At 43.8% G+C, this 115,343-nt stretch carries 97 protein-coding genes, 12 tRNA genes, 3 rRNA genes, 1 other RNA gene and 1 riboswitch (2 of these 114 only partly in view); of the genes, 21 read left to right on the top strand and 92 right to left on the bottom strand.

The features are described 5' to 3' along the window. A protein-coding gene (locus EFA47_RS02320) for a helix-turn-helix domain-containing protein (protein ID WP_122641828.1) crosses the window boundary here: on the top strand, window positions 1-858 show its 3' portion. It extends 12 nt beyond the left edge of the window; the window shows 858 of its 870 coding nt (coding positions 13-870); the start codon falls outside the window, past its left edge; it ends in the stop codon at window positions 856-858. Window positions 859-983: 125 nt separating this feature from the next. Here EFA47_RS02320 and EFA47_RS02315 read toward each other — a convergent pair whose 3' ends face one another. The 3 genes from EFA47_RS02315 to rd all read right to left on the bottom strand — a co-directional run bounded on the left by EFA47_RS02315 (window position 984) and on the right by rd (window position 3,279). Further along, window positions 984-1,721 (bottom strand): GTP pyrophosphokinase, encoded by a 738-nt coding sequence (locus EFA47_RS02315; RefSeq protein ID WP_122644373.1) that lies wholly within the window; start codon window positions 1,719-1,721, stop codon window positions 984-986. Between the two features lie 155 nt (window positions 1,722-1,876). Next, on the bottom strand, window positions 1,877-2,932 hold the full coding sequence (locus tag EFA47_RS02310) for a PTS transporter subunit IIC (protein ID WP_122641827.1): 1,056 nt from the start codon (window positions 2,930-2,932) through the stop codon (window positions 1,877-1,879). Window positions 2,933-3,120: 188 nt separating this feature from the next. Further along, window positions 3,121-3,279: a rubredoxin gene (gene rd / locus EFA47_RS02305; RefSeq protein WP_122641826.1), complete on the bottom strand. Its 159-nt coding sequence runs from the start codon at window positions 3,277-3,279 to the stop codon at window positions 3,121-3,123. A 188-nt stretch (window positions 3,280-3,467) separates the two neighbouring features. On the opposite strand from rd, the gene EFA47_RS02300 reads away from it, so the two are divergent. After that, window positions 3,468-3,740, top strand: coding sequence for a hypothetical protein (locus EFA47_RS02300; RefSeq protein ID WP_122641825.1), 273 nt, complete (start codon window positions 3,468-3,470; stop codon window positions 3,738-3,740). Here EFA47_RS02300 and EFA47_RS02295 read toward each other — a convergent pair. From EFA47_RS02295 to EFA47_RS02240, 12 genes are all read right to left on the bottom strand, one after another. Beyond that, the gene (locus tag EFA47_RS02295; RefSeq protein ID WP_122641824.1) at window positions 3,737-5,146 is read right to left on the bottom strand and encodes an ABC transporter permease; all 1,410 of its coding nucleotides are present in this window, start codon (window positions 5,144-5,146) and stop codon (window positions 3,737-3,739) included. The two genes, EFA47_RS02300 and EFA47_RS02295, sit on opposite strands and share 4 nt — an antisense overlap. Next, window positions 5,115-6,650 carry a COG1361 S-layer family protein gene (locus EFA47_RS02290; RefSeq protein ID WP_122641823.1) on the bottom strand — a complete coding sequence of 512 codons (1,536 nt, stop codon included), beginning with the start codon at window positions 6,648-6,650 and terminating at the stop codon, window positions 5,115-5,117. The genes EFA47_RS02295 and EFA47_RS02290 overlap by 32 nt, the downstream gene beginning before the upstream one ends. After that, on the bottom strand, window positions 6,637-7,359 hold the full coding sequence (locus EFA47_RS02285; RefSeq protein WP_122644372.1) for an ABC transporter ATP-binding protein: 723 nt from the start codon (window positions 7,357-7,359) through the stop codon (window positions 6,637-6,639). The genes EFA47_RS02290 and EFA47_RS02285 overlap by 14 nt, the downstream gene beginning before the upstream one ends. Before the next feature lie 110 nt (window positions 7,360-7,469). After that, the gene (gene ung / locus EFA47_RS02280) at window positions 7,470-8,138 is read right to left on the bottom strand and encodes a uracil-DNA glycosylase (RefSeq protein ID WP_122641822.1); all 669 of its coding nucleotides are present in this window, start codon (window positions 8,136-8,138) and stop codon (window positions 7,470-7,472) included. Window positions 8,139-8,150: 12 nt separating this feature from the next. Further along, window positions 8,151-8,933: an imidazole glycerol phosphate synthase subunit HisF gene (gene hisF / locus EFA47_RS02275; RefSeq protein WP_122641821.1), complete on the bottom strand. Its 783-nt coding sequence runs from the start codon at window positions 8,931-8,933 to the stop codon at window positions 8,151-8,153. 12 nt (window positions 8,934-8,945) lie between these two features. Beyond that, the gene (gene hisH, locus EFA47_RS02270) at window positions 8,946-9,554 is read right to left on the bottom strand and encodes an imidazole glycerol phosphate synthase subunit HisH (protein WP_122641820.1); all 609 of its coding nucleotides are present in this window, start codon (window positions 9,552-9,554) and stop codon (window positions 8,946-8,948) included. Between the two features lie 247 nt (window positions 9,555-9,801). Further along, a complete protein-coding gene (locus EFA47_RS02265) occupies window positions 9,802-11,289 on the bottom strand; it encodes a sensor histidine kinase (RefSeq protein WP_122641819.1) in 1,488 nt (495 codons plus the stop codon). After that, on the bottom strand, window positions 11,286-11,966 hold the full coding sequence (locus EFA47_RS02260; RefSeq protein WP_122641818.1) for a response regulator transcription factor: 681 nt from the start codon (window positions 11,964-11,966) through the stop codon (window positions 11,286-11,288). Before EFA47_RS02260 ends, EFA47_RS02265 begins: the two co-directional genes overlap by 4 nt. Window positions 11,967-12,202: 236 nt before the next feature. Beyond that, the gene (locus EFA47_RS02255) at window positions 12,203-15,280 is read right to left on the bottom strand and encodes an FtsX-like permease family protein (RefSeq protein WP_122644371.1); all 3,078 of its coding nucleotides are present in this window, start codon (window positions 15,278-15,280) and stop codon (window positions 12,203-12,205) included. A gap of 8 nt (window positions 15,281-15,288) precedes the next feature. Further along, the gene (locus EFA47_RS02250; protein ID WP_122641817.1) at window positions 15,289-15,993 is read right to left on the bottom strand and encodes an ABC transporter ATP-binding protein; all 705 of its coding nucleotides are present in this window, start codon (window positions 15,991-15,993) and stop codon (window positions 15,289-15,291) included. Window positions 15,994-16,071: 78 nt separating this feature from the next. Further along, the gene (locus tag EFA47_RS02245; RefSeq protein WP_122641816.1) at window positions 16,072-17,310 is read right to left on the bottom strand and encodes an MFS transporter; all 1,239 of its coding nucleotides are present in this window, start codon (window positions 17,308-17,310) and stop codon (window positions 16,072-16,074) included. Window positions 17,311-17,396: 86 nt separating this feature from the next. Next, entirely contained in the window at window positions 17,397-18,218 is an 822-nt protein-coding gene (locus EFA47_RS02240) for a zinc dependent phospholipase C family protein (protein ID WP_122641815.1), read from the bottom strand. Window positions 18,219-18,481: 263 nt separating this feature from the next. Between EFA47_RS02240 and ssrA the strand changes: the two genes are divergently transcribed. Next, window positions 18,482-18,826: a transfer-messenger RNA gene (ssrA, locus tag EFA47_RS02235) on the top strand. Window positions 18,827-19,238: 412 nt separating this feature from the next. Next, window positions 19,239-19,829 carry an HAD family hydrolase gene (locus EFA47_RS02230; protein WP_122641814.1) on the top strand — a complete coding sequence of 197 codons (591 nt, stop codon included), beginning with the start codon at window positions 19,239-19,241 and terminating at the stop codon, window positions 19,827-19,829. Window positions 19,830-19,962: 133 nt separating this feature from the next. On the opposite strand, the gene aroD is transcribed toward EFA47_RS02230, so the two are convergent. From aroD to eno, 5 genes are all read right to left on the bottom strand, one after another. Further along, window positions 19,963-20,742 (bottom strand): type I 3-dehydroquinate dehydratase, encoded by a 780-nt coding sequence (aroD, locus tag EFA47_RS02225; RefSeq protein WP_122641813.1) that lies wholly within the window; start codon window positions 20,740-20,742, stop codon window positions 19,963-19,965. A 10-nt stretch (window positions 20,743-20,752) separates the two neighbouring features. After that, window positions 20,753-21,220 (bottom strand): SsrA-binding protein SmpB, encoded by a 468-nt coding sequence (gene smpB, locus EFA47_RS02220; protein ID WP_122641812.1) that lies wholly within the window; start codon window positions 21,218-21,220, stop codon window positions 20,753-20,755. A 99-nt stretch (window positions 21,221-21,319) separates the two neighbouring features. Then, window positions 21,320-23,458: a ribonuclease R gene (rnr, locus tag EFA47_RS02215; RefSeq protein ID WP_122641811.1), complete on the bottom strand. Its 2,139-nt coding sequence runs from the start codon at window positions 23,456-23,458 to the stop codon at window positions 21,320-21,322. A 125-nt stretch (window positions 23,459-23,583) separates the two neighbouring features. After that, on the bottom strand, window positions 23,584-23,826 hold the full coding sequence (gene secG, locus EFA47_RS02210) for a preprotein translocase subunit SecG (RefSeq protein ID WP_122641810.1): 243 nt from the start codon (window positions 23,824-23,826) through the stop codon (window positions 23,584-23,586). 131 nt (window positions 23,827-23,957) lie between these two features. Then, complete coding sequence (gene eno, locus EFA47_RS02205; protein ID WP_122641809.1) at window positions 23,958-25,229, bottom strand: phosphopyruvate hydratase; 1,272 nt, start codon at window positions 25,227-25,229, stop codon at window positions 23,958-23,960. 228 nt (window positions 25,230-25,457) lie between these two features. Here eno and EFA47_RS02200 point away from each other — a divergent pair, with 228 nt between their 5' ends. Then, window positions 25,458-26,300, top strand: coding sequence for a YitT family protein (locus tag EFA47_RS02200; RefSeq protein ID WP_122641808.1), 843 nt, complete (start codon window positions 25,458-25,460; stop codon window positions 26,298-26,300). A 24-nt stretch (window positions 26,301-26,324) separates the two neighbouring features. Next, complete coding sequence (locus EFA47_RS02195; RefSeq protein WP_122641807.1) at window positions 26,325-28,526, top strand: DNA topoisomerase III; 2,202 nt, start codon at window positions 26,325-26,327, stop codon at window positions 28,524-28,526. Window positions 28,527-28,934: 408 nt separating this feature from the next. On the opposite strand, the gene EFA47_RS02190 is transcribed toward EFA47_RS02195, so the two are convergent. From EFA47_RS02190 to EFA47_RS02175, 5 genes are all read right to left on the bottom strand, one after another. Further along, complete coding sequence (locus EFA47_RS02190) at window positions 28,935-29,672, bottom strand: cell wall hydrolase (protein ID WP_122641806.1); 738 nt, start codon at window positions 29,670-29,672, stop codon at window positions 28,935-28,937. A gap of 293 nt (window positions 29,673-29,965) precedes the next feature. Then, entirely contained in the window at window positions 29,966-30,442 is a 477-nt protein-coding gene (locus EFA47_RS02185; protein WP_122641805.1) for a pyridoxamine 5'-phosphate oxidase family protein, read from the bottom strand. A gap of 160 nt (window positions 30,443-30,602) precedes the next feature. Beyond that, complete coding sequence (locus EFA47_RS02180; protein WP_122641804.1) at window positions 30,603-31,229, bottom strand: ECF transporter S component; 627 nt, start codon at window positions 31,227-31,229, stop codon at window positions 30,603-30,605. 87 nt (window positions 31,230-31,316) lie between these two features. Continuing rightward, entirely contained in the window at window positions 31,317-31,469 is a 153-nt protein-coding gene (locus EFA47_RS19755; RefSeq protein ID WP_164689903.1) for a hypothetical protein, read from the bottom strand. 5 nt (window positions 31,470-31,474) lie between these two features. Continuing rightward, window positions 31,475-31,599: riboswitch (FMN riboswitch) on the bottom strand. A gap of 76 nt (window positions 31,600-31,675) precedes the next feature. Next, window positions 31,676-32,845 (bottom strand): phosphopentomutase, encoded by a 1,170-nt coding sequence (locus EFA47_RS02175; protein WP_122641803.1) that lies wholly within the window; start codon window positions 32,843-32,845, stop codon window positions 31,676-31,678. Between the two features lie 235 nt (window positions 32,846-33,080). On the opposite strand from EFA47_RS02175, the gene EFA47_RS02170 reads away from it, so the two are divergent. From EFA47_RS02170 to EFA47_RS02155, 4 genes are all read left to right on the top strand, one after another. After that, window positions 33,081-33,755, top strand: coding sequence for a response regulator transcription factor (locus EFA47_RS02170; RefSeq protein WP_122641802.1), 675 nt, complete (start codon window positions 33,081-33,083; stop codon window positions 33,753-33,755). Continuing rightward, window positions 33,752-35,146 (top strand): sensor histidine kinase, encoded by a 1,395-nt coding sequence (locus EFA47_RS02165; RefSeq protein ID WP_122641801.1) that lies wholly within the window; start codon window positions 33,752-33,754, stop codon window positions 35,144-35,146. Before EFA47_RS02170 ends, EFA47_RS02165 begins: the two co-directional genes overlap by 4 nt. A gap of 121 nt (window positions 35,147-35,267) precedes the next feature. After that, complete coding sequence (locus EFA47_RS02160) at window positions 35,268-35,555, top strand: HAD family hydrolase (RefSeq protein WP_122641800.1); 288 nt, start codon at window positions 35,268-35,270, stop codon at window positions 35,553-35,555. 260 nt (window positions 35,556-35,815) lie between these two features. Beyond that, window positions 35,816-36,376, top strand: coding sequence for a biotin transporter BioY (locus tag EFA47_RS02155; protein ID WP_122641799.1), 561 nt, complete (start codon window positions 35,816-35,818; stop codon window positions 36,374-36,376). A 142-nt stretch (window positions 36,377-36,518) separates the two neighbouring features. Here the strand turns inward: EFA47_RS02155 and pfkB are convergent, their stop codons facing one another. Further along, window positions 36,519-37,451: a 1-phosphofructokinase gene (gene pfkB / locus EFA47_RS02150; protein ID WP_122644370.1), complete on the bottom strand. Its 933-nt coding sequence runs from the start codon at window positions 37,449-37,451 to the stop codon at window positions 36,519-36,521. Window positions 37,452-37,668: 217 nt separating this feature from the next. Further along, window positions 37,669-39,819: a Tex family protein gene (locus EFA47_RS02145; RefSeq protein ID WP_122641798.1), complete on the bottom strand. Its 2,151-nt coding sequence runs from the start codon at window positions 39,817-39,819 to the stop codon at window positions 37,669-37,671. Window positions 39,820-40,382: 563 nt separating this feature from the next. Here EFA47_RS02145 and EFA47_RS02140 point away from each other — a divergent pair. From EFA47_RS02140 to EFA47_RS02120, 5 genes are all read left to right on the top strand, one after another. Beyond that, on the top strand, window positions 40,383-40,943 hold the full coding sequence (locus tag EFA47_RS02140; RefSeq protein WP_122641797.1) for a GrpB family protein: 561 nt from the start codon (window positions 40,383-40,385) through the stop codon (window positions 40,941-40,943). An 89-nt stretch (window positions 40,944-41,032) separates the two neighbouring features. After that, window positions 41,033-41,920: an RluA family pseudouridine synthase gene (locus EFA47_RS02135; RefSeq protein ID WP_122641796.1), complete on the top strand. Its 888-nt coding sequence runs from the start codon at window positions 41,033-41,035 to the stop codon at window positions 41,918-41,920. Window positions 41,921-42,077: 157 nt separating this feature from the next. Further along, window positions 42,078-42,689, top strand: coding sequence for a TetR/AcrR family transcriptional regulator (locus EFA47_RS02130; RefSeq protein WP_206215504.1), 612 nt, complete (start codon window positions 42,078-42,080; stop codon window positions 42,687-42,689). Window positions 42,690-42,873: 184 nt separating this feature from the next. Then, a complete protein-coding gene (locus EFA47_RS02125) occupies window positions 42,874-44,763 on the top strand; it encodes an ABC transporter ATP-binding protein (protein WP_235853193.1) in 1,890 nt (629 codons plus the stop codon). A 4-nt stretch (window positions 44,764-44,767) separates the two neighbouring features. Next, a complete protein-coding gene (locus EFA47_RS02120) occupies window positions 44,768-46,585 on the top strand; it encodes an ABC transporter ATP-binding protein (RefSeq protein ID WP_122641795.1) in 1,818 nt (605 codons plus the stop codon). Window positions 46,586-47,073: 488 nt separating this feature from the next. On the opposite strand, the gene EFA47_RS02110 is transcribed toward EFA47_RS02120, so the two are convergent. The 38 genes from EFA47_RS02110 to EFA47_RS01925 all read right to left on the bottom strand — a co-directional run bounded on the left by EFA47_RS02110 (window position 47,074) and on the right by EFA47_RS01925 (window position 77,479). Next, the gene (locus tag EFA47_RS02110) at window positions 47,074-47,817 is read right to left on the bottom strand and encodes a helix-turn-helix domain-containing protein (protein WP_122641794.1); all 744 of its coding nucleotides are present in this window, start codon (window positions 47,815-47,817) and stop codon (window positions 47,074-47,076) included. Window positions 47,818-48,173: 356 nt separating this feature from the next. After that, a tRNA-Leu gene (locus EFA47_RS02105) sits at window positions 48,174-48,259 on the bottom strand. A 5-nt stretch (window positions 48,260-48,264) separates the two neighbouring features. Then, window positions 48,265-48,337: transfer RNA gene (locus EFA47_RS02100), tRNA-Val, on the bottom strand. Window positions 48,338-48,386: 49 nt separating this feature from the next. Next, window positions 48,387-48,460, bottom strand: a tRNA-Asp gene (locus EFA47_RS02095). 11 nt (window positions 48,461-48,471) lie between these two features. Further along, window positions 48,472-48,545 (bottom strand) — tRNA-Ile (locus EFA47_RS02090). Between the two features lie 25 nt (window positions 48,546-48,570). After that, a tRNA-Thr gene (locus tag EFA47_RS02085) sits at window positions 48,571-48,643 on the bottom strand. A 124-nt stretch (window positions 48,644-48,767) separates the two neighbouring features. Further along, a tRNA-Glu gene (locus EFA47_RS02080) sits at window positions 48,768-48,839 on the bottom strand. Window positions 48,840-48,890: 51 nt separating this feature from the next. Then, window positions 48,891-48,962 (bottom strand) — tRNA-Asn (locus tag EFA47_RS02075). A gap of 69 nt (window positions 48,963-49,031) precedes the next feature. After that, a 23S ribosomal RNA gene (locus EFA47_RS02070) occupies window positions 49,032-51,928 on the bottom strand. 203 nt (window positions 51,929-52,131) lie between these two features. Further along, window positions 52,132-52,204, bottom strand: a tRNA-Ala gene (locus EFA47_RS02065). Between the two features lie 27 nt (window positions 52,205-52,231). Continuing rightward, a tRNA-Ile gene (locus EFA47_RS02060) sits at window positions 52,232-52,305 on the bottom strand. 13 nt (window positions 52,306-52,318) lie between these two features. Then, window positions 52,319-52,436 (bottom strand): 5S ribosomal RNA (gene rrf / locus EFA47_RS02055). A gap of 120 nt (window positions 52,437-52,556) precedes the next feature. Then, window positions 52,557-54,089 (bottom strand): 16S ribosomal RNA (locus EFA47_RS02050). Together the 16S, 23S and 5S rRNA genes with 11 tRNA genes alongside form the textbook arrangement of a ribosomal RNA operon. 420 nt (window positions 54,090-54,509) lie before the next feature. Further along, a tRNA-Ser gene (locus EFA47_RS02045) sits at window positions 54,510-54,599 on the bottom strand. Between the two features lie 445 nt (window positions 54,600-55,044). Continuing rightward, a tRNA-Ser gene (locus tag EFA47_RS02040) sits at window positions 55,045-55,130 on the bottom strand. A 203-nt stretch (window positions 55,131-55,333) separates the two neighbouring features. Then, a complete protein-coding gene (gene ispD, locus EFA47_RS02035; RefSeq protein WP_122641793.1) occupies window positions 55,334-56,035 on the bottom strand; it encodes a 2-C-methyl-D-erythritol 4-phosphate cytidylyltransferase in 702 nt (233 codons plus the stop codon). Between the two features lie 14 nt (window positions 56,036-56,049). Beyond that, window positions 56,050-57,078: a tRNA (adenosine(37)-N6)-threonylcarbamoyltransferase complex transferase subunit TsaD gene (gene tsaD, locus EFA47_RS02030; protein ID WP_122641792.1), complete on the bottom strand. Its 1,029-nt coding sequence runs from the start codon at window positions 57,076-57,078 to the stop codon at window positions 56,050-56,052. 12 nt (window positions 57,079-57,090) lie between these two features. Beyond that, window positions 57,091-57,996, bottom strand: a complete 906-nt coding sequence (locus EFA47_RS02025) for a ribonuclease Z (protein ID WP_122641791.1) — start codon at window positions 57,994-57,996, stop codon at window positions 57,091-57,093. Window position 57,997: 1 nt separating this feature from the next. After that, window positions 57,998-58,231 carry a hypothetical protein gene (locus EFA47_RS02020; RefSeq protein WP_122641790.1) on the bottom strand — a complete coding sequence of 78 codons (234 nt, stop codon included), beginning with the start codon at window positions 58,229-58,231 and terminating at the stop codon, window positions 57,998-58,000. Window positions 58,232-58,360: 129 nt separating this feature from the next. Further along, window positions 58,361-59,545 (bottom strand): tRNA (adenosine(37)-N6)-threonylcarbamoyltransferase complex dimerization subunit type 1 TsaB, encoded by a 1,185-nt coding sequence (gene tsaB, locus EFA47_RS02015; RefSeq protein WP_122641789.1) that lies wholly within the window; start codon window positions 59,543-59,545, stop codon window positions 58,361-58,363. Between the two features lie 181 nt (window positions 59,546-59,726). Further along, window positions 59,727-60,152 carry a tRNA (adenosine(37)-N6)-threonylcarbamoyltransferase complex ATPase subunit type 1 TsaE gene (gene tsaE / locus EFA47_RS02010; RefSeq protein WP_122641788.1) on the bottom strand — a complete coding sequence of 142 codons (426 nt, stop codon included), beginning with the start codon at window positions 60,150-60,152 and terminating at the stop codon, window positions 59,727-59,729. A 51-nt stretch (window positions 60,153-60,203) separates the two neighbouring features. Next, the gene (locus tag EFA47_RS02005; protein WP_122641787.1) at window positions 60,204-60,710 is read right to left on the bottom strand and encodes a YcxB family protein; all 507 of its coding nucleotides are present in this window, start codon (window positions 60,708-60,710) and stop codon (window positions 60,204-60,206) included. A gap of 19 nt (window positions 60,711-60,729) precedes the next feature. Continuing rightward, window positions 60,730-61,908 (bottom strand): phosphoribosylaminoimidazolecarboxamide formyltransferase, encoded by a 1,179-nt coding sequence (locus tag EFA47_RS02000; RefSeq protein WP_122641786.1) that lies wholly within the window; start codon window positions 61,906-61,908, stop codon window positions 60,730-60,732. A gap of 14 nt (window positions 61,909-61,922) precedes the next feature. After that, the gene (locus EFA47_RS01995) at window positions 61,923-62,636 is read right to left on the bottom strand and encodes an IMP cyclohydrolase (RefSeq protein WP_122641785.1); all 714 of its coding nucleotides are present in this window, start codon (window positions 62,634-62,636) and stop codon (window positions 61,923-61,925) included. Window positions 62,637-62,710: 74 nt separating this feature from the next. Then, window positions 62,711-64,027 carry a hemolysin family protein gene (locus tag EFA47_RS01990; protein WP_122641784.1) on the bottom strand — a complete coding sequence of 439 codons (1,317 nt, stop codon included), beginning with the start codon at window positions 64,025-64,027 and terminating at the stop codon, window positions 62,711-62,713. A 430-nt stretch (window positions 64,028-64,457) separates the two neighbouring features. Beyond that, on the bottom strand, window positions 64,458-64,850 hold the full coding sequence (gene rpsI / locus EFA47_RS01985) for a 30S ribosomal protein S9 (RefSeq protein ID WP_122641783.1): 393 nt from the start codon (window positions 64,848-64,850) through the stop codon (window positions 64,458-64,460). Window positions 64,851-64,877: 27 nt separating this feature from the next. Then, entirely contained in the window at window positions 64,878-65,306 is a 429-nt protein-coding gene (gene rplM, locus EFA47_RS01980) for a 50S ribosomal protein L13 (protein ID WP_122641782.1), read from the bottom strand. A 170-nt stretch (window positions 65,307-65,476) separates the two neighbouring features. After that, the gene (locus tag EFA47_RS01975; protein WP_122641781.1) at window positions 65,477-65,959 is read right to left on the bottom strand and encodes a metallophosphoesterase family protein; all 483 of its coding nucleotides are present in this window, start codon (window positions 65,957-65,959) and stop codon (window positions 65,477-65,479) included. A 17-nt stretch (window positions 65,960-65,976) separates the two neighbouring features. Beyond that, window positions 65,977-66,582, bottom strand: coding sequence for an RdgB/HAM1 family non-canonical purine NTP pyrophosphatase (gene rdgB, locus EFA47_RS01970; RefSeq protein WP_122641780.1), 606 nt, complete (start codon window positions 66,580-66,582; stop codon window positions 65,977-65,979). An 11-nt stretch (window positions 66,583-66,593) separates the two neighbouring features. Then, complete coding sequence (locus EFA47_RS01965; RefSeq protein ID WP_122641779.1) at window positions 66,594-67,742, bottom strand: THUMP domain-containing class I SAM-dependent RNA methyltransferase; 1,149 nt, start codon at window positions 67,740-67,742, stop codon at window positions 66,594-66,596. A 143-nt stretch (window positions 67,743-67,885) separates the two neighbouring features. Continuing rightward, window positions 67,886-68,053 (bottom strand): hypothetical protein, encoded by a 168-nt coding sequence (locus EFA47_RS19750; protein ID WP_164689902.1) that lies wholly within the window; start codon window positions 68,051-68,053, stop codon window positions 67,886-67,888. A gap of 711 nt (window positions 68,054-68,764) precedes the next feature. Continuing rightward, window positions 68,765-69,232, bottom strand: a complete 468-nt coding sequence (locus tag EFA47_RS01960) for a DUF1700 domain-containing protein (protein WP_122641778.1) — start codon at window positions 69,230-69,232, stop codon at window positions 68,765-68,767. A 664-nt stretch (window positions 69,233-69,896) separates the two neighbouring features. Next, entirely contained in the window at window positions 69,897-71,330 is a 1,434-nt protein-coding gene (gene pepD, locus EFA47_RS01950) for a beta-Ala-His dipeptidase (protein ID WP_122641776.1), read from the bottom strand. Window positions 71,331-71,416: 86 nt separating this feature from the next. Further along, window positions 71,417-73,012 carry an OPT/YSL family transporter gene (locus EFA47_RS01945; protein WP_122641775.1) on the bottom strand — a complete coding sequence of 532 codons (1,596 nt, stop codon included), beginning with the start codon at window positions 73,010-73,012 and terminating at the stop codon, window positions 71,417-71,419. 158 nt (window positions 73,013-73,170) lie between these two features. Next, entirely contained in the window at window positions 73,171-74,235 is a 1,065-nt protein-coding gene (locus tag EFA47_RS01940; RefSeq protein ID WP_122641774.1) for a M29 family metallopeptidase, read from the bottom strand. Window positions 74,236-74,265: 30 nt separating this feature from the next. Further along, a complete protein-coding gene (locus EFA47_RS01935; RefSeq protein ID WP_235853192.1) occupies window positions 74,266-75,357 on the bottom strand; it encodes an aminopeptidase in 1,092 nt (363 codons plus the stop codon). Further along, window positions 75,350-76,663, bottom strand: coding sequence for a cytosine permease (locus tag EFA47_RS01930; protein WP_122641773.1), 1,314 nt, complete (start codon window positions 76,661-76,663; stop codon window positions 75,350-75,352). Before EFA47_RS01930 ends, EFA47_RS01935 begins: the two co-directional genes overlap by 8 nt. Window positions 76,664-76,711: 48 nt before the next feature. Then, window positions 76,712-77,479 (bottom strand): carbon-nitrogen hydrolase family protein, encoded by a 768-nt coding sequence (locus tag EFA47_RS01925; protein ID WP_122641772.1) that lies wholly within the window; start codon window positions 77,477-77,479, stop codon window positions 76,712-76,714. Between the two features lie 163 nt (window positions 77,480-77,642). Between EFA47_RS01925 and EFA47_RS01920 the strand changes: the two genes are divergently transcribed. Beyond that, window positions 77,643-78,572, top strand: coding sequence for a LysR family transcriptional regulator (locus tag EFA47_RS01920; protein ID WP_122641771.1), 930 nt, complete (start codon window positions 77,643-77,645; stop codon window positions 78,570-78,572). Between the two features lie 117 nt (window positions 78,573-78,689). Here the strand turns inward: EFA47_RS01920 and EFA47_RS01915 are convergent, their stop codons facing one another. The 4 genes from EFA47_RS01915 to EFA47_RS01900 all read right to left on the bottom strand — a co-directional run bounded on the left by EFA47_RS01915 (window position 78,690) and on the right by EFA47_RS01900 (window position 83,740). After that, window positions 78,690-80,282: an OPT/YSL family transporter gene (locus tag EFA47_RS01915; protein WP_122641770.1), complete on the bottom strand. Its 1,593-nt coding sequence runs from the start codon at window positions 80,280-80,282 to the stop codon at window positions 78,690-78,692. Window positions 80,283-80,305: 23 nt separating this feature from the next. Then, entirely contained in the window at window positions 80,306-80,680 is a 375-nt protein-coding gene (locus EFA47_RS01910) for an AroM family protein (protein ID WP_122641769.1), read from the bottom strand. A 211-nt stretch (window positions 80,681-80,891) separates the two neighbouring features. Next, complete coding sequence (locus EFA47_RS01905) at window positions 80,892-82,778, bottom strand: PEP/pyruvate-binding domain-containing protein (RefSeq protein ID WP_122641768.1); 1,887 nt, start codon at window positions 82,776-82,778, stop codon at window positions 80,892-80,894. Between the two features lie 17 nt (window positions 82,779-82,795). Beyond that, window positions 82,796-83,740: a LysR family transcriptional regulator gene (locus EFA47_RS01900; protein WP_122641767.1), complete on the bottom strand. Its 945-nt coding sequence runs from the start codon at window positions 83,738-83,740 to the stop codon at window positions 82,796-82,798. Window positions 83,741-83,864: 124 nt separating this feature from the next. On the opposite strand from EFA47_RS01900, the gene EFA47_RS01895 reads away from it, so the two are divergent. Beyond that, window positions 83,865-85,142 carry an aminotransferase class I/II-fold pyridoxal phosphate-dependent enzyme gene (locus EFA47_RS01895; RefSeq protein ID WP_122641766.1) on the top strand — a complete coding sequence of 426 codons (1,278 nt, stop codon included), beginning with the start codon at window positions 83,865-83,867 and terminating at the stop codon, window positions 85,140-85,142. Between the two features lie 57 nt (window positions 85,143-85,199). Then, on the top strand, window positions 85,200-86,462 hold the full coding sequence (locus EFA47_RS01890; RefSeq protein WP_122641765.1) for a Glu/Leu/Phe/Val family dehydrogenase: 1,263 nt from the start codon (window positions 85,200-85,202) through the stop codon (window positions 86,460-86,462). Between the two features lie 480 nt (window positions 86,463-86,942). Here the strand turns inward: EFA47_RS01890 and EFA47_RS01885 are convergent, their stop codons facing one another. The 6 genes from EFA47_RS01885 to glf form a co-directional block, all read right to left on the bottom strand. Next, complete coding sequence (locus tag EFA47_RS01885; RefSeq protein ID WP_235853191.1) at window positions 86,943-88,844, bottom strand: ABC transporter ATP-binding protein; 1,902 nt, start codon at window positions 88,842-88,844, stop codon at window positions 86,943-86,945. Continuing rightward, window positions 88,837-90,579 carry an ABC transporter ATP-binding protein gene (locus EFA47_RS01880; protein WP_122641763.1) on the bottom strand — a complete coding sequence of 581 codons (1,743 nt, stop codon included), beginning with the start codon at window positions 90,577-90,579 and terminating at the stop codon, window positions 88,837-88,839. Before EFA47_RS01880 ends, EFA47_RS01885 begins: the two co-directional genes overlap by 8 nt. Before the next feature lie 3 nt (window positions 90,580-90,582). Further along, window positions 90,583-91,017 carry a MarR family winged helix-turn-helix transcriptional regulator gene (locus tag EFA47_RS01875; RefSeq protein WP_122641762.1) on the bottom strand — a complete coding sequence of 145 codons (435 nt, stop codon included), beginning with the start codon at window positions 91,015-91,017 and terminating at the stop codon, window positions 90,583-90,585. A 169-nt stretch (window positions 91,018-91,186) separates the two neighbouring features. Next, entirely contained in the window at window positions 91,187-91,705 is a 519-nt protein-coding gene (locus tag EFA47_RS01870; RefSeq protein ID WP_122641761.1) for a hypothetical protein, read from the bottom strand. A gap of 238 nt (window positions 91,706-91,943) precedes the next feature. Further along, complete coding sequence (locus tag EFA47_RS01865; RefSeq protein ID WP_122641760.1) at window positions 91,944-92,348, bottom strand: GtrA family protein; 405 nt, start codon at window positions 92,346-92,348, stop codon at window positions 91,944-91,946. Window positions 92,349-92,355: 7 nt separating this feature from the next. Next, entirely contained in the window at window positions 92,356-93,453 is a 1,098-nt protein-coding gene (glf, locus tag EFA47_RS01860) for a UDP-galactopyranose mutase (RefSeq protein ID WP_122641759.1), read from the bottom strand. Between the two features lie 432 nt (window positions 93,454-93,885). Here glf and EFA47_RS01855 point away from each other — a divergent pair, with 432 nt between their 5' ends. Further along, window positions 93,886-95,118, top strand: coding sequence for a 6-phosphofructokinase (locus EFA47_RS01855; RefSeq protein WP_122641758.1), 1,233 nt, complete (start codon window positions 93,886-93,888; stop codon window positions 95,116-95,118). Between the two features lie 244 nt (window positions 95,119-95,362). Further along, window positions 95,363-95,436: transfer RNA gene (locus tag EFA47_RS01850), tRNA-Arg, on the top strand. A 135-nt stretch (window positions 95,437-95,571) separates the two neighbouring features. Here the strand turns inward: EFA47_RS01850 and trpS are convergent. The 10 genes from trpS to EFA47_RS01800 form a co-directional block, all read right to left on the bottom strand. Then, on the bottom strand, window positions 95,572-96,666 hold the full coding sequence (gene trpS, locus EFA47_RS01845) for a tryptophan--tRNA ligase (protein WP_122644366.1): 1,095 nt from the start codon (window positions 96,664-96,666) through the stop codon (window positions 95,572-95,574). 166 nt (window positions 96,667-96,832) lie between these two features. Next, on the bottom strand, window positions 96,833-97,513 hold the full coding sequence (locus tag EFA47_RS01840; protein ID WP_122641757.1) for a phosphatase PAP2 family protein: 681 nt from the start codon (window positions 97,511-97,513) through the stop codon (window positions 96,833-96,835). A 112-nt stretch (window positions 97,514-97,625) separates the two neighbouring features. Then, window positions 97,626-98,435, bottom strand: a complete 810-nt coding sequence (locus tag EFA47_RS01835; RefSeq protein WP_122641756.1) for a glycerophosphodiester phosphodiesterase family protein — start codon at window positions 98,433-98,435, stop codon at window positions 97,626-97,628. A gap of 21 nt (window positions 98,436-98,456) precedes the next feature. After that, window positions 98,457-99,077, bottom strand: coding sequence for a TetR/AcrR family transcriptional regulator (locus tag EFA47_RS01830; RefSeq protein ID WP_122641755.1), 621 nt, complete (start codon window positions 99,075-99,077; stop codon window positions 98,457-98,459). A gap of 178 nt (window positions 99,078-99,255) precedes the next feature. Then, entirely contained in the window at window positions 99,256-100,986 is a 1,731-nt protein-coding gene (gene mutY / locus EFA47_RS01825; protein ID WP_122641754.1) for an A/G-specific adenine glycosylase, read from the bottom strand. 321 nt (window positions 100,987-101,307) lie between these two features. Then, window positions 101,308-102,054, bottom strand: a complete 747-nt coding sequence (locus EFA47_RS01820; RefSeq protein ID WP_122641753.1) for an amino acid ABC transporter ATP-binding protein — start codon at window positions 102,052-102,054, stop codon at window positions 101,308-101,310. Beyond that, window positions 102,044-102,736 (bottom strand): amino acid ABC transporter permease, encoded by a 693-nt coding sequence (locus EFA47_RS01815; protein WP_122641752.1) that lies wholly within the window; start codon window positions 102,734-102,736, stop codon window positions 102,044-102,046. The genes EFA47_RS01820 and EFA47_RS01815 overlap by 11 nt, the downstream gene beginning before the upstream one ends. A gap of 14 nt (window positions 102,737-102,750) precedes the next feature. Continuing rightward, window positions 102,751-103,509 carry a basic amino acid ABC transporter substrate-binding protein gene (locus EFA47_RS01810; RefSeq protein WP_122641751.1) on the bottom strand — a complete coding sequence of 253 codons (759 nt, stop codon included), beginning with the start codon at window positions 103,507-103,509 and terminating at the stop codon, window positions 102,751-102,753. A 295-nt stretch (window positions 103,510-103,804) separates the two neighbouring features. Beyond that, the gene (locus EFA47_RS01805) at window positions 103,805-104,632 is read right to left on the bottom strand and encodes an undecaprenyl-diphosphate phosphatase (protein WP_122641750.1); all 828 of its coding nucleotides are present in this window, start codon (window positions 104,630-104,632) and stop codon (window positions 103,805-103,807) included. Beyond that, window positions 104,626-105,471: a Cof-type HAD-IIB family hydrolase gene (locus EFA47_RS01800; protein WP_122641749.1), complete on the bottom strand. Its 846-nt coding sequence runs from the start codon at window positions 105,469-105,471 to the stop codon at window positions 104,626-104,628. The genes EFA47_RS01805 and EFA47_RS01800 overlap by 7 nt, the downstream gene beginning before the upstream one ends. A 166-nt stretch (window positions 105,472-105,637) precedes the next feature. On the opposite strand from EFA47_RS01800, the gene EFA47_RS01795 reads away from it, so the two are divergent. Next, window positions 105,638-106,783, top strand: a complete 1,146-nt coding sequence (locus tag EFA47_RS01795) for a cell wall hydrolase (RefSeq protein WP_122641748.1) — start codon at window positions 105,638-105,640, stop codon at window positions 106,781-106,783. A gap of 148 nt (window positions 106,784-106,931) precedes the next feature. Here the strand turns inward: EFA47_RS01795 and EFA47_RS01790 are convergent, their stop codons facing one another. From EFA47_RS01790 to EFA47_RS01760, 7 genes are all read right to left on the bottom strand, one after another. Continuing rightward, window positions 106,932-107,687, bottom strand: a complete 756-nt coding sequence (locus EFA47_RS01790; protein ID WP_122641747.1) for an aminoglycoside phosphotransferase family protein — start codon at window positions 107,685-107,687, stop codon at window positions 106,932-106,934. A 139-nt stretch (window positions 107,688-107,826) separates the two neighbouring features. Continuing rightward, window positions 107,827-110,445 (bottom strand): bifunctional acetaldehyde-CoA/alcohol dehydrogenase, encoded by a 2,619-nt coding sequence (adhE, locus tag EFA47_RS01785; RefSeq protein WP_122641746.1) that lies wholly within the window; start codon window positions 110,443-110,445, stop codon window positions 107,827-107,829. A 226-nt stretch (window positions 110,446-110,671) separates the two neighbouring features. Beyond that, window positions 110,672-111,355, bottom strand: a complete 684-nt coding sequence (locus EFA47_RS01780; RefSeq protein WP_122641745.1) for a D-lyxose/D-mannose family sugar isomerase — start codon at window positions 111,353-111,355, stop codon at window positions 110,672-110,674. Between the two features lies 1 nt (window position 111,356). After that, entirely contained in the window at window positions 111,357-112,364 is a 1,008-nt protein-coding gene (locus EFA47_RS01775) for a carbohydrate kinase family protein (RefSeq protein ID WP_122641744.1), read from the bottom strand. A gap of 10 nt (window positions 112,365-112,374) precedes the next feature. After that, on the bottom strand, window positions 112,375-113,259 hold the full coding sequence (locus tag EFA47_RS01770) for a class II fructose-bisphosphate aldolase (protein WP_122641743.1): 885 nt from the start codon (window positions 113,257-113,259) through the stop codon (window positions 112,375-112,377). Window positions 113,260-113,290: 31 nt separating this feature from the next. Beyond that, window positions 113,291-114,283, bottom strand: coding sequence for an ABC transporter permease (locus EFA47_RS01765; protein WP_122641742.1), 993 nt, complete (start codon window positions 114,281-114,283; stop codon window positions 113,291-113,293). Between the two features lie 16 nt (window positions 114,284-114,299). After that, window positions 114,300-115,343 carry the 3' portion of a sugar ABC transporter ATP-binding protein gene (locus EFA47_RS01760; protein ID WP_122641741.1) on the bottom strand. It continues 441 nt past the right edge of the window, so 1,044 of the gene's 1,485 nt are visible here — the last part of the coding sequence; the start codon falls outside the window, past its right edge; the stop codon is at window positions 114,300-114,302.

Genomic DNA, 115,343 nt, shown 5'->3' with positions numbered 1-115,343 from the left:
AAAAGAACTTACCCAGGAGAATACCGGACTGCTGCTTTACCGTCCAAATCCCTGGGTGAATCTTTCCCCTTTGTTGTAAAAGAATGCGGTTACTGCCAGGAACGCAAATTTATCCAGGGAAAGCAAAATAGTTATAATGAATATCTTCTCCTATATACAATTGAGGGGACCGCAAGATATAGCAAAACTCAGCAGACCCAATATATACAGCCAGACTCTGTTGTCACAACAGCCTGCAATACAGTGCTGACATTTACCAGAGTCACCAGGGAATGGCGCTTTTATTATTTTATTATCTCCGGCAGCCATGCAAAATTGTTCTACAATCTAATAAGGACCCAGAACAATATTATCCTCAGCAATCCTTTCACAAATGTGTTAGATTCTTTCATGGATTTATATGATATAGCCTGCGGCAGGGCAGAAAAGAAGAATGAGACCTGGGAATATCTACACATGTCCCAGCTGATTTATTCCATTTTTACTTCGTTATACGACCTTACATATGATATCAATCGGATTAAAGAACTGACGCCTGCACAGGAAAATGAAGTAAATACTGTATTAAAATACATTTCTCAAAATTATAAAGATGACCTCAGTATTGATAAGATTTGTAATAAGATAGGATTTTCAAAATATTATTTCTGTAAACTATTCAAGCAGCAGATGGGGACAACCATCCATCAGTATGTCAATGAATTTCGGGTTAATAAGGCGAAAGAACTGTTAGCCTATTCCAAGCTGTCCATCACATCCATTGCAGGCCAGGTTGGCTTCAAAACTACGTTGACTTTTTTAAGGGCATTTGAAAAGTCTGTCCATATGACTCCCAGTGAATACCGGGATTACTATTAGTACTGCGAACCCTCTATGTCTGGGCATACCCTATATAAAGAATAATAAAACCTCTCTTCAGGAATCAATGCCGCTAAACGCTGATTCCTGCAGAGAGGTTCAAAATCCTGATTATAGCTATTTCTTTATTTTTGACCTAAAAAATGCATCCCCCGCTGCGCCTTCTTGCTGCCTATCACATTTTCTACAATTTCTTCTAGTTTATCACTGTCAGTTCCTGATGAGGCGGCATTTTCCAGACATGCCTGGATAGCATCATTCAGGGACAGCATCTTATCATCTAACTCTGCGACCATCTGTGCGCATTCCCGTAACTCCCTGCTGATATAATCCGGTGCATTCCCCTCGAACTTATAATAAATCTTATGCTCAAGGCTTGCCCAGAAATCCATGGCTATGGTCCGGATCTGTATCTCTACTTTAGTGTTCACTACGCTGTCAGACAGAAAAATGGGAACAGATACCAGCATGTGGTAACTTTTATAACCGCTGTCTTTAGGATTGCGGATGTAGTCTTTAATCGAGATCACCTTCAAGTCACTCTGGTTGCCGATCATCTCAGCCAGACGGTAAATGTCTGAAGTAAACGAACAAATAAGCCTGACCCCGGCGATATCATTGATATACTTTACCATGTTCTTAATGGATGTCTCATGCCCATATCTTTTGAGTTTCTTTACTATACTCTCCGGTGTCTTGATACGTGTCTTGATATGTTCGATTGGATTATACTTATGTACATGCTGGAACTCATCATTCAAAATTTCAAGCTTTGTCCCAACCTCTTTTAAAGCTGCATTATATAAGAAAATAACTGTCTTCCAGCTATCCACATCCTCGTAATTCTCGATAGCATCATGCATCTGTAGCTCTCCTCTCAATTCGGAAACTCCCCCTTTCCCAATCACCGATATTATATCACAGCTTAAGTCAGATGTCAGCCAGTTCATGGTTTTTTTAGAAATCCCCTTCTCTAATCCTCCCCCTGGCGTTTTAAGTATAAGCGGCCTATGAAGGCCTATAAATCCAGCCTCATATCGCCATATTTAATCCACTTTCTCTTCCTCATAAATTCAGAAATCCCGAATGCCAGAACTGCCGGCAAAAATATCTGTATAACAAGAATCTTGGCCAATACTACCATATGAGGCTCCGCCTGTACCATCACCTGCCATGTCATAATGGGCCCTACCAGTCCCGCCGTGCCCATGCCTGATCCTGTGGCATTTCCCGTCATATGCAGAAGCATGGTCCCTACAGGGCCCAGTACAGCACTGGATAATATAGCCGGAATCCAGATAACTGGTTTACGCACAATATTAGGTACCTGCAGCATAGATGTACCAATTCCCTGGGCAAGAAGGCCTCCAATTTTATTTTCACGGAAACTGGCCACTGCAAAACCTACCATATTACAGCAGCAGCCTATGGTCGCAGCTCCAGCTGCCAACCCCGAAAGATTCAAAATAATACCAAGAGCTGCGGAGCTGATGGGTAAAGTCAAAACCATCCCCATCAGGACTGATACTACAATCCCCATAAGAAAGGGCTGCTGCTCCGTCCCCCAATTAATCAGAGAACCCAGCCAATTCATAAACTGGGAAATGGGAGGTCCCACAAATATCCCTGCCGCCGCCCCAGTTCCAATGGAAACAAGAGGGGTCAATATAATATCCATCTTTGTTTTTCCAGAAATCAGCAGGCCAAACTCAATTGCTATGTAGGAGGCGACAAAGGCCCCTAAGGGTTCACCTGGGCCTGCAAATATAATGGTTCCATCCTGCAGGACCTCTCCTGCCAGTATCTTAGCAGCAAATGCGCCCACCATGCCTGCTGTGGCTGCGGATACTACAACCAGCTGGCTGCCTTCAAACCTGCGGGCAACTCCTGCCCCTATGCCTGCCCCCGTCATAGCCGCCGCCACCTTGCCTATTACAAATACAATGTTCCCAGTGGTACCTCCCATAAATGTACCAATCTGCTGGATAATCGTCCCTATGATTAAGGTCGCAAAAAGTCCCTGGGCCATCCCTGATAATCCATCGATAAATATCCGGTCCAACAATTTCTTCATGATTCCCTCTCCTGTGCAAAGTAATCTCCTGCCAGCGCCCTAAATCCCTTTAGCGCTCCCGCCTCTTCATGTCCGCTTATTCTACCACATCTTGTCTGAAATGTCATCATCCTGGGGGATTCTTGGGGCAGTAAAAGAAAAACACCTTGCCGGACAAATCCCCGCAAGGTGTATCTTTTCCAATCCTGTTATTCCTCAACAAAAGCTTCTTTTCCCATCCCGCAGATAGGGCATACCCAATCCTCCGGAAGATCTTCAAATGCTGTCCCTGGTGCAATCCCATTATCAGGATCGCCTACTTCCGGATCATATACATATCCGCATGGCTCACATACATATTTCTTCATGATAAGCTTCCTCCTTTTCAAAATTGCAGTGAAGATTTCAATAAAAGTATTTCTTACATCTCTGCTTTTATACAACTATAAACCATCTCTGCCGAAAAATAAACAAAAATTTTCTAAAATATGGACATTTACATCTCTTTCTGGGAATGCTATACTAAAAATTATTCTAAAGAAAAAGAGGTTGGGCCATGTTTCGTCTATGGGGCAAAGAATTTAAGGACAATAAAATGATTCGGGATACGGTTATCTGCGATAACACCAAAGATACACGTACCCATAAAATATTCAATGCATTAGATGCCATATGTTATGACTTTGATTTAAGCAAACCTATATGGCTTGACTCTACAATCGCTGATTTCAAAAAGCATGCCAAAGCCAGATTCTATCAGGACAATTTTGTAGACTCCATTGATTTTGATTATCTGGAGATACACATTATTGAAGAAGACTCAGACTAATCGTTCCTGATTGCCGCAAGGGGACTCAGTTTCATCGCCCTGAGCGCGGGAAAATACCCTGCCGCCATGCCTACAAAAACGGCAAAGGCCATTGAGGCAAGGACAAGCCACACTGGTATATAAGAAATATTTCCATCTAACCCCATGGCACTGCCATTCCCTGTCAATATATTTATGGCAAAGGACATCAAAAAACTGAGTATATTTCCTAAGACTCCCCCAATAAATCCAATAAATGCAGCTTCCATAAGAAACATCTGTTTAATATTTTTCAGGCTGCAGCCCAGAACTTTTATAACTCCTATTTCTTTCGTCCTTTCATAAATAGACATCATCATTGTATTTGTAATCCCTATGGCCGCAACAAAGAGTGATACTGCACCAATCCCCCCCAGAACTGCCTGTATCATGGCAAACTGTTTCTTCATGCTCTCCATATATTCCGCATTTGTCGTTACCTGGAATCCCATATTCCTGATTTCTGCCGATAATGTATCCACATCATCTATATTCTCTGCCTGGACTGACGCTGATGTATAGACAAACTGCCTGTAGGGTTTACCAGATTTTGTACTGGGTTGTCCGGGTATTACTCTTCCTTTGAACTCCTTTTTTAGCATATCCTGCAGCTTATTGATATCACAGTACACATAATAATAATTGGCATTGTAGGAATCCACATCACCTTCTACAACACCGCTGGCACTGACCACATACTTCTTAGGAGGCTGATTTGCCGTCTGCCCTTTTGTTCCATTCCCGTCAGTATCTGACTGTCCTATAGTATTTTCCTGGCTCTGAAAATATCCATCCTGGTCTAATATCAAAAACATTTGGTCGTTGGCCATATCTATGTCAGGCAGAACTCCTGTTTCCCAGTACCCCTTGCCTGTCGTCTTTTCATAGAATGACTGTATCACCCCATTGCCAAACACAAGCTCCAGGTTGGGACTGTCAGGATCTGGCAGCCTTCCCCCAGCCGCCAGTTTTATGTTCTGTTCTTTCAGAGCCTCCTGGGTCATCCCCCTAACCTGCAGATAACCGATATATTTACCCTTCAGGGCCACTGCACTGACATCCAGCACAGGGTAGGCGCTTTTAACATGATCCAGTGAAGCCAGCTGCTTAAGCACATCATCCGTAATATACTTATCTGCTTCCTCCTGATCCCCTCCATAAGAGCTATACATGCCCCCTTCTGTCTGCTTCCCGATAACAGTCAGGCTGGTCATCCCCCCTGACTGCTCAATCTCTCGGTACATGGACTGCTGCATTCCAAGTCCCAGTGATATCATGACTACAATGGATGCAGTTCCAATTATTACGCCCAGGATGGTCAGGAACGTCCGCAATTTTCTGCGTCTGAGGTTGCCGCTACTCATCCTCAGTAAATCGATCCACCTCATCCAACAAGTCCTCCTCTTCTACAGACTTCAGCTTTTTCTTTCTTCTTCTGATAATTATGACAATTATAATTGCCGCCGCCAGGATTACTGCGCCAATTATGGCAGGCAAGACAGGAAATCCTTTCTCCTCAGGCATCTCTGCGATTTGGGACATGTCCACAGGAGTCTGTTCCGGTGTAATCTCCAGTGCAAATTCTTTCTCCACTGTGGATGTCTTGCCAGCTTCATCCTCATAGGAAACAACCATCTTACACTTCTTGTCTCCAGACATCTCTTTCGTAGCCGTAACAATTCCATCAATGGAGCCTGTGGCCCCCGAGTCAACATTTCCAACGAATACTTCTTTAGAGTCGATGCCATCCCCCTGGAACTTTGCCTTGACATTGTACAATTTAATACGTCCTGTATTATAAAGGCTGCATGTAATGTTCGCCTCCTCGCCCACTGCAATTGTCTCCGGCGCGATCTCCAGATCGCTGAACTCGAATCTGGCCGCCTGCTTGACCGGAATTGCCAGGCTGGAGGAACTTTCGTATTGAGTCGCACTGGCGTCCTCATACTTCATAGACATTGCTATACTGTACGGCTTTTGAACCAGGTCAGCCCTGGCATTAAGGGCAATGGAAATATCCCTTGTCTCTCCAGCCGGTATGCTGTCCAAATAAATAGAGCTGGAACCCGATGACGGCAAAAATGCCGGCGCCTCTGCAGCCGCCTCCGTGCCTGAGGAAGGCGCCTGAAGATCAAAAAGCATATTAGATACAGCCGTCCTGGCAGATGTGTTTTTCAGATGTACAATCAATGTAAAATCACTGCCAGCATTCACAGCCTGTGGGTCTGTGCTAAATCCTGTTACAATCACTCTGGGGACAGGATGATTTCCGCTATCTGCCGTCTCTCCCCCTCCGCCTGTGATGACCGGGTCACTGTTTAAAATCTCACCCCCAGCCATCATAAGTTCTTCTTCCCCGGATGCTTGTTCCGGCTGGGAAGTATCATCCGGCGCTGGCGTCTGTTCCGGCTCTGTCTCTTGCTCCTGTGGTTTAGCTTTCGTCTTAACAAAGACATACTTGCTAGTCTCATATTGATTGGCCCCATCATCCCATGTTATTTGAAATGAAAGCCTGTAGGATTTAGTCTCCACATCGGAACGCACAGCCAGTCCCTCCCATTTTGCAGAAACATTCTGCCCTGCAGGGATATCCCCAACCTGGCATTCATTGTTCATATTAGCAATGTCAAATGGCCATGTATCTGCGTTGTCCAGAATTGGCGTTACTTTCACATTCTTTGCATCTGCGCTTCCCTGGTTCTCCAGGTTCAGCTCCAGAGCCTGTTCTGTCTGTCCCGCTTCATATTCAGGTGTTGACTGTCCTTTTCCTACAGAAATGGAGATTGCAGGTATAGGCCTTGATTCTTCGGCCCGGACTGCTGTAGGCAATATGAGGGCCGCTGCCATGGCAAGGCCCACGGCTGTTTTCATTATGCTCCTAAATGGTTTCATGTTCCTTTTCCTCCCTCTTTTTCCGGTTATCCTCGATTTTGACTATTTCTCCGTCTATAATGTGAAATACCCTGTCAGCATAGGCCGCCAAATGATCATCATGGGTTACCATAACAAGGGTTTTCTTCTGTTGGCGTACCACTTCCTGCATCAGCCTCATAACCTCTTCGGATGTATGGGAATCCAGATTCCCGGTAGGCTCATCTGCAAATATAATTTTAGGATTTACAACAAGGGCCCTGGCCACCCCCACTCTCTGCTGCTGGCCTCCTGACATCTGGTTAGGCAGATGCTTTTTATGCTTCTTAAGATTTACCAGATCCAGCATTTTATCTGCTTTCTTCATCCTGCTCGTCCTCGCTTCACCGCGGAAACTAAGCGGCAGCGCTACATTTTCAACAGCATTTAATGTCCCAATCAAATGGAACGACTGAAAAATGAACCCCACATTTTCACGTCTGAACTTCACTAGTCCATCCTCATTCAGTGTCTCCATGTGCTGGCCGCTGATAATAATCTCCCCTTTGGTCGGCTTTTCCAGGCCGGCAAGCATATTTAAAAGTGTGGATTTACCTGAACCAGAGGTTCCAACAATCGCGCAGAATTCCCCGGCATATACTGTAAAATCCACACCGTTCAGTGCCCGTACCACGGACTCCCCTACGCGGTACAGCTTGTATAAATTCTTGACCTCAATAACCTTTTCCACGGCCCCCTCCTTCTTCACAAGATTTTCTTTACATGATACCTCCAAAAACAAAATATTTTCCTGCATAAATTGTTAAGAAAATCTTAATTTTATGGCATAGCCAGGAGACTTTATTCGATCTCCCAATCCACTGGTTCTCCCCCATGCTCCTGAAGAAACCTATTTGTCTGGCTAAAAGGCCTGCTCCCGAAAAATCCCCGGAATGCCGAGAGAGGACTGGGGTGCGGCGCCTGCAATATCAAGTGCTGGGGATTATGCAGCATGGCTTTCTTTCTCTGCGCCGGACTGCCCCATAAAATAAATACAATAGGGCGATCCTGTCTGTCCAATGCCTTGATTGCGGCATCAGTAAATTGTTCCCATCCAATATCACGATGGGAATTGGCCTGATGCGCCCTAACTGTCAGTACAGTATTGAGCATCAAGACGCCTTGGCTGGCCCATTTGGTCAGACATCCATGGTCTGGTATTTTTACGCCAAGGTCATCATGAAGCTCCTGATAAATATTTACCAGCGACGGCGGCACCTCAACCCCCTTCTGCACAGAAAAACAGAGTCCATGTGCCTGCCCATTATTGTGGTACGGATCCTGCCCTAAGATCACCACCTTGACTTTATCAAGGGGAGTCAGATGAAATGCATTAAAAATATCATTTGCAGGGGGGAAAATTTTCCTTGTCCTATACTCCTGATTAACAGTCTCAAATAATTTTTTATAATAAGGTTTCTTAAACTCGTCCTTTAATGCCTCATACCAGCCGCCACTTATACCTGCCATAGATATCTACTCCTATTCTGTTATATTTTCTTCTGTAATCCGGACGGATACCCCTTCCCTTTGAAGGTATCTCTTTACCTCTCTGATTTCCAGCTCCTTATAGTGGAACAAAGACGCTGCCAATGCCGCGTCCGCCTGTCCATCTGTGAGGGCCTCCTTAAAATGCTCAAGCCTGCCTGCGCCGCCTGAAGCAATAACAGGTATGGAGACCGCCTGTGCTATAGTACGGGTCAATTCCAGGTCATATCCAGACTTTGTCCCATCACAGTCCATGCTCGTCAGTAAAATCTCACCTGCCCCCAGGCTCTCCACTTTCTTTGCCCATTCAACGGCATCTGCCCCCACATCAATGCGGCCGCCATTTTTATATATATTCCACCCGCTGCCATCTTCCCGTTTTCTGGCGTCAATGGCAACCACCACACACTGGCTTCCGAATTTCTTGGATGCTTCATAGATTAGCTCTGGCGTATTAATTGCAGATGAATTAATAGATATTTTATCCGCCCCCGCCCTTAAAAGTGCCCTGAAATCCTCCACTGTCCGAATCCCGCCTCCTACAGTAAATGGGATAAATACACATTGGGCAACCTTTTGCACCATATCCGCCACAGTCTCCCTGGCATCAGAAGATGCAGTAATATCCAGGAATACAAGCTCATCCGCACCTGCTTTATCATACGCCCTGGCAATTTCAACTGGATCTCCCGCATCCCTGAGATTCACAAAATTAACCCCTTTGACAACTCTCCCCCCATGTACATCCAGGCAAGGAATAATTCTCTTTGTAAACATACTCTGCCCCTCCTAACTCAATTGTACAAAATTTTTCAAAATTGCCAGTCCCGTCCCACTGCTCTTCTCTGGGTGGAACTGACACGCAAATACATTCTCTTTTTCTACTGAGGCGTGGATATGCACCCCATACTCTGTTGAAGCTTTCACAATGCCCTCATCCCGGGCCCTTAGATAATAAGAATGCACAAAATAAACGTGGGACTGCTCGGCAATTCCCTGATACAGCCGCCCGTTATTTTCAAGATGCAGGGAATTCCACCCCATATGCGGTATTTTCATTCCCTCCATCTCTGGTATTTTCACGATTTCTCCCTCCAGGATTCCCAGTCCTTCCACACCAGGAGCCTCGTCACTTCTCTCAAAAAGAAGCTGGAGTCCCAGGCAGATCCCGAGAAAGGGCGTCCCTCTTAAAGCCACCCGGCGTATAACTTCAAAAAGCCCTCTCCTATGTATATTCTCCATGGCGTCGCCAAAGGCGCCTACCCCGGGAAGTACCACCTTGTCTGCCGCCAGTATCTGCTCCTGATCCCCGGTTATCATAACATCCTGTCCCAGAAAGCGCAGAGCTTTTTCCACACTTCTAATGTTGCCCGCATCATAATCAATAATTGCTATCATAATTCAAACTCCTTCTTCCTATTTTCCAGTCCCATCCTTGCCCAGCCTGAATATAGGCCGGACTGTGCCCTCTTGTACAGCAAATAAAACCAAAGGGGCGGGCAGGATCCGTCCAGTAAATATATATGATTATTGATTTATATTCACTGTATTAGGTATACAATAAGGCATACATAATACCGACTGTTGCCAGTTGGCACGATGTATGCCTTGATACAAGCTATTTTACTGCATTTTCTGCCTTTTTTCAAGATTTTTCGCCGGATGCCTCTGCATCCAGGTCAAACCAGAATGCCACGCCATTTTCAAAGTTATTTACGCCGTATTTCTGATGAAAAGACTCCATAATGGCCTTCACAATAGACAAGCCAATGCCATTCCCCCCGTACTTACGGGTATGGGCTTTGTCCACTTTATAAAATTTATCCCAGAGTTTCTCCAAATCTTCTTCCGGTATTGGCCTGCCACTGTTAAATACTGTGACCCTCACCGTGCCTCCGTTGGAAATGACCCGGATCTCTATTCTTTTCTCGTTCTGCACATGGTGGATCGCATTGGTCAGGTAATTACGTATGACCTGTTCAGTTTTAAACTCATCTGCCCAAACATAAACGGCTTCATCCGCAATAAAATCGACCGATGCCTCCGCTTGTTGGATCAAGATCTCACAGCTTGCCAGAACTCCTCTTATAAGGCTGACCACATCAAACCGCGCCACATCCAGCTCCTGCGCACCAAATTCTAACTGGTTCAAAATAAGCAGGTTCTTGACCATCTGGTTCATTTTAACTGCCTCATCAATAATCACATCACAGTAAAATTCCCGGCTTTCAGGGTCATCATTAACTCCTTCTTTCAATCCTTCCGCATATCCCTGGATTAAGGCTATAGGAGTTTTTAATTCATGGGACACATTTCCCAGGAACTCACTGCGCATGTTTTCACTTTTTTCCTTCTGCTCAATATCTTCTTTAAGGCGGTTATTTGCACTCTTCAGCTCGGAGATAGTCTGCTCCAGCCTGCCCGACATAATATTGAAATTTTTTCCCAAAATCCCAATTTCATTATTGCCGCCGCTTGTATATTTTACGTCAAAGTCCAAATCAGCCATTCGCTGGGACAATGCCGCCAGTTCCATAATAGGTTCCGTTATACGCCTTGAAAAATACCATACAAGAACCCCTCCAAGCAGAACAGCCAAAACCCCCAGATAAACCAGAAATTTATTGGCAAGGCCGGCGCTTTCCCTGATACTCTCCAGAGGACTTCTCATCACAAATATAGATTGGTCTGAAAAATTTCCCCACATTTCCAGATACTCTGTCTGATTCATAAAATCCTTCGTCTTATAAATCTTATAAGAATCTGTACTTTTCAGCATTTTCCCATTATCCTGGTTTTTGTCAAATATATACGAAAGCAGTTTAAAATATAGGGGATTGTCATCATCCCTCACCGTAGAAAACATGATACTCCCATCAGTCTGTACGACAATGGCCGAAATATTTGCCTTTTCCAGCTGCCGCTCCAGTCTGTTGATCACTGTCTCCTCGCCGATCTGAGATGACTGAATAGCTTTATTTATGGATGTAAATGTACTTGTCAGGTCTGCCTGCTTGTGGATCGCATAATACTGCTCAAGAAACCCCGAATTAACAATAAACATCAGCACAAGTATAAAGACAATCAATCCCACAAAAACAACCATCATCTGACGTCTTATAGAATTCTTCATACATCTGCCTCAAATTTATAACCCATTCCCCAGATAGTTTTTATATACTCACCTTTATCTCCCAGTTTGCTTCTGAGTTTTTTAACATGGGTATCAATTGTCCGGGCGTCCCCAAAATAATCGTAATTCCATACATTATTTAATATCTTTTCCCGGGAAAGGGCGATGCCCTGATTTTCCACAAAATACGTCAGCAGTTCAAACTCTTTGTAGCTTAAGTCAATAGGACTTTCCCCAATTTTCACAATATGTGCTGCCTTGTCGATAATAATGCCGCCTGCATCTATCACATCCCCCGCCTCAGTCCCTCTCGTCCTGCGCAGTATGGCTTCCACTCTGGCCACTAGAATCTTCGGGCTAAAAGGTTTTGATATATATTCATCGACTCCAAGTTCAAACCCCTGCAGCTCATCCCGCTCCTCTGAACGCGCCGTCAACATGATAATGGGTACTTTGGAATGCTCTCTGATCTCCCTGCATACCTGCCATCCATCCATATTGGGCATCATAACATCTAAGATAACAAGTGCAATATCTTTATCCTGATAAAATAAATCCATGGCTTCCATCCCATCTGCAGCTTCCAGGACAACATACCCTTCTCTGGCCAGGAAATCCTTTACCAGTTTACGCATTCTGCCCTCATCGTCTACAACTAAAACTTTTGTCTTATCCATCACTTCCATCTCCTATCTGCTTCCCCGTGCCCTTACAGGCCTGCTAAAAATCTGTCTCTGTAAAATATAAGCATCATACATTTATTTCCACTCTGTTTAATTGTGGTTTTCAGTGTCTATAAGGGCCTTTTAACCTTATTTTTGTATCATATCAGGTAAGTATGTCCTTTGTGTGAATATCCACAAAACTGGCCCGGCTGCCGCCGGGCCATCCTGCTCTAAGCCTTATATGTCCCCTACTCCACACTTTTTAAGGATTCAATCATATTAATTCTTTTCAGCTTAAAGTACATAACTCCATTTACAAATAATGAAAAAGCCACTGTGATAAGAAAACTATATACATAACTGCTCAAATCAATATTTCTTCCAAACATGGCTGAATCTATTTCCACTGTAACAATAATAAACTGATGCAGAATCCTTCCCAAAACCATTCCCACGGCAGCCCCTACAAAAGTCAGGATTATATTCTCACGGTATACATAAGAGGATACCTCGCTATCATAAAAACCTAGCACTTTTAATGTAGCTAATTCACGCTGCCGTTCCGTAATATTGATATTATTCAGATTGTACAACACCACAAATGCAAGCATCCCTGCTGAAATGACAAGAACTACAATAACGATATTCAGGCTCCCCAGCATATCATTGAGCTGCTCTTCCACATCATCTGTATAGCTGATGCTCAGAGCGCCCTTTGTTGTCAGGACTTCTTCACCCACCTGCTGAAGCCCGTCCTCCTGGCCTTCCTTCATCTGATAGTAAACCGCATTATAATCCGGCTCCCGGCCAAACAGTTCCTTATAAAACTGGGGGGACATATAAAGATAGTGCCCCATATAATTCTCGCAGATATCTACAATCTTTACTTGAATATCTCCTTTAATATCATCCTGGACGGTTATACTGTCACCCACTTTAACATCCAGCATTTTCGCCGCCTTTTCTGTCAAAATGGCGCCGCTATTGCCGAGTGTATACTGTTCCTTTGTGATACGGTCCTGAAAGACAATAAAATCTTCAAAGTCCTTTACGGTTTCTGGAACGTTCAGATAAACTTCCCTCTTATTCTTTCCATTTTTTATGTCAATTTGCTGGAGCATATTCTTTGCTGTCCCCAGAACCCGGCTGTCATCTGCCAGCCTGTCATATGTCTCTTGTTTTTGCTCATCTGTGGCGTCCTCATCCAGGATTACATTCCCATCATAGAGCTGAATCTCCTCATATTGAAGAAAACCTATGTCAAAAATAGAATCTTTCAGTCCGAACCCGACCATAAGCAGTGCCATACAGCCGCCAATCCCAAAGACTGTCATAAAAAACCGCTTTTTATACCGGATAAGATTCCTCACTGTTGCTTTCCAGATAAAACTTAGTTTACGCCAAATAAAAGGAAACTTTTCTATTATTACCCTCTTACCTTGTTTTGGTGCGGGGGGCCGCATCAACTCTGCAGCCTGCTCCCTGAGCTCCTTAAAACAGGAAAAAATAGTTGCGGCCATTGTACATGCAAGCGCCGCCAAAGACGCAGCCAATGCATAATATATATTATATGGCACAAGGACGGTATCCATATGCTGATACATGATGCCATATGCTGTAATAATAATATACGGAAGTATTTTCTCCCCAATCAAAACCCCAAAAACACTGCCGCTGACCGTTGCCAAAAAGGCATATCCCAAATATTTTCCCGCAATGGAATGCCGTTCATAACCTAACGCCTTAAAGGTCCCTATAAGTGTCCTCTGCTCTTCCACCATCCTAGTCATAGTAGTCAGGCTGATAAGGGCCGCTACAAGGAAAAATAAGACAGGGAAAACCTCGCCGATAGCTTTCATCCGGTCGGCATTCTCACCATATCCCGTATATTCAGGCAAAGTGCTCCTGTCTTCAACATACCATTTGGCATGTTCTATTTTACTGATATCGTCCTCGGCGTCCTGGATCTTTTTTTCTCCATCTGCTATCTTAGTGTCCGCCTCTGCCTTCGCCTCATCATACTTTGCCTGGGCATCGTTTAGCTCCTGCTCCTTCACAGCAATTTCATTCTGTGCTGCTGTCAGTTCAGCCTCCCCCTGTTCTACCTGGGTCCATCCATCGTTGATCTGCAGCTGCCCCTCAGCCAGCTGATTCTTTGCAGCTTCTACTTGTGCCTGTGCGGCCTCTATCTGGGCCTCCCCTTCCTGAATCCCGGCATACATGGCCTGAAGTGTCATCTTATCCGCCATCTGGCTGGAAACAAGTGCATTATACTGCTCTTTTGTCTTGTTTAGTTCATCAATCTTAGCATTCAAGACTGAAATCTGCTGATTCAGATCCTCATATGCCTGATCTATTTCTGTCTGCTTTTGATTTAACAGGCTTCTGGAGTCTTCCATCTGCGCCAATCCATCTGCCACCTCGGACCGGCCATTATCCAGCTGGGCCCTTCCATCGTCCAGCTGGGCCTTTGCATCATCTAATTCGTCTCCTGCTTCCTTCTTCGCCTTTGCAAGTTCTTCTTTAGCGTCATTTAGCTTCTCTTTTGCCTCGCCTACGACTTCCTGGTACCTGGCTTCCTCACGCTCCTCTTGGATTTTCTCCACCGCATCTATGGCCTTTTCCACCTTATTGTCATATTCGTCAGTAAAAGCTGTAAGGCCAGAGGCCCCTGTGACAGATGCATATATCTCAGTATATACATCCATATCAAAACTCTCTTCAGGCACATACACAAAACCACTCACAGTACCTGTCCCAATCGTACTGCTGCCCCGCCCAAAGGAAATGTAACAAGGACTGCTGGCACTGCCTGTTATTGTATAGGTGTCCACCTTCAACGTATCAAAAATATCGTCTTCTGTCCCCGATATAAAGGTAATCTGGTCACCAACCTCATATCCATTGGAGTCCAAAAAATCCACATCTACAAGGCATTCATTTTTTGCCTTTGGCATCCTCCCTTCTTCCACATCCACCTGGTTCATTGTGGGAAGGAGAGAGGAAATATGTACTACCTCTTTACTGTCATCTACCCTGCACATGGCATCCACAGAATATCCCGGCTCTGCCCTTTCAATACCTTCCACTTGGCCAACGGCCTCCAGGTCATCCTCCGTAAGTCCAAGTGTGCTGATTACTTTGATGTCCATTAAATTTCTCTGGTCAAAATACCGGTCTCCCGAAAGTCTCATATCCGGCTCTGCAGAACGGATACCCGAAAAAAATGCAACACCTATAGCAACTATAAAAAATATGGATAGAAACCGCCCCATGCTTCTGCGGATTTCCATATAAAAGTCTTTTCTCAATGCTTTTCTGCCCATACACATACCTACCATTCAATTTTATCAATTGACATCGGATTCTCATTCTTTTCCATAAAGGATACCTTTCCATTTTTAATACGGATCAGGCGGTCCGCCATAGGTGCGAGCGCAGAATTATGGGTAATTACAATTACTGTCATGCCTCTTTCCCGGCACATATCCTGCAGTATTTTTAAAATAGCCTTTCCTGTGCTATAATCCAAGGCGCCTGTGGGTTCATCACAGAGAAGTAATTTAGGATTTTTGGCCAGGGCCCTGGCAATTGACACCCTCTGCTGTTCCCCGCCGGAAAGCTGGGCCGGGAAATTATCCAGCCTATCCCCAAGTCCCACATCCTCCAGTACCTCTTTTGCATCTAGTGGCTCCCTGCAGATCTGCAGTGCCAGCTCAACATTTTCAAGGGCAGTTAAATTAGGGACCAGATTATAAAACTGAAACACAAAGCCAATATCATCCCTGCGGTAGCCAGTAAGCTGCCTGGCATTATAATCCGTAATATTTGCTCCATCTACGGTAATCTTGCCGCCTGTTGCCGTGTCCATTCCGCCAAGTATATTTAAAACAGTGGTTTTCCCCGCGCCGCTTGGCCCAACTATCACAACAAACTCACCTTTATCTATGGCAAAATCAATCCCATCTACAGCACGTATCTCAACTTCACCCATTTTATAAATCTTTGTAATGCCCTCTAATTTCACGAAATCCTTCATACTAATCTCCATTCCGCTGCCTTTCAAATGACAGCATAAATAGTAATGAAAGCACACTTCCTTTCATACTATATTTTCTCATTGGTTTGCCAGCTTCACAGCTCTTCTGAATAAAATAAGTCCGATGAGGAACATCACCGAAAGGGCACTTACACCGATGTTGACATTTCCCGTAATCTGGCTGAGTATAGATACAAAGGCCGTACCTATAATAGAAGCCCCTTTGCCGCAGATATCATAGATCCCAAAGTATTCCCCTGATTTTTCAGCAGGGATTATTCTGGCAAAATAAGAGCGGGACAATGCCTGGATGGTTCCCTGGAACATCCCAACCAGTACGGCCAGAATCCAAAAGTCCAACTGTGTGTCCAATCCATACGCGTAAAGTGCAATACCCAGGTATGCAGCAATACAGATTGTAATAATCGCCGTAGAGGAAACCCTTTTAGACAGCCTGCTAAAAATAAGGACACAGGGGAATGCTACAATCTGTGTGAGGAGCAGGGCCAGCAAAAGTCCTGTACTATCCAGTCCCAGCGCCTGCCCATAGGCAGTTGCCATATCAATGACTGTATATACCCCGTCTATATAAAAGAAAAAGGCAATCAAGAACATAAAAATATGCTTTTCCTTCATCAGCTCTTTAAGTGTATGCCCTAAACGTATAAAGCTTTTCTTAACCACCTGTCCAGATGTCTCAGCAAAATATTTCTGCCTGTATGATTTTAGAAGCGGCACTGCCGATAACAGCCACCAGGCTGCCGTAATCAGAAAAGCAATTACCATAGAAGTCTGCATATGAATGCCCAGGCTTCCTGCCCCCAGCACAACTCCAAGACTTGCTACAAAGGGGATGCAGCTTCCGATATATCCCCACGCAAATCCCTGTGAAGACACCACGTCCATTCTCTCTGGTTCTGTTACGTCTGTCAGCATGGCATCATAAAAAATCAAGCTGGCTGAATATCCTGTCTTTGCCAAAATAAACACGCCAAGGAACCAAATCCAGGAGGAGAGAAATCCCAGGAGGATACAGCCTGCAACCCCAACCCCCAGAAACACGGAAAAGATTACTTTTTTATAATTCTTTGTATCTGCCACTGCACCAAGTGTAGGACCCAAGATAGCAACTAATAATGTGCATATAGACGTGGCATACCCCCAATAGGCCAAATAATCAACGGATGATATTCCTGCATTATCTGCAAGGTAATTAAAATAAATCGGAAAAATAGTCGCTACCAGCATGGTAAATGCCGAGTTCCCCACATCATAAAGTACCCATTTCTTTTCCAGCTCCGTCATCTTGAATTTCACCACTTAACCTCCCCTATCTTTTACAACCTTTTCTTTATCCCATTCCTCAATAAAAAGACGATCCTCTTAGCCTGTCCAGGCTCATACTACAGGGGCAGCGCCTCCCAATTCTCACCTGCGCCGAAAGTCTCATGGAAGCGTACCGGAAGCTCCCCATCCTGAAACAATACTTTCTGAAATTTTATAATCAAATCTACTGCCAGAGGCACAGCACCCGCATACAGCTTCTTCAGCAAAAGACAATACTTCTGGCACTGTGGGTTCGCCTGCTCACTCATGACCATGCCGTACATAGAGTCGTACGTTCTGCTGACCTTCATGGCCGCTGCTAAAACTTTCCTCTTAGCCTGTCCAGGGGCGAGAAGCAGCCTATGGCAGATAATCATAGAAACCAAACTCTTTTTTATAATCTCAGCAGATACATCCTGGAAAAACGGGGCAATTACCTCCGCATTACCTATCGTTGGGTGGATATGTCTTGTACCCAGATATGTGAGGGGATTGATATGATCCTCTGTCAAAAGGTATCTGTCAAACTCCATCTCAATTTCAGCGTGGCTCAGCTTACTTACCTGAATCATCTTCTCTATATATTTATGGCACTCACTGTCCAGTGCAAAATGACATATAAATCCATAAATATATGCCCTTGCAGCCGCAGAATCCTCATCGGCCTTAATGATTTCGGCGGCACGCCTGAAAAACTCATCCCCTGTCCTGTCATGCATCTCATATCCCTGCTGGTTCACCGGATTTTTTGAAAGTGGGTTATAATAAAATAAAATATCTGGGCCATGGAGGCCAATGTCAAATAACTCTCTGTTATTCTCTATAGCCGCCCCCACTCTTTTCGGAAGCGTAGTGATAACATCTTTCCCAAATCTATAATGTGCGTATGTTGTTGGCATATTGGAACCTCTCTTCTCCTGTTTTCAAAATTCAAATACATAATCTTAATGAAGGCCATATGAACCTTAAATATATATTATCACAAAAATCTGCTAAAGAAACCAGTATATATTAGAAAAATCTGTGTAAAATCTTAAATATATATGAACTTTTCTATATGCCTTGACTTTAAGAAGCCTTTTCTATAAAATATATCATACGGTTTATAGAAGGTGAAAAGTAGCACAGCAATATTTAGCCTTTAGCCGCTGTTTTTATTTTCGGGCTTGTACTGGTTTCGACAGGGGTCTTGAAGATGGAGAAGCTATCCGCAGGCAGATGCGTCAAATCGCAAACTTAAAATTAAACGCTAACGATAATTTCGAATTAGCTGCAGCCTAATTGCTGCATGTCAGCCTCGGGGCACCCGCACTTTGAGAGTCTGGCACCGACTATGCGGGAAACGATACCGGCAAAGCTTTGAGCCGGCAGGCGTAATATGAAGCTACTGAACCTGCAGGGGTGTTAGTTCCCGTGCAGCGGAGGGAATGAATAAGAACTGACTATGATAGTAGAAGTACATGGGATAGGCTTTTGGACGCGGGTTCGATTCCCGCCAGGTCCATTGGAATACATTTCTTAATCCTGGCTGCAGCATACCGCCAGGGGGAGCGTCCAGATGGGCAGGAGCATTGGGTAAACACAATTTAAAATATCCTGATTTGCTGAGAAACAGAGGTTTATCCTCTGTTTTTTATTGGATTCATCAACAGATTTTATTTCCCATCTAAAGTTATACGGGAAGCCAAATATCCGATGCAGACATGTGGGGCATCAAACTAGCAGCGATGCCGGCATCGGAATAGTAGGCCCTTGCGGCAGCCACCAACTGGCCATGTAAGCATGAGCGCATAGCTCGTCGCCCGTGGGAATAAAAGAACCTCCGGGCAATACAAAATAAATATGCAGGATATAAATTATTTATGGACCATTGCAGCAGTAATCAAAACCTAAACCTGATTGTAGAAAGGAAAAGAATAATGAGATATAAAAATATTATTTTTGATTTTGGCAACGTTCTTGCTAAATTTGATGCACAGCAGGTAATTGAAAAATTCTGTCCTGCGCCGGAAGATTTTCCTATTATAAAGGAAGCTGTATTTTATGACTGGGATTCCCTGGATAAAGGTATTATCGATTATGATACTTATATGGACACGGCTGCCTTAAAAGTACCGGAAAGGCTCCGTCCTTCTATATACAGGCTTTCCCGAGATTGGTGCAGACTTTTAACACCTATCTACCGCACATGGGACTTTATCTATGAATTAAAAAAGAGGGGATACTCTATCTATCTCCTCTCTAATGCCTCCTCCTATTTTGCAGAACAATCCGATCACTATAAAATATTGAAAGAATTTGATGGTATTGTATTCTCCGGCCCCCTTAAAATGATGAAGCCTGAATTAGATATATATAAATATTTATTTGCCGCTTACTCCCTGAAGCCTGAAGAATGCTTTTTCCTCGACGATAAAGAAGAGAACATTGCTGCCGGCAGGCAGCTTGGTATGGACGGACTGGTCTTTACAGAAAATATTCAGGAAGTAAAACATGCCCTTGGAATATAAATATACCTTATCGGACGCAGTCCGCCCGCCCCTCTGGGGGCCTGCTTTATGGGATGCCCTTTGGGTATACCTTATCGGACGCAGTCCGCCTGCCAATAAACAGAGGCTTTTAGCCGCAATTTAGATGTACATGCTAATCCTGCATATATTTATGCAGCAGCGTTATAAATGTTTTTAAATCCTCAGCAGGTATCTGCCCTGGCGCCGATGCCTGGCCAACTGTCCCAAATGTCAATGCGGACCCAAAAATCTCCCCGCAGAGTCGGCTGACAATGCCCTGGGAGTCCATAGACATGGTAATTACCGGGATCTTGGCATAGGCCGAATACATCCTCTCTGTAGCCGATAAGAGTGTAAGCACATCCCTCTGATTCTGGGGCATTACCGCAATTTTGGCAATGTCTGCCCCCATATCCTGCATTTTGCACAGTCTTAATACAATTTCATCCTCGGCAGGGGTTTTTTGAAAATCATGGTTAGATGCAATCACCTTTACTCCCTTGTCCTGCACCATTTTCACCAGTGCCTGTACTGTCTTTTTCCCTTTCCCTTCTGGCATAAATGCCTCTATATCCAGCAGATCCACACAGCCAGTTTCTGCGGCCATTTCATTCACTACCTGGTACTCCTCCTGGCTGATATCCTTTTCTCCGCCCTCTCCCATAGTGCGGAAGGTAAAAAGAAGAGGCCGTTCACCTAAGATATATCGTATCTTCTGTATTATTCTTTTAGCTTTTTTTAAGTCCAAAATATCCTCATACCAGTCTGCCCGCCACTCGGCAATATCTGCATGGCTTAGGCTCACAGCCTGCGCCGCCCTCAATATTTCTGATTCATTAGCGGCCGCTATTGGCGCACAGATTTTCGGCAGTCCCCCGCCTATTTCAATTTTTCTAACCCTCACTGGCCCCATACTAATACTCCTATCCCAGATTTCTTACCTTAAAGTCTCTCTGCGCTTCACGCTTCTGATCCTTTTTGGCTATATCATCCCGCTTATCATATAGCTTCTTCCCTTTTGCAAGCCCTATTTCTACTTTTACAAGACTTCCGCTGAAGTAAATCTTCAGGGGGACGACCGTATTTCCTTTCTCCTTCATTTTCCCAAAAATCTTATTAATTTCATTCTTATGCAAAAGCAGCTTCCGTACCCGGAGGGGGTCCTTATTAAAAATATTTCCTTTCTCATAGGGACTGATATGCATTCCATAAATAAACATCTCACTGTTCTCAATCCTGATAAACGCCTCTTTGATGCTGCACTTTCCCATACGCAGTGATTTCACCTCTGTACCGTGAAGTACAATTCCGGCCTCATATTTCTCTAAAATAAAATAATCATGATATGCTTTCTTATTGTTGGCAATCAGCTTGCCCTCTGTTTTAGCCATAGCATTTTCCTCTTTCCTAAATGTTCTATCCCCTTAAAAGTGACCGCCATATTTAGCCCGCATGTATATGATAGATTTTTTAATTTCCACCCACATTTATCAGTCATCATACTCCCGTACATCTTCGCAAAACGCAAAATCAATTGTTCTTTGGAGCCGGTCAGCTCCTATTACACGGATACAGACTTTCTGGCCAAGTTTATATACATTTCTTGTGCGTTCACCGATTAATTCATATTGCTCCTCCCAATATTCATAATGGTCATCCTGCATATTCGCCACATGGACTAAGCCTTCAATTGTATTAGGGAGTTCAACGTACGCACCCCATTTGGTAATTCCTGAGATGACTCCCTCGTATTCATCCCCTATATGCCCCTGCATATATTCTACCTTCTTCAGTTTTATAGTCTCCCTTTCCGCTTCCTCTGCACAGCGCTCCCTGTCGCTGGACTTAAGGGCCGTCTCGGGAAGAATTTTTTCATAATGGCTGATTCTTTCGGCATTCATCCTTCCTCTGATATTATCCTTGATAATACGGTGGATCTGTAAATCTGGATATCTTCTTATAGGAGATGTAAAATGAGTATAATACTTGGCAGCCAGGCCAAAGTGTCCTGTGTTTTCCGGTGTATATCTTGCCCGTTTCATTGAACGGAGGGCAAGGCGGCTGATTAGCGGCTCTTCTGGTGTGCCTTCCACCTTCCCTAACAACTTCTGTACCTCCTTTGGCCTCACTTCATTATTTCCTACATGTATATGATAACCGAAATTATTGATGAATGTACTTAATTTTTTTATTTTTTCCTCATCCGGCTGTTCATGGGTACGGTAGAGGAAAGGAAGCTCACGCCAGTAATATTCCTCAGCCACAGTTTCATTTGCCAGCAACATAAAATCCTCGATAATTTTAGTAGCCGTATTCCTCTCATATGACATAACATCAACAGGATGCCCTTTTTTATCCAGGATTATTTTTGTCTCTGGAAAATCAAAATCTATAGATCCCCTTCTCCGCCTATTCTCACGCAGTATGCCAGATAACTCAGACATCTGCTCAAGCATTGGAATAAACTCCTGGCAGCGCCTCCTCTCCTCCGGATCTTCTTTATCGAGAATCAAGGACACATTTGTATAGCTCATTCTCTCATCTACACGGATCACTGTCTCAGCAATTTCATGGTCAATGACCTCGCCTTTGCTGTTTATTGTCATAATGCAGCTCAAAGCCAGCCTGTCCTCACCAGCATTTAAAGAACATATTCCATTCGAAAGGCTATGGGGAAGCATTGGGATTACACGGTCTGCCAAATATACACTGGTGCCTCTTTTCAATGCCTCTCTGTCAAGCGCACTTCGCTCCTGCACATAATTTGCCACATCTGCGATATGGACGCCCAGGCAGTAGCTTCCGTTCTTTTTTGTCAAGGACACTGCATCGTCTAAATCTTTTGCATCCTCACCGTCAATAGTTACCATCTGCCATTTCCGTAGATCCAGCCTGCCTTCCATATCAGCCTGGGTAACCTCCTTGCCCACCCGCTCTGCCTGGTTCATAACTTTATCAGGAAATTCTACCGGAAGGTCATAGCCTTTCACAATAGACATAATATCTGTGCCGGGATCATTGACATGCCCTATAATTTCAACTATTTTCCCTTCAGGCTTTGAGTCCTGGTTTCCATAGGATGTCAGTTCCACAACCACTTTATGCCCTGTTATGGCGCCTTTTTCCTTTCCTGAGGGAATATAAATATCATTGAGCACACGCTGATTGTCAGGACGCACAAAACCAAAATTTTTACTCTTCTCATACAATCCCACTACTTTTGTTGTGCCATGTGATAAAATCCGTACGATCTTTCCCTCCTTATGCCTGCCCTCTGTGGATTTTATGACAATAAATTCCACCTTATCCCCCTGGAACGCACCATTTATATTCTCGTCAGAAATAAATACGTCTTCCGCGTCCTCCTGAATAACAAACCCAAAACCTCTGGCATTCGCCTGAAAAGTTCCTGTCAGCCTGTCAGCCTGCCCCTTAGCGTACTTGCCCTTTTTTGATACATAAATTTTGCCGTCTTCTACCAGGGAGTCCAGTACTGCCTTCAGCTCCCCTCTCTGATCCCTCGGTATCTGAAGAATAATGGCAATCTCCTTTATCTTCATTGGTACATATAAATCGTCACACATAAAATCATAGATGACCTTTTTTCTTCTCTCAAATGACTGCTCCATCTCCCCACCTGCTTTCCATACAGAACTTCTTTACAATATCATAAAAAAATCCATATATCAAAAATTTTTCACTATATGAAAAAAACACTCTATAAATGTATAGAGTGTTCAATCATCTTATCCTCTTAGTTAAATACACCCAGATTCAAAACCAGTGCCAAAACCAAAAATAAAATAGCCAGAAACTTCGTGGACTTCACAAGAGCCCCTTCCATAGAACGTCCCTTGTTCTGCCCCCAGTAACTGTCAGCCGCCCCACTAATCGTCCCCAACCCTGCTGACTTTCCTTCCTGAAGAAGAATAATCGCAGACAATGCAATACAATCTATAACAAATATAATCGTCAAAACAATTTTCAAAATATCCATCAATCTACACCTCCTGCGTATAAACCACAGTTATCTTAACACAGTTGCGGACATTTTGCAATAACTTTCTAAATATATAGAACTTAGGTACAGGTCTGATTTTAATTAGGGACGTAGCCTAATTAAAAAGGTTACGTCCTCAACTGCTCTTCTATCCGCAGCAACTGATTATATTTTGCCACTCTCTCAGTCCGGCAGGGTGCACCGGTTTTAATCTGCCCGGTATTAAATGCCACTGCGATGTCTGCAATTGTAGTATCTTCTGTTTCTCCCGACCTATGTGAGATAACAGCCTGGTATCCTGCCTTCTGTGCCATTTCTATTGCTTCTATTGCCTCTGTAAGTGTCCCGATTTGGTTTACTTTTACGAGTATGGCATTGGCCACATTATGCTCAATCCCTTTTTGGAGCCTGTCTACATTTGTTACAAATAAATCGTCCCCTACGAGCTGGATATCGCTTCCAAGCCGGGTTGTGATCAGTTCCCAGCCATCCCAGTCCTCTTCATCCAGAGGATCTTCTATAGAGCGGATGGGGAATTCCAGTGTCAGGTCTTCATAATATTCTATTAGCTCTTCTGCCGAGCGGGTGATTTTTTGTCCCTGCATTTTGCTTTCACCTGGGAATACATATTTTTTAGTATCCTTATTGTAGAGCTCAGATGCGGCAATATCCAATGCTATCGCAATATCCTTTCCCATCTTATATCCTGCTTTTTCTACCGCCTGTTTTAAAAACCGGAGAGCTTCCTTGGCATCCGGCAGGTCTGGCGCAAATCCGCCTTCGTCTCCCACCGCTGTATTTAATCCATTCTCTTTTAGCAGCTTTTTTAATGACTGATATATTTCAGCACATATTCGCAGTCCTTCTTTAAAGTTTTCCGCCCCTACCGGCATAATCATAAACTCCTGAATGTCCAGTGTATTATCGGCGTGTGCTCCGCCATTCATAATATTCATCATCGGCACAGGAAGTTTCCGGGCATTCACCCCTCCCAGATATCTGTACAGCGGAACCTTCAGCGCGTTTGCAGCTGCCTTTGCGGCTGCCATGGACACACCAAGCAATGCATTTGCCCCAAGATTTTTTTTATTTTTACTGCCATCAGTCTTAATCAATATATGGTCCAGCGCGGCCTGGTCAAACACATTTAATCCAATCACCGCCCGGGCCAGCTGATCATTGACATGCTCGACAGCACGCTCTACCCCTTTTCCTCCATATCTTTCCTCTCCATCGCGAAGTTCTACTGCCTCATACATCCCTGTGGACGCCCCGGAAGGTACCGCTGCACGTCCTACAGTATCTTCTCCTACAAGAACCTCCACCTCAATGGTCGGATTTCCCCTGGAATCTATTATTTCTCTTGCGTATACATCTCGTATCGGTAAATATTCATACATGGAATCACTCCTCCTTACGAAGCATATTATGTACCAATTAGAATATTATGATACACATTTGTATTTGGAATCCATACTATTTCCCCTACTCTTCCTCTTTTACTCTTATTTTTGCCGTTTTAGTTTTTGGCCTCTATACATTGACTTTTACGATTCCCAGCGTTACAATGCGGATAGAATTGAGAAAACATCAATTTTAGCATGTGTTAAAGAGGGGAAAATATAAATATGAAAAGTAAATTCAAACATTTTTTATTATTGACTGGCAGCACTCTTATTATGGCTGTGGGAACATACTATTTTAAATTTGCAAATAATTTTACCTTCGGAGGCATAACAGGCCTTGCAGTCCTTGTGGCTAAGACAGGCCTCATGTCCGCCAGTGACTTTACATTTATCATGAATATGATACTTCTGCTCATTGGCTTTCTTATATTAGGCCGTAAATTCACCGCCAAAACTGCATACTGCAGTATTTTACTTTCTATCACCCTGTCTGTCCTGGAGCGTATATATCCAATGTCCCATCCCCTCACAGATCAGCCCATGCTTGAACTTTGTTTCGCCATTGCCCTCCCCTCTCTTGGATCTGCGGTGCTGTTCAATATTGGTTCCTCCAGCGGAGGCACAGATATCATAGCCATGATCTTAAAAAAATATTCCAGCTTTGACATAGGACGCGCACTACTCCTCACAGACATCCTGATCACAATAGCGGGCTGCTTTGTTTTCGATATTAAAACCGGGCTCTACTCTTTCCTGGGACTGGCAATCCGCTCCTTTATGATTGACACCTTTATAGAAAGCTTTAATCTTTCAAAATATTTTAATGTAGTATGTGACACACCAGAACCAATCTGCGACTTTATTGTAAATACCTTGCACCGCAGCGCCACAGTCTGTTCCGCCCAAGGCGCCTTTTCTGGAAACGATAAATACATTGTATTTACAGCCCTAAATCGTCCCCAGGCCATCAAACTGCGTAATTTTATCAAGGAAAACGAACCGGAAGCATTTATTTTGATATCCAATACAAGTGAAATTATTGGAAAGGGGTTCCATTCCATATAAAACATTTATTAGATAGGAGACTTTATGAAACATCTTGTAATTGCTGAAAAACCATCTGTTGCACGTGATATTGCACGTGTCCTGCACTGTACAAACAGAAATACATCTTATATAGAAGGAACTAACTATATTGTTACATGGGCGTTAGGCCACCTAGTCACATTAGCTGACCCTGAACAATATGGAGAGCAATATAAATCATGGGATATAAATTCTCTCCCCATACTTCCAAAGGAATGGAAACTTAATATCATAAAGCAGACCAGCAAGCAATTCCATGCCATAAAAGGCCTAATTTATAGAAAGGATGTCTCAGATATTATCATCGCCACCGATGCAGGCCGGGAAGGGGAACTTGTAGCACGCTGGATTCTGGATAAAGCATCCAACCAAAAGCCACTTAAACGCCTCTGGATATCTTCTGTCACAGACAAAGCCATCAAGGACGGTTTTGCCTCTCTTAAATCCGGGGAAGATTACAAAAATTTATACCATGCCGCCGTTGCCAGAGCTCAGTCTGATTGGCTTGTAGGGATAAATGCAACCCGCGCCCTTACTTGTAAATATAATGCACAGCTTTCCTGCGGCCGCGTCCAGACACCGACTCTTTCTATGATTGCCGCCCGGGAAGAGGAAATACACAATTTTAAACCCAAGACCTACTATGGTCTGAAAGCATTAGCTGGAGGAATTACATTTACATGGGTTGATGAAAAATCAGGTTCATCCAGAACATTTGACCTGGAAAAAATCCAAAGCCGGATGGCACACTGTAGAGGTCCTCTGGATATTGTGGAACTGCGCAAAAAGACCAAAAAAACCACCGCCCCTTCTCTCTATGACCTGACGGCCTTACAGAGAGAAGCGAATCAAAAATTTGGTTTTTCTGCAAAGGAGACACTGAATATCATGCAGCGCCTGTATGAAAACCACAAGGTTTTAACCTATCCCCGCACAGACTCCCGTTTTATTACGACAGATATTGTACCAACCTTGAAGGAAAGGCTCAACGCCTGTGCAATAGGCCCCTACAGCAAGCTGGCCGGCCGCCTCAGCAGGCATCCAGTTAAAGCCAGCAAATCCTTTGTAAATAACTCGAAGGTCACTGACCACCATGCTATAATTCCTACAGAACAGTTTGTCCAGCTTAACAATATGACCTCTGATGAACGTAAAATATATGATATGGTAGTACGAAGATTTATCGCCGTTCTCCTGCCGCCTTGTGAATATGAGGAGACATTTATTAAAGGCCAGATTGGAAGTGAAATATTTTCTGCCGGCGGTAATATTATGAAACTGTCTGGATGGCGGGAAATTTATGATTCTGAATACGGGGAGACAGATGAAGAGCATGGAGATATGGATATAGCTTTTATGAAACAGGCTCTTCCAACTGTAAAAAAGGGTGATAGACTCACAGTTAGCAACTTGTCCCTTACCGAAGGTAAAACAAAACCTCCCGCCTATTTTACAGAAGGCACTCTCATCGCTGCAATGGAAAACCCTATAAAATATATGTCCCAAAGAGATAAGACCTTAGAAAAGACATTGGGGGAAACAGGTGGTTTGGGAACAGTGGCCACCCGGGCAGATATTATAGAGAAATTATTTAATAGTTTTCTTATGGAAAAACATGGGAGCCAGATTTATATTACCGCTAAAGGAAAACAGCTGCTTAAACTAGTCCCCCAGGAGCTGAAAAGTCCCGAACTGACTGCTGATTGGGAGCTCCGCCTGAAGGGCATTTCCCGCGGCCAGGAATCCAGCCAGCGCTTTCTCAAAGAAATAGAAAATTATACTAAATCTTTGATTCAGGAGATCCAGGCTGCTGACGGAAAATTCCGGCATGATAATCTAACACGCACAAAATGTCCAGAATGTGGGAAATATATGCTGGAGGTCAACGGCAAACATGGGAAGCTGCTTGTGTGCCAGGACAGAGAGTGCGGGCATAGGGAGATGGTCTCCCGCCATACCAACGCCCGCTGCCCCATATGCCACAAGAAAATGGAACTGGTAGGCAAAGGGGATGGACAACGCTTCGTCTGCACCTGCGGCCATAAGGAAAAGCTCAGCTCTTTCCAGGAGCGGCGCAGCAAGGAGGGCCGGGGCGCCAGCAAAAAGGATGTCAGTAACTATATGAAAAAACTGGCTAAGGAAGCAAAGGAGCCTGTCAACAACACATTTGCCGACGCATTCTCTAAATTAGATATCAAGCTTTAGCTTTTATATATATTACCCACAATTTACAGACAGCTCTTCAGGTCAAATACCCTGATGCAAGTATATGGGGCATGGAACTGGCAGCGATGCAGGCATGGAGATATTCCCCCTCCCTCGCGGCAGACGCCAGACGGACATATAAACATGTCCCCTTGTCCCGTTGCCGCGGGAATAAACAAAGCAGCAGACTGACAGATGTACAATGCGCTAAGGCCGGGTTCTCTGCCCAGGGTTACTTTCACGCCTTTACTGTACAATAATTGATTTGTGCTCAAATCACCTGTCACTCTGCTGCTTTACAATTTCAAATTGCTGATAAATTTTATTTATCTCCAAAGATATCTAGCATCAACAAACCTTCCCGTCACTCATGCCCTTACCATGGCTGTATAGAACCCCATTTATGATTTAATGGAAAAAATGATCTCCGATCTGAATTCCATAGTCTCCATTCCCAAAATATAGACAATCACCAATTGGGTTTACTCCGGCCAAAGCATCAGCTGCCGCCTGCATTGCGGTATCTGTATAACCGCCGCTTGCCAACACACTATCCAGCCACCCCGACATCGCAGGGCCAAACTGGCCTGACTGGTAGATTACTTCCGCTATACTGTTGGGATATACTCCACTGCGCACACGGTTCATAATCACTGCGCCTACAGCAACCTGGCCTTCGTAAGGCTGATTTCCTGCCTCACAAAAAATAATGGCTGCCAGCAGCTCCTGCTCTCCAGCTCCAGCCTGCATCGCCGGGGACGTCGTAGTTTCCTGCACTTGTGCTTCTTCTGCTGCAGCTGCTTCAGCCTCAGCAATCCTCTGTGCCTCCTCCTCCGCCCTTTGGGCCTCTTCGGCAGCTATTCTTGCCTCTTCTTCCTGTCTCTTCTTTTCCTCCTCAATTTTTTTCTGTTGTTCATCATAGGCTGCTTTTGCTTTCTCAGCCGCCTGTTTTATCTCTTTTTGCTCTGAAACTGGTATAATGGTCATTGTTTCAATCAGCATCGTACTTTTATCATTTTTATCTGTAGTAGTAATTGTTACAGCCTGTGGCCTTTCAGATGCAGCCTGTGTAGTGAATCCTGCTGTAAAGACTGTACACACTGCCACTGATGACAAGACCGTTATGAACTTTTTACCTTGTAACATTTACCTCTACCTCCTGATTTATTGCGGTACATTCACGTAATCGTAATATAAATGTAATAAATTATATCCTCTTCTTTTCAAATATATTACAGATATTACGTTTTTGTTACAAGGTGCATTTTAATATAAAAATTTAGGTTTGTCAACTTTTTTATTTCGTCATTTAATTTACTTCTCATCTACAAAATTTGCATATAGCTTTATATGCGCCAATTCTTCTATAAATTTTAACAATATTCTGACAATGGATAGCAAAAGGGACAGTCCCTTTTGCAAAGGGGACTGTCCCCAATTTAACGCCTGCTCTTTCCGCTAAATTCCACAGCTATAATCTTGATGACTGCAACTGCCGATGCCATTTTTTCATTAATTTTAAATGCCTTCCCGGTCTGGCATTTCATAAGTATTTCAAGAGCTTTTATCTTTTCCTGTAGTTCTTCAACCAGTTCTGCCCTGCCCTTTCCTACAATACTGGCAAACTTAAATCCATATTCGCATGCGGTCTGCCCGTCAATAAGCTCATGCCCGCAATCCATCTCAAACGCAACCCTGGGATTTTCCCGCAGTAAATCTATCTTTTTTCCTTTCTGGGCTGCATGAAGGTAAAACACAAGTTTGTCCTGTTCATATGTATATCCAAAATTCATAGGCAGAAGGTAAATTTCCTCCCCATCGTGCATTGCAACACGAATGACCTTACACTCATTTAGGATATACAATAGATCTTCCCTTGCTTCTATCTCACGGTCTTTTCTCCGCATTTCTCCCATATAGTTTCTCCTCCTATACTATTTAACTCTCGTTATTATATCATAACAGCATTCGAATTCACAGCTAGGACTGTAATCCCCCCAAAAGCTTTGGACTAACTTGGGGCCTATCCTGCCATGCTGCCAAACTGAATATTTGAAAGTTAAAAGCAGGATGCTTCTATCTCATCCTGAAGATAGGACTTATTTTCTTATATATTAAAAATACAATACTAGATACTAACACACCTTTCAGTAAATTAAACGGAGCTACCGCAAATATTACAAAAGTAGACAAACTTGTAATATTTTTATTCAGCGCTGTACCCATCTCCACAAGTGAGTCAATTGGCATACCAAATGCTGTCGCATACACTGGCAACAATATATAAGCATTTAACAGGCAGCCCAGGATTGTCATAACCACTGTGCCTGCTGCCATCCCTATAATTGCTCCTTTTCTTGTTTTATTCCTTCTATAAATGATACCTGCGGGAACACAGAGTGCGCATCCTATTAAAAAATTAGCCGTCTCTCCTACTCCCGCTGTAATCGTCCCATTAATAACAAGGTTTAATAGAATCTTTACAAGCTCTATAGCAGCGCCTGCCAACGGCCCCATGACAAAACAGCCAATTAAAACTGGAACTTCACTAAAATCAATCTCGTAAAAGGCCGGCGCAAAGGGCAGGGGGATCTCAAACAACATCAAAACTATAGCAATGGCTGAAAGCATTCCAATCTGCACCACTGTCCGAATCCCCATCTTAGGCTGTGATTTTGATACTACATGTGTTTCTGTGCTCATAATTACTTCTCTCCTTTGATTAAAATTTTGGATTGAAAAGAAAGAACATCTTCCAGAGCTTCATGTCAGCAGTAAAGAGACTATGTATCACACCGCATCCAAATTAAACTGCCCTTGTGCCATGGCACATACAAGGTTCAGCCTGTCTGTTAAGGCATTTTTCGTCTTATAAGATCCATTTGTAAGACAGAAAAAATCCCCGGACAGAAATATCCGGGGACTCGTAATACACATTCTCATGGCATAAACTTCTTCTCTCATCCAGACTTTACTGTCGGTACTGGAATTTCACCAGTTCAGCCACTGCCAAAAGCAGCAGGTCGCGGACTATACCGCCGGTTGGGACTTGCACCCGACCCCGAAGAATTCATTCTATTCTGGGAATTATTATAACCCATTATCTTCTACGGCACAAGTATTTTTTATCCTTTTTTCATCCACCTTTTTCAGCGCTTAATGGCATCCCAGAAGCTGTGCCCATCTATTTCACTTGGAAGTCCAAATATGTCCAATATGGTCTTGCCTATGTCTGAAAAACTATTTCTTGTTCCCAGGTTTATTCCCCCGCGGACTATCTTTCCATATGCCAGAAAAGGAATATATTCTCTCGTATGGTCTGTGCCTGGGAATCCCGGGTCACACCCGTGGTCAGCCGTAATCATCACAATGTCCCCGTCCCCCATATTGCCCATAAATTTTGTTAAGCCTATGTCAAACTCCGCAGCGGCCTGCGCATATCCGTCAATATCATTTCTATGTCCATAGACCATATCAAAATCCACAAGATTTAAAAAACATAATCCCTGAAAATCTATATTCTGTATTTCAAGTAATTTATCTATCCCCTCAGCATTACATTTTGTGGGATTACTGCTGGTAATCCCCCGGCCCGCAAAAATATCAAATATTTTGCCTATACTTATTACATCCTTTCCACTATCTTTGAGCACATCCAGCATGGTTTTCCTTGGAGGGGCCAGTGCAAAATCATGTCTATTTGCAGTTCTGTGAAAGTCCGGATAAGTCCCGTTAAAAGGCCTGGCGATCACGCGCCCTACATTGTGCTTTCCAACTAAAATTCTTCTCGCTATTTTACAATACTCATACAAATCTTCCAGAGGTACAACCTCCTCATGTGCAGCTATTTGGAACACACTGTCAGCTGATGTATAGACAATAAGCTTCCCTGTTTCTATATGCTCTTTCCCATAATCTCTGATTACTTCTGTTCCCGAATAGGGCAAATTACATAAAATCTCCCGGCCCGTCTGCCTCGTTAATTCTGATAAAATTTCTTTGGGGAATCCTGCTGGATATATTGGAAATGGTTTATCAGAGACGATTCCGGAAATTTCCCAGTGCCCTGCAGTGGTATCTTTTCCCTTGGATTTTTCCCTTAGCCGTCCATACGCCCCCAAAGGCAGTCCTATCTTCGCTCCACATTCTACCTGGTCAATATTAAATAAACCTAATTTCTGCATCTGAGGCACTCTAAAGTAATCAGATTTTGCAATAGTATTTAACGTGTTACTCCCCACATCACCATAGACATCTGCGTCTGGCTCATATCCAATGCCAAAACTATCCAATACAATCAAAAATACTCTCTTACCCACAAAATCTCCTCCTATATGGAAGCTGTAACAATATTGATCTGCACAGATCCAGCTTTTCCCTCTATAAATTTCCCAGCGTTATCATATACACTCTAGTATCAAATTATAGCATTTATTACCTTTTGTCAATTTTTCTATTATATTTTCCAAATACTTTAAACGCAGTAAAACAAGGCATATAGAGTATTTACAACTATTTTACCTTGACTTATACTTAAGTACAGGGAGGTGCCATATGAGAATCTTAATCGCAGAAGACGAAAAAAACTTAAACCGCCTGATAACGTCCAGGCTGGAAGAAGAGCACTACAGTGTGGATTCTTGCTTTGACGGGAAGGAGGCTTTAGATTATCTGGCAAGTGCAGAATACGATGCCGCTATACTCGATATTATGATGCCCCTGATGGATGGCCTTGAAGTTTTAAGGCACATTCGGAAACAGGGTCTTACTACCCCTGTCCTTATGCTCACTGCCAGAGATGGGATTGAGGACAGAGTGCAGGGTCTGGACGCAGGGGCCAACGACTATCTTGTAAAACCATTTGCTTTCGAAGAGCTTCTGGCCCGCATACGGGTCCTGCTCAGAAAACCCCAGGATATCCCCACAGCCTGCTGCCGTCTGGACAACTTAGAAGTGCATTTAGATACCCATAAGGTACTTCGGGGCGGACAGGAAATAACACTCTCAGGAAAAGAATTTGCCCTTTTAAGATATATGATACAAAATACTGGCGTGGTGCTGTCCAGAGAAAAAATGGAACAGCATCTTTGGAACTATGACTATGCAGGAGGCTCTAACGTCATAGACGTCTACATCCGCTATCTGCGCAGGAAGATAGACGAAGGTTTTGATACTAAATTAATACATACCGTGAGAGGATCGGGGTATGTACTGAAGGTAAAAGAATGAATAAATTATCACTAAAAATAAAATTAACTGGCCTGTACTCATTTTTCATGATTCTGCTGACCTGTACAGCATTGGCAATTTTATTTTCACTGAGCAGCCGGGAAGTTCTTTTCTCCGTACAGACGGCACTGAAAAAACAGGTGCATGACAGCGTCGAAGATATTAGCTATAAGGAGGGGCGCCTGCACGTAGATTCAGATTTTTATGACCTGGAGGAAAGCATATACCTGTCCTTGTACAGTTCTGCCTCAGATTTTCTTTTTGGAAAAATTCCATATGGGTTTGATTCTGCCCCGGCTTTTGAAGATGGTATGCTGCAGACTGTGAGCCAGGGCGGGGTTAAATGGTACGTATATGACCTCTATTTAACAACTGATGAATCTGAATCCGTTTATATCCGAGGCATCACTTCAGTCACAAAGGCTGAGTCTAATTTTCAGATTACAAGAAGGTTCGCATTAATCCTGCTTCCACTTTTAACTGCTGTCACTGTAATTATCCTTTACCGGCTTACAAGGAGGACCCTCCTCCCTGTAAAAAGAATTACAGATACTGTCCGCCAGATTCAGGCGGGGGAAGACCTGACTAAAAGAACTATGCTCTCCGCCGGCAAAAATCATGGAAGAGATGAAATTTATCAGCTGGCCCAGACTTTTGATGAAATGCTTGCACAGCTGGAAGACTCCTTTAACAGAGAGAAACAATTTACTTCCGATGTGTCTCATGAGCTTAGAACCCCGGTCAGCGTCATACTGGCCCAATGCGAGGATCTCCTTCATGACCAATCTTTGTCTGAAGGCCAGCGTGAAAAAATTCTGCTGCTACAAAAGAAATCCACTGAAATATCCTCCATGATATCCCAGCTTCTTTTTTTATCACGTGCAGCACAAAATCGCCAGAAACCAGAAAAGGAATATCTGAACCTTAGTGAGCTGACACAAATATGTATAGAGGAACACCGGCTTCTATCTCAGGAAAAACAAATAGAAATCTACACGGACATAGTATCTGATATTTATGGATGGGTGGACGAAACATTATATATACGCTTGCTGGACAACCTGATGTCTAACGCAGTGTACTACAACAAACCCGGAGGCACTGTGTATATAGGCCTTTCTATTTCCCAAGGTATACTTTCAGGTTATGTTAAAGATAATGGCATCGGGATATCGGCAGAAGATATTCCTCATATCTGGGAACGCTTCTACAGAGCCGATACTGCCCGTTCCTCTGAAGGACACTCAGGTTTGGGGTTATCTATGGTAAAATGGATAGTAGAAGTCCATGGCGGGAAAATCTCTGCGGAAAGCGCCCTGGGGGTGGGAACCATATTTCGTTTTTCTTTTCCTGTGTCAGAGATAAAAGGAGAGGGGCCTGTATCAGACTGAAGAGATATGGCTCCATAGTCCTGCCGATGCAGAGTATACTTTCTGGCTGCCTTCAGCCGGGCAGAAACTATGCCCGGCTGTTTTTGCTTAAGAAGAAATAAATTTGAAATAAGCATAGACAATGAAAAAGTGTGTATTTTTTGATGCAGACAGCACAATATTGGACATTAAGAAGGACATTGCCCCTGATGTAAGGCCAGCAATACAGGCATTAATCTTCAACGGCCATCCGGTATTTTTATGTACTGGCAGAAGCCGCGCTTATATTCCCAATGACATTGAATTTGTGACAAAAGGCTGTTCCAAAGGCCTTGCTGTCTGGGTCATGTGTGCCGTCCTGGGGATAGCTAAAAAAGATACTGTGGTTTTAGGGACAGCAACAAAGATCTGTCCATATTTGAGGTCGTAAATACTAAAGTGGCTATGTAAGGAGCCTCCTCAGAACTTGTGAAAACCCCAGATTATATTACCGATACCATGGAAAATGCGGGGATAACTAAAGGACTGCATGATCTAGGACTAATATAGTATTCCAAAATATAACCAGAACTAAAACAAGTATATATACTCAAATTGTAAACCAAAATTCATTTTATGTTGACAATTTGTTTTTTCTCTATTATACTGACAGAGTATCCAAATTAACAATACACGAAAGGACTCTGAACCATGGAAAATACTTCCTCCTCCAAGAAACCATTTTTCTCCACCCAAAAACTTACACTGACTGCTGTCATGACCGCGGTGATATGTGTACTTGGCCCTTTCTCTATCCCGCTGCCGTTTAGTCCTGTTCCACTTACTTTTACAAATCTGGCCATCTATATCAGCGTTTTTGTACTTGGTATGAAATCAGGAACCATAAGCTATATAATTTATCTGCTGCTCGGCGCTGTGGGACTCCCTATCTTTTCTGGCTTTTCAGGTGGATTTGCAAAACTTGCAGGGCCAACGGGGGGATATCTGGTAGGTTTTTTGTTTCTCGCCGTTATCACTGGATTTTTCATCGAACATTTTCATGGCCGCCTTTTCCCTTCCATTCTGGGTATGGTTATCGGGGCAGCTGTATGTTACTTTTTCGGTACCATCTGGCTGGCATGGCAGATGGAGATTGGTTTTATCCCTGCCCTGACAGTTGGAGTGGTTCCCTATCTCCCAGGAGATATTATAAAAATTGCCATTGCCTCTATATTAGGCCCTAAACTCAGGTCTGCTGTCCGGCATATTTAATATACCAGTCTAAGGGTAATCCGGCCTAAATAGCAGGGAGACGGACAACAGTCCAGTAACTACCATCCATCTCCCTGTGAATATTAGGCCTTAAAAACCAAAATTCTAATCCATTTCTTAATTGTAATCTACGAATATTTCTTTACATAGTGGAGCAGCCATTCTTTCTATCCCTCAATTTTCTATATTCTTTATAAATCTCCTCCTTTGTAGCCAGATACTCGGAAAATGCGCTGGCGCTTCCAGCGGCAACCCCCATATAGAAAGCATGCTCATAATTTTTTTCACTAAGCCATCCGGCCATAAATCCGGCCGCCATCGAATCCCCCGCGCCAACCGTATTCACTGCCTTCCCCTTTGGAGCCCCAGCCTTTATGATACTTCCATCCCCTGCTGCCAGCACTGCCCCTTGGGCGCCCATAGACACAAGGACATTCACTGCCCCCATTTCCTGTAACTTTCTGGCATAGGGAACCACATCCTCCCTTGACTTTATTTCCACATGAAAGATCCCCTCTAATTCATGATGATTTGGCTTTATTAAAAAAGGATGGCAGGACAGCGTACTTGTCAGGAGCCCACCTTCTGCATCCACAATAAACAGAATACCCCTGTTTCTCAACTGCTCCATAATGTGGAGATAAATATTACTGGGAACAGAAGGCGGGATACTGCCAGATAAAAATAGTACATCCCCCTCAGACAATTCATTCAATTTTTGGCAGAGCTTTTCGATTTCCATCTGCGTAACCTGGGGGCCCTGTCCATTTATCTCAGTCCCCTCAGCCGACTTAAGTTTTATATTGATTCTTGACATTCCTTGTTCAAGTTCGATAAAGTCTGTCCCGATTCCCAGGTTTTCTGCCCTTCTCCGTATCTCTTGGCCGATAGTTCCGCCAATATACCCGACAGCCTTACTTTCAATCCCAAGGTTATTAAGTACCTGAGAGACATTCAGTCCTTTTCCGCCTGGAAGCATCATCTCAGATTCTGTCCTATTTGTCACGCCCAATTTAAAATCTGTTACCGCCACTATATAATCCAAGGCCGGATTTAATGTAACCGTATAAACCATAATATCTCTCCTCCCTGTCCTTTCCTTATTCTTCATGGCAGCCTTGCTTCTGGCCATATAGCCAGTTTCTAAGCAAATCTCGGCAACTGCCATAGCATCCTCAATACATTCCTTGAAAAAAGGATGCATCCCTCGGAACAAAGCATAGCCTAAAAACCGGCTTTCCGTTCACACTCCGAGGGCATGCAGCCTTTATCTGACAAGATACTTATAACTCCTATATTCCCCGCATGGTCAATTGAATCCTCTTCTTTTTTAAATCTACACTCATAACCTTAACATCTACAATATCCCCAACACTGACTGCTTCCAATGGATGTTTAATATATCTGTCAGTTATTTGCGATATATGCACAAGTCCATCCTGGTGCACTCCAATATCTACAAAAACCCCAAAATCTATTACGTTGCGGACGGTTCCTTTTAGAACCATACCCTCCTGTAAATCTTTCATATCGAGTACATCTGTACGTAGAATCGGCCTTGGCATCTCATCCCGGGGATCACGGGCCGGCTTTTCTAATTCTTTCACAATATCTTTAAGTGTAATTTCGCCAATCCCTAACTCCTGAGCCAGTTTTTTATAGTCTTTAATGGTGAGAGATAATCCTAATAGTTTGCCTTTGTGTATATCCTCCGGCTTAAATCCCTGCCTATCCAGAAGCCTTTCAGCCGCCTCATAGGATTCGGGATGCACGCCCGTAGCATCCAGGGGATTCTTTCCCTCCATAATACGCATAAAACCGGCGCACTGTTCAAAAGCCTTTGGGCCTAGCTTTGCCACCTTCATCAATTCTTTCCTGTCAGAGAACCGTCCATTTTCCTCCCTATACCCAACTATGTTTTTAGCAATGGCAGAGCTGATTCCTGAAATATAAGACAGCAGCGGAGCTGATGCAGTATTTAAATCCACCCCTACTTTATTTACACAGTCCTCTACCACCGCGTTTAAAGATTCTCCCAGCTTTTTCTGATTCATATCATGCTGATACTGGCCCACGCCAATTGATTTAGGATCAATCTTTACAAGTTCTGCAAGGGGATCCTGCAGACGCCTTGCAATAGAAGCAGCACTCCTCTGGCCCACGTCAAACTTTGGAAATTCCTCTGTGGCCAATTTACTGGCAGAGTATACAGAGGCGCCTGCCTCATTTACAATCACATATTGTACTTTGTCGGGGATCTCCTTGAGCAGCTCCACAATAAACTGCTCTGATTCTCTGGACGCTGTCCCATTTCCAAGGGAAATGAGAGTAATATGATATTTTGTTATAATCTTTTTTAAAAGTTCTTTGGACGCCTTTATTTTTTGCGGCGTGGTAGGCGCTGTTGGATAGATCACTGTAGTCCCAAGCACTTTGCCTGTTGCATCCACAACTGCAAGCTTGCATCCTGTGCGGAAGGCAGGATCCCACCCCAGAACCACCTGGCCCGCAATAGGAGGCTGCATCAAAAGCTGATGAAGATTCTTACCAAATACTTCAATCGCACCATCCTCCGCCCTTTCGGTGAGCTCGTTTCTGATTTCCCGCTCAATAGCAGGTGCAATCAATCTCTTATAACTATCCTCCACTGCCTCTTTTAAGGCAGGTGTCGTATATACATTTTCACCCCGTATAGTCTGCTTCTCCAGATACTGGACAATCTCCTCCTCAGGAGCCTCAATCTTTACATGCAGGATTTTCTCCTTCTCCCCCCGGTTAAGCGCCAATATTCGATGGCCTGCCAGCTTTGTGATGGGTTCCTCAAATTCATAATACATCTCATACACTGACTCAGCCTGAGGATCTTTGGCAGAGGATATAAGATTCCCTTTCTGTACTGTATGTTTCCGGATCCAGCTTCTATAATCCGCCTCATCAGAAATGGCCTCCGCTATAATATCTTTTGCCCCGTCGATGGCCTCCTTCTCGCTGTTCACGCCCAGGTCTTCTGCTATATATTTGCCAGCCTCTTCCTCAAGAGGAACACTTGCCTGCTGCATGGTTATGAAGGCTGCCAGTGGTTCCAATCCCTTTTCCTTCGCAATTGTTGCCCTGGTGCGGCGTTTGGGCCGGTAGGGCCTGTATAAATCCTCAACAACTACCAGCGTCTCTGCAGCCAAAATCTGTGCCTTCAGCTCTTCTGTCAGCTTTCCCTGTTCATCAATACTTGCCAGTACCTGCTGTTTTTTTTCTTCTAGGTTGCGTAAATATATTAAACGCTCGTGGAGCCTGCGCAGCTGTTCATCGTTTAATGAGCCTGTAGCCTCTTTTCTATATCTCGAAATAAAGGGAATGGTGTTGCCTTCATCAATTAATTTTACAGCAGCCTCTACCTGCCAATACTTTACCTCTAATTCCTCTGTCAGTTTCTGATTAATATCCATATAAAATGTACCTCGCTTTTACTTCTGCCAGTTTTCCCGGGGCCTGAAAGATATCCATGAGCCACCAGAAAAACTATTATGGTTTTAACGTTTTTTATTATACAGGAAACACTAACTGCTTTACAACAATTTTAGTTAAATCCCATTCTCCAGATTTTTAGATACAAATCTTCCAGGAACCGTTCCTCTTAAAGTTTCCTTTATCATTGGCCCAAATAATTAGGGATTTTCATCTGCCTTTCTATGTTACATTTTATTTTACCTATGGTACTGCTCTTTTATAATTGTTAGTGCAAAAGCAACACAAAATTGTTATACTGTAAAAAATAGTATTTGGGTTTTCTTTGCCGGAAAGTATTAGATTGTGAACCTCATTGGCAAGAGTGACTGGCTCTGCTGCTTCGTGGGAATGAGGACAGTAATAGAGTGTCTATATATGGATGCTATAATATTTCTATACAAAGCGACAAATTCTGATTGATCGGGCAAAGCGAGGGATGCTTCTTGAACATAAGTTCAAGAAGATGGACGCATAGACAATCCCGAATTTAGCGGGGAGAAAAATGAAAAAGAAATTATCTGAAATGAGTTTGGAAGAATTATGGAAGCTATTTCCTATCCATTTGACAGAGTATCAGCCTTGTTGGCAAGAATGGTACACTGATGAAGAAAACTTTTTAAAAAACAGAATTCCTAGAATAGAGAGAATAAGTCATATAGGAAGTACAGCGGTTAGTTCTATTTTTGCAAAACCAATTATTGATATTCTCGTGGAAATTTCAAAAGATTATAAGTTGTCTGACTATAAAGAAGTGATTATGAAAAGTGGCTATATTTGCATGTCCGAAACTTCTGATAGAATTTCTTTTAACAAGGGATATACAGAAAAAGGATTTGCCGAGAAGGTATTTCACCTACACCTAAGATATATTGGGGATAATGATGAATTATACTTTAGAGATTATCTCATTGAGCATACCAATATTGCTATTGAGTACGGGAGAATAAAATTAAAGTTATGGAAAAAATATGAATTTAATAGAGATGGTTATACAAATTCTAAAACAGGTTTCATTCAAAAATATACCGAAAAAGCAAAGCTGAAATATGGAGATAGATACTAATAAATCCCGGGATCGTGTAGGTTTGGGATATTCTCAGCAGGCTACAGTATATAAGTATGCTGGATGAAACTACATAGGGGATTAGCTACATGGAAAGAATCTTAGAGTATCATATTAAAGAAACTGAACAGAATTTACGTATAGAACAGTACTTAAAAAGGAAAGGGTACTCCAGGCAAAATCTCACAGACTTAAAAAAGATGCCCCAAAGTATTCTCGTAAACAAAAAAGAGTATCATTTGAAACAAACACTGAAGACCAATGATTTGCTCAGAATACATATAAAGGAAACAGATTCATCGAAACACATTGTACCTACTTACCTGCCCCTTGATATTTTGTATGAGGACGAAGATATCATCATTATAAATAAGCCTTCAGGACTTCCTATCCACCCTTCAATGAACAATTATACATATTCCCTGGCAAATGGCCTTGCCTGGTATTTTCAACGCCAGAATAAAGCCTTTATTTTCAGGTGTACTAACCGGCTGGATAGGGATACTTCTGGATTAACAGTTATAGCCAAGCACATGCTTAGCTCGAACATCCTCTCCTCTATGACTGCTAAAAGAGAAATGCACAGAGAATATCTTGCCGTAGTAAGGGGACATCCCACGCCACCCTCAGGTACAATCTGTGCGCCTCTTTCAAGGAAGCCAGGATCCATCATCGAGCGTATCGTGGATTTTGAAAATGGCGAGTCTGCAGTAACACATTATCAAACAGTCAAAGAAAAAAATGGCCACTCGCTGCTCTCACTCCATCTTGAGACAGGACGCACACATCAGATACGTATCCACTTAAAATATCTCGGTTTTCCCCTGGTAGGCGACTATCTGTATAACCCGGATATGGAATATATCACGCGACAGGCGCTCCATTGCCACTGTCTTGCATTTAACCATCCTATTACGGGAAAGAAACTCAGCTTTTCAATACCTATGCCCAATGACATGGCAAAAATTTTACAATAACCATAAACGCCCCGTTTAAGGCTAAGCAGCAGAAAACCGTAAGATTATCTTGACAACTTCATCCTTCAGGAGTATATTTTAGATAGACACTCGTTCTGAATAGGATGGGTTTCTATTCAATACGCAGGTTAGCTGTACCTAACCTTCTAAATGGGAGGTGCATGGACTGAAAAAGAACAGTAAAAAGCCGGAGGTCAGACGGCAGGAACTCATTGACGTTGCGTCTGCTCTTTTCGCTGAAAAAGGATATGAAGCCGTTTCTGTCCGGGATATTCTGAACGTGGTGGATGGCGCGCCGGGGATGTTCTATTACTATTTCAAATCAAAGCAGGATATTTATATTGCTGCTATGGAGCAATACATTGCCCAGCAGTTGGAACGGAAATGCAAAATCATTGAGGATGAAACAGTTTCCTTTGATGATAAGCTGCCTATCTTCCGCAGCATAGTAGAGGAAGGTATACAAGGATATATGGAACGCTTCGCACCTCAAGCGGACACTTCTATTTCCGATACATCCTATAAGCTCTATGATTTAGTTCATATGCTCAGCCGCATGGTAATCCCGTACTCTAAATTCATTTTACAAGGGATAGAGGAAAAACGGATCAACAATCGTTTTCATATTATGGAGGAAAATGCGGAAGCCTTTGCAACCTTTGTGCTATACGGCGCATGGGGGATGATCTACAACAGTAAGTTTACCGGCAGCGGTGGCTCCTATGATTTGGAGAACATATTGAAAATCACTGACCAACTATTTTATTGACCTTAAAACAAATTCATATAAGACAAACACAACGGAAATGTTCCAAAAGGGGCATTTCCGTTGTGGCGTTTTAGGGGTACAGAACGAATTCGGTCTGTAAAAAGGAAAGTGAAGTTTGTAGTTTGGAAGCAAACTTCCAAATCTACTTGGGTGACGCAGTAGATGTGTCAGTAAGGAGGAAATGATGAAGCAGAATGAAATCCCATGGGATGCCTCTATGCCATCCTGCAAAAAAGAGGAAAAGCCGAAGCAGGGTATTCCCCGGCTGCTGGAAATCTCCGGCGAAAAGAATACCCCTTTTGCAGCCAGTGTTCTATTCTCTATACTCGGGACACTGTGCCAACTGATACCGTTCCTGTCCATCTATCAAGTGATGGCGGAACTTTTGTACCATACGGCCACCGGCTCAGCCCTGGATACGGACTTAATGATCCGCCAGGCGCTCTATGGTCTGGCCGGACTAATTGCAGGGTATATACTTGCCTATACAGGCGGTATGATGGCGCATACCTATGCCTACCGTGTTATCTGCGGTGTCCGTTTGAAAGTAGCGGAACATATTGGAAAGCTCCCCATGGGTTATGTTACAAATAATTCTATTGGAAAAACAAAGCAGGTTTTGGATGGGGATGTGGAGCAGATTGAAACCTTTCTGGCCCATCAACTGCCGGATTTTGTAAGCACCATTGTCATGCTGCTTGCTATGTTTATTACCATGTTTTCACAAAATATCTATCTTGCGCTGGCCTGCCTGATCCCGATTGTGGCTGGATTTGCCTGTCAGTTTGCCGTGATGGTTAAAATTCTGAAAAGCGGAGGATTAAAAGAAAACCTTGACGCACTGGAAAAAATCAGTTCTTCTTCAATCCAGTATGTTCAGGGTATGCCGTCTGTCAAAATCTTCGGACAGACTGTAAAATCCTTTCGGAAGTTTTATGATGATATTATTAACTATCGGGATTTTACCACCAAAATGACCGAGGTAATTCGGCCTGGTTATGTCCTTTTTCGGATGTTCGTGCTCTCCGTAGCAACCTTTATTGTACCCATCGGACTCTGCCTGTTCCAGAAAACCCCTGGTGATATAGCGTTTGTGGTAACTTTCCTGTTTTTCCTGATTTTAGGCCCCGCAGCCGCCACACCTACACTGAAATTACGCAGCTTTTCCGAAAGCATGAATGTCATAGCAGAGGGTGTGAAGCGTGTGGATAAAGTATTGAACGAAAAGCCGCTGCCAGAACCGGCACAAAGCAAAGTCCCTGTCGGTTATGATATTGCTTTCCATGATGTTTGCTTTTCTTACGAAGCAGAGGGACGAAAAGTCCTTGACAATATTTCCTTTACCGCCAGGCAGGGAGAAATCACGGCACTCGTTGGCCCATCCGGTGCGGGAAAATCTACGATTGCCGAACTAATCCCCCGTTTTTGGGATGTAACGGGTGGCAGCATTGAAATTGGTGGTGTGGATATTCGGGATATGTCTGTCCATGACCTGATGGAACAGATGGCGTTTGTCTTTCAGGAGAGCTTTTTGTTCTCGGACACGATTGAGGGCAATATAGCTTTGGGAAAACCAGGCGCTACAAAAGAACAGGTAGAACGGGCCGCAAAGGTGGCCAGGTGCCACGATTTTATCATGGCGCTTCCCAATGGCTATCGGACGAAAATTGGTGATGGCGGCGTCTATCTGTCCGGCGGGGAGCAGCAGCGTATTTCTATTGCAAGAGCCATTCTAAAAAATGCCCCAATCCTGATTTTGGACGAAGCCAGCGCTTATGCAGACGCTGAGAATGAACATGAAATGCAGATCGCTTTACGTTCTCTGATAAAGAGCAAAACGGTCATTATGATTGCACACCGGCTGACAACCATCTGCAACGCCAACCAGATTTTAGTTGTGGACGGAGGGCAGATCAAAGAGCATGGTACTCACGAGGAATTGATGAAAATCCGTGGCTTATACGCCACTATGTGGAATGCTGGCGTTTACTCAGCTACATGGAGCATCCGCACTGGAAACCCTCAGAAGAATACCATGATACCATCCGGCAAAAATGAGGAAAGGAGGCCGTGACAGAATGAAACGGTTATTAAACACAATTACCTGTAATGAACCCAAACGGCTGATTAAGCCGGTATTTTGGAACGCACTGGCAAATCTGTCTAACCTGTTGCCGTTTGTGTGCCTGTCGTATATTATCAGCCAGATTTATGCGTATTTTATTAGCAGTACACTGAACCGCACTTCTCTTTGGACCGCATGGGCCATCATGCTTGCCTGTTTTGTCCTTACATGGATTTTTGAAAATATTGCCTGCAAATTGACTTACCGGGACGGCTTCATGGCATCTGCCGATGGCAGGATTAAACTGGCCGAACATATCCGCCGGTTGCCGCTGGGTTTTCTTAGGCGCAAAAATTCCGGCGAAATTGGAAATACCATGATGAATGATTTTTCCCGTACCGAGTCTGCTATGACCCACATTCTGCCACAGATCATCAGCGGTGCTATTATGGCCCTTATTGCTTCCGTTGTCCTTCTGATTATGGACCCACGCATGGGCCTTGCCATGTTTGCGGGTTTCCCCATAGCACTCCTTATTATGTTTGGGATGCGGGGACTGGAGCGCCGATTGGATACACAGCTATCACAGGCAAGGGTCAATCAGGCTGGAAAGCTCCAGGAATATCTGTATGGGATGCGGATTATCAAATCCTACAATATGCAGGGTGAAAACTTTGAAAAGCTGAAAAAGGCTTGTATGGACTACCGGGATGCCTGCATTAAGGTGGAGGGAGGTATCGGGCCCATGAATTTGGTTGCAGCAGCCTTTCTTCGCAGCGGCTTATCACTTATGACGGTGGTGGGTGTGTTCCTTGTGACTGGCGGCACATTGACGGTGCCGGACTTTGCTTTATTCCTGCTGGTGGGAACCCGTGTATTTGATCCGCTGTCTGTTGCCATTATGAATTACTCAGAACTGATGATGTGCAGTATGTCGGGAGAGAGGATTTGCACCCTGCTGGATAATCCGAAAATGTCAGGCAGCGGTGAAGCACCAAAAGGACACGAAATCTGTTTGGACCATGTGTGTTTTGGCTACAAGGTAAATTGCTCCAAAGAGACAAAAGAAAGCGGTCTGGGACGCAAGGTAAATGGCAGCATAATAGCAAGAGAGGGTGGCCTGGACTGTGGGGGAAATGAAGTTTTGCATGACATAAGTGCCCGGCTGGAGCCGGGAACTATAACCGCCATTGTGGGGCCGTCCGGTTCCGGTAAGAGTACTATGCTGAAGCTGATCGCCCGTTTTTATGACCCATCATCCGGCAAGGTACTTTTCGGTGGAAAAGATGAAAGAGATATTGAGCCTGAAAAACTGATGAAAAATATTTCTATGGTCTTTCAGGATGTGTATCTGTTCCAAGACAGTGTGGCAAATAACATCCGTTATGGAAAAGAGAACGCCACACAGGAAGAAATCGTAAATGCTGCCCGCCTGGCCAACTGCTATGACTTCATTATGCAGATGCCTGATAGTTTTGACACTATGATTGGCGAGGGCGGTTCTACGCTTTCCGGCGGCGAAAAACAGAGAATATCTATTGCAAGAGCTATCCTGAAAGATGCGCCTGTTGTCCTGCTTGACGAGGCGACTTCATCTCTTGACCCTGAAAATGAGACGGAAATCCAGCAGGCAATCAGCCGTCTTGTGTATGGGCGTACTGTTGTTGTGATTGCTCACCGGCTGAAAACAGTTACAGGGGCAGATACGATCCTTGTGCTGGATCAGGGCCGGATTGTTGAACAGGGAACTCATAAACAGCTTCTTGCCCAAAATGGTCTGTATGCAAAGCTATGGAATTTGCAGACTTCCACCGAGGGTTGGAAGGTCTAAGCTACACTCAGCCCTTCGCGGCAGCCGCCGGAAGGGCATATAAATATATCCGCCTGGCTCCTTTGCTTATGAGAAAAAAAGGCTGGAAGCAGGCTATATGGCCATGTTGAAAGAGTGCCATCCCATGACCCTTTCCGGTGGACAAAAACAGCGTGTGGCGATTGGATCCGCTGTGTTTTTCGAATAGCGGCAGCGGAGGCGCTGCTGCCAACAATCTCCTCATTTTGCTTCTGGAAGAACAAGATTTTATGGCGGGATTTCAGACCAAGCTGCCAGCCGATCTACACCGGCACAGTAATTTGACCATTTGCAGAAATCTTCGCTAAGTTCATAATTGTCTATGCGTCCATCTTCTTGAACTTATGTTCAAGAAGCATCCCTCGCTTCGCTCGGTCAATTCATATTTTAAATACTTCCTGTAATTAAATAAACAATTTATCAAACCATACTGTCATTTCCTATCATTTATAAACTGCATATTCTCAACTTCAAGCTACATAGTAGAGATCTCTATATAATTCATTTCCTTTTTCTATAATTTCACCAATTTCTTTTTCCGAAACACCCAGCTCATCACCCAGCTTGCCCATGTCTGAAAAATCACTTTCCTTAAATGCAGACGTACTTCCTATTATTTGATTACCGGCTTTAGAAACTACAGAAGCTGAAAAATCATTGTTATCACTCCATATAATTTTCACATAGGTATCTTTAAGGTCAATATTACAATACACGTTACTTACATAAAAATGTAAAGAAAAATCCAAAATGCCTGGCATAGATTGATTTGGTACACTATACACAACCCCATCCTTATAATTCATAGAATAAGATCCCTCTTTATTTTTATAGAAATGGTTCTCTTTTAACTGTTCTGCAAAGTTTCCCTCTAATTTATTTTTTGTATTGAAATATATCCACGAGTAAATCGCAAAGCTCCCAAGCAGCAGTACAAAAATAATAGCTATTGCCATCAGTGCCCTTGCATATTTTTTAGTACTCTTCAGTTCATTATCGAACGTTTTGACCATAACCAGATCCTCCTTCAATAAAATGTCCAGGGAAATATTAAAACTATCACTCATCTGTACTATTGTTTCCAAAGCTGGATAACTTTTTGAATTTTCCCAATTAGAGATTGTCTGTCTGGAAACATGAAACATCTCCGCCAGATCTTCCTGGGACAGATGTGCCTCCTTTCTTATTTTTTGAATATTACCTCCAAGTGTCATGATAGTCCCCCCTTCTTTTACTGAAATTCTATTAAAGAAAATAAATCTTGTCTATCAAAGTCTCTTTGCATTTATAGAATCCCTGTGCAAATATTCTTTGCATACCATAATTTCAAAGATTTTAACTCATACTTTTCTCATTATAGTACCATCCTATAAGCAATACAACAAATAGAATAACTTAACGACACTCCACCCACAGTGTTGTATGCAAAATATTAGTAATACTAAAAATACTGCGATTGTTTTTAAAAACTTAGTCTTTCACTATACAGTGTCCAGAGGTGTTCAAACTTTTGAAAGCAAAAAAATAAGAGAAACGCTGTAAATCCAACGTTTCTCCCAATTCTTACAAATGCCGCAGACCGGAATCGAACCGGTACGGGTATCACTACCCACGGGATTTTAAGTCCCGGGCGTCTGCCAGTTCCGCCACTGCGGCATATATGGGACCTATAGGGCTCGAACCTATGACCCTCTGCTTGTAAGGCAGATGCTCTCCCAGCTGAGCTAAGATCCCATAATATTAAATTGTTCATCAAAAAAGTGATTGGCTTTATTGATGAAAACGACCCAGAAGAGACTCGAACTCTCGACCTCCGCCGTGACAGGGCGGCGCTCTAACCAACTGAGCCACTGGGCCTTACAAAAAAGTGGACCTTCGGGGACTCGAACCCAGGACCGATCGGTTATGAGCCGATTGCTCTAACCAACTGAGCTAAAGGTCCACGCTTATGTCCCTATGAGGAACAAAGCCGATGATCGGACTCGAACCGATAACCTGCTGATTACAAATCAGCTGCTCTGCCAATTGAGCCACATCGGCATATTTAGTTTTCCGGGTAGCTGATTTATAATCAACACCCTGTCTACTATCAAAATAATCAATTATACTTTATTAAACATTAGCAGTTCAATAGGTATAAATAATTGAATTGTATCAATATAAGTGACTCCTACGGGAATCGAACCCGTGTTACCGCCGTGAAAGGGCGATGTCTTAACCGCTTGACCAAGGAGCCATATATGTTATAACCTTTTGTAGACCGTAAGTAGGGCTTACGGTCTACAAGCTCCCCGAGTTGGGTTCGAACCAACGACCCTTCGGTTAACAGCCGAATGCTCTACCACTGAGCTATCGAGGAATATTAACTATAACTGTGTACCTTAAAAACTGCATACAAAGTAACGCACACCCTTCCCTACTGCCTTCCTTGGTTATGCCCTCGACCTATTAGTAGCAGCCAGCTCCATGTGTTGCCACACTTCCACCCCTGCCCTATCTACCTCGTCGTCTTCAAGGGGTCTTACCAACTTTGCGTCATGGGACATCTTATCTTGGGGGGGGCTTCACGCTTAGATGCCTTCAGCGTTTATCCCTTCCCGGCTTGGCTGCCCTGCTATGCCCTTGGCAGGGCAACAGGTGCACCAGCGGCCAGTCCATCCCGGTCCTCTCGTACTAAGGACAGCTCCCCTCAGATATCCTACGCCCGCGCCGGATAGGGACCGAACTGTCTCACGACGTTCTGAACCCAGCTCGCGTACCGCTTTAATGGGCGAACAGCCCAACCCTTGGGACCTACTCCAGCCCCAGGATGCGATGAGCCGACATCGAGGTGCCAAACCACTCCGTCGATGTGAACTCTTGGGAGTGATAAGCCTGTTATCCCCAGGGTAGCTTTTATCCGTTGAGCGATGGCAATCCCACTTTATACCACCGGATCACTAAGTCCTACTTTCGTACCTGCCCCACCCGTCGGTGTCGCAGTCAAGCCCCCTTATGCCTTTGCACTCTGCGGATGGTTTCCAACCATCCTGAGGGGACCTTTGAGCGCCTCCGATACCCTTTCGGAGGCGACCGCCCCAGTCAAACTCCCCGCCTGGCATTGTCCCCCAGCCGGTTCACGGCTGTTGGTTAGAAACCCAATACTGCAAGGGTGGTATCCCAACAATGGCTCCCCTGCGGCTGGCGCCGCAGGCTCTTCGCCTCCCACCTATCCTGTACATGCAATACCGGATCCCAGTGCCAAGCTGGAGTAAAGCTCCATGGGGTCTTTCCGTCCTGGCGCGGGTAACCAGCATCTTCACTGGTATTTCAATTTCACCGGGTGCATTGTTGAGACAGTGCCCAAATCATTACGCCTTTCGTGCGGGTCGGAACTTACCCGACAAGGAATTTCGCTACCTTAGGACCGTTATAGTTACGGCCGCCGTTTACTGGGGCTTAAGTTCAAAGCTTCGCTTGCGCTAACCTCTCCCCTTAACCTTCCAGCACCGGGCAGGCGTCAGCCCATATACCTCACCTTGCGGTTTTGCATAGACCTGTGTTTTTGCTAAACAGTTGCTTGGGCCAATTCTCTGCGGCCTGGGCCTCCCCAGGCACCCCTTCTCCCTAAGTTACGGGGCCATTTTGCCGAGTTCCTTAACAATGCTTCTCCCGTCGGCCTTAGGATCCTCTCCTCATCCACCTGTGTCGGTTTACGGTACGGGCATGCCATGAGCCATAGCGGCTTTTCTTGGCAGCCGGCCTGCACGCTTCGCTACTCTCTCTTCGCTCCGCCTCACGCCTTTGGCTTGCGCGCCGGTTTTTCCTTGCGCGCGCCTCCTGCGCTTGCCCCGGGTTCTCCTCCCCCGGGTCGTGCCCCGCCGCCTGCGTCCCCACAGTTCTGTCATGGCATGGTACAGGAATTTCTGCCTGTTGTCCATCGGCTACGCCTCCCGGCCTCGCCTTAGGCCCCGACTTACCCAGGGCAGATCAGCTTTACCCTGGAATCCTTGGATATTCGGCCGGAAGGATTCCCACCTTCCTCTCGCTACTCATTCCGGCATTCTCCCTTCTTAACGCTCCACCAACCCTTCCGGCCTGGCTTCGCCGCCTTAAGAATGCTCCCCTACCGGCTGAATCTCTTCAGCCCCTGGGCTTCGGCAGTGTGTTTGAGCCCCGGACATTTTCGGCGCAGGGCCTCTCGGCTAGTGAGCTATTACGCACTCTTTTAATGCATGGCTGCTTCTGAGCCAACATCCTAGCTGTCTTCGAAACCCCACATCCTTTCCCACTTAACACACATTTTGGGGCCTTAGCCGCAGGTCTGGGCTCTTTCCCTCTTGACTGCCCAACTTATCTCGGGCAGTCTGACTCCCTGGCACCGTCTACGCGGCATTCGGAGTTTGATATTCTTCGGTAAGCTTTGACGCCCCCTAGGAAATTCAGTGCTCTACCTCCGCAAGACTTGCCTGGGGCTAGCCCTAAAGCTATTTCGGGGAGAACCAGCTATCTCCGGGTTCGATTGGAATTTCTCCCCTATCCACGCCTCATCCCCACCCTTTTCAACGGATGTGGGTTCGGCCCTCCACCGCCTTTTACGGCGGCTTCAGCCTGGGCATGGATAGATCACCCGGTTTCGGGTCTGCGTCGGCCGACTCTGGCGCCCTATTCAGGCTCGGTTTCCCTTCGGCTCCGCGCTCCTCGCGCTTAACCTCGCCAGCCGCCGCAACTCGCCGGACCGTTCTACAAAAAGTACGCGGTCGCGCCTCCTGTGCGCTCCCACAGCTTGTAGACATATGGTTTCAGGTTCTCTTTCACTCCCCTCCCGGGGTCCTTTTCACCTTTCCTTCACAGTACTATGCGCTATCGGTCACTAAGTAGTATTTAGCCTTACGGGGTGGTCCCCGCTCATTCCCACAGGGTTCCTCGTGTCCCGTGGTACTCTGGATCCCGCCTTGCCGGCCTGCTTTTCGCTTACGGGGCCTTCACCCTCTCTGGCTGGCTTTCCCAAAGCCATTCTGCTAAGCTCGTCGGTCATCTTTGCGGTCCGAACCCCGGAGCGCTCGCGCCCCGGTTTGGGCTCTTCCCATTTCGCTCGCCGCTACTCTGGGAATCACTGTTGTTTTCTCTTCCTCCGGCTACTTAGATGTTTCAGTTCGCCGGGTTCCCTTCCCTGGCTTATGGATTGGGCCAGGGATACTGGGGGGCTCCCCCAGTGGGTTTCCCCTTTCAGACACCTCCGGATCGCAGGGTATTTGCCCCTCCCCGGAGCTTTTCGCAGCTTATCGCGTCTTTCATCGGCTCTTAGTGCCTAGGCATCCGCCATATGCCCTTATCAGCATAACCACCCCCGCCGTGGGACTCCCACGGCCACTCATGCCTAGCGTGGCATGGGTTGGCATTAGGTCAATTTTTTTTACGCCTGTTTTCTTCAGGACTCCCATGCCCCTTCGGGCATGGCCTCGGATGTCTTGATATCTTCTTTGTCTATCTTCTCTTACTTTGTATGCAGTTTTCAAGGTACACATTTGATTCTTTCCAGAATCAAATGGAGAATACGAGAGTCGAACTCGTGACCTCCTGCTTGCAAGGCAGGCGCTCTCCCAACTGAGCTAATCCCCCATGACATATAACATTTTTTAATTGATATGGGCTTAAGTGGACTCGAACCACCGACCTCACGCTTATCAGGCGTGCGCTCTAACCGGCTGAGCTATAAGCCCATATTCTTTTTTAATTTGGCGGCCACCTGCTCTCCCACACCGTCGCCAGTGCAGTACCATCGGCCGCTTGGGCCTTAACCATCGTGTTCGGGATGGGTACGGGTGTTGCCCCCAAGCGCATCGCCGCCAAAATGCCTCGTTATTAAGCTTCCTCCTTGCCTTGCCCCCCGCTTGACCCGGCACTGCCCCGCCAAACGCTCCGCTTAATAACTGAACAATAGACAACGGCCCTCTACTTCTCTCGTCCTTAGAAAGGAGGTGATCCAGCCGCACCTTCCGATACGGCTACCTTGTTACGACTTCACCCCAGTTACCGGCCCCGCCTTCGGCAGCTCCCCCCTTCCGGTTGGGTCACTGACTTCGGGCGTTGCCAACTCCCATGGTGTGACGGGCGGTGTGTACAAGACCCGGGAACGTATTCACCGCGGCATTCTGATCCGCGATTACTAGCGATTCCAGCTTCATGTAGCCGGGTTGCAGGCTACAATCCGAACTGGGACGTTATTTTTGGGGTTTGCTCCGCCTCGCGGCCTCGCCTCCCTTTGTTTACGCCATTGTAGCACGTGTGTAGCCCTGCCCATAAGGGGCATGATGATTTGACGTCATCCCCACCTTCCTCCAGGTTCTCCCTGGCAGTCCCCCTAGAGTGCCCACCTTTTTTGTGCTGGCTACTAAGGGTAAGGGTTGCGCTCGTTGCGGGACTTAACCCAACATCTCACGACACGAGCTGACGACAACCATGCACCACCTGTCTCGGATGCTCCGAAGAGAAGGCGACATTGCTCGCCGGCCATCCGGATGTCAAGGGCAGGTAAGGTTCTTCGCGTTGCTTCGAATTAAACCACATGCTCCACCGCTTGTGCGGGTCCCCGTCAATTCCTTTGAGTTTCATTCTTGCGAACGTACTCCCCAGGTGGACTACTTATTGCGTTGGCTGCGGCACCGGGCAGCTTTGCTCCCCGACACCTAGTAGTCATCGTTTACGGCGTGGACTACCAGGGTATCTAATCCTGTTTGCTCCCCACGCTTTCGAGCCTCAACGTCAGTTACCGTCCAGTAAGCCGCCTTCGCCACTGGTGTTCCTCCTAATATCTACGCATTTCACCGCTACACTAGGAATTCCGCTTACCTCTCCGGCACTCCAGGCCCGCAGTTTCCAATGCACTCCCGGGGTTGGGCCCCGGGTTTTCACATCAGACTTGCTGGCCCGTCTACGCTCCCTTTACACCCAGTAAATCCGGATAACGCTTGCCCCCTACGTATTACCGCGGCTGCTGGCACGTAGTTAGCCGGGGCTTCTTAGTCAGGTACCGTCATTTTCTTCCCTGCTGATAGAAGTTTACGTACCGAAATACTTCATCCTTCACGCGGCGTCGCTGCATCAGGGTTCCCCCCATTGTGCAATATTCCCCACTGCTGCCTCCCGTAGGAGTTTGGGCCGTGTCTCAGTCCCAATGTGGCCGTCCGCCCTCTCAGGCCGGCTACTGATCGTCGCCTTGGTGGGCCGTTGCCCCGCCAACTAGCTAATCAGACGCGGGCCCATCCCATACCACCGGAGTTTTTGCCGCTGCGGCATGCGCCGCCGCGGCCTTATGCGGTATTAGCAGCCATTTCTGGCTGTTATCCCCCGGTATGGGGCAGGTTGCCCACGCGTTACTCACCCGTCCGCCGCTAAGACACCGCGCCCTTCCCCCGTGGGTTCCGTGCGCGGCGCTCCGCTCGACTTGCATGTGTTAAGCACGCCGCCAGCGTTCATCCTGAGCCAGGATCAAACTCTCGTTATAAGCGTCTGCATCCAGTCCAGAATTAACTCCAGCTAATTCTTTCCCGTTTACTTTTCCCACTGGGCCTCCCCAGTGGTGGGTGCATCTCTCGATGCTGTCCTTCTGAATTTCTCTCTTCTGAAATTTTCAAGGTCTGTTGTCTATTGTTCAGTTATCAAGGTCCCTGCCTTGCCCACAGCCTTTGCCGCAGGCAGCTGCTATATAATATCACAGGCTTTGTCCTCTGTCAAGAACTTTTTTAGTTCCCTTCCAAGCCCCTGGCTGCCTCCCGCGAGTCAGCTTTGATATATTAGCATTTTTCATATCATTTTGTCAAGACTATTTCCAAATTTTTTTACATTTTTTTCATCTTGATTTAACACAATCTGATATGACGTCCCATCTTCTTATTCTATACACTTCTTAATTAGATGGAACTAGCGGAGAAGGAGGGATTTGAACCCTCGCGCCGCTATTAACGACCTACTCCCTTTCCAGGGGAGCCCCTTCGGCCAGCTTGGGTACTTCTCCAAAATGTTCGCTATTTAATATACACGAAACCATTGTTCTTGTCTAGTACTTTTTTGCCTTTTTTTAATTTTCTTCTTTTTAAATTAAATTTCATAATTTTCTGACATTTTTTAACATATCCCCAGGGTGTCCTTTGAAATGCACTTTATCCTCTGCCTCCCTTTTAAGACATAGTTTGATTGTATTCTCTGATGTACCCAAAGGGCACCTCTTAATTCATGTCCTTCAGACGGGTGGACTCCAGGCATATCTTATTGAACATTAGCAGTTCAATAAGTATATCTTTTTGAACATTAGCAGTTTAATCAGTATAGACTTTTGAACATTAGCAGTTTAATCAGTATAGACTTTTGAACATTAGTAGTTTAATCAGTATAGACTTATTGAATATTAGCGGTTTAATAAGTACATAAAAAAAGACTTATTACTAAGTCTCTTTTTAAAGCGGAGAGGGTGGGATTCGAACCCACGCGCCCTTTCGGACAAACGGTTTTCAAGACCGCCTCGTTATGACCACTTCGATACCTCTCCATTCACTTATAAAACTGTCCCGCTAAAGATAAATAAACTGCATAAGGTAAAATATATCTTATGATATGTTTAAAAGCATCTTTAAATATATTCTGTAAGGAATACACTACACGTAGCAAAGTGTAAGATACTTTATCTCATGCGACAGATAATATATTACCATAGGTCATAAATAGATGTCAATATTTTTTTATTTTCTTTTTCTATTCTTTCCTTCTAAGAAACACTTCTGCTATCTCCAAATCCTCAGGAGTTGTGATTTTAATATTTTCATAGGAACCCAGAACCAATTTTACCGGATATTTAAGCATGTGCTCCACTACCATAGCATCATCTGTCACATTGATATATGGTTCCCCCATCTGCAAAGAATATGCCTTTTTTATAAGTTGGTTATCGAACACCTGTGGAGTCTGTACCATCCAAAGATTTCTTCTGTCTGGCGTTCTTTTAGCCATACCATCCTTATCCGATATTTTTATGGTATCCTTTACTGGCATACCGACCACACATGCTTTATACCGTTTTACTTCTGACAGGGCCCTCTCTATAATTGTTCCATCCACAAGCGGACGGGCTCCGTCATGTATAAAGGTATACCCTTCCCCGCCAACTTCCTGCAGTCCATTCCACACCGAGTGGTAGCGCTCTTTACCGCCAGCTATAATCTTTTTCACCTTCGCAATCCCATATTTATTGATCACTTCACTTTTACAGAATGCTTCCTCTCCAGCTCCAACCACCAAATAAATTTCATCAATTAAAGGTGAATCCTGAAATGCTTTAAGAGAATAGTAAAGTACTGGTTTCCCTTTTAACATCAGGTACTGCTTTTGTATCTTTGCACCCATCCGTTTTCCTTTGCCTGCTGCCAGCACTATCGCCGTACAACAAATCTTTCCCATAGGCCCATTCTCCCTTACCGCTCTCCTAGTTTTAAATTGGGAACTGCATTTAGATCCCACCCGTGGCGTATGCCAGCCAGATATTCATAGTAGGCTGCCGTCCCAATCATTGCAGCATTATCGGTACAATATACAGGAGAAGGAAAATAAAATCGGATGCCGCGCATATTACACTCCTTCTCCATCCGTCCCCTCAACGCTGTGTTGGATGCCACACCCCCGGCGATAGCAAATCTGCCCATGCCATACTCCTCCACAGCTTTCATAGACTTTTCCGCTAAAACGTCTACCACTGCACTTTGGAACGATGCCGCAATATCTGCTGGTTCAAATGTTTCCCCCTTCATTTTGCTGCCGTTAATATGATTCAAAACTGCTGACTTCAGACCGCTAAAGCTAAAATCATAAGGCGCTCCTTGGATATTTGGTTTAGGAAATTTAATCGCCTCTGGATTCCCTTCCTTCGCTATTCTGTCGATTTTAGGCCCTCCGGGATATCCCAACCCAATGGCCCTTGCAACTTTATCATAAGCCTCACCGGCAGCATCATCCCTGGTGCGCCCTAGTATCTCATATTGGCCGTAACCTTTTACATAAACCAGATGAGTATGGCCGCCGGAAACTACCAGGCATAAGAACGGCGGCTCCAAATCTGGGTTCTCAATATAGTTGGCAGAAATATGTCCCTCTATATGATGTACCCCCACCAAAGGAAGATTTTTTGCATACGCTATTGCCTTTGCTTCTGCCACCCCGACAAGCAGGGCACCTACAAGTCCAGGGCCATATGTAACCCCAACTGCATCTATATCATCCAGGGTTACTCCCGCCTTTTCCAGCGCTTCCTCTATGACCTGATTAATTTTTTCGATATGCTTTCTGGAGGCAATCTCAGGTACAACCCCCCCATATAATTTATGGAGTTCTATCTGTGACGAAATTATATTCGAACGTACATCCCGTCCATTATGAATAACCGCTGCTGCTGTCTCATCACAGGAGCTTTCAATTGCCAATATATTAATGTCTCTGATTTCTCTCATAACAGCCTCTTTCTATTCAAACGCCAAATAAGCCGACATCCCATCTCTGCCAGCTTTTGCCCCAGGAAAAATCTCGCGGACTGCATCCATATAATCATCAGGCCTGGTGAGAGACGGACTATAATGTGTCAGCCATAATTCATGTACTTTTGCATCCTCTGCCAGCCGGGCCGCTTCATAAAATGTCATATGCTTATATTCTTTAGCCTTCCCGGCTTTCTCAGCCTCTCCATACATACCTTCACATATAAACAGATCAGATCCCTCTGCATTCTTGCGTATAGATTCCACGGGCCGTGTATCTGTTGTATACGTAAGCTTAATCCCCTTCCTTGGCGGACCTAGAACCATTTCCGGCAGCAATATCCTCCCCTCATATTCCAGAACTTCCCCCTTTTGCAGACGGCTCCAATACTGCCTCGGAATCTTCTGCTCCTCAGCCCGGACTGCATCGAACTTTCCCGCCCTGTCAATCTCCAAGGTGTAGCCATAGCACAAGACATTATGGTTTACCTTAAATGCTTTAAGGCGGTATCCATTCATTTCAAAAGTTTGTTCTGCACCTTCTATCTCTAAAAATCTAAGGGGAAAAGGAAGCTCTGGCGCAATCACCCTTAATGCATTCACTACCCTCTCCAATCCTCTTGGCCCAATCAGAGTAAGGGGTTCCCTGCGTTCTGCATTTCCCATAGTCAACAACAGGCCAGGAAGCCCACTGATATGGTCCCCGTGAAAGTGGGTAAAACAAATAACGTCTATGGGTTTAAAACTCCACCCTTTCTCTTTTATGGCTATCTGGGTTCCTTCGCCGCAATCTATCAGCAGGCTGCTGCCATTGAATCTTGTCATCATGGCAGTCAGCCACCGATACGGAAGCGGCATCATTCCGCCGCTCCCCAACAAACAAACATCTAACATATCATCCCTCTATTTCTGCCGGTATCTTAAACCCGGAGAGCATTTCATCGTAGCAGTCCTCGCACAAATCAAAAGAATGCCTCTCTCCATCTTTATTGGAAAAATATCCCCAAGTGAAATCTGTGCTAAAAACACCTGTTTCTGCCCTTCCATTTACAACCGGTATTTCTCTTCCACATTTATTACAAATAATTTTATAAATCTCTTTTGTCTCTTTTATTTGATACTGGCGCATACAAATTCCTCCCATGTCGTACATATTTGACTTTTGTTACGCCTTCATTATATCGGCTTAAGGCCTTATTTCCTAGTGGGAAGTGCTTCCTCATTTACAAGCTGTCTCCCAGTCCGGTATCCGCAAACCTTATCTTTCAGTCTCCCTGCTCATAAGCACTGCATTTTCTGCAGGGTCTGAATAAAACTTTCTGCGTATACCGTCAGGCACGAACCCCTCCCGCATATAAAAGGCCCGCGCTTCCTTATTGCTTTGACGTACGTCTAAAAGAATTTTTTTAATTTTCTGCTCTTTACAGCGCTTATACACCCCCTGCATCAGAGCATGCCCCACTCCCTGCCCCCTCTGATCCTGGGCCACTGCAAAACGGCTTATTTCTGCCTCACCTGCAGCTTCATATGCGAGACTATACCCTACAATTTGGCTTCCCTTTTCAGCCGCCATACAGATTGCACATGGCTGTCTCATTGTATCAAGTATACTTTTCTCACTCCAGGCATCTGTAAATATCCTGTACTCCAGCTCAGCCACTGCGGCTGCATCTTCCGGCCTCATTTTTCTCACAGAAACCCCTTCCTTTTTTTCCTTTTCGGCACGCTCCCTCTCTGCCTGGGATACACGTAGATACTCTGGCTTATGTTCCACCGCAGATTCAAATTTCCCCATTTTATAATAATGAATTCCCAGCGCGCCTACTGCTGCCGCCCTCTGTCTGCTCATATAAGAAGGAGCAAAGGAATATGGCGTGTTTAAGCAATTTTCAATTATCTCTGCATATACTGGTACACCGTCCCCCAAAAACACTACACGTTTTCCATAGGCATTCAAGTGCCGGATTAATTCCTCAATGGATACGGCCATCTGCATTTTTATAACCTGAAAGACCGGCCATATCCTTTTTATACCGTCCTTTATGCCAGCTCTCCACGAAAAAGTATATAATCCCGTATAGACCTGGTTTCTCCTGGCGTCCATAATAGGACAAATAATATCCTCACACCCAAAAACCTGATAGGCAAGTCCATCTACCGTGGGAACATTGATAATTGGTTTATTTAAAGCAAGCCCTAACCCTTTTGCGGTTGCAGAACCTATCCTAAGTCCTGTGAAAGAACCCGGGCCGCCTGCAACTGCAATTGCATCAAGAGAAACTAAATCAAGTTCTATCATCTTGGCCATTTCCTGAATCATAGGCAGCAGTGTCTGAGAATGTGTCTTTTTATAATTAATCGTGTAATCCGCCAGCACCCTGTCCTCCTCCACGACTGCAACAGCTGCTGTCAAACCAGAACTGTCAATTGCCAATATACGCATATACTGCCTCCTATTCCTATTTAAATTCCTTTTACTTCAGCATTCAGGCCCACAGACCATGGATGCCCACAAACTCCGCTATATGACACTTCTGTTCTTCCATATAGAACATTTAGCGCCTCAGACATAAAACAAACAGGCATCAAGGGGCCAGCACCTGTCTGCCCCCTGATTAATGAACTTACAACTCTTCTATTGTTATCTTCCGGTATTCAAACCCCTGCTCCAAATCTTTTTCAATTAAAATTTCTGTCCGCTTATGGGGAAGAATATCATCTATCAGGCAGGCCCATTCAATCAGTGAAACACCCTCTCCCATAATATAATCCTCATAGCCAATTTCCCACATTTCCTCGGGGTCGCCTATGCGGTATACATCAAAATGATAGAATGGCAGACGTCCTTCCTCATACACCTGTACAATCGTAAAAGTCGGACTATTCACTGTCTCCTCTATTCCCAGGCCTTTTGCAAACCCCTGAGTAAATACGGTCTTCCCAACCCCCAGATCACCATCCAGGGTATAGACCTGCCCAGGCCTGGCCATTGCCCCCAGTCGTACCCCCAGCAGGAAGGTTTGTTCAGGATCCTTTGTTTCTATCAGCATTCTCTTCCCCTCCATGTCTGTAGATATCCATAAAAATATGGCAGCCGTCCGTCAATTTACCTGACGGATACGTACCTTGCCAGGAGGCATATGGGTAGAAATCATGCGGACAACGGCGGAAAATTGCTCACCCAGCTGCTCTTTTGGAAAAATAACTGCCCGCCTATTGTCCATATATAAAACCAATGCACTTCCTACTGAAACCGCTCTCTGAAAATCCCCCCAGGCATTTATCTCCTCCCTCTTGCCCTGGATTACTTTAACCCCTTTATCACTTAGCTCATAATAAAGCGGCTTTTTAAATACCGATCCAGCTTGTATGCGGCGTTTGGCCCGCATCCACAGCATAACCGGAGGGTAAAAAACTAAAAGCAAAAATAGCAAAAAGAAAATAACAGCGCTCTGAAGGATCCCCCCTTCAGCCTGCCTTATACCCATCAGCAATGCCACTGCGCCGAACACTACGCTCATAATACCTGTCAAATGTGTATAGTTATGCTGGAGCATAAAACTGTACATTGCTTTTGCTGTCATATTTATTTCAAATCTAACTGGCATAGCTTCACTTGCCCTTCCTTTAGTGATGGAATAGCCGCAGGCCAGTAAACGCCATTGCCATCTGATATTTATTACAAGAGGCAATCACATTGTCATCTCTCACTGACCCGCCAGGCTGGGCAACATACTGAACACCACTCTTATGGGCACGCTCTATATTATCGCCGAAGGGGAAGAAAGCGTCAGATCCCAAGGACACTCCCTCAAGCCTGTCCAGCCATTCTCTCTTCTCTTCCCTCGTAAAAACTTCTGGCTTCTCTATAAATATATGTTCCCACGTACCCTCGGCAAGCACATCCATATATTCCTCTCCGATATACAGATCAATCGCATTATCCCTGTCTGCACGGCCAATCCCTTCCTTAAACTTAAGTCCTAGAACTTTAGGGCACTGGCGTAACCACCAATTATCCGCTTTTTGCCCCGCGAGCCTTGTGCAGTGTATACGTGACTGCTGTCCTGCCCCAATACCGATGGCCTGTCCATCCTTTACATAACACACAGAATTAGACTGTGTATACTTTAAAGTAATCATAGAGATGGCAAGGTCAATCTTTGCTGCATCCGGAATATTTTTATTCTCTGTCACAACATTGGCAAAAAAATCGTCAGTAATCTCAAGCTCATTTCTTCCCTGTTCAAATGTAATCCCAAATACATCTTTATGTTCCAGCGCCTCAGGCACATAATCAGCATCAATCTGAAGAATATTATAATTCCCCTTTTTCTTCTGTTTCAGAATTTCAAGTGCTTCCGGGGTATAACCCGGAGCGATCACCCCATCTGATACCTCCCGCTTGATCAAAGTGGCAGTATCCGTATCACATACGTCTGATAAAGCAATAAAATCACCGAAAGAGGACATTCTGTCAGCCCCTCTTGCTCTTGCATAGGCGCATGCAAGCGGGGAAAGCTCTCCTAAGTCATCCACCCAGTAGATCTTGGACAATGTCTCATTCAGGGGAAGGCCTACTGCTGCCCCAGCCGGGGAAACATGTTTAAAAGAAGCCGCAGCCGCAATCTTCACAGCTCGCTTTAATTCTGACACAAGCTGCCAGCCATTAAACGCATCCAAAAAATTAATATATCCCGGATGGCCGTTTAATACCTGCACAGGCAGGTCACTGCCATCCCGCATGAAAATTCTGGCCGGCTTCTGATTTGGGTTACAGCCATACTTCAGTTCTAATTCTTTCATTTGTCCTGTGCTCCTTATTGATTTTTATTTACAATTCTAGTCTCATATTTCCCTGTGGCAATATCTATATAACGCACAAACAGAGATACTTTGTTGTCCTCATTCAAGCTTTCCCATAATAATTCTGTAAATTCATCTATATCACCATTCACAGCAATTAGTTTAGGTTCTCCCTCAAAACTGGGAAGTGGATCTGCATCATGCATGTATGTATGTATAAAATGACCTTCACCTGCCCCAGGAGTTTCATAGGCAAATGTATATCTGCAGCAACCCTCAGGGTTCCCCTCCCGGCTTTTTAAAATAGACATTGCATAATTATATTCCCCGTTCTCCACATGCATAATTCCAGAAATACGCGGAGTATAATTAGGGGCATCCGGCTCAAACTCCCTTGACCGCAGGCTTTGTTCGAATGTCATTTGTCTGTCCATTCCTTCGTATATGGTGTCTGTCTGATCCCCATTTGTCACAATTGTCTTATTTCCAAGAACACGTACAGGTGCATAGATAATCAGGCTTGGGTCTGTCAATTTGGACGCATCAAATGCCTGTGTCCTAATCCCTTCCCCATCCTCTGCAAAAATACGGTTTCGGCTATTCTGGCTTCTACCCATAATAAAATAGGCGGCTACAGCTTTCTTACCGTCTTTGCTCTTCCCGAGTATGATTCCCCTTCCTGGATATGAGTTTTCTTTCAATTCCTTTTCCACTGACAACATTTCCATAAGATGGCTCTCCTTATATACCTGTTTTTTTCATCCAGCTTTATTATACCTTTCGGGCAGAGGAAGTTCAATAACTAAGCCGATATTTTTCTCATATGCACCTTACTAATACGGTTCCCTTTCATCTCCTCAATCGTAAATTTTACGTCTCCTGATTCAATGGTTTCCTTGCTTTCTTTACCTGGAATATATCCCAACTGCTCAATCAGATATCCCGACAAGGTGTCATAATTCTCTGTTTTAAGTTTTAGTCCAAATTCCTCATTCAGATCTTCTATCAGCAGTCCCCCGTCTAAAAGATACTCCCCGTCCCCCAGGGGCACAATTTCCTGAACTATAGCTTCATATTCCTCATTAATCTCACCCATAATCTCCTCTACAAGATCTTCCACAGTAGCAATTCCAGAAAAACCCCCATATTCGTCGATCAGCACTGCCATATGCCGCCTGGATCTCTGGAGCTCTCTAAACAATTCATCTGCATCCTTTGTATCCGGCACAAAAAACGGCTTTTTCAGAAGTTTTCTGATATCCAGCTCTTCCCACCCGTTCTTCCTGACCTCTATCATAACATCTTTAATATGCAAAATTCCAATTATGTTATCAATGCTTCCCTCGTAAACCGGAATTCTGGAATGTCTGGACTCTAGGATCTCATCGGCGAGCGTAGCAAAGGGTTCCTCCGCATCCAGCACGTATACTTCCCGCCGTGGAACCATCACTTCTCTGGCGGTCCTATCGTTGAAAGAAAAAACAGAGTTTATCATTTCGCGCTCTTCGTCATCAAATATACCATTCTCATTCCCCGCTTTAAGCAATGCCTTGATTTCTTCCTCTGTCACAGCCTCCTCCTGGTCCTCTGTCTTTAATCTCAGGAGCCTTAAAACCATCTTTGTCGATACAGAAAGTAATTTGATAAATGGAGAGAGCACTTTGGATATATAGTGGATCGGCATTACTGTGACCATGCAAAATGCTTCCGCCTTTTGCAGTGCGATTCTTTTCGGCACTAGTTCTCCAAACACAAGATTGAAAAACATTAAAATTAATGTCACTCCATTCCCGGCAATAGCCGTACTATATGGTATATGCACACTGTCCAGCCATTTTGACAGCACTGGAGCAATCCCTGCCGCGGCAGAGGCACTGGAATAAAATCCTGCAAATGTAATCGCTACCTGAATTGTCGAAAGAAATTTCGTAGAATCCTCAAAGAGGCCTTGGATCACGGAGGCTCTTTTATTACCTTCCTCAGCCATGCTCCGTATCCTGTTCTTATTTACAGAAACTACGGCCATCTCTGCTCCGGCAAAAAAAGCGTTCATGAGAGTGAAAAATACTAAGAGTAGCAGCTGAAATAAAATTGTGTTCCCGTCAGGGTCTGAATCCATGATTAAAATATTCCTCCTAAAAAATAATTTTAGGTGAAGTATAACATGAAGGCTTGAATATATCAAGAGTAAAATCCCCATAGTTCCTTTCTGCACGGCCACGCTATCTTCTTGCTGTATCCGTTCCATCCTACTATTGGTAAAGTTTAAATTGAATTATGGCATATTATAAAATCAAATTTCCTGCCCTTAATCTCCTATTGATTTTTTAATAAACAAACTAAACTTTCATGCTATATTAATAGATAAAAAAGGAACAACCGCCCAAAGTGGTTTGACCAATGTAGAATGTAGAAATACCACCCTGACACCTGCCAAAGTTTCAAGGGTGGTTTTTCTATGCGTAACTAATGACTAATCAAAATATAAAGAACCCCTTGAAAACACTACATTTTCAAGGGGTCTATTAATTCTCTTATAATAGTTCTTATTATCTCTTGCTGAACTGTGGTGCCCTACGCGCTGCCTTAAGGCCATATTTCTTACGTTCTTTCATACGTGGATCACGTGTAAGGTATCCTGCTGATTTCAGCACAGGCCTATAGTCTGCGTCTGCTTCCAGAAGTGCCCTTGAGATGCCATGACGGATTGCTCCTGCCTGTCCTGTATATCCGCCGCCGTGTACATTGACAAGCACATCAAACTTATCAACGGTACCGGTAGCAACAAGCGGCTGGCGTACAACAACTTTCAATGTCTCCAGTCCAAGATACTCGTCAATGTCTCTTTTATTTATAGTGATTTTACCTGTCCCAGGTACAAGGTATACTCTTGCGATAGATTTTTTTCTTCTTCCTGTTCCGTAATATTTTGCGTTAGCCACTGTAATGTCCTCCTTTCAACCTTTCCTTTAAAATGTCAATACTTCTGGCTTCTGAGCCTGCTGTTTGTGCTCCGGCCCAGCATATACATGAAGTTTCTTAATCATTGCCCTTCCCAAAGGTCCTTTTGGAAGCATTCCCTTTACAGCCAACTCAATCGCCTTCTCCGGCTTCTTGTTCATCAGCTCTGCCAACGTAGTCTCTTTCATTCCTCCTACATATTCAGAGTGGTTATAATATATCTTCTGCTGCATTTTCTTGCCTGTAACTTTTACCTTTTCTGCATTTATAACTACAATATAATCACCTGTATCAATGTGCGGTGTAAATTCCGGCTTATTCTTCCCTCTCAGAACTTTTGCAACCTCTGAAGAAAGGCGTCCTAAAGTGCATCCCTCAGCGTCAACCACATACCATTTTCTTTCAATCTTGTCTGGGTTAGCCATATAAGTTTTCATGGGTATTCCTCCTATAAATAATCATCATATAACTTTCTTTTCTTTTATATGAAATCAGCGCACTCCGGGGCTTTGGTGTATGCTGTTTCTCCTTATGTCATGCTGTACTATTATAGTATGCCAAGGATTCCCTGTCAACATTTTTTTGACTTTTCGCGGATTTTAAATATCTATTCCAGAAAACATTGCCTAAAGTGAAGATTCCCCTCACAGTCCAGCTCCACAATCATATAACTCCCCTTACGCCCTTCCTGGCGGGGATATGACAAGCTGCCAGGGTTGAGGACAACAATGTCTTCCTCTTTATCAAGGTATGGTCTATGTGTATGCCCAAACATAACCACATCCGCCCTGCGCGCACGGCCCTCCTCCTTAATATGTTCTGGATCTAAAGACACATAATAGCCATGCCCATGGGTGATAAATATTCTGTATTTCCCAATATAAAACTCTTCTTCTTTAGGCAATTCTGAAAAAAAATCATTATTTCCACGGACAATATGTTTTTCACAATCAAATACCGCATTGAGATAATCTTCCCCGCCCTCTACATCTCCAAGATGCACAAGCATATCAATGTCCTGGTTCTGTTCTAAAATTTTATCCAAATTTCTATGATTCCCATGTGTATCGCTTATGACTAATACTTTCATAGTATGTTTCCTGTATCCTATTCTTTGTATTTCTTTTCCATAATTTTTTTCATTTTACGCAATCCTACCCCTCGGTGGCTAAGCTCATTTTTCTTTTCTGGATCCATCTGCCCCGTCGTACATCCAATCTCTGGAACATAAAAAATGGGGTCATACCCAAAACCGTTATCCCCAATTATCTCATGTCCAATTATACCTTCTATGGTGCCCCGCACTGTTTCAGATGTCCCGTCTGGAAAAACAGCGGCAATTGCACATACAAACCGCGCGGTTCGCTTTTCATCCGGGACTCCTTCGAGCCGGTCAAGTAAAATCCTGTTCTTTATATCATACGAAGTATCTTCCCCTGCAAACCTGGCAGAATAAATACCCGGAGCCTTATCAAGATAATCAATTTCAAGGCCAGAGTCATCCGCCAATATAATATCCCCTGGCAGCAGCCTAGAAACAGCTTCTGCTTTTATCAAGGCATTTTCCTCGAAAGTCATGCCGTTTTCCTCTATATTAATGTCAATCCCTACTTCTTTCATTGAATAAACAGGAAGTCCCAGATCCTCGAGAATCATCTGTATTTCTTTCATTTTGTCCTGGTTCCCTGTTGCAAAAATTATCCTTTTTTTCATTACTGTCCTTTCTACTTCTTTGGCTTTGGCGGTTTCGGCCCCATGAATTGATAGAAATATGTTTTAATCATACCATTATAGATCTTCCTGTTTCGGTCTGCTTTTCTGCCAAAATATTTCTCTGCTTCCTCAAAGGAGGTGATCATATAGGCAGACCAGCTATCAAGATTTCGGAAACTTTCACCAAATTCTTTATAAAGCCTGGGCAAAGCCTGCTTATCTTCCAGCCGCTCGCCATACGGTGGATTCGTTATAATAAATCCATATTTCTTCGGATGCCTTAAATCTTTCACCTCACGCTTTTGAAAATGGATCATGTGGCCTACACCTGCATCGTCTGCGTTTTGCCTGGCCGCTTTCAAAACTTCACTGTCAATATCATATCCCTGTATATCTACATCCACAGTATCGTCAACCAAAGAGTTTGCCTCATCTACCGCCTCATACCAAAAACGCTTTTCTATTACTTTACTCCAATCCTCTGCCAGAAAAGAACGGTTCATTCCCGGAGCCATATTGGCAGCCATCATTGCAGCCTCAATCAAAAATGTCCCACTTCCGCAAAACGGATCCACCAGGATTCGGTCTGCCTTCCAGGGAGTCAGCATAATTAGTGACGCGGCAAGGGTTTCCGTCAGAGGGGCGCGGCCTGAAAGCTGCCTGTATCCTCGTTTGTGCAAAGAAACGCCTGATGTATCAATTCCAACCGTAACAATATCTTTCATTAAAAATACACGGACAGGGAATGACGCCCCCGTCTCCTCAAACCATTTAATATGATAATGCACCTTTAACCGCTCAACCATAGCCTTTTTCATAATAGACTGTATGTCAGACGGACTAAACAGCCGGCTCTTTACTGAAGCGGCCTTGGCCACCCAGAACTTCCCGTCCCTGGGTATATACTCTTCCCATGGTATCTCTTTAGTTGCCTCAAAAAGCTCGTCAAAAGATTCCGCCCTAAAACGTCCCACTTTTATTAGAATCCTCTCCGCACTGCGCAGAAAGATATTGGCTCTGCATATTGCCCCTGCATCTCCATAAAAAGTCACCCTGCCATCCTCTACCTGTGCAATTTCATACCCCAGTTCGAGAATCTCTCTCTTCAGCACAGACTCAAGGCCAAAGTGGCAGGGAGCTATTAACTCGATTTTATTCATAAATACCTCCGATCATCAGGCTTATTTATGTAATTTTACTATAAATTTAGGACGTAGTAAAGTTGAACTTTACTACGTCCTAAATTGACATCAGACGTGTACCAAAATGATATTTGACCTGTACTTTTTTAAACAGGCACTATTTAGTAGTTATTGCTCTCATTACTGGAGTTCATATTTTTATTGCTGTTTTTGCTGTTTGTTGTATTCTTGTTAGAATTCTTGTTCTTGCTCTGTTCATCGGATACGGATGAATATGAGTTAGTATTTGTGTTTTTTGATGCGTTGTTTGTGTTATTATTCTTTGCCATGAGTATTCCTCCTGAGATAAATTTATTTGGTACACTCATATTATTTCTTTGTGTTACGCATTTTATTCATTTTAAAGAAGGTAATAATTTATTAGTTGCAATTTAAGCAGTATATAACTCTGTAAAATAGATACAGTAAATCCTGTTTCTTTTTTATAGAAAATTAATTTACATTATTTTTATGGAAATAATCAAACCTTTATCTTACACTGCAGTTACAAAATGCTTTCTATAGACTCTCAGGATTTCGGAATTTATAGTACTCTGCAAGGCATAGTTATTGATTAAGGAAGTTTTTACGCAAAGTAAAAGACCGATGGGGGAGCCACCGGTCTTTTGAGGGGAGTATAAATAATTAATAAGGGGTTGTAGAAAGTAACCTTTCTACAAGACTTAGTATAATATAAGAAACTGGAAAAAGCAAGCAAAAAAGTAAAAAAATCTTAAATAATTTATGTTAGAATCTGTAATGGCCCGGCCAATTCACTTTCACCCCTTCGCAATCCCCTTGTCTTTAAATGAATTATGTACTCACCGCATCTCTGCACAGCATATAGTACTATTGCCAATAACATTGCCCATATATACACCAACATAATAATAGTTATATAAAACTATACTCTTAACATATTCTAGGTTAGCCTTAACCCAACTCCATAGGGCCTAAATACCCGAATAATGTGATACTGTATACAGGGCCGCACTATACTGTCACGGCCGCCTGTTTCCCAAAAAGCGAGCTATTATAACAACAAGAAATAAAGGTATAAGTAAGGGCGCCAGAATACTTATCAAGCCTGAGATAATGGCAAAAATCACCATGATTACCATAATAACGGCCAATATAAGCAGAAACCTTCTCCACAATTTTCCAATTCCTGATATATGAGGCTGCTGGTTCTCCCTCCGGCCTCTCTCCCCTTCTTCATATTTACTTCTACCTGCACTGCCTTCCCGATATACAGTAGACTGATCCGTGCCATTCAGGGCATCAATGACTGTTCTGGCAATAACCCATGGATCCCCCAGTTCCTCCAGTACTTCTGCCTCTTCTTTCCCCTTCTGTATTTCTTCCGATATATATTGCCTATAATACTCTACATTGTCCTGTACCGCATTTCCCGTCAGGTCATTCTCCAAGGCCCTGCGCAATTCGTCTAGAAATTCCTTCTGTGTCATACCATGCTCCTTTCCAGATCTTATATCTGTTCCGTCTTTATTAACATCCCTTAAGATGTTTTCCTTTATCCTTATTACTGGTTATATCCTGCCAGGACAAATTTAATATATTATTATAAATACTTTCTGCTGCTCCTTGCATCATCTATATAAAACCTGACATGTATGCCACGACCTACTTAAGGGCCTCTCCATGCATCTCCGAAGGAAACTGTCCCCATGCCCTTACAGATAAGCAGATACTAATTATCTGGCAAGATGCTATTTTTATAATAATGCCTGTTGCTCCTCGTGTAAAGTGCAGCAATGAAAAGAACCTGGACTTAGAATAACATAATCTAACATTCTTTCCAAGGGTACTGTTCTTAAACATACTTATAATTTCCTAAAACATTTTCTTACTTTTCTAAAGAAGTTGAGCATAAAGAGGCGGATATGATTTTCTAAAAAGAATATCACATCCGCTTCATTATACCTAAGAAGGTATTCCTTAATATATTCCCTATAGGGACGGGTACTTCCCAGCCAACTGGACATGCCCAAAAGGCGCCCAAAAAGTCAGATGCCCCGATGCAGGCATCAGGATATTTGACCCTCGCGGCGGCCGTCAAATGGGCATATAAACACGTCCCCTTAGCTCATTGCCTGCGGGAATAAATATTCTCTATTGAGCCAATTCTTTCAGCAATTCCACAAGATACTGCCACATATGGGAAATAGATTCTTTTGACACCTTCTCCTTTGTAGAGTGAACATCATATAGGTTAGGCCCTGTTGAAATAATATCCATCCCTGGTTTTTTACTGTCCCAATACCCACATTCCAGGCCAGCATGTATTGCTGCAACTTCTGCTTTCTTGTGGAACATTTTTTCGTAGAGGGCAGTCGCTGTATCCCGCAGCGGTGATTCTTTCCGATACTGCCATCCCGGATAATCACTCTCAAAAATACATGTATCACAATTCTCATCTGCAATAATCTGTATTTTATCCCTCAATAAATATTTTTGTGATTCCACAGAACTTCTAAGAGACATCAGAAGTGTCAGCTTCCCGTCCTCTAAAGTCAATGACCCCATATTCATTGACGTCTCAATCAGTCCGTCAATTGCAAAAGAATAACCAGCCACACCATAGGGAATCAGCATCAAGCTGTTCATAATTCCATTTTGGTACTTCTTTGTATAAACTTCACTGCCCTCAGCAGCCTGCCCCTCTGTCACTTCCAGAAAAACAGAGTCTGTGTACTGCAATTCTGCCTGAAACACTTTTTCCGCTTTTACAATCTCTTCTTTTACTGCCTCCAGATCCTCGGGCCTAACGCAAAGGCACATACTGCCGTTATTTGCAATAGCATTTGCTTTTCCTGGCGCGTCCAGGCTGCTTATACGTACCTGAGAATCTTTCAGGAAATACATAAGTCTTCCAAGAAGCACTATTGAATTGCCAAGTCCCATCCCAATATTAATTCCTGAATGGCCGCCTGCCAATCCCTTTAACGTTACCCTGACAGGTATCCATTTTTCATGCAGTATTTCTGTTTCCAGGTTCCAGATCATTCTGCACCTTAAACCGCCTGCACAGCTTGTATAAAACACTCCCTCTTCCTCAGAATCCAGATTAATAAAACGTGTTCCTTTCAAAGAAGAAATGTCAATAGTATCCGCCCCGATTAACCCTACCTCCTCCTTTACTGTAAAAATAATCTCCAGGTCAGGATGCACGATATCATCACTGTCAAGCAGAGCCAGGCAGTATGCAATTGCAATTCCGTTGTCTGATCCCAGCGAAGTTCCCTCTGCGAAATAATACTCATCATCCTCTTTAACTTCAATTCCGTTTTCATATACGTGGGTACTGCCATCCTCTTTTACATATACCATATCCAGATGTCCCTGCAAAATGACTGCCTCACTGCCTGCACCTGCTGTGGCCGGTTTCCGTATAATCATATTATTATACATATCCCTGTTTACATCCAATCCCCGCTCTCGGGCAAACTCTACGATATAATCACTGATAGCTTTCTCATCCCCGGATGCCCTTGGTATAGAACAGACTTTTTTAAAATATGAAATTACCTTGCTTTCATCTATCACAACTAATTACCTCCCGCTACACTCATTATTCAGGGTAGGGCACACTTCTGCAAAGTACCCGTCCGATTTTCACATTTAGAGTATCCCTATATAAACATTTTTATAAGACTTGAGAAGAAACTGTACAGGCCATCCCCAGCTATGAGGCCCGCATCACGGCAGTTCATAAATTCGTCTCCGACAATCTTCCTAAAAATAACTGCAACAATAACGCCGATTCCATAGATTGGATTATTAATTAACAGGCCTGTCGCCAATAGGACGCCAAACATATATTTTCTTCCAATTATCTGTATAATTGCCCCAGGGATTGCCCAAATCATAAGTTCTTTTAAAAGAGCCATATTGCTTCCCATCTCAGCAGTTGTTGCAAACACCACGCTTGTGGCAGGAATCAAGCCGTCTTTGAGAGTCATATCGGCAAAGAAAATCACTACAATAATCCCTATTACAACCCCCAGCATTTCTATATATACTTGCTGCTTCCTTCCATAGACTTCATACTCAGGATTCTTACTTTTCCCCCTGATGATCCATCCCGTTTTCAGATCATACCCCATATCAGCAAAACATGGGCCTACAGAGCTGATATAACCTGTCAGGACTGCTACAGCAATTGGAGAAAATCCCATTAAAACGCCCATTGTCATAAAGATTGTGGTAACTGCAAATCCCGGAAACCATCCTGAATACATGGCTGCTTTTCCAATAATAATCATAGAAGCTACAGATGCAAACGCAGTCCACAGTACCCACAAAACCATCTTAACAGGTGACATTCCTGTAAAAATGCCGCAGATAACACCTACAAACACACCTCCGGCCACGTGAGTCAGAAGAGCTCCGATCAAAGTCCCCTTTGTTTTATTCGCAGAAACTGTCAGGCCCTCCTCAGCCTCCTGCCTTGCAGCTTGAGCACCTTTCTTTTTAGAAGAACTCTGATAAATTGAAACAACCGACTGTACCAGCGCAATCAAACCCGCGCCTACCATAAATCCTTGCGGGATGTTAGTCGCCCCTAGGTCAAATCCTGTAAGTGGAGCAGCATATCCACGGATTAACAGTCCAATCCCCAGGGCCAGCATAGAAACAATATTCGCAATAAACACAATACCTACTGCCCCTACAGGAAGCTTAAAAATACTTCCCACAATACCCACTACGATTCCCTGGATTACACGCTTTGCCTTATCTCCGCCTTCATCCCCTGCTTCCAAAACCTCGGCTGTAGCTACCCCTGGCGCCCACGCCTCCTTTGCAGGAAAAAGCTGTGAATCAAATAAAGAACCTACCGTATAAACAGAAATAACCGTACCAAAAATACATCCGATTGCCATAGGCATGATCGCTTTCGTCTCTCCCATGACAAACAGAATCGCAACTGCCACAAAAGCACAATTTGCAGCCGAAAACCCCGCGCCGGATACAATCGTCTGTATATAGTTCTGCCGCTCCAGACTTTTAAATTTACCGAACAATGTCATCGGTATCTTTGATATCAGCATTGCAAATACAGCGCCTAATATAGATGTATTGGCGGATACGCCGACCTTCCCCATTATCTGCATACAGATAATCCCCGATAAAACAGCTAGAATTGAGCCAAAAATAATTGTGCCCAGTTCATAAAAACGGATTTTTTCAAATTTAGGCTGTCCTGCCTTGGATTCGCTCTCTCTCATTTCACATACTGTCTCCTTTTCCTAAAATAAAAATCATACTTAAATTTTTACTGTGGCAGAGGCCCTCTGAACACTTTTCTATAAATGGGAACAAAATTTCCTATTATATAAAAAGGGCGCCCGCATTCAGGATTGCCGGGCACCCTTATTCTTATTTTTTAATAGCCTGCAACACCCATCCGTTTACAGATGTCTGCCAGTTCCGGATCCACATATTTACCGTTTTCCTCAATCGCAACTCCATCAAGTATAATAGATGGCTTGGATACAACACCGTCTGTATGGGATGCAGCCGTCCAGTAGCTTCCGCGGATCATTTTGCCCTGGCTTCCAATGCCAAATTCCATACATCCAAAAATTCTTTCATCCTCCACAATGCGTCCTGTAGCCTTTGAAACTCCCGGATTAAATCCTAATGAATAATGTGCAAGGCGGAACATATTGGGGTCATCAAATGAATGCAGCCATGCGCTGAACCTATCAGCATCCTTGCCGCCCTCAATCTTAGTAACTCTCCCGTTCTCCAAGGTTAATTCTACGTTCCCAGACAAAATCCCCATATCCGTGGGGGGGAAAATCGCAGCATCAAATACCAGCTTTCCATTGATTGTCTCTTCAATCGGACACCAGCTAATCTGTCCGCACATCATAAACGGATATCCCTTGAATGTAGCAAGCTGGCCTGAATGACGAACCGGCCTGCCCTCATTCTTTGCTGTGAGATAGGTTCCATTATCATCCTTGATAATAATTTCATTGCCGGCCTCCATCTTAGCCTTCAGCGCCTCACCAAGTTCTACAACTCTGGCCACATCTACCTTTCCAATGCAATTTACAATCATCGTAACATCCATGCCTGTAAGGTTGATATAACGGCATCCAAAATCAATTGCCTTTCTCCATGATTCACAGAGCATTATAGAAGAATAAGACAGCTCAATCCATACGTCTGCCACTGCCACTGCATTGCCGAGAGGTGCAATCGGCTCTGCATAAGCCTTTTCATTAGTTGGCACGTAAACCAGAACCGGATTAGCTCCTACAATATATGCTGCATTCATAATTGCATCCAGAACTCTTTTATCTGTAGAGGTGTCTCCTGTAACAACAACATTCTCACCTGGTTCCACCAGCATAACCTCTTTCACAAGTTTGTAGGCTGCTTTGCTCACCTCATAAGATAAGTAATCGGGGGCCATCTCAATTCCAATTGGGTATTCCATAATTCTTTCCTCCTCTTTCTTTATAAATCTCTATTCATAATCTGCAATCCCCAGTTTTTTGCAGTATGAAATGCATGTTTCTTCCTTGTATACACCATCTTCTTCCAGTATTTCTCCATCCAGAATAATCGTTGGTTTAGAAATCACCCCGTCTGTATGTGACGCGGCATCCCAGAAAGCTCCCATTAAACTGGCCCCCTGGCTTCCGATGCCGAATTCTATACATCCAAAAATTCTCTCATCCTCTACAATTCTGCCTGTAGCTTTTCGCACACCCGGATTAAATCCAATAGAATAATGAGCCAGGCGGTACATATTGGGATCATCGAAGGATGCCAGCCATTTCTCAAATATCTGAGCCTGAGCTCCCCCCGTTATTTCTGTCACCCGTCCTTCCTTAAGTTTAAGCCTGACAGGTTCCTTTAATAACCCAATTTCACTTGGCGGAAATAGTGCAGCGTCAAAAACTAATGTTCCTTCTATCGTCTCCTCCACCGGGCACCAGCTCACCTGTCCGCCCAACATAACCGGATACCCCTTCTTAGTGGCAGGCTGCCCTGAATGCTTTACTTTTCTTCCCCTGTTATAAGCTTTTAAGTCAGTTCCATTTGCATCTTTAACAATAATTTCATTGGAGGACTGGACTTTTTTTGTCAGATACTCTCCGAATTCAACCAGTACGTCATATCTTACTTTACCTATGGTATTAGCCAGCATAATCGTATCCATACCACACAAGCAAGTATACCTGGCTCCATTTGCTATTGCTTTTTGAAAACACGGAGAATGCATAACACAATAGTAAGCAAACTCAATCCATACGTCTGCCGCTGCCACCGCATTGGCTATGGGCAGATAAGGTTCTTCAAATGCCCTCCCTGTAGTTGGGTATTTAATCAGGACAGGATTTGCGCCGATGGTATAAGCTGCCCCCATCACCGCCTCCACTACTCTCATATCTGTAGAAGTGTCTGCTGTAATTACAACTGACTCTTCTGGCTTTATGAGCATGACATCTCTCACCAGTTTCATTGCGGCCCTCTGTACTTCATAAGATAAATAAGAGCCTGTCATCTCTATGCCAATAGGATATTCCATATTCATCACTCCATTTCTATTCAAACATGCCCTCTGTAAACTTATCTGGAGCTGATTTAGACTTAATCTTCATAGCGATATAATAAACCACGCCCGTTATAAGTAATGACTGTAAAGGCGGAATTCCAATGACAACTACGTATGTAGTCACATAACCCACTGCCGTACCAACTACCATTGCAATTGTTGCCATAAAATTCCATCCAAGTTTGTCTTCCCATTTTTCCTTCCGTACAAAGAAATCCACAAACATAACCCCAGCGATGGCGGGATAGAGCAATGCTGCCAGGCTCAGCAGATCCTGAAAATGATCTAGGATTCCCCACAGGGAGAGAATGATTGACAATACTGTTCCCACCAGTGTTACTGTGGCCCTTCCTTTATTCGATGTAACATTTAAAATATTTGAAAAAGAAAGTCCCATCGTATAGTTATTTACAAGCTGACTAGTCCAGGAAGCAAGCCACAGGACTATGAACCCCCATACTGGGAATCCCAAATTCTGCATAACTGCCACGATATCTGCGGTACCGTTTCCCGCCGCCATAATAGCTCCAATAAACACAAGGGGGATACCGATAGCTACGATCCCCAAAGGTATCAGTATATTATCCCTCCAAGTAGGTTTCGCATATCTGGTGTAGTCCGCTGCGATTACAAACTGGGACACATTCATGCCAAGAAGCATTGTCACTCCGGCTGCAAAAGTAAGATCTCCGGTTCCCTGGTAACTCATTATGCCAGACCACCCCACATTCTTCAATGCCAGGTAGATACCAGCCACACATAAAATCAACCCGCAGGGCACTGCCAGATAATCAGTCCATTTCATTGATGCATACCCAATAATAGATGGTAAGGCGAATAAAAAGCCTACTATTATAGTGACGATCGCCCAGGCAACCCTATTAGACGTGTAGTCAATCCCAAGAATTACACAGAGCGCATTTCCAGTAACAGATGTCTGTATGGCCCACCACCCCATGCTGATCACGCCAATCACTAGAGCAATGATAAACTTAGCCTGTTTGTCCCCGAATCCCTGACGTGCAATAACTGATGAAGAAAGTCCTGTTTTCGCCCCTATGTAGCCACTTAATGTATTTCCTACCCATGTAAGTATCAAAAAGGTAAACAATACAACTGGAACCATGCCCTTAAGGCCAAATGCACCAATTAATGTTGCGCCAATCATTAGTATGGGAACACAAAACTCCAGTCCCCCAAAAATCACAGCCGGTGTTATCCAACTCTGCCGCTGTTCCAGCGGAACTGGAGTCATTGGCTCATCTACAATTACAGTTTTCTCCGAATTCTTTTCCTTTGCCATGATGTCCCTCCTTCTACTCCCATTCAATATTCTGGAAGATCCTGTACGTTAAATTAATTTGTTATAAACATCATATCTTTTCATATTTCTCCATGGAATCGCTTCCCTGGCTTCCTTTAGCTTCTTCTTCTCCAACACCACTCTTGCATATGCCTCACCTAGTGTCTCCATTCTGAGGAGCACTGTCCCATCCGGGTTTGAAACCGTTGTATTTCCACAATATTCCATATCCCCGCATGCCCTGTTAAGTGCGACCGTATATACTTGATTCTCCGCCGCTCTCATTTTACTGCAGGTAGAAAACAAGTCTTCCCAGCCTGCCCCCCATGCGCTGGGATAAAGGATCACATCTGCATCCAGTTTTTGGGCAAGGGGCGTAGAGAGTTCAGGAAATCCATAATCTGCACAGATCAGCATCCCAATATTCCACCCTTTAAAAGGAACCGTTACCAGCTTATCTCCTTTTTCAAAAAAATCATTCTCTGTAGCCCAGAGATGAATTTTGCGGTATTCTCCCAGTAACCTGCCTTCTTCGTTCCATAGACAGGCTACATCATAGTGACGCTTCCCTTCTGCAATCTGTATTCCCGCCAGAATAGCAATATGATATTCTGCCGCCAGTTCCGAAAAAAATTCAGCTTCTCTATCTGATGATGCCGCCCTTTCAAAATTATATCCGCTGATACACAACTCAGGAAAACAAAGTAAATCAATATCGTCCTCTGCATAGCGTTTTACAAACTCTCTGGCTTTCCTACAGTTCTCATCTACCATTCCTTCACGGACAGACATCTGCACAATTCCGAGCTTCAGCATATTTTACTTCCCTCCTTTCATCTTACTGATTTCTTAAAGACTTTTATTTCCCTTGATAATACCACAGTTTTCTTATAAAATAAAATCATATTATTTTATGGCATAATAAGTTCCAATTATATAGGAAATTGCCAGATAATTCCCAGAAAGGATTTGTGGTGAAATGTTAGATTTAAAATTAGATACTTTTCTTATATTGTGCGAAACAAGAAACTATACTCAAACGGCCAGCCGGCTCAATATTACGCAGCCGGCAGTCACTCAGCATATCAAATATCTTGAAAATTATTACCAGGCCAAACTTCTGTATTATGACGAGAAACGCCGCCTGCATTTAACAAGCCAGGGTAAACTCCTTCAGTCATATGCACAGACAATCAAGTCTGATTCCCAAATCCTGGAAAGACTGCTTAAGTCACCGCCTGAACAGCCGGAAGAATTAAAGCTAGGTACTCTGACTACTACAGGAGAATCTCTTGTCCCCCACATTATAGCGGAATATTTAAAAAAATACCCCAACAAGAAGGTGAGTATGTACTTAGGGGAGGCCGATGCACTGCTCCAACAGTTAAAATCAGGACGGATTCAGCTCTGCATTATTGACTCTTACTGCTCCCCCCAGGAATATGAGAGCAGGGAGCTCTTTGAAACCAATACTATATGTGTCTGTTCACCTCAGCATCCTCTGGCAGGACAGACAGTCAACTTTGAAGATTTGAATAAGTACCGCCTTATTTTCCGTGAAAATGATACAAACTCCCACCGTAACCTAATGCATATACTTCATGCACATAATCAGGATATAGACAGTTTCCAGTCCTATGTTGAAGTAGGGACAATCAATACCGTACAGAAGATGGTTATGGAGAATATAGGCATCTCTTTTATCTATGGTTTTGTAGTCCAGGAAAATCTATATAACGGTTCCCTCAGCCAGATACATATCCGTAACTTTTCTTCTCATTCTATGTTTAATTTTGTCTGGATGAAGGATAGTTTTTTTACCCCGGCTAACCTGAAGGTTCTGGAAATATGTAAAGAGGTGATCAATTCCCCCTTTTTTTGTGGGAGTTCTAACCCCGATTCTAAATAACCGCGCCTTAGGGCGCCCCTTAATATATGTCCTTCACACAGGCGGACTCCGCCCAATAAGGCAAACCAGCTCTCCAGGAAACTCTGAAGAGCTGGCCGCTTATTGTTCGCTTCTAGTTTAAGACCTCTTTTTACCAAGCTGCAAAGTAGATGTAAAGAAACTATAAATCGCAGAGCCTGCAATTGCGCCCGCTCCGAGGATATAAAGGATACTTTGCCCTTCCTCCCCTTTCGTTTTTACAACAATTATTCTGATAATTAGGGCAGCAATAACTGTGATGCCCGTGATCGTACTTCCCACAAGAAGGCCTGTGGCAAAAAGAACACCCAGCTGCTTTTTCGCCCCTCCGACAAATTGAAGGATAGCGCCTGGTATGGCAAAGATAATCAGCCATTTTGCAATCTCCGGACTAGAACCCGCATCAATAGTTGTCACAAACGTACGGGCCACGGGAGCCATAAGATCCTGCTGAAAATATGTATTCCACATAACCAGCACTACAGCAAAAGCTACAAAGAATGACATTGTTTCTGCCATAAACTGTTGCTTTCTTCCAATACGTTCAAACTCTGGATCCGCCCCTCTTCCGCGGAGTATGTAGCCACATTTAAGATCGTACGCCATATCTGAAAATGCAGGGCCCGTAGCTGCTGTATAGCCTGCCAGAATCCCCAGGGGCAGCCTGGGGAACCCCATCATCATTCCCACCAGAAGGAAAATAAGAGCTGTGGCAAATCCCGGGAACCAGCCGGAATGCATTGCGGACATCCCCACGATCAATTCAGATGCAATCGCTGAAAATGCCGCATATATCACCCATATAATGAGCTGCGGCACTGACATCTGCGTATACAGGCCCGCCACAACTGCAAGTCCTATGGCGACAACCACATATGCGATATAGCCTTTCACAAGGGCGCCTCTCATATCTGAAATGCTGCTCGTAAACCTCCCCGCCACACTGCTCTTTCCGTCATCCTTTTTGAAAAGCATCACTCCCACCTGGATCAGCGCTACAAGGCCAGCGCCGATCATAATGCCATGGGGCACATAATACTGGTTGACAGGGAATCCCTGGTCTGTACTGACTCCTATGACAAGCGCACCTACTCCAAAGGCTCCCAGCGCCCACATGTCTCCGATCCAGGTTACTCCCAGAAGATCCGTCGGTATGCCAAAAGCCTTCCCTACAGCGCCAATCCCCATTCCTACAATGAGGAGCATAGCTTTCTTTCCCTTGTTGACCACTGCGAGAATTGTTTCTGCCGCAGCAATCCCTGGCGGCCACGGTTCCTCCGCCGGAAACATAGGTGTATCAAAAGTCTTATACAAAATGGTGGCATCGATAATTGTCGCCAGCAATACACCCACCAGCATAGGGACAACCAGACCCGGATCACCCATCAGATAAGGGATCCCTATGGGCAGTATCAAACTGTTGGCAGCCGAGAATGTCGCCCCTGAAATTGCTGTCTGGACAAGATTCTGGGCATGGATATTTCTGTACTTCTTAAATATTCCAATTGGGATTCTGGAAAGGATAATTGCAAATAATGCACCTACAATAGATGTATTTGTGCTGATTCCTATCCTTACAATTAGCTCAAGTCCAATAATTGCTCCCAAAACTGACAAAATAATATTTAATATTAATATAGACGGACTAAATGCTGATGGATGCTCTGGAGTTCTATTTGTCTGTCCACTCATTTTAACACCTCCCTAATATCATATTAATGTAACTGGACACCTAAAAGTTCACTGACAATCCGGGCCGGGCAGGTTCTGCACAGCAATACCGGCTTACCGGTAATTGAATCCACTAGATTTTTCGCCTTTTTCGTAAATCCGATGCAATCCATGACAATCAAATCTGCCGCCATGTCCTTTGACTTTTGAGCGGCCCCCTCCCCCTCCGACATATCCCCATACGGATTTGCCAAGATAGGTGTCACTTCTTTCATAATGGGTTCCCACTGCTCGTATGCCTGCTGCACCTGTTGTTCGTCTGGAGTAATTACTATATCTTCTCCCAATATAGGCATAATGCCGGGAATCACACCCACCCGCGGCGACTGCCCTATGGTAACTGCTCCAATTTTTTTCATCAACCCGCCTCCTTGCTCTAATTTATTTCTCCTTCAGACAACGTTGCATTTTATACAAAAAGGGGCCTATCTCAATATGTTAAGATAAGCCTCCCTGTTGTATACTTTTATTCATTTATTGAAATAATTTTATCATAAAGACAGCGACAAGACAAAATCATATTATCTTATGCCTCTATAAGTTTAACTTATACCCCCTCTATAACTCCCCCTATATACCCTCCCTCAAAGCACGGCCTCCCAAGCGGCATACGGCCCGGCCCTCCTTTGCATCCAGCAGGAGGCTGGTATCGGTGCCAGAGACATCATATACTCTTATGATACCGGACAGTTCTTCTTCTCCAGGCCATAATCTCAGAAAAACGTCGGGGAAACGGCCCAGTAATTCCGGCTGATACAGCCTTGTTTTACTGTTTTCATTGATAGCTCCGTAATACACATCTGCCTCCACCAGATCCTGGAACATATGGCTCCCGTATGACAACTCCGGCCGATATCCAGCCTTACTGTAAGCCACCTCACAGATTGCAGTAAACTGGCTGATATCTGCATATACAACAGGTACTCCTAATTCTGGAGACGAGGTACCGATCCTCCCCGGAACCAGCAGCATCAGCTTCTTATCCAACTCCTCATAGAACTGGTTAATCCTGCTTATCATCCTGCCCACATCAGGCTTTCTCGCATAAGGATATTCATAGTATGCCTGTGGGTCAACCCATACAATACAGTCCAATACCTCCTTTTTTGACCTGCGCATGGATGTCCTGCGCACGTCAAACAGAATTTCTGTGTCTATACCCTCCGGAATCTCTATTTGTTCAGACGGCGCAACCTGCAGGGGGCGGCACTGGAGAAGGTTCACCTTCCACCCGCCCTCTTCCATTCCCTTCACTGCAAATTCCACGTCAACAGGACGTTCGTATTCTTCTTCCAGCATCTTTAGTATTTTTCTCATCATACGGATAAACTCATTTTTATCTACAAGTCCCTGGCAATCTGCAAAATACACTTTTCTGTACTGCCGCCTCTGTGACAGCATATACTCTGCTTCCGTATCCCTGCTTAAAACAAGCTTCCTCTGCCCCTCTGCCATTCCTGGAATGACCCTATCCAGAAGCTTCGTCACAAGCTTATTTTCTGAAAAATCTAAAACATCCACCTGTCTCTGGGAAAACTTGTGCCGCTCAGCAATGGTGGTCCTAATATTGGCCTGCGCTCGGTCTAACCCCACAAGTCTGGGATAATCCCCGGGAGTACGCTCAACTGCCCGGGTGCCCAGGCCCATAACCATACGCAGCATGCCAGCATCAGGATTCATATGCTCCATCCATTTATAGGGATTATAGGAACATCCCATACCTGCAGCCACAGGAAAATATAATTCTCCATACCGTTGTCCCTCAACCTTCTGTACCAGCAGTGCCATCTGCTCATCCACATCAAAGAGTTTTCTTCTTCTCCTATATTCTATCGCAGAGGGATTCATTGTACTTGCATACACCTGCCTTACGGCATCCTCAAACTCGCTGAGCCGCTCTTCCTCCGATCCCTGGTTCATACAAAAGATTGATTCATATTTTCCAGAAAAAGCATTGCCATATCCATCTTCAAGAAAACTGCTGGATCTTACAATTACTGGAGTAGCGCCATAATGCCTTAGTATCCTTCTCATCTCATCCCGTATATTATCTGGGAAAGCGCCATTCCTAAGTCTTTTTTTCAGTTCCTCTACTTTAGCAAAATGTTCTTTTTCTTTTCTCTGCTGCTCTCTGAGCTGTGCACAATGGTTTAGCTCCAAATATGTACAAAACACATCTGAACCAATAAAAAATGAATTATGAGGTTCTATATATTCTTTAAACTCGGGCAAGCGTACTGCGATTAGTTTCCTTGCCACAAGAAGGCCGCAAGCTTTTCCCCCTATGAGCCCTTCGCCGATTCTCCTCTCCCTCACCTTCCTGAAATCTTCCAGGGTAAAATGCTTTAATATTAACCTCTCCATACGGGACTCTGTGGTCATAAGGCTATTACATATCCTCTTCTTTTCCTCCTCTGTAACCGCTTCCCTGTTAAGAAGCTCTTCCCAATTGTACATACTCTGCCTCCCCCTTTCTAAATCATCTCAGGCAACGCCAGTTTCATAAATTCTGTCATGCTTTTTGTAAGATACTTATTTTTCCTAAAATATAAATAAACCTCCCTGACAGCCTCAGGGTCATCTATTTTATAATAAATTATTTGCCCGTCAGGAGGCAGGCTCTTGACAACTGTATCGCTCACAAAAGAGGCGCCCATGCCGTATTCCGTAAGATGATAAGTGGTCAGAAGCTGATTTAGTTTTAATGAATAATTCAACTGTACTTCCGCCCTGCGGCAGATAGCCTCCACTCTTTCCCTTGTATCATTATGGGCGCGGAGTACTACAAATGGCTCTGTTTTAAACTTCCACAGGGGAACCCCCGGAAATGCAGGCTCCAAGTGTACATTGCCCCGGATGTCCTCCACGCTGAGCTGATATTTAACTGCTTTTTTGTTGCTCTCAAAAGAAGCCGGAACAGCCAACAGAAGATGTTCTTCCATAAAAAATCTTCTTTCATAAACCGCTTCATCTAAAAGATAATTATCGATAATAATGTCCAGTTCCCCTGCAAACAGTTTTTGTTCCAGCAAAGGTGTGTGGCCTTCAAACAAACTAACCTTTACATGGGGATATCTCTCCCTGAATTTTGCAATGATAGGCGGAAAAATAAAGGAAGAAAACAGATAAGACCCTCCCACTGAAAGATGCCCCGTCCTTAGCTCATGTAAGTTGCCCACATAATATGCAAACTCATCCTCCAGATCCATAATCCTCTCAGCAGTTTTGATATACCGCTTCCCACAATCCGTCAGCTGAATTGGCGTGGTGCTGCGGTCGAACAATGGCATTCCTACTTTGCTCTCCACCTTTTTTATCATAGCACTCAGAGCTGGCTGGGATATATATAAATTCTCAGCGGCCTTTGAAAAGCTCCTTTCTTTATACACTTCATATACATAATTCATACCGCTGAACATAGCGTCCCTCCAGCCTTATAATTATTTGGTTATAATCACTATACAAATATAAATATTTGATTCTATTCTATGATATTTCTATAATAAAGGCAAGAAAAAGAAATATCCAAACAAGGAGGACATCATGAAACCAATCACAGATTATTCTGACGAGGCCCTGCGCTCTTTACTGAGAGAACTCCAGGTTCAGTATAAAGAAGCACAGGCCCAAAATCTGAAGCTGAACATGGCCAGAGGTAAGCCGGCAGCATCGCAGCTCGATCTTAGCGCCCCTCTTCTTAGGACTATGGAGAACTATACATTGGCCGACGGTACAGATGCCAGAAACTACGGAATACTAGAGGGTATTATTGAGTGCAGAACGCTATTTGGAGATCTGCTCGGGATAGACCCAGAGCAGATCATCATAGGCGGAAATGCCAGTCTTAATCTTATGTTCGACACAATCAGCTTTTTGTGCCTGTTCGGAACCGGAGGATGTGAACCCTGGCTATACCATAAGCATAATGATACCCCTGTCAAATTCCTCTGTCCTGTCCCAGGATATGACCGGCACTTTACCATATGCGAAGAGCTAGGGATCGAAATGATCCCTGTTCCTCTCAATGAGGACGGTCCGGATATGGATACTGTAAAAAAACTGGTAAAAGAAGATCCCCTCATAAAAGGAATCTGGTGTGTTCCACTACACTCCAATCCCCAGGGCGTATGCTATAGTGACCAAATTGTCGAGGAACTTGCGGCAATGGAAACTGCCGCTGATGATTTCCGCATTTTCTGGGACAATGCCTATGGCGTCCACCATATTTATGAGGAGGTGCCGTTAAAAGATATTTTAACAGAGTGCGCAAAAGCCGGGAATCCTGACAGGCCTTACTATTTTTTCTCTACCTCTAAAATAAGTTTTCCCGGATCCGGTATCGCCCTAGTTGCTTCCAGCACAGCAAACATTACAGAATTCAAGAAACACATGTCTGCACAGACTATAGGGCATGACAAACTAAATCAGCTGCGCCATGTGCAGTTCTTCAAAACGCCGGAAAACATACGGAACCACATGAAAAAACTAGCCGATGAAATCCGGCCAAAATTTGATATTGTGCTGAGCAAACTGGGTGACAGCCTAAAAGGCAGCGGACTTGCATCTTGGAGCAATCCCAAAGGAGGATACTTTATATCACTGGACACCCTTTCCGGGTGTGCCGCCCGTACCGTACAGCTTGCCAGGGAAGCGGGCGTTACCCTGACTGGCGCGGGAGCCACCTATCCATATGGAAAAGACCCAAAAGACAGCAATATCCGCATAGCGCCTACATACCCTGTCACTGCCGAACTGGAAAAAGCAATGGATATTTTTATAATATGTGTTAAAATCGCAGGAATTGAAAAGATTTTAGGATAAACCTTTATCCGCCAACCGCCAAATTTATGCCAAACAAAATTGTAAAGGAGAATCATTATGAGACAGGAATATAACCCTTATGATAACGTACTAAAAGTTGTAAAGGAAGCCGCTGATATTTTAGGCTATACAGACAGTGATATTGAAGCCATTAAATTTCCAGAAAGGGAATTAAAAGTTGCAGTCCCTGTGCGGATGGATGACGGAACCACACATGTATTCGAAGGATACCGTATCCAGCATTCCACATCAAGAGGCCCTGCAAAGGGGGGCATCCGTTTCCATCCTGCTGTAAACCTGGATGAAGTAAAGGCTCTTGCAGCATGGATGACCTTCAAGTGCGCTGTTGTCAACATCCCTTATGGCGGCGGTAAAGGCGGCGTAGTCTGTGACCCTAATCAATTATCAGAAAATGAGATACGTGCCATTACAAGAAGATTTACGGCAGCAATTGCCCCCTTAATCGGGCCGGACCAGGATATCCCAGCTCCTGATGTGGGAACAAACGCAGCTGTTATGGGGTGGATGATGGATACATACAGTATGTTGAAAGGACACTGCGTACATGGTGTTGTAACAGGAAAGCCTATCGAACTAGGAGGCGCCTTAGGCCGTAATGAGGCGACTGGACGCGGCGTTATGTTTACAACCAAAAACATCCTCAAGAAACTTGGACTGGACACAAATGGGACTACAGTTGCCATTCAGGGAATGGGAAATGTGGGAAGCATCACAGCTAAGCTGCTTTATAAGGAAGGCATGAAAATTGTTGCTGTCAGCGACGTATCCGGCGCTATCTACAAGCCAGAAGGACTGAATATCCCGGCTATTTTAGAATATTTATCCAAAAACCGTAAAAATCTTCTTGAAAATTACGAGGAGGATGGGATCACCCGCATCTCTAACAGCAAACTTCTGGAGCTAGATGTAAAAGTACTTGTACCAGCAGCCCTGGAAAATCAGATTAATGCAGACAATGCAGATCATATAAAAGCCGAGATTATTGTAGAAGCGGCCAACGGGCCTATTGCTGCGGAAGCCGACCCTACTTTAAATGCTAAGGGAATTATAGTAGTGCCCGATATTCTGGCTAACGCCGGCGGTGTTGTCGTTTCCTATTTTGAATGGGTACAAAATATTCAATCCGTAAGCTGGACAGAAGAATCTGTCAATGAAAAACTCAAAAACATTATGGATCCCGCATTTGAAGCAGTATGGAATATTGCGCAGCAAGAGCATACCACCCTGCGCACAGGCGCATACCTTATCGCAGTAAAACGAGTTGTAGATGCCAAAAAGGCAAGGGCAATCTGGCCATAAAGCACGAAAGTAAGAACGCCTCCCGGCCAACAGAAAGGAACTTTCCAGCAGACGCCTGCAGTATATTTATTGAAAAATCTAAATATAATTACTTTGACTAAAAACGGACTGCCACTAAATGAAGATTCTGCAAGATTTAAATTTAATCTATGTGTCTTACATAGTCATCTTGTATAGAAATTCATTTTAGGGCAGTCCCTGTTTATATACCAAGGCTATTCAAAACAGCTGCATTTCTGTCTTATGTTCATATTTTGTTCATTTATCATTTAAAAATCTTTCATTTTCTACTCATTCTTTCTTCATTTCTGACACATATACTATAGGTATCAAATAAATAATATTTATTATATATTAGCTATTTGATATTACACTCGCCAACAGATGCAATACTATTTGAATAAACTTTTTCATAATACGTGCCGGGAACTGCAAAAGCAGTTACCCGGCATCCTCCCTTTTATAGGTTCTTTATTTCTTTTATTCTAACTCAAATGCCCCTGTATATAGTTGATAATACTTTCCTTTTTCTTCCAACAGCATATCATGTGTCCCACGTTCAATAATTCTTCCTTGCTCCAGCACCATAATCACATCTGAATTACGCACTGTGGAAAGCCGGTGGGCGATTACAAATACAGTCCTGCCTTCCATAAGCGCATCCATTCCCCTTTGGACAATTGCTTCTGTACGTGTATCAATAGAAGAAGTGGCCTCATCCAAAATCATAACCGGAGGATCTGCAACTGCAGCACGGGCTATTGCGATTAGCTGCCGCTGTCCCTGGGAGAGATTAGCTCCATTTTCTGTGAGCATGGTATTATATCCGTCTGGAAGACGTGTTATAAAATCATGGGCCCCAGCCAGTTTAGCTGCGGAAATACATTCATCCTCTGTGGCATCCAGTTTTCCATATCTGATATTGCTCATCACAGTTCCTGTAAAAAGATTTGTCTCCTGGAGGACGATTCCCAGAGAACGCCGGAGGTCTGCCTTTTTAATTTTATTAATATTAATACCATCGTAGCGTATTTTTCCATCTGCAATATCGTAAAAACGGTTAATCAGATTCGTAATTGTCGTCTTTCCTGCACCTGTGGCGCCAACAAAGGCAATCTTCTGCCCCGGCTCTGCATATAGCGTAATATTATGAAGTACTGTTTTGTTCTCCTCATAGCCGAAATCCACATCATACATCCTGACATCTCCTGTAACCCTTGTATAGGTGACTGTCCCATCTGACTTGTGGGGATGCTTCCAAGCCCATACCCCCGTACGTTCCTTGCACTCCGTTAATTCCCCATTGGCCTCTTTGGCATTCACCAGTGTGACATATCCGTTATCTTCTTCGGCTTTTTCATCAATCAGGCTAAAAATCCGTTCTGCTCCTGCAAGTCCCATTACCACCGCATTCACCTGATTTGATACTTGGCTGATATTCCCACAAAACTGTTTTGTCATATTCAAAAATGGCACTACTATACTAATACCAATTGCCATTCCTGAAAGACTGATATTGGGCGCACCTGCCAGCATCAGAATTCCCCCTGCCAATGCCACAACCACATAGAGCACATTCCCGATATTGCCTAGAATTGGCATGAGCATATTTGCATATTTATTCGCATTCTGTGCATCTTCAAACAGAGCATCATTAATCTTGTCAAATGCCTCTTCACATTCCCTTTCATGGCAAAACACCTGGACAACCTTCTGTCCATTCATTATTTCTTCCACATACCCTTCTGTCCTGCCAATAGCCATCTGCTGCCTGATGAAGTACTTAGCGGAATTACCTCCCACCTTTTTCGTCACCACCAGCATAAAAATAACGCCCACTATAACTACTAAGGCCATCCAGACACTGAAATATATCATAATAAAAAATATAGTCAGCACAGTTACTGCGGATATCAAAAGCTGAGGGATACTCTGAGATACCATCTGCCGCAATGTATCTATATCGTTAGTATAATAACTCATAATATCACCATGGTTATGAGTATCAAAATATTTTACCGGCAAATCCTGCATTCCATTGAACATTTTGCCTCTGAGCTTTTTTAAAAATCCCTGCGTAATGACAGCCATCATCTGGGTATAGGTAAATGCAAAGATCAGGGACAGGATATAAAAAATTAATAGTATTCCCACATAAAAAGTAACCCTGCCTGCAACTGATTCCCAGTCCCCACTTCTCCAGCTCTCCTCAACAATAGCTATGACATTTTGCATAAAAATTGCCGGAATAGAACTCACTGCGGCACTGAAAATAATACAGACAATTACGACTGGCATTTTTACCGGATAAAACTCAAACAGTGTCTTAATCAAACGTCCGGCAGTCCCCTTTTTCATTTTATTCTGTCTGCTGTTATTCATTGTCATCACCTGCCTTATTTTGGGAAGTATATACTTCTTTATAGATATCATTCTCTCTCAAAAGCTGCTCATGTGTGCCAATTGCATCTATTGTACCTTTATCCATGACAATAATCCTGTCTGCATCTTCCACCGATGACGTACGCTGTGCAATAATAATCTTTGTTGTATCCGGTATATATTCCCGGAATGCCTTTCGGATTAATGCATCTGTTTTTGTATCCACTGCACTGGTAGAATCATCCAGGATCAGAATCTTAGGTTTTTTTAGAAGTGCCCTGGCAATACAGAGCCGTTGTTTCTGCCCGCCGGACACATTCGTGCCGCCCTGCTCGATATGTGTGTCATATCCTGCCGGAAATTGCATAATAAATTCGTCTGCCTGGGCCAGTTTACATGCCTCTACTAATTCCTCGTCTGAAGCCTCTTTGTTGCCCCAGCGCAGATTCTCCTTGATAGTACCTGAAAATAATATATTTTTCTGAAGCACTACAGAGACCTGGTTCCGCAGCGCCTCAAGATCATACTTCTTTACATCAAGCCCCCCAACCCTGACAACGCCTTCTGTGGCATCGTACAGCCTGGAAATCAGTTGGATTAAGGAGGATTTGGAAGAACCTGTGCCACCGATAATGCCAATCGTTTCCCCAGACTTAATATGCAGGTCAATATCTGCCAGGGCCATCTTCTCCGCTTTTTCTGAATATTTAAAGTTGACATTGTCAAAATCAACAGAGCCATCCTTTACTTCATAAATTGGATTCTCAGGATTATGTATGGCGCTTTCCTCTTTTAATACTTCCACAATACGCTTTGATGACTCACTGGCCATTGTAATCATAACAAACACCATGGAAATCATCATCAGGCTCATTAAAATCTGAAAGCTGTAGGTCAGAAGAGCCGAAAATTGCCCTACATCCAAATCCACGCCTCGGGATGTAATGATTGTATATGACCCAAAATACAAAACAAAAATCATAACTGAATAGATGCAAAACTGCATAAGCGGGTTGTTGACGGCCAGAATCCTCTCAGCCTTTGTAAAATCCATACGTATATCCTCTGCAGCCGCCTCAAATTTTTCTTTTTCATACTCTTCACGTACATAGGATTTGACAACACGCATTCCCTTGATATTTTCCTGGATGGAGTTATTCAGCTTATCATACTTTTTAAATACCTTTTTAAACAGCGGCATAACTAATTTTATAATGACGGCCAACCCGATCCCCAGTATGGGAACCATAACCACAAAAATCCATGCCATTTTCCCTCCCATTATAAACGCCATTGTAAATGAGAAAATAAGCATAAGCGGACAGCGGATAGCAATACGTATAATCATCATATATGCCATCTGAAGATTTGTCACATCTGTGGTAAGCCTTGTCACCAGGGAGGATGTGGAAAACTTATCAATATTCTTAAAGGAATACGTCTGTATTTTATAAAACATATCTTTTCTCACATTTCGTGCAAACCCACAAGAGGCCGTAGCACACGTAGATCCTGCCAACGCCCCGAACAAGAGGGAAAGCGCCGCCATTAAAATCAGCAGAACTCCATACCTGACAATTACCATAAATTCACACCCTGCCTTAATTTGATTTACAAGCTGTGCGATAATAAAAGGAATAATGCACTCCAGGACCACCTCCAGTGATACAAAAATCGGTGTCAGTATTGATGTCCTTTTATATTCTCTGATACATTTTGTAAGTTCTTTTACCATTGCCTATTTCATACCTCCTCTGTCAGCCCATTTTTTTACCAGTTTCTCAAGCAAAGTAAACAACTGCTCTTTCTCTTCATCCGTCAAGCCTTCAAACAGCTCCTTCGCCATGCAGGCATATTCCTCTTTGTATCTGACTGCCGTTTTTCTCCCTTCTTCTGTCAGACGCAATTCTACCTGGCGTTTATCCTCATCGCTTTTCATCCTGGCAATAAAACCTTCTGCCTCGATTTTTGCCAAAATCTCGCTTAATGAAGCTGATTTTATATCCATAATTCTCTGAAGCTCTCTCTGCGTCATGTTCCCAAACCTTAGCAGAGTCGTCAATATCCTTTTCTGCCCTGTCTTTTCTCCCGCCTGAAAGTATAAATAACGGCCGCAAATTCTAAGGCTGGTAATTAACCCCAGTTCCAACATGTTGTCAACTTTTTCTTCCATTCTCCCTCACCTGTTTAAAATAATAACTGATAAATGAACTTAAATTCAGGTACCTAAAACATTAGGTACCTTGCATTAGACATTATAGCATAATTTTTTTAAATTGCAAGGTACCTAATAATTTTTTTCATTCGTCCAGGGGTACTATCACTTTCGCCTCCATTGATATTTAAAATTTTTTCCCCCGTATTTTCCACTTAGTTTTTGATAAATCATTTTGTACCTGTTTTATATTCTCATATTTTCTTTTTGGATTTTCTCCCAGACATTTTAAGATAATTCTCAATAAAAGATACTCTTCGAGTTTATTAAGTGAGATAAGAGACTCTGTATGAGCCAGCATGAATTGTATTGTCTTTCCCAGTCCATAAAGATCAGGGGCAGATTTAGAACTTTCCCGCATATGGATAACAGGCCTGACAAAATGCTCCCGCATGGCGGGCCTCTGCATATTCCGTATAACAAATGCATTGCTTGATGCATTTAAATCCAAAAGCAGTATTTTATCATCAGATGTCACAAGTATACTGTACGGATTTAGGAAGCGGTAACACTGGCCATTCCTGCATCGGCTATACTTTTCCAACTCGGCAGCCATTTTTGTAAACCAGCCAAATAGCTGCTCTTTCGTAATTTGGGAAGCATCCTGTATCCGATGTATCAGCAGCCGCCCTGCAAGGCAGTCCATAACTATACGGCAGCGCCCTCCATGCTCAATAAATTTAATAACTTCATAATTTTCTTCTGTGATCTATAACACTCCTTTCTATTCTTTAATTATACCTTTGTCTGAAACGCCCATCAGAACTGATGCCGGAATACAAATTGAAATGATAGTGAAACCCTGTCAGAATACTTGTATTTTACTTGATTTATATACAAAATGCAAGCACTTTATGCGCCTGCATTCTGTATAGTATATCTGTTTATTTCCCGTTCTCTAAAAACACTTTTCTCGTGATAAAATTATAGACCATGACCACACCGGTAGCTCCAATTTTGGAGAGCATATAAAATATATGCAGCTTGTCCACAGCCACCCACATTATAAACTGATTTATGCCCAGTCCAATAACACTGAGTATAATGAATACCATAAAATCTTGTGTTTGGCTTCTGTCATCCGTCACATTGAATACCCAATGAACACTCAAAAGATAATTAAAAATAACAGATACAGAAAATGATACCGCGCTGGATATAAGGTAATTAACACCAAACGCCTCTGTCAGCAGGACCATAATGCCATAGTCAATAACAAATGCGCTTCCTCCAACAACAGCAAACCTAACAATTTGCTGCCAGAGGCTTGTATTTTTCTTATTGTCCATAAGCTCTTTATAACTCCTCCAGCTTATTGAGGGCAGCTTCTACAACCTTATCCATGTCATAATATCTGTAGTCCCCCAGCCGGCCTCCAAACACCACATTCCCCTCCCCTGCTGCCAGGGATTTATATTTTTCAAACAAAGCATTATTCTTCTCGTCATTTACAGGGTAATAGGGTTCCATTCCTACCTTCCACTCGGTGGAATACTCCCTTGATATTACTGTCTTTTCCTGTTGGCCAAATTCAAAATGTTTATGCTCGATAATTCTCGTATACGGCACTTCCCTCTCTGTATAATTCACTACTGCATTCCCCTGGTAGTTGCTTAAGTCCAAAACCTCTGTCTCAAAACGGACGGAGCGGTACTCCAATGCCCCCAACCTATATCCAAAATACTCGTCAATCATACCTGTAAATATAACGTTCTTTGCAATGTCCGGAAATGCCTTCCTGAACTCAAAGAAATCTACCTCCGTCCTAACTTCTATACCTTCCAGCATCCTCTCAATAATCTGAGTATAGCCGCCTATAGGAATGCCCTGATATCTGTCATTAAAATAATTATTATCATACGTAAAACGGAAAGGCAGCCTTTTAATGATAAAGGCTGGAAGGTCTTTGCAGTCTCTTCCCCACTGCTTCTCTGTATACCCCTTAATCAGCTTCTCATACACGTCGCGCCCTCCCAGGGAAAGCGCCTGTTCTTCCAGGTTCATGGGGTTTGTTATTCCTGTCTTTGCAACCTGTCTGTCAATCATATCCCTGGCTTCCTGGGGTGTCTTTATACCCCACATTTTACTAAAAGTATTCATATTAAAGGGAAGATTATACAGTTCATCTTTATAAATAGCAATCGGAGAATTGATATAGTGATTAAACTCCGTAAACTGGTTCATATATTCCCAAATCTTTTTGTTGGATGTATGGAAAATATGCGCCCCATACTTATGCACATGGATTCCCTCAATATCCTCACAATATATATTGCCTGCAATATGGCTGCGCCTGTCTATTACTAGACATTTTTTCCCTTTCTTTTTCAGTTCATATGCCATTACGGCCCCGTACAGTCCTGCACCGACAATTAAATAGTCAAATTGATGCATCTTTTCTCCTCCCCAATATATGTGTCTTTCATACAATATCTGCACCCTTGGTACTATTGTCATATTATACCATCATAAAATCATTCTGTATATAGACTGGTTAAAAAATGCACTTTTATACATTTTGCCGTACTTATTGGATGCCTTAGCATATCTCTCCATGCGGGTATGAATTTAAAAGGAACTCTCAAGTATGTATTTTTATAATAATTATGCAATTTTACCGATTTTCTCATTTTTTCATTTACAAATTATACAAAATGCACTAAACTATTATTATGAGTCGTTTTCTACATGGAAAACATTATAGATTATACACCATTCTGCATATAAATATGCGTATATGCCAAGGGTGTGAATAGGGGGCATCTTTAGATATATATTTTGCGGATGCCCTTTAGGTTATATTCATGAATGATGGAGGTAAGATATATGAAAGGAAACGTTATTGTTGGACAATCAGGAGGCCCTACAGCCGCAATCAACTCAAGCCTTGCAGGTGTATACCGCACCGCCAAGGACCGCGGGGCCTGCAAGGTCTATGGAATGCTGCACGGAATTCAGGGGCTCCTTCAGGAGCGCTATATCGATTTATCTGAATTTATAACAACCGAGTTAGATGCAGAACTATTAAAAAGAACACCAGCTGCGTTTCTCGGTTCCTGCCGTTATAAACTGCCGGAGATCCACGAAGACGGGGAGGTCTACAAGAAAATTTTCAGTATTCTGGATAAGCTGAATATTGAGGCTTTCATCTATATTGGCGGTAATGACTCCATGGATACTATCAAAAAGCTGTCTGATTATGCAATTGTAACCGGGCACCATACCCGCTTTGTAGGCTGTCCTAAAACAATTGACAATGACCTTGCCCTGACAGACCACACGCCGGGATTTGGAAGTGCTGCTAAATATATAGGCACATCTGTAAAAGAGATTATCCGCGACAGCTTCTGTCTGGAATATTCCAAGGGCCTTGTCTCAGTTGTAGAAATCATGGGAAGGAACGCCGGATGGCTTACCGGCGCAGCCGCTCTGGCGAGGGGCGAGGACTGTTCAGGCCCTGATTTAATCTACCTGCCTGAACTCCCCTTTGATATTGAAAAATTTCGCGACAAAGTAGAAAATCTGCTTACCCAGAAGCCTTCCGTAGTAGTTGCTGTATCCGAAGGTATCCGGCTTCCAGATGGACGTTATGTTTGTGAATTGGGGCAAAGTATAGATTTCGTCGATGCATTCGGCCATAAGCAGCTTTCCGGCACCGCCAACTACCTGGCAAGCTATATTGCCGGTGAAATCGGCAGTAAAACACGGGCCATAGAGCTTAGCAGCCTCCAGCGCTCTGCATCTCACTGTGCATCCCGGGTAGATATCCTCGAAGCATATCAGGTGGGCGGCGCCGCCGTCAAAGCTGCAGATGAGGGTGATTCAGGTAAAATGGTTGTAATTCAGCGGCTTTCCGATGATCCATACCAGAGCGGGACTGAAGTCAAGGATGTCCATAAGATTGCCAATGATGAAAAACTTGTCCCGAGAGAATGGGTAAATGAAGATGGTTCCTACGTGACTGATGAATTTATCAATTATGTACGCCCTCTAATTCAGGGCGATGTCTCCCCCGTTATGGTGGATGGGATTCCACGCCATCTGTTCAGGCCGTTTTAGGATTTTGAGCAATTCAGATATTCTAAGGGATGTCTCACATAAACATAAGGCATCCCTTAATTTATGTCCCACAGTCAGAAGGTCTCTGTCCGGCGATGTATTTCCAGACTGACGGCCACCAATACCACCACTCTATAGATCCATATTTTGTTTTATAGAAATAGGCATTTTTCTCCAAAACTTCTTGACAAATCTTTTAATATATTATATACTCAATTTTGCTGTGAAGTGAGTTTTTCAGTATGTGCGCGTAGCTCAGCTGGATAGAGCGTCTGGCTACGGACCAGAAGGTCGGGAGTTCGAATCTTCTCGCGCACGTTTGATGGAAAGCTGCCAGGACATCTCCTGGCAGCTTTTTGTATTTTATTTATTCACTTTCACATCGGCGGGGAACCCAATCCCCCGCCGATTTATCCCACCTCTGCAGCCTTGTAAATCTTCACAAATCTGCGGTTATCCCTGGCTATTCCTGAACTTCTCTGCCTGGGCGCTAATCAATTCCTGATCCTGAAAATAATTTATCCTCATTGCTTCCTTTACATCCCGTAAAGTTCCCTCAGCAACACTCTTTGCTTTCTCGCTCCCCTTTTGCAAAATCTCATATACATAAGGAATGTCTTTCTGATATTCTTTCCTCCTGTTCCTGATAGGCTCCAGTTCAGCCTGAAGCACATTGTTTAAGAAGCGTTTTACTTTCATATCGCCCAGGCCCCCTCTCTGGTAATGCTCCTTGAGCTCATCCAGGTTTGTATAATCTGGAAGAAATTCCCCAAAGTATTCCTGTCTGCAGAAAGCATCTAAATAAGTAAAAACTGTATTCCCTTCCAATTTTCCAGGATCCTCAACCCGTATATGGGTAGGGTCTGTAAACATACTAAATACCTTCTGCTTGATTTCAGGCGGCTCCTCGGAAAGGTAAATACAATTGTTCAAGGACTTACTCATTTTAGCTTTCCCATCTGTCCCTGGAAGCCGCAGGCACGCGGTATTATCTGGAAGAAGGATATCGGGTTCTACAAGGGTCTCCCCATATACTGAATTAAACTTTCTCACAATCTCCTTTGTCTGCTCTAGCATCGGAAGCTGATCCTCCCCCACCGGTACTGTGGTGGCTTTAAACGCAGTAATATCAGCCGCCTGGCTGATGGGATAAGTAAAGAACCCAACCGGTATGCTGGCCTCAAAATTCCTCATCTGGATCTCTGCTTTTACGGTAGGGTTTCTCTGTAATCTGGAAACTGTTACCAAATTCATATAATAGAACGATAATTCGCAGAGCTGTGGAATCTGTGACTGGATAAACATTGTAGACTTGCCGGGATCTAAGCCACATGCCAGGTAATCTAAGGCCACCTCAATAATATTCTGCCTGACCTTCTCAGGATTATCTGCATTATCCGTCAATGCCTGTGCATCTGCTATCATTATAAATATATCATCATAGTCCCCTGTATTCTGCAGCTCAACCCTTCTTTTTAAAGAGCCTACATAATGCCCCACATGCAGCCTTCCGGTAGGACGGTCTCCTGTCAACATGATCTTTCCCATATCTGTTTTGTTTCCTCCTAAATACATTTGTCATAATCTCTTCACATTATAGCACCATTACAGGCACTTTGGCTACATACTATATTCCAAAAAAAGAAGTCCTGTTCAAACCGGACTTCTTTTATAATACCATGCTATACAGGAATTCTCCTGCCAGATACATTTATTATTTTCCCCAAAATGCTGCCTGTTTTGCAAGTTTAAATACTTTTTTCCTCTCTGACTCATAAACAAACTGATAAAGTATATATGCCATTAAAACCGCAGCCATGACATCAATTACTGAATGCTGTTTCAAGAACATCGTGGCAAGTATAATCAAACCTGACAGTATATACGCGCTCCAGCTAATTATAGGGTGCTTTTTTAAAGCCTCACTGTGAAAAATCGCTATACAGGCACCAATAGAATTAAATACATGCAGGCTTGGCAGTACATTGGTCGGCGTATCCGTCTTATAGAGCGCCCTTACCATGTCAACAAATATGTTATCCCTTTCAAAATATACGGGCCTTAGGTTCAGTCCGTTGGGAATAAGGGTAGAAATTATCAGAAAAATAGTCATTCCAGCAAACATTAGCTTTGCCAGCTTATAGAACCCCTCTACATCCGTGAAGAAAAAATACAAGAACGTAGCAATAATAAAAACAAACCATAATAAATATGGGACAATAAAATATTCTATAAAAGGTATCTTATCATCTATTACTGAATGAATAACATGATAATTCGTGGTGACATGTTTTTCCAAATAAACAAACCACGGCATATAAACCAGAATATATGCAAATACCCAGGCATGTTTGTATTTTCTAATTAGTCCTGATAACCTCTTTCTTAAGTCCATATTCGACGCTCCCTTTATGAATCCCCTCTAACTTGCCCCGATTATAACATGAATTCCTAGCAACAACAATAATCTTCATAAAACCTTAACAAAATCTTTTGAAATCCATCTGTCACTGTTTTTGCTCAAATATGTACATATCATATTCTTTCTTTGCCGCCGCCATCTCTTCCGCGGTACGTATGGTCCAGGCTGCCACAGGAGCATGATACAGCCTGTGTACTATTCTCAAACTCAAATTCTGGCTGTCCCTAAGCTTATAAGAAATAAAATCAGGCCTGCACCAACAGTTACTTAAAAGATGTTGGACACAGAACCTCAATAAATAATTTGGTGAATTACTGCTTTTCGTCAGGTTTGAGGACAGCTGTCCTCTGAGTATTTGCGGACAATACATTTTTAACCACCTTAAAACAAGGCAGTTGAAAGACTGTACCAGATAGGGGCCGTTATATCTTCTGAGTTCTTTCTCCAGATAAGAGCAAATTTCTGTATTTTTTGTAGGCAGTTTCACCTCAATAAGCAGTGGCACCCGTCCATTTACATAATCTAGTACATCAGATAAAAGAGGGATCTTTTCAGAGGTATGATTCAGGTAACACCCTTTTAAGTCCTCATATGCCATTTCCTCTATATTCCCTTCACATCCACAAACTCTCTTTAGTGTATCGTCGTGGAATACAATCAATTTTTTATCACATGTCATATGGACGTCAAGCTCTATCCCGACCCCCTTCTTCACTGCATTTTTAAAGGCGGCCAAAGAATTTTCCGGGATCCCTTTTTTCATATTATAAAGTCCCCTGTGCGCCCACTTTGTCCCCAAAAATAATTTCATACGTTTATGGGTGGACATACGCGGCATAATCATAAATAAATATAAAAGCACCAGCATTACTGCTATAATTCCCAGTAAATACATATTCCCATCCCCCATACCTTGCTATTTACCGTCATCTCTCTGTAAAACCGTACTGTCCAAATATTTTCCGAGGGAACGCCTCATATTCCCTTCGAAATCTGTTTTCCCCTCCCGCAGGCACCACTCAAATACATTGCCTATTACAATCATCCTGATATCTGTGGTAAATTCCTCAATTTCCACTCCCAACTCTATAGCATTCTCTCTTACAGCCCGCTCAATATATGTCTGTACTGTAACGATGGGATATGGGCGCTCTGTACGGATTGCAGGATTCAGCGCCTGGTTCTTTGTATCATAATAGCCTGAAATAAATTCTACACCAAGCTCACGGCAATACTCTACGTAATTGAGGTACACATATATAATCGCCTGCTTCGCCTCATCACAGTCCGCAGGCAGATCAAGGAGATCCGGGTTGATGCTTGGCTGATCCTCTATATAATATGAAAGCAGGTCATCCTTTGTCTTAAAATGATGATAAAAGCTTCCATTTGAAACGCCTGCTTCTTCACATATATTCTTAATAGAAAGTTCTTCATACCCCTCTTTCTGGAGTATCCGCTTTGCGGCCTGAAAAATCTTTTCCTTAGTCTCCCTTGACTTTTGCTGCTGTCTTGATAATGCTGTTCTTCCATCCATAAACTGTCCGCTCCTTCTGACAGATAACTGTCCTGCTTGAGTATAGCATAAATAATTACCCGTTTCAAGAAAACAGAGTAAGCTCTAACTTCTACTCCGAAGCTAGGCTACAAAATAGCTGCAGGCCAACGTATACCCAGAAGCACACCCTGTATCCTGCCTTCCAGGCCGCTGCAGATCAATGTATCAGTTTTTTGTATGCTTCGAAGGCAGATGGAATAGGGTATTTTTTCTCAATTTCATCGCACCTGGCAAAAATCATATTTTCACTGCAGTTTCTTTCCAGCTCATCGACCTTGATTTCATATCCTGTCATGTGCCACTCCACATGGCTGAATACATGCTTAGCCTCCCCTGCCTTATGTATATGAATCGGAAACAAACCTATAGAACGGCAATACTCAAGGATTTGTTTACGGTTTAAATGCCCTTCTAAATTGGGCAGCTCATACAAGCCTGCCAGAAGTCCTGTTTCTGGCCTCTTTTTAATAGCAAATGTATCCCCGTCCCTGAAAATCAATACAGTCCTCTTCTCAATTCTCCTCCCCTTTGCTTTTGACCTGACCGGAAGTTGATTTTGGATACCTTTTGCCCTAGCCATACATAATTCTTCCAGAGGGCATTCCCCACATTTGGGAACACCTCCCGGCACGCAGACCAGCGCTCCAAGCTCTATAAGTCCCTGGTTAAAATCTGCCGCCTCATTATCAGGAATGGCCTCTTCAACCTGTTTCTCAATATCCCCCCTTACACTGGCCTTCATAATATCATCCGCCCTGGCAAGAAGCCTGGCCACGACCCGAAGCACATTGCCATCCACTGCTGCCCTTGGAAGCCCATAAGCAAAGGAACTGATGGCCCCCGCAGTATAACTGCCAATTCCGGTTAGTCCCCGGATGTCTTCGTAATCCTCTGGGAACACTCCTCCATACTCTTCCATAATCTGACGGGCGGCTTTCTGCATATTCCGTACCCGGTTATAATATCCAAGGCCCTCCCACAATTTAAGCAGCCTGTCCTCAGAAACCTCTGCCAATTCCCTGACAGACGGAAGTTCTTTTAAGAATCTTTCATAATATGGCTTGACAGCTTCCACCCTCGTCTGCTGAAGCATAATCTCTGACACCCATACTCTATAAGCGCTGATATGGCGCCTCCACGGAAGATCTCTCTTGTTCTTCCTATACCACTCTGTCAGAGGCCCGGCGGCCTTTTTTAGCACCGGGTTTCCCAGCACTATATCTACCGGTTCATCCAGGACAATACTATCTGGCTCTACTATGCAGTCATAAGCCAGAATATTGACCCCCGCACTATGTGCCTGTTTAAGAGCTTCTCCGAACTCAGGGTGGGTATCTATATTGGGAGTAAAATACCGTACCCCCTTCATCTGTATAACAAAGATTATATATGCCTCGTATCCATCTTTTACCGCCCTGCACAGCTCTTCTACATGTTTTACCGCACGCTCACTTGGCGCATCCGGAAACCTGACCTCCCCCCCTTCTTCCAGAGTAACCCCTTTGACCTCAATAAACGCCTTTCGCCCTCCATGCTCTACATAAAGGTCAAAACGCGAATTCCCATAAACCGTTTCAGGCTTCACGTACACACTGCCCCCAAACAATCCCCCCTCCTGTATCCATTCCTGTACGACCCGATTTGGTATTTGGGAGTCCATATTCACAAGCCTTTCGCCTTTTTCTACGGCTATTAAATCCCACTGTGTCTTTCTCTGAGGATTATCGCTCTTCTGGAGATACACAGAAACTCCCGGCCTTAAAAGTTCTGCGCAGCGGCCTGTATTTTTAACATGGACGGTCTCTGTCCCCTCCCCTATACGGACATGGGCGATAAACCTGTTTGGCCTCTCCACAAACACTGCCTTTTCTATTCTCTCATATCTCATTTGTCTTTTTACTTCCCTTGTCTATATTTTCTCCAGCTATAGGCACTTAACAGCTGTTCTATGGATATCAGTGTATCATGGAACAAATGTTTTGTAAAAGTAAATCTATGGGAATGGCTCATTAAGTCTCATTAAAATAAGATAACCCATAGGACATTTTTAATAAATGTACTATGAGTTATCCTATAACAGAACTATCCAGAAAAACAGACATCCTTCATCTCTGCTTCCTGACATATCTCTTTATTCCTGCAAACAATGGGGCAATCGGATATGTAAGCACGTCCGATTGGCCAAAGCCAATAACTGAACCCCTCTATCTTATAAGATTTTAGAAAGAAATTCCTGTAGCCTTGGTTCAGAAGGATTATCAAAGAAATCTTTCGGTGTTCCCTGTTCTTTTATTTTCCCTTCATCCATAAAGATGACTCTGGTAGCAACCTCTTTGGCAAATCCCATCTCATGTGTCACGACAACCATTGTCATGCCATCATTGGCCAGCTTTTTCATCAGCTCAAGCACTTCCCCTACCATTTCTGGATCCAGCGCAGATGTAGGCTCGTCAAAAAGCATTACGTCTGGATCCATCGCCAGAGAACGCACAATCGCTATACGCTGCTTCTGCCCTCCTGACAGATGAGATGGATATGCATTAGCCTTACTTTCAAGCCCTACCAGCTTCAAAAGCTCCATGGCCCTCTTTTCTGCTTCTTCCTTGCTCTTTTTTAAAAGCTTCACCGGGGCAAGAGTAATATTTTCCAGTATGGTCTTATGTGGAAACAGGTTAAAATGCTGAAATACCATTCCCATTCTCTGACGGTGCTGGTCTATATCTGTTTCCTTGCCCGTTATATCAGTTCCCTCAAAATAAATATGCCCTCTGGTAGGTATTTCCAGTAAATTCAGGGAACGCAGAAACGTAGACTTCCCGGAACCTGAGGGCCCTACTATAACCACAACCTCCCCTCTGTGGATTTCCTCAGAAACCCCATCCAGGGCATGGAGCTTATTGTTAAAAACCTTATATAACCCTTCTACCTTGATTAATACATCTCCACTAGTGGTCACTGTTCCTCAGCCTCCTCTCCAGCATATTTACAAGTTTTGTAAATATCATCACCATGACAAGATAAATCAGCGCCACGGCAATGAGGGGCATAAATGCATCATATGTGCGGCTTCTTATAATATCCCCGCCCTTAGTCAGGTCCTGAAGGGCAATATAGCCTGATACAGACGTTTCTTTTAGCAGCACAATAAACTCATTTCCAAGGGCCGGCAGCACATTTTTAAACGCCTGGGGCATTACAATATAAATCATTGTCTGTACATAATTGAATCCAAGGCTGCGGCCCGCCTCAAACTGCCCATTATCAACAGACATAATCCCGGAACGGAATATCTCAGCAACATAAGCGCCTGAGTTCAGTCCAAAAGCCATAATAGCCACCACCACTTTACTTATATCGGAACTGCCGAATATAACAAAATATATAATAAGAAGCTGTACGACTACCGGCGTCCCACGGATAACTGTCAGATAAATTTTACACAGTACATTGAGTATTTTCAGCCTTCCCGTCTTATCATAAGTGGAGCGCACAATGGCCACAAGAAACCCGATTACTATACCGATTATCACTGCAAAAAATGTCACCTGCAGTGTAACGCCGAGGCCGTCTAAAATATATTTCCAACGGTCGTCTTCTATAAAATTTGCATTAAATTTCCCCTGCAATGTCTGCAACATACCCTTATCCTCTTTTATTCTTCACTATCGGCACTGATATATTTGGCCACGATCTCGTCCAACTTTCCTGATTCTTTCAGATTCGCCAATGCCTCGTTGATTTTGTCTTTCAGTTCATCATTCCCTTTTGCCACTGCGATGGCATACTCTTCCTCTGTAAAAGCTTCGTCCAGTATCTTTAACCCTTCGGCCTCTTTCACAAACTCTTTTGCCGGTTCCCCGTCAATGACAACCGCGTCAATTTTCCCCTGCTGCAAGGCCTGTACAGCTTCAAATCCCTTATTGTAACGCTCTACTGTAGCGTCCTCGATATCGTCTGCGTAAATGTCCCCCGTAGTGCCAAGCTGCACACCGATCTTTTTACCGGCCAGGCCGTCCGGCCCTGCTATATCACTGTCCTCTGTCACAATAATAACCTGTGTTGCAGTGGCATATGTATCGGTGAAATCAACATTTTCAAGGCGGTCCTCTGTCACAGTCATGCCTGCCGCCCCAATATCTGCTTTCCCACTGGACACTGCAGCGATTATAGAATCAAATGCCATATCTTCAATTTTTAAAGTCATCCCCATCTCTTCTGCCACTGCTGATGCAATATCTGCATCGATACCTACAACATCATCCCCTTCATAAAACTCATAAGGCGGGAACTCTGCATTTGTGGCCATCACTAAAGTATCCTGTCCTGAGTCCTCCTTTTCCTTGGAACCACAGGCAGCCATAGAAATCACACAGACAGATGCCAGCATCAAACTTAAAACTTTCTTTTTCATCTTCCATAATCCTCCCAAAATCTCATTGACATTGCATAATAATACACATTATTTCTATATTTTATCATGTTTTCCTAAAAAAACAACCCTGATATGAAAAAGCTGCTGTAAAATATAATGATTCAATAAGATACCTTCTGTTTACCCATAGGGTTATCTTATTTAAAACATTTATTTTACAGCAGCCTTTGCTGCCCCTTAAAAGTCCCCGCACTGCAGGCATGTATCTGCCGCAGCTTCCGTCCTAGATAGGTTCTTCTGCCTGCCTTTGCTTTCAGCTTCCTGACTCTCTGGCCTACCCCAAAAGCGCAGTCATCCCAAAATAGAGCAGAACCAGGATTCCCAAGACGATTCTATAATACCCAAACACTTTAAAATCATGATTTTTTATATACTGCATTAAAAATTTAATAGCAAATATGGATACTGCAAATGAAACCACACATCCCAAAAGCAGCAGGAATATCTCGGTTCCTGTAAAATGAAAGCCAAATTTTACAATCTTTAAAAAGCTTGCCCCAAACATTACCGGGATTGCAAGAAAGAATGTAAACTCAGCCGCCACGCCTCTGGCAGCGCCAATCAGCAAGCCGCCGATGATCGTGGCTCCCGACCGGGACGTCCCTGGTATCAATGCCAGAACCTGAAATCCCCCAATAATGAGCACCATGGGGATAGTCAGGTCGGAGAGCCGTTTTACTGCCGGTTTCGTATGCTCGTGTCGTTTTTCGATAATGATAAACAGCACACCGTAAATAATAAGAGTAATAGCAACTACTATATAATTCATAAAATGCTTGTCGATAAAATCATCAAACAATAGGCCTATAATAGCTGCTGGGACAGAGGCAATCAATACCTTCACCCAGAGCTGGAAGGTCAGCATCTTTTGTTTATTTGTTTTCGTATTCGAAAAGGGGTTCAGTTTATGGAAATAAATTACTACCACAGCTAAAATAGCCCCCAGCTGAATAACAACATTAAACATGGATATAAAATCATCGCTCATCTTGAGCTTGATAAACTCCTCCACCAAAATAAGATGGCCGGTACTGCTGATTGGCAGCCATTCAGTAATTCCTTCCACAACCCCAAGTATAAATACTTTTAACGCCTCTAACATGTCTTTCCTCCTCTTAGGACAAATTGTTCTATGGCCCTGGCAACCCCCTGCTCCTCATTTGACACTGTAATATAGTCTGCCGCTGCCTTAGTTTTTTCATCAGCATTTGCCATAGCAACGCCAAATCCGACTTCTCTGAGCATATCCACATCATTATCCCCGTCGCCGCAGGCCATAATTTCCGCTCTCTCAATTCCAAGCATTTTCCCCAGTTCTATGAGTGCAGTCCCTTTATTTACCCCTTCATCATTAATCTCTATATTATATCCGAGTGAACCAACCAGGGTAATGCCCCCCTGTCTCTCCAACTCTTCCCAGGCCTTTCTCCGCTCTTCCATATCCCCAAAAACCGCCTGTATCTTATCCAGGTCACGGTTTTTCTGAATGACTAATTCCAAAATATCTCCCACGGCCTTGCGGGTAGTCCGCACATACTCCCACATAAATGGATTTGGATGATAATGCCCTATATGATTCAGCTTATCTCCCTCTGCATATCCCTGCCCTCCAAAGAATACCTCTTGTAATGTATCATACTTTCTCAAGGTTTCCAATGCTTTCTTTGCTTTTTCCAGAGGAAGAGGCCGTTGGGCCAGTATTTTGTTCTCCCTGATGTCTAAAATGGCTGCCCCATTTGCAGTAACGGCATACCGAAACCCAGGATAGAACCTTAACTCTTCAGGTATCCCATTAAACGGCCTCCCCGTAGCCACCAAAACCTGAATCCCTTTTTTCACAGCCTCGTCAAGGATCCTTTTTGTATAAGGAAGTAGTTCCTTTTTATTATTCAAAAGAGTGCCGTCCAGGTCTAACCCTATCATCTTTATCTGTTGTTCCATACGCAGTTATTTCCTCACACTTCTATAAAATAATGATGTCAGGGCAAAAAGGCGTTTTGGCCCTGGTATCATAAAATTTTTATAATTTATTCTACCAGAGTTTGCTTAATAAAGCAATTTATAGTATAATGGTCAGGCAAAACAAATATGAAAGGAACAGGAATTTATGAAATTTCGCTCAAAAGGCAGGGGACAGGCACTCATTACATTCGTATGTTCTCTTGCATTAATACTTTCCATTATTCCAGTCCAGGCTGAGGATAAGAAGAGTCTTGAAAATAAAACCTCAAACCTGCAGAAGCAGCTTAATGGAATTAACGAGGATCTGCTTGCTATAAGCAACGAAATCACAGAAACCGAAATGCAGGTAGAAATTACAAACAGTGAGATACAAAGAACCAAGGACTCCCTGGCAGAAGCCCAGGCCAATGAATCACGTCAATATGAGGATATGAAATCCCGTATTAAGTATATGTATGAAACTGGCAACGCAACACTGCTGGACATGCTGTTTTCAGCCGATGATATGTCTGATTTCCTGAATAAAGCTGACTTTATACAGAATATCAGCGATTATGACCGGGATATGCTGATGGAACTTCAGGATACACGCCAGAAGATAGCCGATCAGAAGCAAACCCTGGAGGATCAGCAGGCCTCCCTGACAAATCTCCAACAGGATCTGGAGGGCAGGCAGGCTGCGCTGTCCCAGAAAGCCCAGGAGACGTCAACTGACCTTGCCGCTTTTAACGCACAGCTTGAACAATTGCGTGCTGAAGAGGCTGCAAGGCTGGCAGCAGAAGCTGCCGCTGCCGCCGCTGCTGCTGAAGCTGCCGCCAATGTTTCCTCTGGCAATACTGGTAACAATACATCCTCTGACAGTTCTCCAAATACTCCTGCACCTACACCAGGAAGCGGATATGATGACACCGTTGTCAACGGTGGCGCTTCGGAAGTCGCAGGCAGTGATTTAGATGTGTTTGCTGCTATCCTGGACTGCGAGGCCATGTATGATTATGATTCTATGCTTGCAGTGGCCACAGTAATCATGAACCGTGTACAGAGTCCTCTGTTCCCCAATTCTATCACGGAAGTCGTATATGCCGGCGGTCAGTTTGAACCGGTATGGACAGGCCGGTTAGATGCGGTGCTCGCAAGCGGCGCCAGCGATTTAGCGTATACTGTCGCACAGGATGCCATTAATGGTGCCCGCCTTGCGGCCGTGTCAGATTGTTATTATTTTCTATATGCAGGGGCAACAGACCGGCCTGGCGTAAATATAGGCAATAATTTATTTTTCCAAAGCTGGTAGATATCTTTATACAGATATATACCCCAAAAGTATGAACTAAGATCCACTTTTAGGACATAAAGAACCGGAGGGAAGAACTATACGCTCTTCTCTCCGGTTCTTTTTTATATTACTCTTTCTTTTTCAACAAACTGCAGATAAATTAATCTTACTGATAATCAATAACATCAATCCACCTAAGCAGGAAATCTCTCTCCAATGTATTATTCTTCGTAAGCTGTGCCGCTGCTACTATAGGGAGCCATTGCTGTACGTATTGTCTCGCCGTATCACTTTTTTTGCAGAATACATCCATATACAGATCTGCTGTCCCCTGATCTTTCAATGCAAACAGAAGGTAGGTCATAGCTGCATCTGCACTGGCATTTCCCTGCGATGCATGGGCCCAGTCCACCACCGTCATTTTGCCGTTCTTCCCTACGATCACATTACTCGGGTTAAAATCCCCATGGCAAATCTTTGTATGTTTCGGCATACTCTCAAGCCTTGTAAGAAGCTCATACCTTGTGGTGGCATCCACATCCTTAAGGCTATTAATCTGGCGTGCCAGCTTATCCTTCAGCTTATTTAGAAGCGGTGCGCTTTTCCCATGTATGGTCATCTGAAGATCTACAAAATCTGCCATATATTTCTCAAGGTTCCCTTTGTCAGACTCCATCATGTCTTCTAAAGTCTTGCCCTCCTTGTAGTCTATAACAAGGGCCCATTTTCCGTTAATCTGCCTTACCTCTTTCACCCGGGGGATATCCAGTCCCGACTCTTCTACCCTTGCTGTATTAAGCGCTTCATTGAATATGTCTGATTTTGGATGTGTGGCGGCAAATACTTTTACTATACTGTCGTCATATTTGTACACTTCTTTGTAGGGACGCTTTACAATTAACCTGCTTTCTTCCAGCTTCATAATCCAATACCTCCTGTCTGGTTTGATGCCGTTTTATTAAGTTGAACCAATTATACAACAATTCCCAGGACAATGTAAGTCCTGGGAATTAATTTTGTATATTTTTTAACTATTTTTTTGCCATCATAAATATTGTTAATTATTTACCATAGTAGCATTTCAAATAAATTTCTTTTATCTCCTTAAACAGTGGGTATCTTGGATTAGCTCCTGTACACTGGTCGTTGAATGCCTGTTCAACCATGTCATCCAGGGTATCGAGGAAGTATTTTTCATCAATGCCATAGTCTTTGATTGATTTTTTGATACCGATTTTTTCTTTTAAATCTTCCAGCTTAACCAGCAGGTTTTCAAATACTTCCTGGTCATCTTTTCCCGCACATCCCGCAAACCGGCCTAATTCAGCGTATCTGGCAAGGGCATGTGGGTACTGGTACTGTGAAAACGTCCCCATCTTTGTCGGAACTTCAGCCGAATTATACTTCATAACCTCTGTCAGCAGCACAGCATTAGCCACTCCGTGAGGAAGGTGGTGGAAAGCTCCCAGCTTATGCGCCATAGAATGGTTAAGACCAAGGAAAGCATTCGCAAATGCCATACCTGCCATGCAAGATGCGTTTGCCATCATCTCACGTGCCTTCGGGTCACTGGCCCCATTCTCATATGCAGAAGGCAGATAGTCAAATACCATTTTTACTGCTTTCATAGCCAGGCCGTCGGTGTAATCTGTTGCCATGATAGACACGTAGGCCTCAATTGCATGTGTCATGACATCAATACCAGAAGCGCTGGTCAGGCCTTTCGGCTGTGTCATCATATTATCCACGTCCACAATCGCCATGTTCGGAAGCAGCTCATAATCTGCCAGAGGCCATTTTACTCCTGTGTCTGCATCTGTAATAATTGCAAATGGCGTTACCTCTGACCCCGTTCCTGAAGAAGTCGGAATTGCCACAAAATAAGCTTTTTCTCCCATTTTAGGGAAGGTAAATACTCTCTTACGGATATCCATAAAATCCATAGCCATATCTTCAAAGTTAGCTTCTGGATGCTCATACATCACCCACATAATTTTAGCGGCATCCATGGCAGATCCGCCGCCAAGTGCGATGATTGTATCTGGCTCAAAGGAACGCATCATATCTGCCCCCTTCTGGGCACACTGGAGAGTCGGATCAGGAGCCACCTCATAAAAGCATGTATGTTGGATTCCCATTTCATCTAATTTTTCTTCAATAGGAGTTACATACCCATTCTTATACAAAAAGCTGTCAGTAACAATAAATGCTTTCATTTTATGCATAATTGTCCCCAGCTCATCTAACGCAACTGGCATACAGCCTTTTTTGAAATAAACCTTTTCAGGTGTCCGGAACCACAGCATATTTTCTCTCCTCTCAGCGACAGTCTTTATATTCAGCAGATGCTTCACCCCTACATTCTCAGATACGGAGTTGCCCCCCCAGGAACCACAGCCCAGGGTCAGGGACGGAGCCAGCTTAAAGTTATAAAGGTCACCGATGCCGCCGTGGGAAGACGGTGTATTAATCAGAATACGGCAGGTTTTCATAGCCTGTGCATGTTTTGCAATCTTGTCAGACTCAGCAGGATGCACATAGAGAGATGCTGTATGCCCATATCCCCCGTCAGCAACAAGCTGCTCTGCCTTAGCAAGAGCCTCTTCAAATGTCCCTGCCTTGTACATTGCAAGCACAGGAGATAGCTTCTCATGGGCAAATTCCTCTGAAATATCGACAGACTCTACTTCCCCAATTAATATTTTTGTATCCTCTGGAACATCCACTCCCGCCATCTTTGCGATCTCGTATGCCGATTTCCCAGGTATCTTGCTGTTGAGCGCACCATTAATGATAATCGTCTTGCGCACTTTATCTAGCTCTGCACCTTTTTTCAGGAAATAGCAGCCCCGGTATGCGAACTCCCTCTTAACTTCCTCGTAAATACTATTCAATACGGTAACTGACTGCTCAGAAGCACAGATCATACCATTATCAAATGTTTTAGAATGGATAATTGAATTTACCGCCAGCTTAATATCTGCAGTATCATCTATAATAACAGGTGTATTCCCGGCTCCAACGCCCAATGCCGGCTTTCCCGATGAGTAGGCCGCCTTTACCATTCCCGGGCCTCCGGTTGCAAGGATAATATCCGCGTCCTTCATAACCGCGTTTGTCAGATCCAGGGAAGGCACGTCAATCCACCCGATAATCCCTTCCGGCGCCCCAGCCTTTACCGCGGCATCCAAAACAACCTTTGCCGCTGCAATCGTACATGCCTTTGCGGCCGGATGGGGACTAATAATAATAGCATTTCTTGTTTTCAGGCAAAGCAATGTTTTGAAGATTGCTGTGGATGTAGGATTCGTTGTGGGGATAACCGCTGCAACCAATCCGATAGGTTCTGCTATCTTCCTGATGCCGAATGCTGCGTCTTCTTCTATAACTCCACATGTCTTTGTATTCTTATATGCATTATAAATGTATTCTGCTGCATAATGATTCTTAATAACCTTATCCTCTGCAATGCCCCTCTGTGTTTCTTCTACGGCCATTTTTGCCAGAGGAATACGTTGTTTATTGGCTGCCATCGCCGCCTCATAGAAGATTTTATCAACCTGTTCCTGTGTAAAGGATGCAAATACTTTCTGCGCTTCACGCATTGCTTTCATTTTTGCTTCAAGTGTTTCTACACTGTCAACAATTTCCGGTACCACTGCCTGATCCTTCTTTGCCATTACAATTTTCCTCCCGTAATTGAATAGTTTTCTTAACTACAGGTTTTAGTATATACCGTCGTTAAATATTTGTCAATCCCGTATTTGATAAATATTTAACGTTATTTATTTAACGCTTATTGTCTATTTTGCACAACTGCTAACATAAGATCAAATCTTATATGGGTATATAAACATTACGGAAGGTATTTTTCTGTAAGGAGTATGTATCTTTTCTAATGTAGAACTATACCGTGCCGCCAGGGTACTCATTACATAAAAGCCTGTATGGGGGTTCGTCCTCCTCGATATCAGGAAAACGCCCCATTTTTTCATAAAACCTGTTATCCGTATTATCGTCATTGCACATTGATACTTCTCCGATCAGTACGTCCCCGGTTCCCTCCTTTACGGCGAAATCGTGATACTGATGGGGCCAGAGAGTCACACTTTCTCCAGGTTTTAATTCAATCTTCGTGCCTGCTTTTACATAATATGAGCGCCCATCACTATTCACCAGCACGTCCTGATTGGACAGTCCCCCCTCACCGTCATCTTCATACAAGCCGATTATCAATACCCCACCTCCACGGTTAATGATATCCTCTGATTTTTTCCAGTGGAAATGCATGGGTGATGTCTGTCCTTCTTTGAGCATCAGCAGTTTTTCCGCATAGACTTTCTTATATTTGGGATTATTCTGGTTCCCATTGCGGAGTGTAATCAGTGCAAACCCGACCTTATCAAAATTGCCAAGTCCATAATCTGTAATGTCCCATCCCAGCATGTTATCACGGATCTCGTCATATTCGGGGCCTTTTTCTTTCCAGTCCTGCGCAGTCCAGCTGCAGAAAGGGGGGAGTTTAAATCCCTGTTTATTTACAAGCTGTTCCATTTCTTTGATACACTGATTAATTTTTGACCGTTTCACTCTATTGCCCTCCTTTATAATGTTTGTATAAGTCCAAAACCTCCCTGTAACTGCGCATTCCATCGCTTCCGCCAACCGCTGACAGGGAGCAGGCCGCACAGGCAGTCCCCAGTTCCATGGCCTTTTGAAGGCTCTGTCCTTGATAGGCGCCGTACAGCACTCCGCAGCAATATGCATCCCCTGCACCTGTGGTTCCCTTTATATATCCCTTTGGCAGATGCAGGCTCTCCACTTTCACGGTCTGCCCCGTCTCGCAATCCAACCCATAACTACATCCAGAAGAATGGACCACGGCCCATTTAGATACTCCCAGATCTTTTAGGATACGCAGTGCCTCCGGTATATTCTCCTCCATATCTACATTTTCACCTGTTAATCGTACTCCTGTTGTGCTTTCTGCCTCCAGTTCATTAATAATACAGAAGTCTGTATACTTAAGAGCTGCCGATACGATTCCCCTTGCCCTCTCGCTATCCTCCGAGACTACGTCTATGGAAGTTCTCATCCCTCTCTTCTGTGCTTCACATAAAATTCTGGCCGCATGGGTCCCGTATTCCTCATCTGCTGCATCTGCTTTTTTCATCAGCAGCAGATATTCCAGCTGAAAAATATCCGCATCCACCGCCTGCCAGTCAATACAGTTCTCTTCATATATGTCACTGGCTGCGGGAAGATAAAAGAATGTCCTTTGCTTACTGTCAAGGGGTTCGATTACCATGGTCATGGATGTGGCCTCTGATTGGATTACATTGGACATGTCTATATTGGGGAAACGTCCCAGGGCCTGTTTTGCAAACTTTCCATTTGCATCATTGCCCAGAAGCGCACTCACCTTGACCTGGAGATTGGGATCTAGCTTGGCCAGATCCTGGATCAGATTCCCCGATCCGCCAACCCCTTTCTTTATGTCCCTTATATTTGTGAGCCTGCCGATTCCAGGGTAGGTGTCTGTCATATAATACACATCTACAATCAGGGAGCCTGCAACTGTTATTCCTTTTGTCCCCATATACCCCCTCCTATATCTCCAGGCTGAATATCTGTATTGCCTCTTTTACATTCTCCCTCATCGCTTCAACAGCAATTAGGGGAATATCGTGGAAGAAAATATTGTCTCCATTTCCACATCTATCCATAGCTTCTTTTACTGCTTTCCCCCCTGCCAATGTCATATATGTATAATAATTGATTTTCCTGATCCCATTTCTGATCGCCGTCTGGAATTCATCTTTACTCAGGCCGGACCCCCCATGCATAACGAATGGCACATCAATTTTCTCTTTAATTCTGCTGATTCTGTCTAAATCCAGGACTGGTTTCTGCACATACACCCCGTGGGCAGTCCCAAATGCAATGGCAAGCACATCTACCCCTGTCTGCTTAACAAAATCTCTGGCCATATCTGGATCTGTATAGATATCATCAGTCCCCTGAAAGTTTTCTGCCAGGCTCTTTGTTCCCTCCGCCCCTCTGTTTCCCGTTTCTGAGGACAAAATATGCCCCAGCTCAGCCTCCACAGTCACACCAATGCTGTGGGCGAGACGTACTGTTTCTGCAGTCTGCCTGATATTCTCTTGATAGTCACTTCCAGATGCGTCGATCATGACCGATGTAAAGCCAAGCCTCATAGCCTTCATACAGCTCTCAACCGAGGAACCGTGGTCCAAATGGACACAAACAGGGACAGACGCCCTCCTAGCAAAATCAAGCATAATGGGAGCGGCAATTTCCATAGCTAAAAAAGGACTGTGTACTTCTGCATAATTCAGGATTACACCCTTTTTTGTCTCCTCCGCAGCCTGTATGATGGCCATAGCCGATTCAAGGTTTGCTACATTAAATGCCCCCGCCGCATAACCTTTCTGATTCGCTTCCTGTATGATCTCATTTAAGTTTACCAGCATAATTTTTGTCCCTTGCCCTTTCTATTATATTCTATTTCTTTTTATTTCTTATATAATCTATAAATACTGCCAGCAAAATAACAACACCTTTCACCACATACTGCCAAAATGAATTGACATTCATTAGATTTAAACCATTATTAAGTACGCCGATAATCAAGCCGCCTATGATGGTGCCCCCGATCTTACCGCTTCCTCCGGCCATGGACGTGCCGCCCACGACAACAGCGGCTATAGCGTCCATTTCCGCCCCGTCCCCGGCAGTAGGCTGCCCAGAGTACATACGTGAGGCCAGGACTACACCTGCCAATCCTGCCATTAACCCGGAAAAAGTATGTACGAGAAATTTTACTTTTGCCACAGATATACCTGAAAACTCCGCCGCCTGCGCATTACCGCCGACTGCGTACATATGCCGTCCAAGCTTAGTTTTATTCATTATAATAGCAGTGATAATTAATACCACAATTAGAATCACGACCGGTGTAGGTATGGGGCCGATATACCCTGCCCCTATAAACTGCCATGACTTTGTGACTACACGTACAGGAGAGCCTCCTGTATATACGTACGCCAATCCTTTCGCTATATTCATCGTGGCCAATGTCACGATAAAAGGCGGAATTGTGGTGCTGCAGATTACAAATCCATTAAACATGCCGAACAGCAGCGCCACAGCCAGGCCAAGCAAAATAGCAATAGGAATAGGCAGATTATATCTGGCCACACCGCCTGCTGCCACACACCCTGAAAGGGCAATAATAGATCCAACGGAAAGGTCGATCCCTCCCAAAATAATAACCATTGTCATGCCGCATGCCAGATATAAATTTGTAGAAATCTGCCTGAGCACATTAAACACGTTTTTAGACGTGGCAAAAGAACTTCCTGTCTTTGGGTTTAACGCCAAAAAAATACACAATACTAAAAATGCCACTATAATTCCAAGATTATCTTTTAAATATATCTTCACTGCTTTTCCATATCTGGATGATGCAGCCACCTGTTTATTCTCCTGTTTCATGCTTCCTTCCTCCTCATTATTCTGCTGCCAGCTGCATAATACTTTCCTGTGTAACCTCGTTATGATTTAAGCAGCCCTTTACCTTTCCTCCGGCCATTACATAAATTCTGTCACTCATGTTAATAATTTCCGGCAGCTCTGAAGAAATCATAATAATAGACATACCATCCTTTACCAGTTCATTCATAATAGAATAGATTTCCGCTTTTGCCCCTACATCCACCCCTCTTGTAGGTTCATCCAATATAAGTATGTCAGGATGCGTTGCCAGCCACCGTCCTATGATGACCTTTTGCTGGTTTCCTCCAGAGAGATTCGCAATTCTCTGATCTTGGGAAGGTGTTTTCGTGGACATCAGATCAATATACTTTTGTGTAATTTCTTCTTCTTTCTTCCCATCCACAAAAATACCCTTTATAAACTGCCCCAGTACCTCAATTGTAGAATTATAACGTACGCTCTGCACATGATATAACCCCTCCAGCTTCCGATCCTCCGGAACCAGGGCAATCCCTTGCTTCATGGCATGTACGGGGGATAGTATTTTTACTTCTCTGCCACTTAAATATATTTTTCCTGTATAGTTTTTCGTCAGTCCGAACAGGCATTTCATCACCTCACTTCTGCCCGCCCCTACCAGGCCGGCAAACCCCAGGATTTCCCCCCGCCTTAGCTCAAAACTGGCTCCCTGTACCATCTTTCCGTCTGAGATATCCTCACACTTTAAAATAACTTCCTCTGCATGGCTGTAGTCTCTTGTATAATATTTATCTAGCTCCCTGCCGACCATCATAGCAATCAGATGGTCTTTGTCCGTATCCTTCACTACTTCGGTCCCCACATAGGTCCCATCTCTCATTACAGTTACACGGTCGCATATTTCCTCCAGCTCGCTCATTTTATGGGAAATATATATAATTCCCACGCCTTTTGCAGTCAATGTCCTCATAGTCTCAAATAGGAATGCTACTTCTCTGTCAGAAATAGAAGATGTGGGTTCGTCCATGACAAGGATTTTAGAGTTAAACGAAATTGCCTTCACAATCTCAACCATTTGCTG

Origin of the sequence: Luxibacter massiliensis (assembly GCF_900604355.1) — a bacterium.
Classification (GTDB): Bacteria; Bacillota; Clostridia; order Lachnospirales; family Lachnospiraceae; genus Luxibacter; species Luxibacter massiliensis.
Note: the sequence above shows the minus strand (reverse complement) of the source record. Positions and strands in the feature narration are given on the sequence as shown.

What these genes read in the sequence shown, in the direction of transcription:
- EFA47_RS02315 (WP_122644373.1), bottom strand. Translation starts at nt 1,721, where the DNA reads ATGCATGATGCTATCGAGAATTACGAGGATGTGGATAGCTGGAAGACA.
- EFA47_RS02310 (WP_122641827.1), bottom strand. Translation starts at nt 2,932, where the DNA reads ATGAAGAAATTGTTGGACCGGATATTTATCGATGGATTATCAGGGATG.
- rd (WP_122641826.1), bottom strand. Translation starts at nt 3,279, where the DNA reads ATGAAGAAATATGTATGTGAGCCATGCGGATATGTATATGATCCGGAA.
- EFA47_RS02300 (WP_122641825.1), top strand. Translation starts at nt 3,468, where the DNA reads ATGTTTCGTCTATGGGGCAAAGAATTTAAGGACAATAAAATGATTCGG.
- EFA47_RS02295 (WP_122641824.1), bottom strand. Translation starts at nt 5,146, where the DNA reads ATGAGGTGGATCGATTTACTGAGGATGAGTAGCGGCAACCTCAGACGC.
- EFA47_RS02290 (WP_122641823.1), bottom strand. Translation starts at nt 6,650, where the DNA reads ATGAAACCATTTAGGAGCATAATGAAAACAGCCGTGGGCCTTGCCATG.
- ung (WP_122641822.1), bottom strand. Translation starts at nt 8,138, where the DNA reads ATGGCAGGTATAAGTGGCGGCTGGTATGAGGCATTAAAGGACGAGTTT.
- hisF (WP_122641821.1), bottom strand. Translation starts at nt 8,933, where the DNA reads ATGTTTACAAAGAGAATTATTCCTTGCCTGGATGTACATGGGGGGAGA.
- hisH (WP_122641820.1), bottom strand. Translation starts at nt 9,554, where the DNA reads ATGATAGCAATTATTGATTATGATGCGGGCAACATTAGAAGTGTGGAA.
- EFA47_RS02265 (WP_122641819.1), bottom strand. Translation starts at nt 11,289, where the DNA reads ATGAAGAATTCTATAAGACGTCAGATGATGGTTGTTTTTGTGGGATTG.
- EFA47_RS02260 (WP_122641818.1), bottom strand. Translation starts at nt 11,966, where the DNA reads ATGGATAAGACAAAAGTTTTAGTTGTAGACGATGAGGGCAGAATGCGT.
- EFA47_RS02255 (WP_122644371.1), bottom strand. Translation starts at nt 15,280, where the DNA reads ATGGGCAGAAAAGCATTGAGAAAAGACTTTTATATGGAAATCCGCAGA.
- EFA47_RS02250 (WP_122641817.1), bottom strand. Translation starts at nt 15,993, where the DNA reads ATGAAGGATTTCGTGAAATTAGAGGGCATTACAAAGATTTATAAAATG.
- EFA47_RS02240 (WP_122641815.1), bottom strand. Translation starts at nt 18,218, where the DNA reads ATGCCAACAACATACGCACATTATAGATTTGGGAAAGATGTTATCACT.
- EFA47_RS02230 (WP_122641814.1), top strand. Translation starts at nt 19,239, where the DNA reads ATGAGATATAAAAATATTATTTTTGATTTTGGCAACGTTCTTGCTAAA.
- aroD (WP_122641813.1), bottom strand. Translation starts at nt 20,742, where the DNA reads ATGGGGCCAGTGAGGGTTAGAAAAATTGAAATAGGCGGGGGACTGCCG.
- smpB (WP_122641812.1), bottom strand. Translation starts at nt 21,220, where the DNA reads ATGGCTAAAACAGAGGGCAAGCTGATTGCCAACAATAAGAAAGCATAT.
- rnr (WP_122641811.1), bottom strand. Translation starts at nt 23,458, where the DNA reads ATGGAGCAGTCATTTGAGAGAAGAAAAAAGGTCATCTATGATTTTATG.
- secG (WP_122641810.1), bottom strand. Translation starts at nt 23,826, where the DNA reads ATGGATATTTTGAAAATTGTTTTGACGATTATATTTGTTATAGATTGT.
- eno (WP_122641809.1), bottom strand. Translation starts at nt 25,229, where the DNA reads ATGTATGAATATTTACCGATACGAGATGTATACGCAAGAGAAATAATA.
- EFA47_RS02200 (WP_122641808.1), top strand. Translation starts at nt 25,458, where the DNA reads ATGAAAAGTAAATTCAAACATTTTTTATTATTGACTGGCAGCACTCTT.
- EFA47_RS02195 (WP_122641807.1), top strand. Translation starts at nt 26,325, where the DNA reads ATGAAACATCTTGTAATTGCTGAAAAACCATCTGTTGCACGTGATATT.
- EFA47_RS02190 (WP_122641806.1), bottom strand. Translation starts at nt 29,672, where the DNA reads ATGTTACAAGGTAAAAAGTTCATAACGGTCTTGTCATCAGTGGCAGTG.
- EFA47_RS02185 (WP_122641805.1), bottom strand. Translation starts at nt 30,442, where the DNA reads ATGGGAGAAATGCGGAGAAAAGACCGTGAGATAGAAGCAAGGGAAGAT.
- EFA47_RS02180 (WP_122641804.1), bottom strand. Translation starts at nt 31,229, where the DNA reads ATGAGCACAGAAACACATGTAGTATCAAAATCACAGCCTAAGATGGGG.
- EFA47_RS19755 (WP_164689903.1), bottom strand. Translation starts at nt 31,469, where the DNA reads ATGAGAATGTGTATTACGAGTCCCCGGATATTTCTGTCCGGGGATTTT.
- EFA47_RS02170 (WP_122641802.1), top strand. Translation starts at nt 33,081, where the DNA reads ATGAGAATCTTAATCGCAGAAGACGAAAAAAACTTAAACCGCCTGATA.
- EFA47_RS02165 (WP_122641801.1), top strand. Translation starts at nt 33,752, where the DNA reads ATGAATAAATTATCACTAAAAATAAAATTAACTGGCCTGTACTCATTT.
- EFA47_RS02160 (WP_122641800.1), top strand. Translation starts at nt 35,268, where the DNA reads ATGAAAAAGTGTGTATTTTTTGATGCAGACAGCACAATATTGGACATT.
- EFA47_RS02155 (WP_122641799.1), top strand. Translation starts at nt 35,816, where the DNA reads ATGGAAAATACTTCCTCCTCCAAGAAACCATTTTTCTCCACCCAAAAA.
- pfkB (WP_122644370.1), bottom strand. Translation starts at nt 37,451, where the DNA reads ATGGTTTATACGGTTACATTAAATCCGGCCTTGGATTATATAGTGGCG.
- EFA47_RS02145 (WP_122641798.1), bottom strand. Translation starts at nt 39,819, where the DNA reads ATGGATATTAATCAGAAACTGACAGAGGAATTAGAGGTAAAGTATTGG.
- EFA47_RS02140 (WP_122641797.1), top strand. Translation starts at nt 40,383, where the DNA reads ATGAAAAAGAAATTATCTGAAATGAGTTTGGAAGAATTATGGAAGCTA.
- EFA47_RS02135 (WP_122641796.1), top strand. Translation starts at nt 41,033, where the DNA reads ATGGAAAGAATCTTAGAGTATCATATTAAAGAAACTGAACAGAATTTA.
- EFA47_RS02125 (WP_235853193.1), top strand. Translation starts at nt 42,874, where the DNA reads ATGAAGCAGAATGAAATCCCATGGGATGCCTCTATGCCATCCTGCAAA.
- EFA47_RS02120 (WP_122641795.1), top strand. Translation starts at nt 44,768, where the DNA reads ATGAAACGGTTATTAAACACAATTACCTGTAATGAACCCAAACGGCTG.
- EFA47_RS02110 (WP_122641794.1), bottom strand. Translation starts at nt 47,817, where the DNA reads ATGACACTTGGAGGTAATATTCAAAAAATAAGAAAGGAGGCACATCTG.
- ispD (WP_122641793.1), bottom strand. Translation starts at nt 56,035, where the DNA reads ATGGGAAAGATTTGTTGTACGGCGATAGTGCTGGCAGCAGGCAAAGGA.
- tsaD (WP_122641792.1), bottom strand. Translation starts at nt 57,078, where the DNA reads ATGAGAGAAATCAGAGACATTAATATATTGGCAATTGAAAGCTCCTGT.
- EFA47_RS02025 (WP_122641791.1), bottom strand. Translation starts at nt 57,996, where the DNA reads ATGTTAGATGTTTGTTTGTTGGGGAGCGGCGGAATGATGCCGCTTCCG.
- EFA47_RS02020 (WP_122641790.1), bottom strand. Translation starts at nt 58,231, where the DNA reads ATGCGCCAGTATCAAATAAAAGAGACAAAAGAGATTTATAAAATTATT.
- tsaB (WP_122641789.1), bottom strand. Translation starts at nt 59,545, where the DNA reads ATGCGTATATTGGCAATTGACAGTTCTGGTTTGACAGCAGCTGTTGCA.
- tsaE (WP_122641788.1), bottom strand. Translation starts at nt 60,152, where the DNA reads ATGCTGATAGAAACAAAGGATCCTGAACAAACCTTCCTGCTGGGGGTA.
- EFA47_RS02005 (WP_122641787.1), bottom strand. Translation starts at nt 60,710, where the DNA reads ATGCCAGTTAGATTTGAAATAAATATGACAGCAAAAGCAATGTACAGT.
- EFA47_RS02000 (WP_122641786.1), bottom strand. Translation starts at nt 61,908, where the DNA reads ATGAAAGAATTAGAACTGAAGTATGGCTGTAACCCAAATCAGAAGCCG.
- EFA47_RS01995 (WP_122641785.1), bottom strand. Translation starts at nt 62,636, where the DNA reads ATGGAAATGTTGTCAGTGGAAAAGGAATTGAAAGAAAACTCATATCCA.
- EFA47_RS01990 (WP_122641784.1), bottom strand. Translation starts at nt 64,027, where the DNA reads ATGGATTCAGACCCTGACGGGAACACAATTTTATTTCAGCTGCTACTC.
- rplM (WP_122641782.1), bottom strand. Translation starts at nt 65,306, where the DNA reads ATGAAAACTTATATGGCTAACCCAGACAAGATTGAAAGAAAATGGTAT.
- EFA47_RS01975 (WP_122641781.1), bottom strand. Translation starts at nt 65,959, where the DNA reads ATGAAAGTATTAGTCATAAGCGATACACATGGGAATCATAGAAATTTG.
- rdgB (WP_122641780.1), bottom strand. Translation starts at nt 66,582, where the DNA reads ATGAAAAAAAGGATAATTTTTGCAACAGGGAACCAGGACAAAATGAAA.
- EFA47_RS01965 (WP_122641779.1), bottom strand. Translation starts at nt 67,742, where the DNA reads ATGAATAAAATCGAGTTAATAGCTCCCTGCCACTTTGGCCTTGAGTCT.
- EFA47_RS19750 (WP_164689902.1), bottom strand. Translation starts at nt 68,053, where the DNA reads ATGGCAAAGAATAATAACACAAACAACGCATCAAAAAACACAAATACT.
- EFA47_RS01960 (WP_122641778.1), bottom strand. Translation starts at nt 69,232, where the DNA reads ATGACACAGAAGGAATTTCTAGACGAATTGCGCAGGGCCTTGGAGAAT.
- EFA47_RS01945 (WP_122641775.1), bottom strand. Translation starts at nt 73,012, where the DNA reads ATGAGAGAGAGCGAATCCAAGGCAGGACAGCCTAAATTTGAAAAAATC.
- EFA47_RS01940 (WP_122641774.1), bottom strand. Translation starts at nt 74,235, where the DNA reads ATGGAATACCCAATTGGAATTGAGATGGCCCCCGATTACTTATCTTAT.
- EFA47_RS01930 (WP_122641773.1), bottom strand. Translation starts at nt 76,663, where the DNA reads ATGGCAAAGGAAAAGAATTCGGAGAAAACTGTAATTGTAGATGAGCCA.
- EFA47_RS01925 (WP_122641772.1), bottom strand. Translation starts at nt 77,479, where the DNA reads ATGCTGAAGCTCGGAATTGTGCAGATGTCTGTCCGTGAAGGAATGGTA.
- EFA47_RS01920 (WP_122641771.1), top strand. Translation starts at nt 77,643, where the DNA reads ATGTTAGATTTAAAATTAGATACTTTTCTTATATTGTGCGAAACAAGA.
- EFA47_RS01915 (WP_122641770.1), bottom strand. Translation starts at nt 80,282, where the DNA reads ATGAGTGGACAGACAAATAGAACTCCAGAGCATCCATCAGCATTTAGT.
- EFA47_RS01910 (WP_122641769.1), bottom strand. Translation starts at nt 80,680, where the DNA reads ATGAAAAAAATTGGAGCAGTTACCATAGGGCAGTCGCCGCGGGTGGGT.
- EFA47_RS01905 (WP_122641768.1), bottom strand. Translation starts at nt 82,778, where the DNA reads ATGTACAATTGGGAAGAGCTTCTTAACAGGGAAGCGGTTACAGAGGAG.
- EFA47_RS01900 (WP_122641767.1), bottom strand. Translation starts at nt 83,740, where the DNA reads ATGTTCAGCGGTATGAATTATGTATATGAAGTGTATAAAGAAAGGAGC.
- EFA47_RS01895 (WP_122641766.1), top strand. Translation starts at nt 83,865, where the DNA reads ATGAAACCAATCACAGATTATTCTGACGAGGCCCTGCGCTCTTTACTG.
- EFA47_RS01890 (WP_122641765.1), top strand. Translation starts at nt 85,200, where the DNA reads ATGAGACAGGAATATAACCCTTATGATAACGTACTAAAAGTTGTAAAG.
- EFA47_RS01885 (WP_235853191.1), bottom strand. Translation starts at nt 88,844, where the DNA reads ATGAATAACAGCAGACAGAATAAAATGAAAAAGGGGACTGCCGGACGT.
- EFA47_RS01880 (WP_122641763.1), bottom strand. Translation starts at nt 90,579, where the DNA reads ATGGTAAAAGAACTTACAAAATGTATCAGAGAATATAAAAGGACATCA.
- EFA47_RS01875 (WP_122641762.1), bottom strand. Translation starts at nt 91,017, where the DNA reads ATGGAAGAAAAAGTTGACAACATGTTGGAACTGGGGTTAATTACCAGC.
- EFA47_RS01870 (WP_122641761.1), bottom strand. Translation starts at nt 91,705, where the DNA reads ATGGACTGCCTTGCAGGGCGGCTGCTGATACATCGGATACAGGATGCT.
- EFA47_RS01865 (WP_122641760.1), bottom strand. Translation starts at nt 92,348, where the DNA reads ATGGACAATAAGAAAAATACAAGCCTCTGGCAGCAAATTGTTAGGTTT.
- glf (WP_122641759.1), bottom strand. Translation starts at nt 93,453, where the DNA reads ATGCATCAATTTGACTATTTAATTGTCGGTGCAGGACTGTACGGGGCC.
- EFA47_RS01855 (WP_122641758.1), top strand. Translation starts at nt 93,886, where the DNA reads ATGAAAGGAAACGTTATTGTTGGACAATCAGGAGGCCCTACAGCCGCA.
- trpS (WP_122644366.1), bottom strand. Translation starts at nt 96,666, where the DNA reads ATGGGAAAGATCATGTTGACAGGAGACCGTCCTACCGGAAGGCTGCAT.
- EFA47_RS01840 (WP_122641757.1), bottom strand. Translation starts at nt 97,513, where the DNA reads ATGGACTTAAGAAAGAGGTTATCAGGACTAATTAGAAAATACAAACAT.
- EFA47_RS01835 (WP_122641756.1), bottom strand. Translation starts at nt 98,435, where the DNA reads ATGTATTTACTGGGAATTATAGCAGTAATGCTGGTGCTTTTATATTTA.
- EFA47_RS01830 (WP_122641755.1), bottom strand. Translation starts at nt 99,077, where the DNA reads ATGGATGGAAGAACAGCATTATCAAGACAGCAGCAAAAGTCAAGGGAG.
- mutY (WP_122641754.1), bottom strand. Translation starts at nt 100,986, where the DNA reads ATGAGATATGAGAGAATAGAAAAGGCAGTGTTTGTGGAGAGGCCAAAC.
- EFA47_RS01815 (WP_122641752.1), bottom strand. Translation starts at nt 102,736, where the DNA reads ATGTTGCAGACATTGCAGGGGAAATTTAATGCAAATTTTATAGAAGAC.
- EFA47_RS01810 (WP_122641751.1), bottom strand. Translation starts at nt 103,509, where the DNA reads ATGAAAAAGAAAGTTTTAAGTTTGATGCTGGCATCTGTCTGTGTGATT.
- EFA47_RS01805 (WP_122641750.1), bottom strand. Translation starts at nt 104,632, where the DNA reads ATGTTAGAGGCGTTAAAAGTATTTATACTTGGGGTTGTGGAAGGAATT.
- EFA47_RS01800 (WP_122641749.1), bottom strand. Translation starts at nt 105,471, where the DNA reads ATGGAACAACAGATAAAGATGATAGGGTTAGACCTGGACGGCACTCTT.
- EFA47_RS01795 (WP_122641748.1), top strand. Translation starts at nt 105,638, where the DNA reads ATGAAATTTCGCTCAAAAGGCAGGGGACAGGCACTCATTACATTCGTA.
- EFA47_RS01790 (WP_122641747.1), bottom strand. Translation starts at nt 107,687, where the DNA reads ATGAAGCTGGAAGAAAGCAGGTTAATTGTAAAGCGTCCCTACAAAGAA.
- adhE (WP_122641746.1), bottom strand. Translation starts at nt 110,445, where the DNA reads ATGGCAAAGAAGGATCAGGCAGTGGTACCGGAAATTGTTGACAGTGTA.
- EFA47_RS01775 (WP_122641744.1), bottom strand. Translation starts at nt 112,364, where the DNA reads ATGGGGACAAAAGGAATAACAGTTGCAGGCTCCCTGATTGTAGATGTG.
- EFA47_RS01770 (WP_122641743.1), bottom strand. Translation starts at nt 113,259, where the DNA reads ATGCTGGTAAACTTAAATGAGATCATACAGGAAGCGAATCAGAAAGGT.
- EFA47_RS01765 (WP_122641742.1), bottom strand. Translation starts at nt 114,283, where the DNA reads ATGAAACAGGAGAATAAACAGGTGGCTGCATCATCCAGATATGGAAAA.